The organism is Mycoplana sp. ABR4_002, from assembly GCF_056159645.1.
In genome coordinates this window covers 1,117,570-1,228,444 of the sequence record NZ_JBSWVO010000001.1, presented here as the reverse complement: position 1 = coordinate 1,228,444, position 110,875 = coordinate 1,117,570, and the positions used below count along the sequence as shown (strand labels likewise).

Annotated in this window: 105 protein-coding genes (1 of these 105 cut by a window edge); 42 read left to right on the top strand and 63 right to left on the bottom strand. The window is 68.6% G+C overall.

The features are described 5' to 3' along the window. Window positions 1-121: 121 nt before the first annotated feature. Window positions 122-2,425, bottom strand: a complete 2,304-nt coding sequence (locus tag ACXAGF_RS05850; protein WP_475015197.1) for a xanthine dehydrogenase family protein molybdopterin-binding subunit — start codon at window positions 2,423-2,425, stop codon at window positions 122-124. A 264-nt stretch (window positions 2,426-2,689) separates the two neighbouring features. On the opposite strand from ACXAGF_RS05850, the gene pepN reads away from it, so the two are divergent. Both pepN and ACXAGF_RS05840 read left to right on the top strand, forming a co-directional pair. After that, window positions 2,690-5,335, top strand: a complete 2,646-nt coding sequence (gene pepN, locus ACXAGF_RS05845) for an aminopeptidase N (protein WP_475015196.1) — start codon at window positions 2,690-2,692, stop codon at window positions 5,333-5,335. A gap of 180 nt (window positions 5,336-5,515) precedes the next feature. Then, the gene (locus ACXAGF_RS05840) at window positions 5,516-7,858 is read left to right on the top strand and encodes a PAS domain-containing sensor histidine kinase (RefSeq protein ID WP_475015194.1); all 2,343 of its coding nucleotides are present in this window, start codon (window positions 5,516-5,518) and stop codon (window positions 7,856-7,858) included. A gap of 37 nt (window positions 7,859-7,895) precedes the next feature. Here the strand turns inward: ACXAGF_RS05840 and ACXAGF_RS05835 are convergent, their stop codons facing one another. The 31 genes from ACXAGF_RS05835 to ACXAGF_RS05685 all read right to left on the bottom strand — a co-directional run bounded on the left by ACXAGF_RS05835 (window position 7,896) and on the right by ACXAGF_RS05685 (window position 38,570). Then, window positions 7,896-10,835: a bifunctional [glutamine synthetase] adenylyltransferase/[glutamine synthetase]-adenylyl-L-tyrosine phosphorylase gene (locus ACXAGF_RS05835; protein ID WP_475019220.1), complete on the bottom strand. Its 2,940-nt coding sequence runs from the start codon at window positions 10,833-10,835 to the stop codon at window positions 7,896-7,898. A gap of 168 nt (window positions 10,836-11,003) precedes the next feature. Then, the gene (locus ACXAGF_RS05830) at window positions 11,004-12,428 is read right to left on the bottom strand and encodes a sensor histidine kinase (RefSeq protein WP_475015193.1); all 1,425 of its coding nucleotides are present in this window, start codon (window positions 12,426-12,428) and stop codon (window positions 11,004-11,006) included. Continuing rightward, the gene (locus tag ACXAGF_RS05825; protein ID WP_475015191.1) at window positions 12,429-13,109 is read right to left on the bottom strand and encodes a response regulator transcription factor; all 681 of its coding nucleotides are present in this window, start codon (window positions 13,107-13,109) and stop codon (window positions 12,429-12,431) included. Window positions 13,110-13,225: 116 nt separating this feature from the next. Beyond that, window positions 13,226-14,785: a Do family serine endopeptidase gene (locus tag ACXAGF_RS05820; protein ID WP_475015190.1), complete on the bottom strand. Its 1,560-nt coding sequence runs from the start codon at window positions 14,783-14,785 to the stop codon at window positions 13,226-13,228. Window positions 14,786-14,917: 132 nt separating this feature from the next. Beyond that, a complete protein-coding gene (locus ACXAGF_RS05815) occupies window positions 14,918-15,403 on the bottom strand; it encodes a cytochrome c-type biogenesis protein (RefSeq protein ID WP_475015189.1) in 486 nt (161 codons plus the stop codon). After that, entirely contained in the window at window positions 15,400-17,391 is a 1,992-nt protein-coding gene (locus tag ACXAGF_RS05810) for a heme lyase CcmF/NrfE family subunit (protein ID WP_475015187.1), read from the bottom strand. The genes ACXAGF_RS05815 and ACXAGF_RS05810 overlap by 4 nt, the downstream gene beginning before the upstream one ends. Continuing rightward, on the bottom strand, window positions 17,388-17,840 hold the full coding sequence (gene ccmE, locus ACXAGF_RS05805) for a cytochrome c maturation protein CcmE (RefSeq protein WP_475015186.1): 453 nt from the start codon (window positions 17,838-17,840) through the stop codon (window positions 17,388-17,390). Before ccmE ends, ACXAGF_RS05810 begins: the two co-directional genes overlap by 4 nt. After that, complete coding sequence (gene ccmI / locus ACXAGF_RS05800; RefSeq protein WP_475015184.1) at window positions 17,837-18,967, bottom strand: c-type cytochrome biogenesis protein CcmI; 1,131 nt, start codon at window positions 18,965-18,967, stop codon at window positions 17,837-17,839. Before ccmI ends, ccmE begins: the two co-directional genes overlap by 4 nt. Window positions 18,968-19,065: 98 nt before the next feature. Next, entirely contained in the window at window positions 19,066-19,518 is a 453-nt protein-coding gene (locus tag ACXAGF_RS05795) for a hypothetical protein (protein ID WP_475015183.1), read from the bottom strand. Between the two features lie 84 nt (window positions 19,519-19,602). Beyond that, entirely contained in the window at window positions 19,603-21,024 is a 1,422-nt protein-coding gene (locus ACXAGF_RS05790) for a sensor histidine kinase (protein WP_475015181.1), read from the bottom strand. Further along, window positions 21,014-21,685, bottom strand: a complete 672-nt coding sequence (feuP, locus tag ACXAGF_RS05785) for a two-component system response regulator FeuP (RefSeq protein ID WP_475015180.1) — start codon at window positions 21,683-21,685, stop codon at window positions 21,014-21,016. Before feuP ends, ACXAGF_RS05790 begins: the two co-directional genes overlap by 11 nt. A 52-nt stretch (window positions 21,686-21,737) precedes the next feature. Then, window positions 21,738-21,992 carry a hypothetical protein gene (locus ACXAGF_RS05780; protein WP_475015178.1) on the bottom strand — a complete coding sequence of 85 codons (255 nt, stop codon included), beginning with the start codon at window positions 21,990-21,992 and terminating at the stop codon, window positions 21,738-21,740. 114 nt (window positions 21,993-22,106) lie between these two features. Then, on the bottom strand, window positions 22,107-22,316 hold the full coding sequence (locus tag ACXAGF_RS05775) for a hypothetical protein (RefSeq protein WP_475015176.1): 210 nt from the start codon (window positions 22,314-22,316) through the stop codon (window positions 22,107-22,109). Window positions 22,317-22,333: 17 nt separating this feature from the next. Beyond that, window positions 22,334-26,179: a baseplate multidomain protein megatron gene (locus ACXAGF_RS05770; protein WP_475015173.1), complete on the bottom strand. Its 3,846-nt coding sequence runs from the start codon at window positions 26,177-26,179 to the stop codon at window positions 22,334-22,336. A gap of 11 nt (window positions 26,180-26,190) precedes the next feature. Continuing rightward, a complete protein-coding gene (locus ACXAGF_RS05765; RefSeq protein ID WP_475015171.1) occupies window positions 26,191-26,634 on the bottom strand; it encodes an NlpC/P60 family protein in 444 nt (147 codons plus the stop codon). Then, window positions 26,627-27,517 (bottom strand): DUF2163 domain-containing protein, encoded by an 891-nt coding sequence (locus ACXAGF_RS05760; protein WP_475015168.1) that lies wholly within the window; start codon window positions 27,515-27,517, stop codon window positions 26,627-26,629. Before ACXAGF_RS05760 ends, ACXAGF_RS05765 begins: the two co-directional genes overlap by 8 nt. Beyond that, on the bottom strand, window positions 27,514-28,152 hold the full coding sequence (locus ACXAGF_RS05755) for a phage distal tail protein, Rcc01695 family (RefSeq protein WP_475015166.1): 639 nt from the start codon (window positions 28,150-28,152) through the stop codon (window positions 27,514-27,516). Before ACXAGF_RS05755 ends, ACXAGF_RS05760 begins: the two co-directional genes overlap by 4 nt. A gap of 10 nt (window positions 28,153-28,162) precedes the next feature. Further along, window positions 28,163-28,702 (bottom strand): phage tail tape measure protein, encoded by a 540-nt coding sequence (locus tag ACXAGF_RS05750; RefSeq protein ID WP_475015164.1) that lies wholly within the window; start codon window positions 28,700-28,702, stop codon window positions 28,163-28,165. 67 nt (window positions 28,703-28,769) lie between these two features. Then, on the bottom strand, window positions 28,770-28,976 hold the full coding sequence (locus ACXAGF_RS05745) for a rcc01693 family protein (RefSeq protein WP_475019219.1): 207 nt from the start codon (window positions 28,974-28,976) through the stop codon (window positions 28,770-28,772). Then, window positions 28,973-29,374: a gene transfer agent family protein gene (locus tag ACXAGF_RS05740; RefSeq protein WP_475015162.1), complete on the bottom strand. Its 402-nt coding sequence runs from the start codon at window positions 29,372-29,374 to the stop codon at window positions 28,973-28,975. Before ACXAGF_RS05740 ends, ACXAGF_RS05745 begins: the two co-directional genes overlap by 4 nt. Next, window positions 29,374-29,781 (bottom strand): phage major tail protein, TP901-1 family, encoded by a 408-nt coding sequence (locus tag ACXAGF_RS05735; RefSeq protein ID WP_475015160.1) that lies wholly within the window; start codon window positions 29,779-29,781, stop codon window positions 29,374-29,376. Before ACXAGF_RS05735 ends, ACXAGF_RS05740 begins: the two co-directional genes overlap by 1 nt. Window positions 29,782-29,925: 144 nt before the next feature. Then, window positions 29,926-30,324, bottom strand: coding sequence for a DUF3168 domain-containing protein (locus tag ACXAGF_RS05730; protein WP_475015158.1), 399 nt, complete (start codon window positions 30,322-30,324; stop codon window positions 29,926-29,928). Then, window positions 30,321-30,656: a phage head closure protein gene (locus tag ACXAGF_RS05725; protein WP_475015156.1), complete on the bottom strand. Its 336-nt coding sequence runs from the start codon at window positions 30,654-30,656 to the stop codon at window positions 30,321-30,323. The genes ACXAGF_RS05730 and ACXAGF_RS05725 overlap by 4 nt, the downstream gene beginning before the upstream one ends. Then, window positions 30,656-31,225, bottom strand: a complete 570-nt coding sequence (locus ACXAGF_RS05720; protein WP_475015155.1) for a head-tail connector protein — start codon at window positions 31,223-31,225, stop codon at window positions 30,656-30,658. The genes ACXAGF_RS05725 and ACXAGF_RS05720 overlap by 1 nt, the downstream gene beginning before the upstream one ends. 150 nt (window positions 31,226-31,375) lie before the next feature. Continuing rightward, window positions 31,376-32,626 carry a phage major capsid protein gene (locus ACXAGF_RS05715; protein WP_475015154.1) on the bottom strand — a complete coding sequence of 417 codons (1,251 nt, stop codon included), beginning with the start codon at window positions 32,624-32,626 and terminating at the stop codon, window positions 31,376-31,378. A 19-nt stretch (window positions 32,627-32,645) separates the two neighbouring features. After that, complete coding sequence (locus ACXAGF_RS05710; protein ID WP_475015153.1) at window positions 32,646-33,203, bottom strand: HK97 family phage prohead protease; 558 nt, start codon at window positions 33,201-33,203, stop codon at window positions 32,646-32,648. Window positions 33,204-33,295: 92 nt separating this feature from the next. Continuing rightward, on the bottom strand, window positions 33,296-33,604 hold the full coding sequence (locus ACXAGF_RS05705; RefSeq protein WP_475015152.1) for a DUF6107 family protein: 309 nt from the start codon (window positions 33,602-33,604) through the stop codon (window positions 33,296-33,298). A gap of 202 nt (window positions 33,605-33,806) precedes the next feature. Continuing rightward, window positions 33,807-34,970 (bottom strand): phage portal protein, encoded by a 1,164-nt coding sequence (locus tag ACXAGF_RS05700; protein ID WP_475015151.1) that lies wholly within the window; start codon window positions 34,968-34,970, stop codon window positions 33,807-33,809. 83 nt (window positions 34,971-35,053) lie between these two features. Beyond that, window positions 35,054-35,674, bottom strand: a complete 621-nt coding sequence (locus tag ACXAGF_RS05695; protein WP_475015149.1) for a glycoside hydrolase family 19 protein — start codon at window positions 35,672-35,674, stop codon at window positions 35,054-35,056. 75 nt (window positions 35,675-35,749) lie between these two features. Beyond that, window positions 35,750-36,964, bottom strand: a complete 1,215-nt coding sequence (locus ACXAGF_RS05690; RefSeq protein ID WP_475019218.1) for a DNA-packaging protein — start codon at window positions 36,962-36,964, stop codon at window positions 35,750-35,752. 1,006 nt (window positions 36,965-37,970) lie between these two features. Then, the gene (locus tag ACXAGF_RS05685; RefSeq protein ID WP_475015148.1) at window positions 37,971-38,570 is read right to left on the bottom strand and encodes a hypothetical protein; all 600 of its coding nucleotides are present in this window, start codon (window positions 38,568-38,570) and stop codon (window positions 37,971-37,973) included. 381 nt (window positions 38,571-38,951) lie between these two features. Here ACXAGF_RS05685 and ACXAGF_RS05680 point away from each other — a divergent pair, with 381 nt between their 5' ends. Beyond that, window positions 38,952-39,908, top strand: a complete 957-nt coding sequence (locus ACXAGF_RS05680) for an IS1595 family transposase (RefSeq protein WP_475019217.1) — start codon at window positions 38,952-38,954, stop codon at window positions 39,906-39,908. A gap of 285 nt (window positions 39,909-40,193) precedes the next feature. Here ACXAGF_RS05680 and ACXAGF_RS05675 read toward each other — a convergent pair whose 3' ends face one another. Further along, entirely contained in the window at window positions 40,194-40,361 is a 168-nt protein-coding gene (locus tag ACXAGF_RS05675) for a hypothetical protein (RefSeq protein ID WP_475015147.1), read from the bottom strand. On the opposite strand from ACXAGF_RS05675, the gene ACXAGF_RS05670 reads away from it, so the two are divergent. The 5 genes from ACXAGF_RS05670 (at window position 40,361) to ACXAGF_RS05650 (ending at window position 46,144) form a co-directional block, all read left to right on the top strand. Next, window positions 40,361-41,062: a hypothetical protein gene (locus ACXAGF_RS05670; protein WP_475015145.1), complete on the top strand. Its 702-nt coding sequence runs from the start codon at window positions 40,361-40,363 to the stop codon at window positions 41,060-41,062. The two genes, ACXAGF_RS05675 and ACXAGF_RS05670, sit on opposite strands and share 1 nt — an antisense overlap. Before the next feature lie 288 nt (window positions 41,063-41,350). Beyond that, window positions 41,351-41,695: an MmcQ/YjbR family DNA-binding protein gene (locus ACXAGF_RS05665; protein ID WP_475015144.1), complete on the top strand. Its 345-nt coding sequence runs from the start codon at window positions 41,351-41,353 to the stop codon at window positions 41,693-41,695. Window positions 41,696-41,898: 203 nt separating this feature from the next. Further along, window positions 41,899-43,215 (top strand): UDP-glucose dehydrogenase family protein, encoded by a 1,317-nt coding sequence (locus ACXAGF_RS05660; RefSeq protein WP_475015142.1) that lies wholly within the window; start codon window positions 41,899-41,901, stop codon window positions 43,213-43,215. 3 nt (window positions 43,216-43,218) lie between these two features. Further along, the gene (locus tag ACXAGF_RS05655) at window positions 43,219-44,229 is read left to right on the top strand and encodes an NAD-dependent epimerase/dehydratase family protein (protein WP_475015140.1); all 1,011 of its coding nucleotides are present in this window, start codon (window positions 43,219-43,221) and stop codon (window positions 44,227-44,229) included. A gap of 199 nt (window positions 44,230-44,428) precedes the next feature. Next, window positions 44,429-46,144, top strand: a complete 1,716-nt coding sequence (locus ACXAGF_RS05650) for an adenylate/guanylate cyclase domain-containing protein (protein ID WP_475015139.1) — start codon at window positions 44,429-44,431, stop codon at window positions 46,142-46,144. Between the two features lie 23 nt (window positions 46,145-46,167). Here ACXAGF_RS05650 and ACXAGF_RS05645 read toward each other — a convergent pair whose 3' ends face one another. After that, a complete protein-coding gene (locus ACXAGF_RS05645; protein WP_475015137.1) occupies window positions 46,168-46,653 on the bottom strand; it encodes a class I SAM-dependent methyltransferase in 486 nt (161 codons plus the stop codon). A gap of 41 nt (window positions 46,654-46,694) precedes the next feature. Beyond that, window positions 46,695-48,038 carry a nucleotide sugar dehydrogenase gene (locus ACXAGF_RS05640; RefSeq protein WP_475015136.1) on the bottom strand — a complete coding sequence of 448 codons (1,344 nt, stop codon included), beginning with the start codon at window positions 48,036-48,038 and terminating at the stop codon, window positions 46,695-46,697. Between the two features lie 236 nt (window positions 48,039-48,274). Between ACXAGF_RS05640 and ACXAGF_RS05635 the strand changes: the two genes are divergently transcribed. The 12 genes from ACXAGF_RS05635 (at window position 48,275) to ACXAGF_RS05580 (ending at window position 65,142) form a co-directional block, all read left to right on the top strand. Beyond that, complete coding sequence (locus ACXAGF_RS05635; protein ID WP_475015134.1) at window positions 48,275-49,639, top strand: adenylate/guanylate cyclase domain-containing protein; 1,365 nt, start codon at window positions 48,275-48,277, stop codon at window positions 49,637-49,639. 1 nt (window position 49,640) lies between these two features. Continuing rightward, window positions 49,641-50,567 (top strand): polysaccharide lyase family 20 protein, encoded by a 927-nt coding sequence (locus ACXAGF_RS05630; protein ID WP_475015132.1) that lies wholly within the window; start codon window positions 49,641-49,643, stop codon window positions 50,565-50,567. Window positions 50,568-50,712: 145 nt separating this feature from the next. Beyond that, window positions 50,713-52,602, top strand: a complete 1,890-nt coding sequence (locus ACXAGF_RS05625) for an ABC transporter ATP-binding protein (RefSeq protein ID WP_475015131.1) — start codon at window positions 50,713-50,715, stop codon at window positions 52,600-52,602. Then, the gene (locus tag ACXAGF_RS05620) at window positions 52,599-54,503 is read left to right on the top strand and encodes an ABC transporter substrate-binding protein (protein ID WP_475015129.1); all 1,905 of its coding nucleotides are present in this window, start codon (window positions 52,599-52,601) and stop codon (window positions 54,501-54,503) included. Before ACXAGF_RS05625 ends, ACXAGF_RS05620 begins: the two co-directional genes overlap by 4 nt. A 3-nt stretch (window positions 54,504-54,506) precedes the next feature. Then, complete coding sequence (locus ACXAGF_RS05615) at window positions 54,507-55,505, top strand: ABC transporter permease (RefSeq protein ID WP_475015127.1); 999 nt, start codon at window positions 54,507-54,509, stop codon at window positions 55,503-55,505. Then, window positions 55,502-56,677, top strand: coding sequence for an ABC transporter permease (locus ACXAGF_RS05610; RefSeq protein WP_475015126.1), 1,176 nt, complete (start codon window positions 55,502-55,504; stop codon window positions 56,675-56,677). Before ACXAGF_RS05615 ends, ACXAGF_RS05610 begins: the two co-directional genes overlap by 4 nt. 137 nt (window positions 56,678-56,814) lie before the next feature. Further along, window positions 56,815-58,023 carry a glycosyltransferase family protein gene (locus tag ACXAGF_RS05605; protein WP_475015124.1) on the top strand — a complete coding sequence of 403 codons (1,209 nt, stop codon included), beginning with the start codon at window positions 56,815-56,817 and terminating at the stop codon, window positions 58,021-58,023. A gap of 7 nt (window positions 58,024-58,030) precedes the next feature. Continuing rightward, a complete protein-coding gene (locus ACXAGF_RS05600; protein ID WP_475015123.1) occupies window positions 58,031-59,275 on the top strand; it encodes a glycosyltransferase in 1,245 nt (414 codons plus the stop codon). Next, window positions 59,275-60,465, top strand: a complete 1,191-nt coding sequence (locus ACXAGF_RS05595; protein WP_475015122.1) for a glycosyltransferase family protein — start codon at window positions 59,275-59,277, stop codon at window positions 60,463-60,465. Before ACXAGF_RS05600 ends, ACXAGF_RS05595 begins: the two co-directional genes overlap by 1 nt. A gap of 240 nt (window positions 60,466-60,705) precedes the next feature. Continuing rightward, complete coding sequence (locus tag ACXAGF_RS05590) at window positions 60,706-63,417, top strand: ABC transporter transmembrane domain-containing protein (RefSeq protein ID WP_475015121.1); 2,712 nt, start codon at window positions 60,706-60,708, stop codon at window positions 63,415-63,417. A gap of 47 nt (window positions 63,418-63,464) precedes the next feature. Next, complete coding sequence (locus tag ACXAGF_RS05585; protein WP_475015120.1) at window positions 63,465-63,926, top strand: cyclic nucleotide-binding domain-containing protein; 462 nt, start codon at window positions 63,465-63,467, stop codon at window positions 63,924-63,926. Window positions 63,927-64,281: 355 nt separating this feature from the next. Next, a complete protein-coding gene (locus ACXAGF_RS05580; RefSeq protein WP_475015119.1) occupies window positions 64,282-65,142 on the top strand; it encodes an MBL fold metallo-hydrolase in 861 nt (286 codons plus the stop codon). Here ACXAGF_RS05580 and ACXAGF_RS05575 read toward each other — a convergent pair. Together ACXAGF_RS05575 and ACXAGF_RS05570 are read right to left on the bottom strand one after the other, a co-directional pair. Next, entirely contained in the window at window positions 65,139-65,921 is a 783-nt protein-coding gene (locus ACXAGF_RS05575; RefSeq protein WP_475015118.1) for a polysaccharide deacetylase family protein, read from the bottom strand. The genes ACXAGF_RS05580 and ACXAGF_RS05575 overlap by 4 nt on opposite strands. After that, window positions 65,918-67,018 carry a glycosyltransferase family 4 protein gene (locus ACXAGF_RS05570; RefSeq protein ID WP_475015116.1) on the bottom strand — a complete coding sequence of 367 codons (1,101 nt, stop codon included), beginning with the start codon at window positions 67,016-67,018 and terminating at the stop codon, window positions 65,918-65,920. Before ACXAGF_RS05570 ends, ACXAGF_RS05575 begins: the two co-directional genes overlap by 4 nt. 158 nt (window positions 67,019-67,176) lie before the next feature. Here ACXAGF_RS05570 and ACXAGF_RS05565 point away from each other — a divergent pair, with 158 nt between their 5' ends. Beyond that, window positions 67,177-68,151, top strand: a complete 975-nt coding sequence (locus ACXAGF_RS05565) for a polysaccharide lyase family 20 protein (protein WP_475015114.1) — start codon at window positions 67,177-67,179, stop codon at window positions 68,149-68,151. 28 nt (window positions 68,152-68,179) lie between these two features. Here the strand turns inward: ACXAGF_RS05565 and ACXAGF_RS05560 are convergent, their stop codons facing one another. From ACXAGF_RS05560 to ACXAGF_RS05550, 3 genes are all read right to left on the bottom strand, one after another. Continuing rightward, window positions 68,180-69,142 carry a glycosyltransferase family 32 protein gene (locus ACXAGF_RS05560; protein WP_475015112.1) on the bottom strand — a complete coding sequence of 321 codons (963 nt, stop codon included), beginning with the start codon at window positions 69,140-69,142 and terminating at the stop codon, window positions 68,180-68,182. Between the two features lie 163 nt (window positions 69,143-69,305). Continuing rightward, window positions 69,306-70,004, bottom strand: a complete 699-nt coding sequence (locus ACXAGF_RS05555) for a hypothetical protein (protein WP_475015111.1) — start codon at window positions 70,002-70,004, stop codon at window positions 69,306-69,308. Between the two features lie 145 nt (window positions 70,005-70,149). Further along, on the bottom strand, window positions 70,150-70,668 hold the full coding sequence (locus ACXAGF_RS05550; protein WP_475015109.1) for a YcgN family cysteine cluster protein: 519 nt from the start codon (window positions 70,666-70,668) through the stop codon (window positions 70,150-70,152). A gap of 194 nt (window positions 70,669-70,862) precedes the next feature. Between ACXAGF_RS05550 and ACXAGF_RS05545 the strand changes: the two genes are divergently transcribed. From ACXAGF_RS05545 to ACXAGF_RS05535, 3 genes are all read left to right on the top strand, one after another. Next, the gene (locus ACXAGF_RS05545) at window positions 70,863-73,004 is read left to right on the top strand and encodes a transglycosylase domain-containing protein (protein ID WP_475015108.1); all 2,142 of its coding nucleotides are present in this window, start codon (window positions 70,863-70,865) and stop codon (window positions 73,002-73,004) included. 188 nt (window positions 73,005-73,192) lie between these two features. Continuing rightward, window positions 73,193-73,780: a DUF1214 domain-containing protein gene (locus ACXAGF_RS05540; protein WP_475015107.1), complete on the top strand. Its 588-nt coding sequence runs from the start codon at window positions 73,193-73,195 to the stop codon at window positions 73,778-73,780. Beyond that, window positions 73,773-74,333 (top strand): DUF1254 domain-containing protein, encoded by a 561-nt coding sequence (locus ACXAGF_RS05535; protein WP_475015106.1) that lies wholly within the window; start codon window positions 73,773-73,775, stop codon window positions 74,331-74,333. The genes ACXAGF_RS05540 and ACXAGF_RS05535 overlap by 8 nt, the downstream gene beginning before the upstream one ends. A gap of 157 nt (window positions 74,334-74,490) precedes the next feature. Here the strand turns inward: ACXAGF_RS05535 and ACXAGF_RS05530 are convergent, their stop codons facing one another. Further along, a complete protein-coding gene (locus tag ACXAGF_RS05530) occupies window positions 74,491-74,688 on the bottom strand; it encodes a hypothetical protein (protein ID WP_475015104.1) in 198 nt (65 codons plus the stop codon). 570 nt (window positions 74,689-75,258) lie between these two features. On the opposite strand from ACXAGF_RS05530, the gene ACXAGF_RS05525 reads away from it, so the two are divergent. Next, window positions 75,259-76,173: a DUF2336 domain-containing protein gene (locus tag ACXAGF_RS05525; protein WP_475015103.1), complete on the top strand. Its 915-nt coding sequence runs from the start codon at window positions 75,259-75,261 to the stop codon at window positions 76,171-76,173. A 15-nt stretch (window positions 76,174-76,188) separates the two neighbouring features. Here ACXAGF_RS05525 and ACXAGF_RS05520 read toward each other — a convergent pair whose 3' ends face one another. The 3 genes from ACXAGF_RS05520 to ACXAGF_RS05510 all read right to left on the bottom strand — a co-directional run bounded on the left by ACXAGF_RS05520 (window position 76,189) and on the right by ACXAGF_RS05510 (window position 79,011). Beyond that, window positions 76,189-76,557: a DUF1491 family protein gene (locus ACXAGF_RS05520; protein ID WP_475015102.1), complete on the bottom strand. Its 369-nt coding sequence runs from the start codon at window positions 76,555-76,557 to the stop codon at window positions 76,189-76,191. A gap of 92 nt (window positions 76,558-76,649) precedes the next feature. After that, the gene (locus tag ACXAGF_RS05515) at window positions 76,650-77,504 is read right to left on the bottom strand and encodes a peptidoglycan-binding domain-containing protein (RefSeq protein ID WP_475015100.1); all 855 of its coding nucleotides are present in this window, start codon (window positions 77,502-77,504) and stop codon (window positions 76,650-76,652) included. Next, window positions 77,476-79,011, bottom strand: a complete 1,536-nt coding sequence (locus ACXAGF_RS05510; protein ID WP_475015098.1) for a sensor histidine kinase — start codon at window positions 79,009-79,011, stop codon at window positions 77,476-77,478. Before ACXAGF_RS05510 ends, ACXAGF_RS05515 begins: the two co-directional genes overlap by 29 nt. Window positions 79,012-79,546: 535 nt before the next feature. Between ACXAGF_RS05510 and ACXAGF_RS05505 the strand changes: the two genes are divergently transcribed. Together ACXAGF_RS05505 and ACXAGF_RS05500 are read left to right on the top strand one after the other, a co-directional pair. Continuing rightward, on the top strand, window positions 79,547-79,963 hold the full coding sequence (locus tag ACXAGF_RS05505; protein WP_475015096.1) for a DUF5330 domain-containing protein: 417 nt from the start codon (window positions 79,547-79,549) through the stop codon (window positions 79,961-79,963). A gap of 158 nt (window positions 79,964-80,121) precedes the next feature. Beyond that, entirely contained in the window at window positions 80,122-80,541 is a 420-nt protein-coding gene (locus ACXAGF_RS05500) for a SufE family protein (RefSeq protein ID WP_475015095.1), read from the top strand. 65 nt (window positions 80,542-80,606) lie between these two features. Here the strand turns inward: ACXAGF_RS05500 and ACXAGF_RS05495 are convergent, their stop codons facing one another. The 11 genes from ACXAGF_RS05495 to ACXAGF_RS05445 form a co-directional block, all read right to left on the bottom strand. Continuing rightward, the gene (locus ACXAGF_RS05495) at window positions 80,607-81,440 is read right to left on the bottom strand and encodes a DUF6456 domain-containing protein (RefSeq protein WP_475015093.1); all 834 of its coding nucleotides are present in this window, start codon (window positions 81,438-81,440) and stop codon (window positions 80,607-80,609) included. Continuing rightward, complete coding sequence (locus tag ACXAGF_RS05490) at window positions 81,433-81,906, bottom strand: helix-turn-helix domain-containing protein (protein WP_475015091.1); 474 nt, start codon at window positions 81,904-81,906, stop codon at window positions 81,433-81,435. The genes ACXAGF_RS05495 and ACXAGF_RS05490 overlap by 8 nt, the downstream gene beginning before the upstream one ends. A 231-nt stretch (window positions 81,907-82,137) precedes the next feature. Further along, window positions 82,138-82,575: a Ros/MucR family transcriptional regulator gene (locus ACXAGF_RS05485; RefSeq protein WP_475015090.1), complete on the bottom strand. Its 438-nt coding sequence runs from the start codon at window positions 82,573-82,575 to the stop codon at window positions 82,138-82,140. Between the two features lie 428 nt (window positions 82,576-83,003). Further along, entirely contained in the window at window positions 83,004-83,342 is a 339-nt protein-coding gene (mnhG, locus tag ACXAGF_RS05480; RefSeq protein WP_475015088.1) for a monovalent cation/H(+) antiporter subunit G, read from the bottom strand. Beyond that, on the bottom strand, window positions 83,342-83,719 hold the full coding sequence (locus tag ACXAGF_RS05475) for a cation:proton antiporter (protein WP_475015087.1): 378 nt from the start codon (window positions 83,717-83,719) through the stop codon (window positions 83,342-83,344). Before ACXAGF_RS05475 ends, mnhG begins: the two co-directional genes overlap by 1 nt. After that, on the bottom strand, window positions 83,719-84,189 hold the full coding sequence (locus ACXAGF_RS05470; protein WP_475019216.1) for a Na+/H+ antiporter subunit E: 471 nt from the start codon (window positions 84,187-84,189) through the stop codon (window positions 83,719-83,721). The genes ACXAGF_RS05475 and ACXAGF_RS05470 overlap by 1 nt, the downstream gene beginning before the upstream one ends. Before the next feature lie 2 nt (window positions 84,190-84,191). After that, window positions 84,192-85,751, bottom strand: a complete 1,560-nt coding sequence (locus tag ACXAGF_RS05465; protein ID WP_475015085.1) for a Na+/H+ antiporter subunit D — start codon at window positions 85,749-85,751, stop codon at window positions 84,192-84,194. Between the two features lie 8 nt (window positions 85,752-85,759). Next, window positions 85,760-86,137, bottom strand: a complete 378-nt coding sequence (locus ACXAGF_RS05460; RefSeq protein WP_475015084.1) for a Na+/H+ antiporter subunit C — start codon at window positions 86,135-86,137, stop codon at window positions 85,760-85,762. Then, the gene (locus tag ACXAGF_RS05455) at window positions 86,137-86,553 is read right to left on the bottom strand and encodes a Na(+)/H(+) antiporter subunit B (RefSeq protein WP_475015082.1); all 417 of its coding nucleotides are present in this window, start codon (window positions 86,551-86,553) and stop codon (window positions 86,137-86,139) included. The genes ACXAGF_RS05460 and ACXAGF_RS05455 overlap by 1 nt, the downstream gene beginning before the upstream one ends. Next, entirely contained in the window at window positions 86,550-88,898 is a 2,349-nt protein-coding gene (locus ACXAGF_RS05450; protein ID WP_475015080.1) for a putative monovalent cation/H+ antiporter subunit A, read from the bottom strand. The genes ACXAGF_RS05455 and ACXAGF_RS05450 overlap by 4 nt, the downstream gene beginning before the upstream one ends. 414 nt (window positions 88,899-89,312) lie before the next feature. Continuing rightward, window positions 89,313-89,852, bottom strand: a complete 540-nt coding sequence (locus tag ACXAGF_RS05445) for an N-acetyltransferase family protein (protein WP_475015078.1) — start codon at window positions 89,850-89,852, stop codon at window positions 89,313-89,315. A gap of 26 nt (window positions 89,853-89,878) precedes the next feature. On the opposite strand from ACXAGF_RS05445, the gene ACXAGF_RS05440 reads away from it, so the two are divergent. Next, entirely contained in the window at window positions 89,879-90,457 is a 579-nt protein-coding gene (locus tag ACXAGF_RS05440; RefSeq protein ID WP_475015076.1) for a helix-turn-helix domain-containing protein, read from the top strand. A 3-nt stretch (window positions 90,458-90,460) separates the two neighbouring features. Here the strand turns inward: ACXAGF_RS05440 and trhA are convergent, their stop codons facing one another. The 3 genes from trhA to ACXAGF_RS05425 all read right to left on the bottom strand — a co-directional run bounded on the left by trhA (window position 90,461) and on the right by ACXAGF_RS05425 (window position 92,131). Then, the gene (trhA, locus tag ACXAGF_RS05435; protein WP_475015074.1) at window positions 90,461-91,111 is read right to left on the bottom strand and encodes a PAQR family membrane homeostasis protein TrhA; all 651 of its coding nucleotides are present in this window, start codon (window positions 91,109-91,111) and stop codon (window positions 90,461-90,463) included. Between the two features lie 249 nt (window positions 91,112-91,360). Then, a complete protein-coding gene (locus tag ACXAGF_RS05430; protein ID WP_475015072.1) occupies window positions 91,361-91,684 on the bottom strand; it encodes a TraR/DksA family transcriptional regulator in 324 nt (107 codons plus the stop codon). A 36-nt stretch (window positions 91,685-91,720) separates the two neighbouring features. Continuing rightward, a complete protein-coding gene (locus tag ACXAGF_RS05425; RefSeq protein ID WP_475015070.1) occupies window positions 91,721-92,131 on the bottom strand; it encodes a universal stress protein in 411 nt (136 codons plus the stop codon). Between the two features lie 339 nt (window positions 92,132-92,470). On the opposite strand from ACXAGF_RS05425, the gene ACXAGF_RS05420 reads away from it, so the two are divergent. The 6 genes from ACXAGF_RS05420 to ACXAGF_RS05395 all read left to right on the top strand — a co-directional run bounded on the left by ACXAGF_RS05420 (window position 92,471) and on the right by ACXAGF_RS05395 (window position 98,467). Next, window positions 92,471-93,346, top strand: coding sequence for a VOC family protein (locus tag ACXAGF_RS05420; RefSeq protein ID WP_475015069.1), 876 nt, complete (start codon window positions 92,471-92,473; stop codon window positions 93,344-93,346). A 79-nt stretch (window positions 93,347-93,425) separates the two neighbouring features. Further along, window positions 93,426-94,532: an AI-2E family transporter gene (locus ACXAGF_RS05415; RefSeq protein ID WP_475015068.1), complete on the top strand. Its 1,107-nt coding sequence runs from the start codon at window positions 93,426-93,428 to the stop codon at window positions 94,530-94,532. Between the two features lie 44 nt (window positions 94,533-94,576). After that, window positions 94,577-95,167 (top strand): cytochrome b, encoded by a 591-nt coding sequence (locus ACXAGF_RS05410; protein ID WP_475015067.1) that lies wholly within the window; start codon window positions 94,577-94,579, stop codon window positions 95,165-95,167. Beyond that, a complete protein-coding gene (locus ACXAGF_RS05405; RefSeq protein ID WP_475015066.1) occupies window positions 95,164-95,742 on the top strand; it encodes a YceI family protein in 579 nt (192 codons plus the stop codon). Before ACXAGF_RS05410 ends, ACXAGF_RS05405 begins: the two co-directional genes overlap by 4 nt. An 83-nt stretch (window positions 95,743-95,825) precedes the next feature. Then, entirely contained in the window at window positions 95,826-97,928 is a 2,103-nt protein-coding gene (locus ACXAGF_RS05400) for a S9 family peptidase (protein WP_475015065.1), read from the top strand. 101 nt (window positions 97,929-98,029) lie between these two features. Then, the gene (locus tag ACXAGF_RS05395) at window positions 98,030-98,467 is read left to right on the top strand and encodes a hypothetical protein (protein ID WP_475015064.1); all 438 of its coding nucleotides are present in this window, start codon (window positions 98,030-98,032) and stop codon (window positions 98,465-98,467) included. On the opposite strand, the gene ACXAGF_RS05390 is transcribed toward ACXAGF_RS05395, so the two are convergent. After that, window positions 98,457-99,110 carry a TetR/AcrR family transcriptional regulator gene (locus ACXAGF_RS05390; RefSeq protein WP_475015062.1) on the bottom strand — a complete coding sequence of 218 codons (654 nt, stop codon included), beginning with the start codon at window positions 99,108-99,110 and terminating at the stop codon, window positions 98,457-98,459. The genes ACXAGF_RS05395 and ACXAGF_RS05390 overlap by 11 nt on opposite strands. A 327-nt stretch (window positions 99,111-99,437) precedes the next feature. Between ACXAGF_RS05390 and ACXAGF_RS05385 the strand changes: the two genes are divergently transcribed. The 5 genes from ACXAGF_RS05385 (at window position 99,438) to ACXAGF_RS05365 (ending at window position 103,700) form a co-directional block, all read left to right on the top strand. Further along, window positions 99,438-100,397: a homocysteine S-methyltransferase family protein gene (locus tag ACXAGF_RS05385; protein WP_475015061.1), complete on the top strand. Its 960-nt coding sequence runs from the start codon at window positions 99,438-99,440 to the stop codon at window positions 100,395-100,397. 29 nt (window positions 100,398-100,426) lie between these two features. Continuing rightward, window positions 100,427-100,624 carry a hypothetical protein gene (locus ACXAGF_RS05380; RefSeq protein WP_475015059.1) on the top strand — a complete coding sequence of 66 codons (198 nt, stop codon included), beginning with the start codon at window positions 100,427-100,429 and terminating at the stop codon, window positions 100,622-100,624. 135 nt (window positions 100,625-100,759) lie between these two features. Then, window positions 100,760-102,268, top strand: a complete 1,509-nt coding sequence (locus tag ACXAGF_RS05375; RefSeq protein ID WP_475015057.1) for a protein adenylyltransferase SelO — start codon at window positions 100,760-100,762, stop codon at window positions 102,266-102,268. 270 nt (window positions 102,269-102,538) lie between these two features. Then, window positions 102,539-103,036 carry an N-acetyltransferase family protein gene (locus tag ACXAGF_RS05370; RefSeq protein WP_475015056.1) on the top strand — a complete coding sequence of 166 codons (498 nt, stop codon included), beginning with the start codon at window positions 102,539-102,541 and terminating at the stop codon, window positions 103,034-103,036. 91 nt (window positions 103,037-103,127) lie between these two features. Then, window positions 103,128-103,700 carry a type 1 glutamine amidotransferase family protein gene (locus tag ACXAGF_RS05365; protein ID WP_475015055.1) on the top strand — a complete coding sequence of 191 codons (573 nt, stop codon included), beginning with the start codon at window positions 103,128-103,130 and terminating at the stop codon, window positions 103,698-103,700. A 12-nt stretch (window positions 103,701-103,712) separates the two neighbouring features. Here the strand turns inward: ACXAGF_RS05365 and ACXAGF_RS05360 are convergent, their stop codons facing one another. The 3 genes from ACXAGF_RS05360 to ACXAGF_RS05350 form a co-directional block, all read right to left on the bottom strand. Then, window positions 103,713-104,624: a c-type cytochrome gene (locus tag ACXAGF_RS05360; RefSeq protein ID WP_475015053.1), complete on the bottom strand. Its 912-nt coding sequence runs from the start codon at window positions 104,622-104,624 to the stop codon at window positions 103,713-103,715. 204 nt (window positions 104,625-104,828) lie between these two features. Then, the gene (locus ACXAGF_RS05355) at window positions 104,829-105,278 is read right to left on the bottom strand and encodes a c-type cytochrome (RefSeq protein WP_475015050.1); all 450 of its coding nucleotides are present in this window, start codon (window positions 105,276-105,278) and stop codon (window positions 104,829-104,831) included. Window positions 105,279-105,517: 239 nt separating this feature from the next. Beyond that, a complete protein-coding gene (locus tag ACXAGF_RS05350; RefSeq protein WP_475015049.1) occupies window positions 105,518-106,120 on the bottom strand; it encodes a superoxide dismutase in 603 nt (200 codons plus the stop codon). A 267-nt stretch (window positions 106,121-106,387) separates the two neighbouring features. Here ACXAGF_RS05350 and ACXAGF_RS05345 point away from each other — a divergent pair, with 267 nt between their 5' ends. Next, complete coding sequence (locus tag ACXAGF_RS05345) at window positions 106,388-107,749, top strand: adenylate/guanylate cyclase domain-containing protein (protein ID WP_475015048.1); 1,362 nt, start codon at window positions 106,388-106,390, stop codon at window positions 107,747-107,749. An 8-nt stretch (window positions 107,750-107,757) separates the two neighbouring features. On the opposite strand, the gene ACXAGF_RS05340 is transcribed toward ACXAGF_RS05345, so the two are convergent. Then, entirely contained in the window at window positions 107,758-108,636 is an 879-nt protein-coding gene (locus ACXAGF_RS05340) for a branched-chain amino acid aminotransferase (protein ID WP_475015046.1), read from the bottom strand. Between the two features lie 197 nt (window positions 108,637-108,833). Between ACXAGF_RS05340 and ACXAGF_RS05335 the strand changes: the two genes are divergently transcribed. Beyond that, the gene (locus ACXAGF_RS05335; RefSeq protein WP_475015044.1) at window positions 108,834-109,874 is read left to right on the top strand and encodes a zinc-dependent alcohol dehydrogenase family protein; all 1,041 of its coding nucleotides are present in this window, start codon (window positions 108,834-108,836) and stop codon (window positions 109,872-109,874) included. Window positions 109,875-110,220: 346 nt separating this feature from the next. Continuing rightward, window positions 110,221-110,875, top strand: the 5' portion of a protein-coding gene (locus ACXAGF_RS05330) for a DMT family transporter (RefSeq protein ID WP_475015042.1). It continues 314 nt past the right edge of the window; only the first 655 of its 969 coding nucleotides appear in the window; the start codon lies at window positions 110,221-110,223; its stop codon lies off the right edge, out of view.

Below are 110,875 nucleotides of genomic sequence, written 5' to 3'. Positions count from 1 at the left end.
GGTCGCCGGGCAAACCGGTTTGGCACGATACTAGCGCGGCCGCCGGCCAAGCGGGATCAATATTCGTGATGCGCGCGCACAGCTTTTGATGGCTCGCCGCCGGTCGCGCGCCGGCGGCGGATCAGCCTCCGTTCAGGACCTTCCAGACCTTCTGCGGCGTCGCCGGCATGTCGATGTGGTCGACGCCGCGCGCCCGGTGGAGCGCGTCGACGACAGCGTTCATGACGGCCGGACAGGCGCCGATCGTACCCGCCTCGCCCGCGCCCTTGATGCCGAGCGCATTGGTGGTCGAGGGCACGTTGCGGGTCTCGAAGCGGAAGAACGGCAGGTCGTCGGCGCGCGGCAGGCCGTAATCCATCAACGTTGCCGTCAGCAACTGGCCGTCGTCCGAATAGACGGCCTCCTCGCTCAGGCATTGGCCGATGCCCTGGACGATGCCGCCATGGACCTGGCCGAGCAGCAGAACCGGGTTCACCGTCAGGCCGAAGTCGTCGACGGCCTGGTAGCCGACGATCTCGACGCGGCCCGTGTCCGGATCGATCTCGACCTCGACGATGTGGGTGCCGTTCGGATAGGTCGCCTCGTCCTGGACGACCTCCGACACGGCGATCAGGTCATCCTCCGACTTCGCCGCCGCGGCGATGCCGGCATAGTCCAGCGCCTGGTCGGTGCCGACGACGCGCGCACCCGCCGCGACCAGCTCGATGTCCTCGATCGCCGCCTCCAGCGCGTCGCTGGCGATGCGCTTCATCTTTTCGGCCAGGCTCTCGCTGGCGGCGGCGACGGACACGCCGCCGAGCGGGATCGAGCGCGAGCCGCCGGTGCCGCCGCCCTTCTCCAGTTCCGCCGTATCGCCCTGGCGCACGGTGATGCGGTCGAAGTCGATGCCGATCTTGTCGGCGATGAACTGGCTGTAGGCGGTGGCGTGGCCCTGGCCGTTCGTCTGCGTGCCGATGAAGAGCGTGATCGTGCCGTCCGGGTTGAGCGTCAGCCTGGCAGGCTCGGAGCCGGCGAAGGCGCAGGCCTCGACATAGGTCGACATGCCGATGCCGCGCAGGCGGCCGCGTGCGGCGCTCGCCTCGGCGCGGGCCGGAAAGCCATCCCAGTCAGCCAGTTCCAGCGCCTTTCTCATGTGGCCGTCGAACTCGCCGACGTCATAGAGGCGCCCGCCCTGGGTCCGGTAGGGGAACTGCTCGGGCCGGATGAAGTTGCGGCGGCGGAACTCCGCCGGCGACAGCCCGCTCTCGCGCGCCGCCTTGTCGACCAGCCGCTCGATCACATAGGCGGCCTCCGGCCGCCCGGCGCCGCGGTAGGCGTCGACCGGGGTGGTGTTGGTGTAGTAGGCGCGGATGCGCATGTCGAGCAGCGGGATGTCGTAGACGCCGGTCGCCATCATCGCCGCCGCCGTCGGGATCAGCGGTCCGAACTGCGACAGGTAGGCGCCCATGTTCGCGGTCATGCGGACTCGCAGCGCCGTGATCCGCCCGCCCGCGTCGAGCGCGGCCGCGGCGGTAACGAGACTGTCGCGGCCGTGGGAATCGGCGAGGAAATGCTCGGCGCGGCTGCTGACCCACTTCACCGGCCGACCGAGACGACGGGCCGCCTCCAGCACCAGCGCATATTCGCGGTAGGCGAAGGCCTTCGTGCCGAAGCCGCCGCCGACCTCCGGGGTGACGACGCGGATCATCTCCGGCGACACGCGGAAGACGTGGCCCGCCAGCGAGTTGCGCAGGCTGTGTGCGCCCTGCGAACCGCTGGTCAGGGTGAAGCCGCCGCTGGCCGCGTCCCATTCGCCGATGGCCGCGCGCGGCTCCATGTAGTTGGCCACGAGCCGGTTGTTGACGAGCGAAATCTCGGTGACGCGGTCGGCTCTGGCGAAGGCGTCGTCGACCGGCTCTGGATCGCCCGTCTGGTGCTCGTAGACGAGATTGGTGCCAAGTTCCGGCCAGACCAGCGGCACGTCCTCGCCGCCTTCGAGCGCCGCGAGCGAGACGTTGGCCTCCTCCATCATCCAGTCGAGCTCGATCAGCTCGGCGGCGTCCTCGGCCTGGGCCTGTGTGTCCGCAACGACGAAGGCCACGGCGTCGCCGACATGGCGCACCCTACCGCGACAGAGGAGCGGCGCATTGCGGACCTCGTGCTCGCTGCCGTCCGGCTGCACGATCCGGGCCAGGCAGGGAATGTCGCCGAGATCGGGAATGTCGTCGGCCACGAGGACGAGGCGGACACCCGGCGCCGCACGGGCCGCCTCGACCGAGACGACGGCGAAGCTCGCGGCCGCGTACGGCGAGCGCAGCACGAAGCCGCGCAGTTCGCCCGGCCGGGTGATGTCACTGGTATAGGCGCCCTCGCCCTTGAGCAGCGGGAGATCCTCCTTGCGCAAGGCGGAAGCCCCCACTCCGAACTTCGGTGTAGCGATCGTCATGCCGGTGGTGCCCTGAAAAGTTTGCGGAAAGACGCGATTGCGGCCGTGTGTGCCGTCATGCCCCTAATGTTAGGCCAGCGCCGGCAAATGTCGAGAGCCGGTCCGCAATATTCAACCGCAGGCGGCGAAAGCGACTACGTTGGCAATGAGATGTTAAGCACGCCTGTTTAATGAAGGGCCGAGCTAAATGACCAATCCGTCCTTTCGCGCCCTGGCCAGTTGCTCTAAAACGGCACAGACTGAAGGACACGAGCAGGATAGCCCATGCGCACTGAGAGCGGCCGGATCATCCATCTGGCAGACTACCGCCCGACCGACTTCGTCCTCGAACGAGTCGACCTCACCTTCGAACTCGATCCGACCGAAACGAAATGCACGTCGCGCCTGCTGTTCCACCGCCGCGAAGGCGTGGCCGCGGACGCGCCGCTCGTCCTCGACGGCGACGATCTGAAGATGACTGGCCTGCTCTTCGACGGCATGCCGCTGGAAGCGGAGCGCTTCACCGAAGCCGACGACACGCTGACCATCGGCGGACTGCCGGAAACCGGCTCCTTCGAGATCACGGTCGAGACGGTGATCAACCCGGAGGCCAACACCCAGTTGATGGGCCTCTACCGCACCAACGGCATCTACTGCACCCAGTGCGAGGCCGAAGGCTTCCGCCGCATCACCTACTTCTACGACCGCCCCGACGTCCTCGCCGTCTACACGGTCAACATCATCGCCGACAAGGACAGCTGCCCGCTGCTGCTGTCCAACGGCAATTTCCTCGGCGGCGCCGGCTATGGCGAGGGCAAGCACTTCGCCGCCTGGTTCGATCCGCATCCCAAGCCGAGCTACCTCTTCGCGCTGGTCGCCGGCGATCTCGGCGTGGTCGAGGACACGTTCACGACGATGTCGGGCCGCGAGGTGGCGCTGAAGATCTACGTCGAGCGCGGCAAGGAGGCGCGCGCCGCCTACGCGATGGACGCGCTCAGGCGCTCGATGCGGTGGGACGAGCAGGTGTTCGGCCGCGAGTACGACCTCGACATCTTCATGATCGTCGCCGTCTCCGACTTTAACATGGGGGCGATGGAGAACAAGGGACTGAACGTCTTCAACGACAAGTACGTGCTGGCCGACCCGGAAACGGCGACCGATGCCGACTACGCCAACATCGAGGCGATCATCGCGCACGAGTACTTCCACAACTGGACCGGCAACCGCATCACCTGCCGCGACTGGTTCCAGCTGTGCCTGAAGGAAGGCCTGACGGTCTATCGCGACCACGAGTTTTCCGCCGACCAGCGCTCGCGCGCCGTCAAGCGCGTCGCCGAGGTGCGGCACCTGAAGTCCGAGCAGTTCCCGGAGGACGCCGGCCCCCTCGCCCATCCCGTGCGGCCGACGAAGTACCGCGAAATCAACAACTTCTACACCACCACGGTCTACGAAAAGGGGGCCGAGGTGACGCGCATGATCGCGACCATCCTAGGCCGCGACCTGTTCAAGAAGGGCATGGACCTCTATTTCGAGCGTCACGACGGCCAGGCGGTGACGATCGAGGACTTCGTCGCCTGCTTCCAGGACGCGAGCGGGCGCGACCTCTCCCGGTTCTCGCTCTGGTACCACCAGGCCGGCACGCCGCTCGTCACCGTGTCCAGCGCCTTCGACCAGGCCAAGGGCACCTTCACGCTGTCGCTCGAGCAGATGATCCCGCCGACGCCGGGGCAGGCGCTCAAGGAGCCGGTGCACATCCCGCTGCGCTTCGGGCTGCTGCTTGCGGACGGGACCGAGGCGACGGTCAAAGGGGTGGACGGCGCGGACGTCACCGGCGACGTCCTGCACCTGACCGAGCGCAAGCAGACCGTGACCTTCTTTGGCATCCCGTCGCGGCCGGTCGTTACCCTCAACCGCGACTTCTCGGCACCGATCAACCTGCATTTCGAGCAGGACGCCAAGGACCTCGCCCACATCGCCCGCCACGACACCGACCTGTTCGCGCGCTGGCAGGCGCTGACCGACATCGCCCTGCCGGCCCTGGTCGCGGCGGCCCGCGCCCCCCGCGGCGGCACCGTCGCGGTCAACCCGCTGCTGGCCGAGGCGCTGGTGGCGATCGCCGGCGACGAAACCCTCGAGCCGGCCTTCCGCGCGCAGATCCTCGCCCTGCCGAGCGAGGCCGACATCGCGCGCGAACTTGGCAGCAACAACGACCCCGAGGCGATCCGCGCCGGCCGCGAGGCCGTGCTCGCCTTTGTCGCCCATGAAGGGGCCCCGCTCTTTGCCGCGCTCTACGACCGGCACCACAAGGGCGGAGACTTCCAGCCGGACGCGGCAAGCGCCGGCCACCGGGCGCTGCGCAACGCGGCGCTGGGCTATCTTGCCGTCGCCGAGGGACGGCCGGACCGCGCGGCCCGGGCCTTTGCCGGCGCCGACAACATGACCGACCTCAGCGCGGCCCTGACCGTTCTGGCCCACCGCTTCCCCGATGCCGCGGAGACCGAGGGGGCCCTCGAAGCGTTCAGGTCGCGGTTTGCCGAAAACGCACTGGTGCTCGACAAGTGGTTCGCGATCCAGGCCACGGTTCCCGGCGAACAGGCGCTGACCCGCGTGCAGCGCCTCATGGAGAGCCCGCACTTCAACCGCGGCAACCCCAACCGTGTCCGTGCCCTGGTCGGGACCTTCGCCTTCTCCAATCCGACCGGTTTCAACCGCCACGACGGGGAAGGATACCGCTTTCTCGCCCAGCAGATCCTCGAGATCGACCCGAAGAACCCGCAGCTCGCCGCCCGGATCCTGACCGCGATGCGCTCCTGGCGCTCGCTGGAGAGCGTGCGGGCCGAGCATGCGCTCAATGCCCTGCGGCGGATCGCGGCGGGCGAGAAGCTGTCGCCGGACGTATCCGACATCGTCGAGCGGATGATGAACGGCTGACGTCGAACGACACTAACCTCCGGCAGCCGGCAGCGCCGCCGGACTACGATTTCCCACCGATGAAATCTGGTTAAGAAATCGTTACCTTTTCCTCTGGACAAGGCGAATCGCGAATGATTCATTAGCTTAGATTCGGACGAGCGGTTTTCCGAATCAGCCAGATGAAACAGGGTATTGGATATGGCGGACGCGCAGCGGGGAAGCGCAGCCGGGGGGCGGACTCGCCCCCGATTTCAGGGGGTGGCGTCCTGGAACGAGGACCTGGCGGGGCACGCCCGGATCTTCGCCGGTCCGGCGAACCTGCGCCTGACCCGCGCCGAGCCGATCCTCAAGCGCTCCATCCCGTTCCTCATCATTGCCTTCCTGGTCGTTGTCGGCATTTCCCGGCTGACCGGGCTGTTCCTCGAACATCAGCGCATGGATGCGGGCGTGCGCGACAACACGGTGATGCTGGCCGCGGCCGTGGACGCGCTGTTCTCGGCGGACGGCGGCGCGCTGCTGGCGCAGGGCCGACGCGACCCGGTCGAGCGCAGGCTGGCGGACCGTCTGCCGCAGGACCGCCTGCCGGACGGCGCGCTCGTCCTCTTCGTCGAGGGCAAGGGGCGTGTGTTTGCCAGTTCGCTGTCCGGCGCCGTCTATGTCGGCATGACGGTGGCGCGGATCGCGCCCGACGTCGCCGCCGCGCGCTATTTCGGCGATCCCGCCGGCCTGATGCGCGCCGAAGTCGGCGGCGTCGAACACTATGCCTCCATCGTCGAGGTCGGCAGCGCCGGGAGCTACGTGCTGGTGGCCGGCTCGGTCGGGCATGTCGACCAGCAGTGGCGCAGCGAGCTGTCGCTGAACGTCACGCTGTTCACCGGGATTTCCGCCATCCTCGGCATCATCCTTTACGCCTATTTCCTGCAGGCCAAGCGCGCGCGCGACGCCGACGCCATCTTCGCGGAGTCGAACCTGCGGGTGGAGACAGCGCTGGCGCGCGGACGCTGCGGCCTCTGGGACTTCGACCTGTCCGGCCGTCGCCTGTTCTGGTCGCGCTCCATGTACGAGATGCTCGGCATGACGCCGCGGGACAGCTACATGTCCTTCGGCGACGCGGCGCGGCTGATGCATCCCGACGACGACGGCATCTACCAGGTCGCGCGCTCGGTCGCCCGCGGCGAGGCACGCCAGGTCGACCAGGTGTTCCGCATGCGCCACGCCGACGGCCACTATGTCTGGCTGCGGGCCCGCGCGCAGCTGATCCGCATGTCCTCGGGCCGCACCCACATGATCGGCATCGCCATGGACGTGACCGAGCAGCACCGGCTGGCGCAGCGCTACCAGGAGGCCGACCAGCGGCTGGCGGTCGCCATCGAGTGCACCTCGGAGACCTTCGTGCTCTGGGACAAGGACGACCGGCTGGTGATGTGCAACGCCCACTACCAGCAGGCCTACGGCCTGCCGGACGCGGTGCTCGTGCCGGGCACGGAGCGGCTCGTCGTGCTCGCGGCCGCGGCGCGGCCGGTGATCGCGCGGCGGGTGGCCGACAACTGCGGCAGCAACGGCGCCCAGACCACCGAGGTGCAGCTGGCCGACGAGCGCTGGCTGCAGGTGAACGAGCGGCGCACCCGCGACGGCGGCCTCGTCTCGGTCGGCACCGACATCACCATGATCAAGCGCCACCAGGCGCGGCTGCGCGAATCCGAGCGCCGGCTGGTCGCCACGATCGGCGATCTCTCCGCCTCGCGCGCCAAGCTGGAGCGGCAGACATCGGAACTGTCGGTCGCCAACGCCAACTACCAGGCCGAGAAGGAGCGCGCGGAGGCGGCGAACCGGGCGAAATCCGAATTCCTCGCCAACATGTCGCACGAGCTGCGCACGCCGCTGAACGCCATCCTCGGTTTTTCCGACATCCTGCAGAACCAGATGTTCGGCCCGCTCGGCTCGGACAAGTACGACGAATACGCCCGCGACATCCACGAAAGCGGCCAGCATCTGCTCAACGTCATCACCGACATCCTCGACATGTCCAAGATCGAGGCCGGCCACATGCGCATCAGTTGCGACGCCATCGACCTCGCACCGCTGATCGAGGAAACCTTGCGCCTGACCGCCGTGCAGGCGGAGCGGAAGAACATCCGGGTCGACCAGAAGGTGTCTTCGGGCCTGTCGCTCGTCGCCGACCGCCGGGCGATGAAACAGATCCTGCTCAACCTCCTCTCCAACGCGATGAAGTTCACCGACAATGGCGGAAAGGTGCATGTGCGCGCCAACAAGCGCGCCGGGGCCGTCACGCTGACCATCGCCGACAGCGGCATCGGCATTCCCAGGTCGGCGCTCATCAAGATCGGCCAGCCGTTCGAGCAGGTGCAGAGCCAGTACGCCAAGAGCAAGGGCGGCTCCGGCCTTGGCCTTGCCATCTCGCGGTCGCTGACCCGACTGCACGGCGGCAGCATGCGGATCTGCTCGGTCGAGGGCAAGGGCACCGTCATCTCGGTGCGCATCCCGGACGTAGAACGGGCGCCGGCGCGGGCCCGGGCCTGACCTGTGCTGATCCGCCCGCTGCGAGTTGCCGCCTTCCTCAGGTCTTGAGGGTCGCCTGAAAGATCCGCCGCACCGCCTTCGACATCCGCCGCACCTCGGCCTCGAGCGTGCGCAGGTCCGGGCAGTCCCCCGCCCGGCACACGAGATCGATCAGTCCGGACGGCGCCTCCTTCGGCTCGAACGGCCCGTCGATGCAGAGCCGGACGATCTGCGAAATCTCGGTGAACAGCCGCAGGGCCTCCGTGACCGTATCGAAATCGTTGGGATCCATCTGTCCCGGCGCGACGATGGCGAGCGCGTCCCTGGTCGCCATCGCTTTTTCCGGCTGCTCGGCGCCGCGCGCCGGCGCCACCAGCGCTAGGAACTGGGCGATGAACTCGAGGTCGATCAGGCCGCCGGGGATGAGCTTCAGGTCCCAGAGGTCCCGCGGCGGCTTCTCCGTCTCGATCAGCGCCCGCATCTCCACGACGTCCTTGGCAATGGCGGCGACGTCGCGCTTGCGGTCGAGGATGTGCCGGATCGTCGCCTCCGCCTCCTTGACCAGGCTTTCGTCGCCGCAGACGAGCCGCGCGCGCGTCAGCGCCATGTGCTCCCAGGTCCAGGCCTCCTCCTCCTGGTACTTGGCAAAGGCGGTGATGCGCGTGGCGACCGGGCCCTTGTTGCCCGAGGGGCGCAGGCGCATGTCCACCTCGTAGAGCACGCCCTCCGACGTCGGCGCCGAGAGCGCGGCGATCAGGCGCTGGGTCATCCGGGCGAAGTAGCGGGTGGCGTCGATCGGCTTCGGCCCGTCGGACTCCGCCGCAGTCCCCCCGTCATAGTCGTAGAGCAGGATCAGGTCGATGTCCGAGCCCGCCGTCAGCTCGAAGCTGCCGAGCTTGCCCATGCCGACGACCGCCACCCGGCCGCCCGCGAAGGTGCCGTGGGCGGCCTCGATCTCGCGCCGCACCGCCGCCAGGGCCGCCTCGACGATCAGGTCGGCGACGTGGGTGAAGGCGCGCGCGGCCCGGGCGCCGTTGATGGCGCCGGTCAGCAGTCGAATGCCGATCAGGAACCGCTGCTCGGCCGCGGTGATGCGCAGCCGGTCCAGCACCTCCTCGTAGTCGCGGGCGCCGGCGACGAAACCCGCGATGCGTTCGGCGAGATAGCTGCGGGTCGGCAATTCCGCCAAAAGGCTCGGATCGAGCATGCCGTCGAACACGTGCGGCCGCGCCGCGATGATCTCCGCCAGACGCGGCGCCGACGACATGACGTTGACGATCAGCGACAGCAGGCGCGGATTGCTGCCCAGCAGCGAAAAGAGCTGGATGCCCGCCGGCAGCCCCGACAGGAAATGGTCGAAGCGCAACAGCGCCTCGTCGGCGCGCTTGCTCTCGCCGAAGACGCGCAGCAGTTCCGGCGTCAGTTCGGTCAACCGCTCGCGCGCCTCCACCGATTGCGTGGCGCGGTAGCGGCCGTAATGCCAGGTGCGGATCGTCTGCGAGATCGTCTCGGGCCGCTCGAAACCGAGCTGCCGCAGCGTCTCGAGCGTGCCGGGATCGTCGCGCTGGCCGGTGAAGACGAGGTTTCCACCCTCGCTCGACAGCTTCGCCTCCTGCTCGAACAGCGCGCCATATCGGCGCTCGACCGTCTTCAGCGTGTCGACCAGCGCCGCGGAAAACGCGGCCGTGTCGGCAAAGCCCATCATGTAGGCGATGCGCTTGAGCTCGCTCTCGGTTTCCGGCAGCACATGCGACTGCTCGTCATGCACCATCTGCACCCGGTGCTCGACGTTGCGCAGGAACCAGTAGGCCGCGGTCAGTTCGGTGCAGGTTTCGGCGTCGATCCAGCCGGCATTGACGAGCTCCTTCAGCATCGGCTCGGTCGCACGCTGCCGCAGCGCCGGCATCCGGCCGCCGGCGATCAGTTGCTGGGTCTGCACGAAGAACTCGATCTCGCGGATGCCGCCGCGGCCGAGCTTGATGTTGTGGCCCTTGACCGCAATCTCGCCATGGCCCTTGTGGACGTGGATCTGGCGCTTGATCGAGTGGATGTCGGCGATGGCGGCATAGTCGAGATACTTGCGGAAGACGAACGGCGTCAGTTCGCGCAGGAACCCTTCGCCCGCCGCGGTATCGCCGGCAATCGCCTTGGCCTTGATGAAGGCGGCCCGCTCCCAGTTCTGGCCGCGGCTCTCGTAGTAGAGCATCGCCGCATCGACCGAGATCGCCAGCGGCGTCGCGCCGGGATCCGGGCGCAGCCGCAGGTCGGTGCGGAAGACATAGCCGTCGCCGGTGCGCTCCTGCAGGATCCGGATCAGCCGCCGCACCAGCCGGGTGAAGGTCTCCGTCGCCTCGCTGTGGTCGACGGCGATGTCGGCCTGCGGGTCGAAGAACACGACGAGATCGATGTCGGAGGAATAATTGAGCTCGCCCGCCCCGAGCTTGCCCATGCCGAGCACGATCACCCCGGACCCCTCGCTCGGCCGGCCGCTGTTCTTCAGCTTCAGCTTGCCGCTCGCCTCGGCCGACAGCAGCAGGTGATCCATCGCCGCCGAGACGGCCGCCTCGGCCAGGTCGCTGAGCAGGCGCGTCGTCTGCCGGCCGTCGACCAGGCCCGCCAGGTCGGCAATGGCGGTGAGGAAGGCGACCTTGCGCTTGGCCTGGCGCAGGCGCGTCATCAGCGCCCCCTCGCCGGCATCCTCGTGCAGCGCCGGGTCCCACGCCCGGCGGGTCTCGGCGATGGCATCCCGGACCTGCGGCAGAAGCGGCTCGCCGATCGCCGCCACCAGCAGTTCCGGCGCGATGCGCGCGGTGTCGCGCAGATAGGGCGAGAGCGAAAGGGCGGCGACGACGAAGTCCTTCAGCGGTCCCTCCGAGGCGAGCAGCGCCGCAATTCTGGCTTCGGCGCGCGCCATGTCCTTCAGGTCGGAGAGCGCGGATTTCGCCTCGCTCTGGCTCAGCGGCCGGATCGGGCACGTCTCGATCTCGCCAAGGCGCATGGTCTTGTCTGTGGTCACGGCTCTCCCCCTGGACACGCCGCAGGCGATGGCCCCGGATCGGGTCCGGGTGCAGGCGCGTTCCCGCTTTCGGTGTACCAGCCCGGGTCGAGGACGAAAACCCCGGCAGCACCAGTCCGCTCTCCGGCGCGAACCGCGCCGGCCCTCCGTTCAGGCGCCGTCCTTGCCGGCCGCGGCGGCCGGAAAACGCATCACCGCGGTCAGCCCGCGCTCGCCGCCCTCGGTTGTCGTCGGGCGCAGTTCGAGGCGGCCGTGGTGCACCTCCATCACCGCCTCGACCAGCGACAGGCCAAGGCCGGTTCCGGGCTTGCTGCGGCTCTCGTCAAGTCGGACGAAACGCTTGAGCACGTCGGCCCGATGCTGTGCCGGGATGCCCGGCCCGTTGTCCGAGATCGCGACGATGGCACCCTCGCCCTCCCGGGCGAGCCGGACCTCGATGCGGGCATCCTCCACGCCCTCGGCATACTTGATTGCGTTGTCGAGCAGGTTTCCGAGCGCCTGGCCGATCAGTTCGCGGTTGCCGGTCACCGTGATTGCCGGGGCAATCGCCGAGGTCACCGCGAGCCCGGCGTCCTCGGCCGCGGGCTCGTAGAGTTCGACGCAGTCGGCCACGCTCTGGCTGAGGTCGACCGGCGCCATCTCGGCCACCGCCGAGCCCGCCTCGACCCGCGAGATCATCAGCAGCGCGTTGAAGGTGCGGATCAGCTGGTCAGACTCGGCAATGATCTCCGACAGCGCCTCGCGGTGGTCCGCGGTGTTCGCACTGGCCGCGAGGGCGGCTTCCGCCTTGTTGCGCAGGCGCGTCAGCGGCGTCTTCAGGTCGTGGGCGATGTTGTCGGACACCTGCCGCAGGCCCTCGTTGAGCTTCTCGATCCGCTCCAGCATGGCGTTCAGCGATTCCGACAACCGGTCGAACTCGTCGCCCGATCCGCCGATCGGCAGGCGCTGGCCGAGATCGCCGTCCATGATGCGCTGGCTGGCGTGCGACATCCGGTCCATGCGCTTCAGCGCATTGCGGCCGATCAGGTACCAGATCGCCAGCGCCCCGATGCCCATGATCCCGAGCGCGACCACCAGCGCCTGCCGGACCAGGCCGCGGAAGCTGTCCGGCTCGCCGAGGTCGCGGCCGACGAGGATGCGCAGGCCGTTGTCGAGGACGAACACCTCGGCGCGCGCCGCGCGCCGCTGCGAGCTGTTCTCGTCCTGGAAGCGCTGGTAGCGGAAGGGCGTCTGCGTCCAGCCGTCACTGTCCATCACGCCCGGCTGCAGCGATAGCACGTTGCCGGCGAGGATTTCGCCCGCCGGGCTGGCGATGACATAGAGGTTGGCGCCCGGCTGGCGCGCGCGGCGCTCCAGCGTCCTCAAAAGGCCGTTCATGCCGTTGGCGGCGTACATCTGCCGGATTTCGGCGACCTCCACCGAAACCGTCTCGTGCATCTGCCGCTCCAGATAGCCCTGCGCCAGCGAGGTGACGTAGAAGACCAGGAACGCGGCGCAGACGGCAAACAGGAGCAGGTACAGGGCGGAGAGGCGAACCGCGGTCGTCCGGAACAGGGTGACGATACCGGAGGACATTCAGGCGGAGACCTCGTCCTTGATCATGTAGCCGGCGCCGCGCACGGTGCGCAAAAGCGGCTGCTCGAAGTCCTTTTCGATCTTCGAGCGCAGTCTGGAGACGTGCACGTCGATGACATTGGTCTGCGGGTCGAAGTGGTAGTCCCAGACGTTCTCCAGCAGCATCGTGCGGGTGACGACCTGGCCGGCGTTCTTCATCAGGTATTCCAGGAGCCGGAACTCGCGCGGCTGCAGCAGGATCTCCTTGCCGCCGCGGCGGACGACGTGGGCGAGCCGGTCGAGTTCGAGATCGCCGACGCGATAGGTCATGTCCTCGGGCGTACCCTTGCGGCGGCCGAGCACCTCGACGCGCGCCAGCAGCTCGCTGAAGGCATAGGGTTTTGGCAGATAGTCGTCGCCGCCGGCGCGCAGGCCGGTGACCCGGTCGTCGACCTGGCCGAGCGCGGACAGGATCAGCGCCGGCGTGTGAATGCCCTTCGCCCGCAGCTCGGAGATCAGCGACAGCCCATCCCGGCGCGGCAGCATCCTGTCGACGACGAGAACGTCGTAGGCGTTCTCGCTCGCCAGGAACAGGCCGCTGTCGCCGTCGCTCGCGTGATCGGTGACGATGCCGGCCTCGCGAAACGCCTTCGAAAGATAGGCGGCGGCGTCCAGATCGTCTTCAACAACCAGTATCTTCATGGCGGGACCTTACACATGTTGCCGCGGTGTTGAACAGTCCGGCCCGGGCGGGCGCGAGATGCGCGAACGCCGCGAAATCTTGCGATTCCGCGGCGTACCGGATCGAACTGTGCGGGTTAGCCCTGATCGATCGGCAGGGCAAGGAAGCGGCTGCCGTCATCGGTCTCGACCTGGAACAGCGCCTTGGAACGGCCGTTCTTGCGCGCCGCGTCGATGACCTTGGTGATGTCTTCCGCCGACTTGACGTCCTGGTTGTTGACCGAGGTGATCCGGTCGCCTTCCTTCAGGCCGCGGTCGCTGGCGTCGGAGTCCGGATCGACCTGGGCCACCGTGACGCCGTTGCCGTCTTCGGCCGGGCTGACGGAGATCCCGAGATCGGCGAGCTCCTCGTCGCCGATCTCCGGCTCCTGCAGCTCTTCCGGCGCCGTGGCCTGCTGATCGGCCTCGAGCTTGGCGATGGTCACCTTGACCGTCTCGGACTTGCCGTTGCGCCAGACCGACAGGTCGACGTCCGTGCCCGGCTCGATCGCGGCAACGCGCTTGGCGAGGTCACGCGGGTCCTTGACGGTGTCGCCGTCAAGCGCGGTGATCACGTCGCCCTGCTTGATGCCGGCCTTTTCGCCGGGCGAGCCTTCCTGCGGCTCGACAACCAGCGCGCCCCGGTCCTCGGCCAGGCCGAGGGATTCGGCAATGTCCTTGGTCACCGGCTGGATCTGCACGCCGAGCCAGCCGCGTTCGACCGAGCCGTCCTTCATCAGGTCGGCGACGACGTCCTTGGCGACGGAGGCGGGGATGGCGAAGGCAATGCCGACATTGCCGCCGGAGGGCGAGAAGATCGCCGTGTTGATGCCGACGACCTGGCCGTCGAGGTTGAACGCCGGCCCGCCGGAATTGCCGCGGTTCACCGCCGCGTCGATCTGCAGGTAGTCGTCATAGGGGCCAGAACCGATGTTGCGACCGCGCGCCGAGATGATGCCGGCGGTGACGGTGCCGCCGAGACCGAAGGGGTTGCCGACCGCAACCACCCAGTCGCCGACCCGAACCTTGCTGTCGTCGGCGAAGCTGACATAGGTGAACTTGCGGTTCTCCTTGTTGTCGATCTTCAGCACGGCGAGATCGGTGCGGCTGTCCTTGCCGATCAGCTTGGCGTCGAGTTCGGTGCCGTCATTCATGATGACGGTAAAGGCGGCGCCATCGTCGACGACGTGGTTGTTGGTGACGATGAAGCCGTCCTCGGAAATGATGAAGCCGGAGCCCTGGGACGACGGGCGCAGGTGGCCCTTGCGCTTGCCGCCATGGCGCTCGCCGAACTGGCGCCTGCCGTGATCGCCGCGGAAGTCGTCCTTGCCGCCGAATTCGCGGAAGAAGCGCTTCAGCGGGTGATCGTCGGGCAGGTCGTCGAAACCGCGGCCGCCGAAGTTGAAGCTGAAGCTGCCGTCGTCGTCGACCGGCTTGACGTCGGACTGGACGCGGACCGAAACGACCGCCGGGGAGACCGCGTCGACCACGTCGCCGAAGCTTGCAACCTGGGGCGAGGTGACCTTGACCGGTTCGGCGAAGGACTGCGCGACCTGCGCCGGGATGCCGGTCGCCAGCATGACTGCGGCAAGGCCCGCAACGGTCGAGGTCTTCAGCACCGTCTTGAGCGAGGGGCGGAGGGAGTTTTGCGTTAGCATCGCGTCTGCCTTTTCTGTCTGTGGCTCGAATGAAATCGATGCTCCACAGATAGGGTCCCAAACATTACGGCACACTGTCCGCGACATGAAATTTTGGTAATGTTGGGCAAGCCCCTGAAAACGGTCCGCTTTCTAGCCGCGGCCTTCGTCCGTTCCGGCCTGGTCCGCATTGACGATCCGCTCGAGCATCGCCCGCTCTTCCGGCGACAGCGGAGCCCCGGTCGCCTGGCCCTTGCGGCGTCGCACGAACAGCGCCATCGCAGCGGCGCCGCCGAGGAACAGCACCAGCGGCGCGCCCCACAGCAACAGCGTCTCGGCCTTCAGTCGCGGCTTCAGCAGCACGAACTCGCCATAGCGCGACACGACATAGTCGATCACCGCCTCGTCGCTGTCACCGCTTTCGATGCGCTCGCGCACCAGCAGGCGCAAGTCGCGCGCCAGCTCGGCGTTGGAATCGTCGATCGACTGGTTCTGGCAGACCATGCAGCGCAGCTGCGCCGACAGCGCACGGGCGCGCGCCTCGAGCGCCGGGTCAGCCAGCACCTCGTCCGGGTTCACCGCCAGCGCCGGGCCGGCGCTGAGGGCCACGATCGCCGCAAGGATCAGCCGGCGCATCATTCCGCCGCCTCCAGCGCCGCCGCAGGCGTGGCCTTGCGCGCGCGCTGCGGCGCGCCGATGCGCAGCCGCCGGTCGGACAGCGAAACGACGCCGCCCACCGCCATCAGGATCGTACCGAGCCAGATGCAGAGGATCATCGGCTTCCACCAGATGCGCACGACGATGCCGCCCTCGCCGATCGGATCGCCGAGCGAGACATAGAGTTGGCTGAGACCGAAGGTGCGGATGCCCGCCTCCGTCGTCGGCATGCGGCGCGCGGTGTAGAGCCGCTTCGAGGAGAAGACCTCGGTCACCTCGACGCCGCCGCGGGCGACGGTGAAATGCCCGCTCTCCTCGGTGTAGTTCGGGCCCCGCCCCTGCCGCATGCCGTCGAAGGTCAGCGTGAAGCCGCCCGCCTCGACGGTCGTGCCCGGCTTCATCTCGACGACGTGCTCGGTCTCGAAGGCGGTGACGGCGATGATGCCGATCACGGTGACGCCGAGGCCGAAATGGGCGAGCGCCGTGCCGAAGGCCGACCGCGGCAGCCCGGCCAGCCGCCTGGCGGCCACGCGCGCGCCCACCTTGCCGATGCCCGCGCGCAGCCAGAGGTCGGTGACGGCGCCGGCCACCATGTAGAAGCCGAGCGCCAGGCCGAAATAGGCCAGCACCGCGCCGCCGTGATGCGCCCATTGCACCAGCGCGGCAATCACGAGGCCGACGCCCGCCGCGGCGAACAGCCGCTGCGCGGCCGCCAGCAGGTCGCCGCGCTTCCAGGCGAGCAGCGGCCCGAACGGCACCGCCAGCAGCAACGGCACCATCAGCAAGCCGAAGGTCAGGTTGAAGAACGGCGCGCCGACCGAAATCTTCTCGCCGGTCAGCGCCTCCAGCACCAGCGGATAGAGCGTACCGGTCAGGACGGTGGCGGCCGCCGTCGTCAGGATCAGGTTGTTGAAGACCAGCGCACCCTCGCGCGAGATCGGCGCGAACAGGCCGCCCGCCTTCAGCATCGGCGCCCGGAACGCAAACAGCGACAACGCGCCGCCGATGAACAACACGAGGATTCCGAGGATGAACACGCCGCGGGTCGGGTCGGTCGCAAAGGCATGCACCGACGTCAGCACGCCGGAACGCACCAGGAAGGTTCCGAGCAGCGACAGCGAAAAGGTCAGGATCGCCAGCAGCACGGTCCAGATCTTCAGCGCCTCGCGCTTCTCCATCACCAGCGCCGAATGCAGCAGCGCGGTGCCGGCGAGCCACGGCATGAACGACGAGTTCTCCACCGGATCCCAGAACCACCAGCCCCCCCAGCCCAGCTCGTAATAGGCCCAGTAGGAGCCGATGGCGATGCCGGCCGTCAGGAAGCTCCACGCCGCCAGCGCCCAGGGCCGCACCCAGCGCGCCCATGCCGCGTCGATACGGCCGTCGATCAGGGCGGCGACCGCAAACGAGAAACAGACGGAAAAGCCGACATAGCCGAGGTAGAGCATCGGCGGGTGGGTCGCGAGCCCGATGTCCTGCAGCACCGGATTGAGGTCCTTGCCTTCGCCCGGGGCCGGGTCGAGGCGCAGGAAGGGATTGGACGTCAAGAGAATGAAGAGGGTGAAGGCGGCGGTGATCCAGCCCTGGACCACCAGCACGTTCGCCTTGAGCCGCTCGGGCAGGTTGCCGCCGAACGTCGCCACCAGCCCGCTGAAGAGGGCCAAGATGAGCAGCCACAGCATCATCGAGCCCTCGTGGTTCCCCCACACGCCCGAGACCTTGTAGATCATCGGCTTCATCGAATGGGAGTTCTGCCAGACATTGACCACAGAGAAGTCGGAGGTGACATAGGCGAAGGTCAGGACCGAAAACGAGAAGACGGTCAGCACGAGGCCCGCCATCGCCGCCGGCGGCGCCACCGCCATCAGCGCCGGATCGTTGCGCAGCGTGCCCGCCAGCGGCAGCAGCGACTGGATGATCGCGGTTGCCAGCACCAGCACCAGCGCGTAGTGGCCGAGTTCGATGATCACCGGATCGTCTCCTTGCCGCTCAATTTCACGCCCTGCTCCTGCAGCCGGTCGGCGACGTCCTTGGGCATGTAGGTCTCGTCGTGCTTGGCAAGCACGGTGTCCGCCACGAAGACCTCGCTTCCGGCGACGAACGCGCCCTCGGCGACGACCCCCTGCCCCTCCCGGAACAGGTCCGGCAGGATGCCGGTGTAGCTCACCGGCACCGTGCCGATCGTGTCGGTGACGACGAAGGACACGGTCGATCCCTCGCCGCGCCTGACCGAATCGACCTCGACGAGGCCACCCAGCCGGATGCGCGTGCCGGGCGGCACGTCGGTCGTCTGAAGATCGCCGGGGACGTAGAAATAGGCGATCGACTGGCTGAAGGCGAACATCACGAGCAGGACCGCCGCCAGCAGGAAGCCGACACCCCCGCCGATGACGGCCAGGCGCTTCTGTTTTCGTGTCATGGACCGCCACCTTCAGTCGTTATCGCAAGCTCGCCGGCCAGCGCCAGCAACTGCCTGCCGTTCTCGCTATCGGGCGGGAAGCGCGTCAGCGCCGTGCGTAGCGCTTCCTTGGCCGCGTCCCTCTGATCCAGCACCACGTAGGACCGGATGATGCGCATCCATCCCTCGAAATTGTCGGGGTCGTCCTTCAGCTTGCCGGCGAGGCTCTCCACCATGCCGGCGATCATCTGCCGTCGGCTGTCCGCGTCAAGGTCGGCCGCGGCGGCGACGTCCTCGGCCGTCGGCCCCGTTGGCGCCGGTGGCGATGCCCCGTCGGACAGCGCGGCGATGTGACGGTTGACCAGCGGCAGCCACGGCGCGTCGGCGGGCGAATCCTTGGCGAGGGCCTCATAGGCCGCCCGGGCCGCGTCGCGCCTGCCCTCCTGTTCCAGCGCCAGCGCGAGATAGAAGCGCGTGCGCGGGTTGTTGGCCGCCAGCGCCTGCGACTGCTGCAACAGTTCGCGGGCGTCCTTGGTGACGATCCCGTCGGCAAGGGCAATCAGCGTCTCGGCATAGCCGTCAAGGCGCTCCGGCGTGCTGCCGAGCACGCGGATCGCCTCGCGGAAGGCGTTCGCCGCGTCCTCGAGTCGGCCGCTGCGAAAATAGATCGGCGCCAGCAGGTCCCAGCCGGCCCCGTCGTCCGGGTTTTCGGCCAGGTGCCGCTCGGCCTTGGCGATCAGGATGTTGACGTCGTTGCCCGGCTGGGCCAGCCGGGCGGCGAGCGGTCGGGCGGGAAGGTCGGGCTGGCCGCTCGCAAGGTAGAGACCGAGCCCGGTGGCGGGAAGAAGAACGATGACCACCGCCTGCGCGAGCCGGTTGCGCCGCCGGGAGACGGCCGGGCTCGCCTTCGCCTCGCGGGCCTTGGCGGCGATGAGGCGGCGCGCCACCTCGGCGCGCGCCAGCTCGGCCTCGTCCTCGCTGATCAACCCGCCGGCGGCGTCGCGCGCCAATTCGTCGAGCTGGTCGCGGTAGACCTCGGCGTCATGGGCATCGGCGACATCGACAGCCCGCCCGGCACGCAGCAGCGGCAGCAGCAGGACGACCGCGACGGCAGCGGTCATGACGGCGACAAGGATCCAGAAAACCATGCCGCTCAATTAATCGAACGGCCGCGCTTTTCCAAATGCAAAACGGGGTGTCACAAACGTTTGAGGCGTTTCGCCGCAAGCGGCGATGTGGCCGCGCGTCAGCTCAGCGGCGTCCAGGTACCGGCCGCGGTGCGGCAGGCGGCGCCGCGGCTGACGGTCTCGCGTCCGCCCGCCGTCAGCGTGTGGCTGTACTGCCGGCAGTTCTGCGAACCGACCTGATAGGGTGCCGCCGCGACCACCGACCCCTGGACGTTGCGCCCTTGCCAGGTGACCGGCTGGCCGCCGGGGGCGGCCTCGAGCGCGCGGTATTCGGCCTCGAGTGCGCGCTGCCGGTCGGCCGCCGACAGGTCGACGCCCTTGGCGCGGGACACCAGTCCGCCCTGCAGCGCGGAGATGTAGGCTTCCGAGGACACCGCGGCGCCGGCAGCGGCGTTCGCCGTGGCCGTGGTCCGGCCCGTCGTCGCGCCGCACCCGGCAAGACCGATCGAAGCGACCACCACCGGAACGGCGACAACACGCGATCTCATGCTCATCCGGTAAGTCCGCTTCATTTCACGCCTTTTCTGGCTGGTGGCTGTGTTGCTGGTCCGCCGGTGGTCGCGCGGCGGCGCGCCTATCTTGCACTGTCTGCCCTGTCAGGCAACATCCTTTGCCACCGCGGGCAGCACCAGTTGCGCCAGCAGCCCGCCGCCCCGCCCTCGGGACAAGGTGAGCGTTCCCTGATACTCGGCGGTGATTTCCCGCACGATCGAGAGGCCGAGGCCGGTGCCCGGCTTGCTCTCGTCCAGTCGTTTTCCGCGCTTCAGCGCCTCCTGGATCTCGTCCGGGTCGAGGCCCGGCCCGTCGTCTTCCACCTCCAGCACGATCCAGCGCCTGCGCTGGGCATCGCCGAGCTGGCCCTCGTCCGCGGCCAAGCCTGCGCGAATCGCAACGTTGCTATGCGCATAGCGCGCAGCGTTTTCCAGGAGATTGCCGACGATCTCCTCGACGTCCTGCTGCTCCATCGCCATCATCAGGTCTTCGGGCTCGATCGCCAGCGAGAATTCGATCTCGGCGTTCAGGCGCCGCATCACCCGCGCCAGCCGCTGCAGGACCGGCGCCGCCTCCGTGCGGGCCAGCACCGATTCCCTCTGGGCGGCGATGCGGGCGCGATTGAGATAGGACTGCACCTGGCTCTGCATGGCTTCCGCCTGGTTGCGCACCAGTTCGCCATGCGGCGCGACGAGCACGCGCGCCTCGTTCAGCAGCACCGCGATCGGCGTCTTCAGCGAATGGGCGAGGTTGCCGACCTGCATGCGCGCCCGCTCGATGATGCGGCGGTTGCTGTCGAGCAGGGCGTTGACCTCGCTCGCCAGCGGCTGGATCTCGCGCGGGAACACGCCGGCGAGCCGTTCGGCCTGGCCGGCGCGGATCTGCTCGAGCGACTTGCGCACGTGGTCAAGCGGCTGGAGGCCGATCAGGATCGCCATGGCGTTGATCAGCAGGCTGCCCAGGCCGAAGCCCGCCAGCGCGAGGTAGAGGTTGCGGGAAAACAGACTGATGTCGCCCTCGAGCACGTTGCGGTTGCCGACGACGCGGAACCGCGCCGTGCGGCCGTCCTGGTCCAGCACCACCTCGGTTTCGACCACCTCGACCGTGTTCCCGAAGGTGTCCTCGGTCGTGTAGTAGCGCTCATAGCGCGTGTCGAAGGGAATCGTCTCGGTCGGCGGGATCGGCACGCTGCCATAACCGAGCGAGGTGGAGGACATCGGCTCGCTCGGGAAATTGTCGCCGATCGGCTCGACGATCCAGTACCAGCCGGTCTGCGGCTGCGAGAACCGCAGGTCGCCCAGTTGCGGGGTCCCGGTCAGCTGGAAGGTCTCGTCGATCGAGACCGAGTTGATGACGTTGTTCAACTGCGCGCGCAGCAGGTCGCGGTAGCTGGCCTCGGCGCTGCGCCGGTAGAGCGCCGAAATCACCAGCGCGATCACCACCAGCGCCAGCATCGACCACAGCGAGGCAAGCAGCAGCACGCGGAAGGTAAGCGAGCGCGCGCCGCTTTTTGCCTTAGCGGCCATCGGTCGGAGCTTGCATGCGATAGCCGAGGCCGCGCACCGTCTCGATCAGGTCCACCCCGATCTTCTTGCGCAGCCGGCCGACGAAGACCTCGATGGTGTTGCTGTCGCGGTCGAAGTCCTGGTCGTACATGTGCTCGACCAGCTCGGTGCGCGAGACCACCTGGCCCATGTGGTGCATCAGGTAGGAGAGCAGCCGGTACTCGTGCGAGGTCAGCTTCAGCGCCGCGCCGTCGACGGTCGCCTTGGAGCCCTTGGTGTCCAGCCGCACCGGGCCGCAGACGATTTCGGAGCTGGCATGGCCGGCGGCGCGGCGGATCAGCGCCCGGATGCGCGCCAGCACCTCCTCGACGTGGAACGGTTTGGCCACGTAGTCGTCGGCGCCGGCATCGATGCCCGCGACCTTGTCGCTCCAGCGGTCGCGCGCCGTCAGCAGCAGCACCGGCATGCGCTTGCCGTCGGCGCGCCATTTCTCCAATACCGTGATGCCGTCCATTTCCGGCAGGCCGATGTCGAGGATCACCGCATCGTAGGGCTCGGCGTCGCCGAGATAGTGCCCTTCCTCGCCGTCATACGCCTGGTCGACCACATAGCCGGCCTCCTTCAGCGCCTCGGCGAGTTGGCGGTTGAGGTTGTCGTCGTCCTCGACAACGAGAATGCGCATGTTCGGCTTCCCTTCTTCAGCCGGTCGGCGACGCACGCGCCGGCCCGCCCGGTCATTCCATCGGCACCCGCACGGTGATCTTGCGCGGACGCGCACTTCCCTTGCCGGGCACCAGAACGGTGACCACACATACACCATTCCGCGGCTGCGCCGATAGCAGTTCGCCGCCCGTTTCGGCGACGACCTGGCGCGCGGCTTCGCTGCAGTCGGCCGCCACCAGCAGGACGTCCGGCAGGCGTTCCGCCGCCGGCGGGGCGAGTGCCGTCAGGCCGGCCGCCGCCGCGGCGATGAGGAAGGGCGAGGTCATGGACACACTTTCATGGCAGTAACAATGTGGCGCCAGAATTAACGCACCGACGCTGAATGGCAAATGAATGTCAGGATCATTTCCCCCGGTTTGCGCGCCGGTCGCGCGAAGGCCTCAGCGCAGCCGCCGCCGCGCCGCCAGGCGCCCCGCCACCGCGACGAGGCCGCCCGCCGCGGCCAGCAGCGCCGTCACCTTGTCGGCGAGCTCGGCCTGCTCGGCGCCGGAGATGTCGAAGCCGGCAAGGTTGGCGACGGAGGCCGCGATCGCGAGCACGCCGCCCCACACGGTTTTCGACCGGTACCAGGCCTTGATGTCGGCATTCATGGAACGCTCCTTTCGGCTCAGAGTGAAATGGTCTTTTCGGCGGCGATGCCCTCCCGCACGGCGAGCCCGAGCTGCCGGACGCGGATGGTGATGGCCGGTTGCGCCGCCCCGAAATCGGCGATCTCCTCGCCCGCCGCATAGTCGAACGAGGGCGCGGCGGTCTCCACCGAGCGGACCACCGCGCCGCCCGAGAGGATGTCGAGGCGGTACGCCTCCGACGGCTCGTCGAGCGGGATGTCGAAGCCGTCCCAGCCGTCGGCATCGCGGCGCGCGCGCCGTGTCCAGCAGAAGCGGATGCCGCCGCCTGCGAGCCGTTCGCCGCGCAGGTGCACCGGCGCGATCGGGGTGCGGGCGCGCAGTCCGCCGGCAAAGGCGATCGGCCCCGCGGCCGCGGCGGTCCCGCGCGCCTCGACGATGAAATTGAGGCTGCGGCCGGCTTCGTCCGCCGACAGCGACAGCGGCCGCACCGCCCCGTCCAGAAGCACGGCGGCGCTGCCGGCGGGATGGCCCTCCGCCATCGCCCGCTCGCTGCCGGCAAGGCCGCGCAGCAGGCCGTCCAGCCGCCAGCGGCGCTGTGCCACCTCCTCGGCCGCAAGAAAGCCGAGCACCTCCCAGCGCCCCGACGGCGATGCCACCGCCAGCCGGTTTTCGCCGGCAAGCACGGCGTCGCGCGACCGCGCCGACAGGCTGCCGAACGGCAGATCCAGCTCGACCGCATGGGCGTGGTCGAAGCGGCCCCAGACGCCCGGCTCAAGGCCGGCCGTCAACGCGCCGATCCGCGCCGGCCGCTCCAGCCGCACACGCGGCGCGTAGCCGTCGGTTCCCGGCGAGGACGACACCAGCATCGGCCGCCACGGCCGCGCATAGCCCGCCACGCGCGCGAAACTCGCCTCCGGGCCGGCCTCGAAGCAGGGCAGGTCGAGGAACCGCACCTCGGGCATGAACGCCGCGGCCTCCAGCCCCACACCGGCCCGGCCCGGCCGCCCGGCCGGCGGCGGCACGCCCACGTCGCCGCCGGCAAAACTGCGCGCCTCGATCTCGCGCACCGGCCCCTCGCCCACCCGCGTTACCAGGAAGCGGCCGGCCGGCCCGTCCGCCAGCCGGACCACGTCGCCCGGCACGACCGCCAGCGCCGTCGGCGGCAGCCGGAACGTCAGCCGGCGCAGGCCGGCGCGATGGTCGCGCAGCATCGCCTCGACCGCCCCGGCGGCGCCCGCCGTATGCAGCACGGCCGGCAGCGACAGCCGCAACGCCCGCTCGGTCTGCGCCGTCACCCGCCGCGACCGGGCGGTGACGCGCTGGTAGGCGCCGGTGTCGGCAAAGTGGTCGAGCACGGCCTCGCCCGCGAACTCGCTGCCGTGACCGCGCACCTCCTCGAAGGCGGCCTCGTCCGGCCGCTCGGCCACGACGTCGATCACGGCCTCCGGCAGCGCCGCGCGCAGCCGCGAGCGGAATAGAAGCGTGCCGCCATCCTCGACGGCGTCGACCTGGAACGCCGCCAGCAGCGGCTCGAGCAGGCTGCGGGCCGAGCCCGGCTCGGCCTGCACGAAGCCGGTGAGGTCGCCGCTCACCATCGACACGTCGACCGCGTCGACGCCGTGATCGCGCAGGATCGCCGCGATCGTGACGGCGACGGTGGTGGCGCCCAGCCGGCCGTTGAGCCAGTGGCCGAGCTGCCAGTTGTGCCCGTCGGCCCAGAGCCGCTCGTTCTCGGGAAAGGCCGGATAGGGCCGTGCGTCCCAGGCCCAGCAGAAGATGTGGTCCGGATCGACCATGCCCGGTTCCGGCCCGCTGCCCTGCCACCAGCCGAGATGGGCGTCGAGGAAGCGCCGCTGCAGCGCATCCGCCCGCCCGCCGGCGGAAAAGAAGGGCAGTGCGCTCTCGGCGCTCTTCGGGTCGACAAAGACGTTCGGCTGGTTCGCGCCCTTGTCGACGGCCGGGCAGCCGAGCTCGGTGAACCAGATCGGCTTCGACCGCGGCAGCCAGCCGGTGGGGGCCGGCTGCTCGGCGCCGCCGAGGCGGGGGTGGTGCAGGTTCGCCCACCAGCCGGCTAGGTCCTTGTAGCGGTAGAGCCAGTTGCGGCCGGCCAGGCCGTCGGCGATCGGCGTGCGCACCCGGCCGGCCCGGTCCTGCGCGCTGGCGTAGTACCAGTCGAAGCCCTCGCCGGCGGCGATCGTGGCGCGCATCGCCGGCTCGTCGTCGGCCACGCGGAACCCGTCGGGGCTGCCGGCCAGCGCATCGCCGTCGCGCCAGTCCGACAGCGGCATGTAGTTGTCGATGCCGACCGCATCGATGGCCGGCGCGGCCCAGAGCGGGTCGAGGTTGAAATGCACCTCGCCGCTGCCGTCGGCCGGGTGATAGCCGAAATACTCGCTCCAGTCGGCGCCATAGGTCAGCTTCGTGTCCGGCCCGACGATGGCGCGCACGTCGACGGCCAGCCGGCACAGCGCCTCGACGAAGGGAAAGCTCCCGGCCCCGTCGCGCACCTGCGTCAGCCCGCGCTGTTCCGAGCCGATGATGAAGCCGTCGACGCCGCCCGCCGCCTGCGCCAGATGGGCATAGTGCAGCACCATCCGCCGGTAGCCCTCGTCCGCCGCGCTGGAGACGACCGATGTCGCGGACACGGCGAAGTCGGCGGCCTCGGCCGCGCCGCAGAACGCCGCGAGCTGGACCCGTGCCGCGTCGGTCCGGTCGGCGCTCCCCGGCTGTCCCGCCGCCGGGTGGCAGGTGATCCGCCCGCGCCAGGGATAGGGCGCCTGCGCCGGACCGCCATAGGGATCCGGCAGGCCGTTGTCCGCCGGCACGTCCATCAGCACGAACGGATAGAGATGGACCGCAAGCCCGCGCGCCTTCAGGTCGGCGATCGCCGCCAGCACGCTCGCGTCGGACGGCGTGCCGCCATAGGCGGGCCCGCCGCCGCTGCGGCTGACGAGGTGGGCGTCGGCGCGGGCGATCCCGCTTACCCGCCAGGGCCGGCTCTCGTCGGCGCGCGCGGCCACCTCCACCCCCGGCACGACGCGGCACTGCCCCGCCCGCAGGTCGGTGCCGAACCAGGCGAGGACGAGCGCGACGCGGGCCAGGCCCGGGCACAGCGCCTGCAATTCGTCGATCGAGGCCGTCCAGTCGGTGGCGGCGACGCGGTTGTTGCGGTTGATGTTGCGCCCCTCGCCGACGCCGGTGCGCTCGGTGACCGGCCGCGGGTCGTAGCCGTGCTCGCTGGAACCCGGGATGATCGTCACCGCGCGGATGCGGCGCTCCAGCGTTCCGGTCGGCCGCAGGACCTCGAACTGCAGGATCGGGATGCGGTTGCCAAAGCCGTCGAGCGGCAGCCGCTCGAACACCGCATAGGCCAGCCCGCGATAGGCGGGCGTGTTGCCGGCGCCCTGCTTCGCCTCGATCAGCGGGTCGGGCAGCTGGCCCTCCTCGCCGCGGTGGATACGCATCGGCAGCTCCGCCAGGTCGAGCTCACGGCCGTCGGCCCAGACGCGGCGGACACCGGCGATCGGCCCCTCGCAGATGCCGACGGCGATATTGGCGAAGTAGCTGTAGGTCTCGACCCGCGGCCCCGTCGCCTTGCCGCCGGCGCGCTCCGAGGTCACCTCCTCCTCGAAGCGGGTCGCCCAGATCAGCGTGCCGCCGACGCGGGCGGTGCCGTAGACACGGGCGATGCCGGCGCCCTCGTCGGCCCCGGGAATGCGCGCATCCTGCAGCCGCGCGCCGGTCACGGTCGGCGAACCGCCGAGCAGCGCCCGGTCGACCGCCGATCCCGCCAGCGCCCCGATCGCCCGCCCGGCCGCCGCGCCGAACGGGCCGAACAGGCCGCCGAGCGCCGCGCCGGCCGCCTGGAAAAGAATTGTCGCCATGGGTGTGTCCGTCAGATCGTCGCAGGAAAGCGGAAGGCGGCGCAGACGCGCCGGCGCCAGGCCGGCACCAGTGCGGACTCGATCACCGCCGCCTGCTCATAGGCGTGGATGAAGCGCTCCGGACCGCTGAGGATGCCGAGATGCTTGGCCGCGCAGCCGGGCCGCCAGCGAAACAGCAGCACGTCGCCGGGCCGGAGGCCCTCCCGCGGCAGCGCGGGCCCGAAATGCCGCAACGCCGCGGCCAGCAGCCGGTCCTCGCCGCCCCGGTCGGCCCAGTCGGGCTGGTAGGGTCCGGGCGCCTCGGGCTCGCGGCCATAGAGCTCGCGCCAGACGCCGCGCACCAGCCCGAGGCAGTCGCAGCCGACGCCCCTGCGGCTGGCCTGGTGGCGGTAGGGCGTGCCGATCCAGCCGCGCGCGGCCGCCACGACCCTCGGTCCGATGCCATCTTCAGTCATGGAGCGGCCTGCCGTCGTGCACCGTGTCGCCGTCGGCATAGCCATAGGCGAAATCGCTGCCCGGCATGTGCGGGAAGCCGCGGAAGTTCAGCTGGTTGCCGAATTTTTCCGTGCAGGTGCCGAAGCTCTTGTCGCAGCCGGCGACGATGGTGAAGCGGTCGCCCGCGACGACGGCAAGGGGCATCGGCAGCCACAGCGTCAGTTCCACCGCTCCGCCGTCCTTGCGGTGGTCCTCGATGTCGGCCGCGAGGCCCGCATTGGCCCCGTCGGCAAAGCGCAGCACCCCGTGGCGGAAGAACCGCGCCGGCTGGCCGCCGAGCCCGGTCACGCGCAGCCGCCGCTCGTCGACGACCGCCGCCACCGTGCCTACGGCCTGCAACGCGCTTTGGTCGAGATCGACGCCACAGCGCCCGTCGCCCAGCGTCGCGTCGCAGCGATGGCCATAGATGCGGCCCTTGACCTGGTCGAGGGCGTGGGTCAGCCGCCGCAGCTCCGCGCGGAAGGCATCGCCCGCCCGGCTCACCTCGCCGACCTCGCCGACGCGCAGCAACATGCGCCGCGCCGGATCCTGCCAGTCGACGAGGAACACCTCGACCCGCGCGCCGTCATAGCGTCCGGCCGCAAGGTCGGCGGCGCTGATCGCCTCGGAGGAAAAGCCGCCGGCGATCTCGCTCGCCTCGGCCGCAAGCCCCGCGCCGGTCTCCGCGTCGCTCGCCTGGAAACCGCTTGCGGCGCGGTAGGTCAGCCCGTCAAAGGAGAGGTCGCGGTCGTGCTCGGTCAGGCCCAGCACCACCGCGTCCTTGCGCGTCACCCGCCAGCACTGGCAGACGGTCGTGGCATCGCCCTGCAGGTGGGCGGCAAGGTCGGCCGGGATCGTTCTCATGGCAGGATCTCCACCAGCGGGACCGAGGGGATCCGGCCGGCATCGAACTGCGCCAGGTCGATGTCGATGCGGTCGGTGTCGAACCGCACGGGCACGTCGAAGGTGAAGCCGGCCCGCACCTCCTGCCCCTCACCGGGGATGGCGCCGGGCACGAAGGTGACGATCCCCCGCGCATGGTCGACGGCGTAGTCGGCCGCCGGAACGATGGCTCCCGCCACCGCGACGGCGACGCTTCCCTCGACCGGCTTTGCGATCGCGCGCGTGGTGGCGCCGCCGGCGTCCCGATATGTCTTGGTCAGCTGGAAGCCGGCCGTCGCCCCGTCGCCGATGCCGATGGGCTGGTCATGGGCGGCAACCGCTTCGCCCGGGCCGCAGGAGGCGTGGTCGACCGGATCGCGGAAGCGGAAGCCGTGCAACTGCCCGGCGCGCGCCTCGAAGAAGGCGAGCACGGCATAGAGATCCGCGATCGAGCGCACCCCCGACCCGGCGTCATAGTGCCGCCTGGCGTCGTGCCAGCGACGGTTGCGGTTCTCCCGCCCGTTGGACAGGGTGACGATGTCGGTGCGCCGCACCGGGCCGCCGCTGGTGCCGAGCGCGATCCGCAAGGGAAAGCGCACCTCGTGGAAACCGGTCATGGCGTTCCCCTCAAAGGCCGCGCTGGCCGCGCCCGACCGCGCGCGTCAGCATGGCCGCGACCTGGCCCTGCGAACGGGTGAAGCTCGCCGCGTCGGCCGCGGTGACGTTGAAGGTGATGTGCGTCGCCCCGCCGCTGGCGGCCGCCGCAACCCCGAGCGCCCCGTCCGGGCCGCGCTGCAGCGGCAGGATCGCCTCGGCGCCGGCCTCGCCCATGAGGCCCAGGCCGCCGCCGCTGGCAAAATAGGTCGGCGCCGCCACCACGCCGCCCTTGGCAAAGGGCGTCGCCGCGCCGGCGAGGCCGGAAAGCGCGGAGCCGAGCAGCCCCTGCAGCGGCTTCAGCCCGGCGGCGAGCCCGATGTCGCTGATCCGCAACGCCAGCCCCTTCAGCACCTGCTCGAGGCCGCGGCCGTCGACCACCGCCGACCGCAGCGCGCTCGAAAGCGCCTCGCCGAAGGCGCGCGAACGCCCCTCCAGGTCTGCGAACACCGCGTGCAGCGCCTCGGCGCCCTCGACCGTTTCGGCCAGCGGCCGAGCGTCCGTTTCCGTCATCCTCATCGCTCCGTGAAGACTGAAAAATGCGGCGGCGTCCGAAGACCTTCGGCGGCCGAAAGGGCTGCTACTGGCCGCCCCGGTCGGGAAAGCGGCCCATCATCGCCTCGAGGCCGCGCCGGTCGGGCGCTCGGCGCGCGCGGCCGGCCGCACCGGCGGCGATCGCCAGTTCCCTCGGCGTCATCGCCCAGAACACCTGCGGGTCGAGCCGCATCCGGCAAAGCCCGGCATGCAGCGCCGCTTCCCAGGGAAACGGCGCTGCCGCCCGGCTCAGGCCGCCGGATGCGGCGTCGAAGGGTCCCCGCCGCGCTCCGCAGCCGCGTTCCCGACGCCCGCCGCCGCGGGCGCGGGCTCGCCGGTGCCGAACGTCGCCGTCAGCAGCTCGGCGACGGTCCGGGCAAAGCCTTCCAGCCCGCCCTCCGCCGTCATCTCCGCCACGTCTTCGTCGCTGTAGAGGTTGCCGCCGCCGCGCAGGCCCGCGCCGATGATGCGGATCAGGTCGCGCGCACTGACGACGCCGCGCGTGAAGCGCTGCGCCAGTTCGTTGAGGTTGTCGGTGGCGAACGCCGTCTCCAGCTCCGCCAGCGCCCCCAGCGTCAGGCAGAGGATGCGGCGTTCGCCGTCGAACACCGCCTCGATCTCGCCGCGCCGGCGATTGGCCCGCCCCGTCATCACAGCACCTCGAACGACAGCGCGCCGGCCGATTCCAGCGCCAGCTCGAACAGCACCTCGCCGTCGTGTGCGCCGGAATAGTCGAGCGCGGTGATCTGGAACGGCCCGCCCACCGTGCCGAAGTCCGGGATCAGCAATTGCCAGGCGCGGATGTCGCCGGCAAAGAACGCCGCCCGCACCAGCGCGTCCGATGCCTGGTCCTTGAAGATGCCGCTGCCCGAGACGGAGGCGCGCTGCACGCCCGCCCCTCCCAGAAGCTCGCGCCACCGCCCCGCCGACTGCGCATCCGTCACGTCGACGGCCTGCGTGTTGAACGACAGCCGGTTGGCGCGCAAGCCCGCGACCGTCACGAAGCTTCCGGCGTCCTCGACCTTCAACAGCAGGTCACGTCCCCTCTGCGTCACCATCGCTTATTCCTTTCTCAAAACGCGTAGGTGCCCGCAGGCACCGAACAGTTGAAAATCCTCACTTAAAATTCTGAATTTAAATCATAATTTTCACTTGCCGCTTGCTCCCCCCTTTCCTCCCCACGCGGGCGGCGACCGGTGGCCTTACTCGGTCACGGCCCGGAACCGCAGCTCGGCCTTGTGAAGCGGCCCTGCACCGTCGCGCGCGGTCCGCGTGGAACGGTGCATCAGGCTCACAAGGTGAAATCCCTCGAGCGTCAGGTCGGCATCATGCAGCAACGCGCGCAGCCGCGCAGCGATCACCTGCGCCTCGCGGTGTCCGGCCGCCTTCGACCAGGCGACGATCGCGACGAAATGCTCCTCGCCCGCCTCCGTCGCGGTGGAACGGTCGCGGCTGTCGATCGTTTCGAGCACCACCAGCGGCAGCCGCTGCCGGTCCAGCAGCCGGTCGCAGATGCCGTCGGCACCGACCAGCGCGGTCAGTTCGGCATCGGCGGACAGCCGGGCATGGATCGCCTTCTGCAGGGCGGACGCCGCGCTCATCGTTCCATCTCCACGCAGTCGAGCAGAAGAAAGCGCCTCGTCTCGTCCGGGTCGCGGAAGCCCCGGAGTTCGAACAGGCGCGCGCCGCTGCGCAGCCGCATGCCGCTCTCGATGTCGCGCCGGTGGCGCAGCCAGATGCGATGCGTCACCGTCATCGCCTCGGCTCCGGCGGCGACGGCGCGCCGCGCGGAGACCGGCTCGATCCGCGCCCACGCCGCGCCGGCGGCCACATGGCCGGTGCCGGTGCCGCCCTGGCCGTCCGGCGTCTCGACGCGGCGCTCCAGCGTCAGGCGCGTCGTCAGCGCGCCGGGATCGAGGGGGAGCCGGGCCATCACAGCCGCCGCATCCGGAAGGGCGCAAGCAGCCGGTCGTAACCCGGCGGCACCGCGCCCGGCTGGTCGGCAGGCGCAACCACGCCGCGCAGCGCATGCATCGCCGCGACGTGGGTCAACAGCGCCCGCTTCAGCGTGTCGGGGACCTCCGCCGCCGTCTCGCCGAAGCCGGCGACAAAATCGATCTCGATCCCGTTCAGCGCCTGGCCCGGCGGCGGCGGCGCCGGCAGCAGCAGCCGGGCCGGCCGCGCCGTCCCGTCGAGCACGGCGCCCGCAAGCGCGACCGAAACCGGCAGCCCGGCATCGTCATAAACGGTAACGCTTTCAATCGTCTGCACCGGACCCCTGGCAATCTGAATCACCCGCCCCTCCGGCCAGGCGTCGAGATAGAGGCGGAAGCTGCGGGACAGCAGCGCCAGCCCGCTCTCGCGCTCCAGATGCGCGCGCGCCGCGCGGATCAGCACCCCCACGAGCTCGTCCTCCGCGCCGTCGTCGAGGCGCAGGTGCGCCTTCGCCTCGGCCAGCGTGATCGGTTCACCTGCCGGCGGCGTCAATTCGGCAATGGTCATGGCGTCGTCCTTCGATCGTCGGGTGGCGGGGAAATCATCGGCGGGCGCGGCGGGAGGAAACCGCGCCCGCCCGCGCCGGCGGCTGGGGATCGACCGCCGGCGCAAGCTCGGCCGCGCAAGGCAGGAAACCCTCGCCGGCGCGGGCGGCGGTCAGCTCGCCGCGAACTTCACCAGCTTGATCGCCTCGAAGTTCTGCACCCCGCCGCCGACGCGCTTGGTCGTGTAGAACAGCACGTAGGGCTTGGCCGAATAGGGATCGCGCAGCACGCGCACGCCGGTGCGGTCGACCACCAGGTAGCCGGCGCGGAAGTCGCCGAAGGCGATCGCGTGGCTGTTGGCGGCGACGTCCGGCATGTCCTCGGCCTCGACCAGCGGGAAGCCCATCAGCGCCGCCTGCTGGCCGGGACCGGCCGGCGGCCGCCACAGGTAGTTGCCGTCGCCGTCCTTGAACTTGCGGATCTCGCCCTGGGTCCTGCGGTTCATCAGGAAGGCGGCGTTCTGGCGGTGGCCGGCCCTCAGCGCGTAGATGGTGTCGATCAGCGTGTCGGACGGCCCGTCCGCCTTGAAGCCGCCGGCATTGCCGGTCGGGACGTAGCCGATGTTGCCCCAGCTCCAGCCGGCCTCGTCAACGGTGGGGTAGCTCAGGAACCCCTTCGGCTTGTTGACGCCGTCGCCGGAGACGAAGGCGGCGCCCTCCTGTTCGCCGAAGGCGGTGTCGACCTCGGAGGCGATCCAGCCCTCGACGTCGACCGCCGCGTCGTCGAGCAGGGCCGGCGTCGCCGCCGGCATGGCGTAGAGCTCCATGGTCGGGAAGGAGAGCTCGGCGAGCTGAACCGTGCCGGTCTGCGGCCGCGCCGCCGTCTCGGCCACCCAGCCCGCCGCCATGCCCGCGGTCGAGAACGGCTTCTTCAGCACCGACGAGGAGACCTGCCGCACCGTCGCCAGCGCCCTGATCGGCGACGCGGCCGAAAGCCGGCGGCCGATCTCGGCATCGGTCTCGGCCGGCACCAGGTAGCCGCCGTCGGCGGCCGAGCCGACCGACAGCGCCTTGCCCTCCAGCTCGCGCAGCGCCGTCTCCTCGCCGCGGCGGAGATAGGCCGAGAACGCCTGCTTGTGCTCGTCCGCGTCCGGGCCGTCGGCGGCGCGCGACAGCGCCGGCCGCGCCTTCTTCAGCGCCAGCTGGTCGAGCACGCGCTTGTGCTCGTCCATCGCCCGGTTGATCCGCTCCAGCTTGTCGCGGGTGACGACGTCGGCGCCGAGCTTGCTCTCGATCTCGCCGAGCCGGCGATCGTTCGTCTCCTTGAACGCCTCGAACGCTTCCATGAAGTCGTCGAACGCGGCCGTCATCGTCTCCGGCGCCGCCTTGGTCTCGGGCGCGGTGGTCGTCCTGTCCGTCTGCATCTGCGTCTTTCCTTTCCTGCTAGAATTTCAACATCCGCGCCGCCCGGCGCATGGTGCGGACCAGCTCAGTCTCCCGGTCGCGGAACCAGCGCGCGTGCTTGACGTTGGAAACCCGCGCCGAGGGCAGCATCGGGAAGGTCACGATCGAGATCTCCCAGAGGTCTGCCTCGAGGATCCGGCGCACGCCGGTCGAACGGTCGGTTCGCGAGCGCACGGTCTGGAAACCGATCGAGAGCCCGTCGAGCGCACCCGACTTCAACAGCTGCAGCACCTCGCGGGCGCGCGCCACGCCGGGCGAGAGCACGCCCTCGACATAGAGCCCGCGCGCGTCCTCGCGAATCGAGCGCCAGCGCCCGAGCGGCTCGGCCGGGTCGTGCTGGTACAGCATGCGCACGCCCGCCGGGCCGCGCTTTTCCAGCGACCGGGCAAAGGCGCCGGGCTGGATCGCGTCCTTGCCGAGGTCGACCTCGCCGAACACGCTGGCATAGCCCGAAAACACCCCGTCGACGGAAACCCCGGCCAGCGTCAGGTCGGCATATTTCTTCGTCCGCCAGACGGGCAGCCTGTCAGTGCTCATGAGCGTCTCCAATGCTGGACTGTGCTTGTCGGATTGTGCGGTATGCCGGTGCCGGCCGCCGGTCGCATCCGGGGCCCGGCGGGCCGGCCGCCCTAGTCCTTCATCCGCTCGGCCGCCCGCATCAGCACGCCGAGCGCCCACCAGGCCGTCAGGCTGGCGGCGGCGGAGCCGGCGAGCGTCACCTCGTAGCGCGAGAGGACGGTTGCGATGTCGAGCCTGGCCGCCAGCCACGCCCCCGTCGGCCCGCCGAAGATCAGGCCGCAGGTCAGGCCGGTCACGAAGCGCGAGGCCGCCTCGCGGCGCCCCTTCGGCAGCATGTAGACCAGCGACACCGCCGCCCCGGCCACCGCGCCGATCCAGCGCGCGGCCCACAGCGGCGCATCGTTTCCGAAGTCGGCCATCGTCGGTCCTTCCTGCGTGGAAGCCCGGTTCCGGTCGCCCGGCCGGGCGAGCGGCCCGCGGCCCTTTTCGCGAGTCATTTGAATCGCTTGCGCCGCCGGCCTCAGGGACCGGCGCAGGCGGCCGCGACCTCGATTCACCAGGACGCCGCATCCCCCTGATCCTGCGACATAAATCGCCGCAGTCCGCGCCCCTGCCCTCGCCTCAATAGCCCACCGCCTGCCGCTTCTCCGCATCGGTCAGGAAGTCCGCCGCGCCTAGCCGTGCCCACAGTTCGCCGCGCTCGGCCGACAGGCCGGCGACCTGGTCGAGGTCGGGGACGAGCCGCAGGGGCACGTCCCGGCCGTGCGACAGCCAGCCGGACAGCGCCGAGGCGGTGCGGAAGATCAGCGGCAGCACGGTCAGGCGCCAGAAGGCGCGGTTGGCCTCCTGGTAGTTGGCGTAGGTCGCATCGCCCGGGATGCCGATCAGCATCGGCGGCACGCCGAAGGCGAGCGCGATGTCGCGCGCCGCGCCGTTCTTGGCCTCGAGGAAATCCATCTCGCGCGGGCTCAGGCCCATCGCCTTCCAGTCGAGGCCGCCTTCCAGCAGCATCGGCCGGCCGGCCCGGGCCGGGCCGGCATAGCCCTCCTCCAGCTCCGCCTTCAGCCGGTCGTATTGGTCGGGCGAGAGATTGCCGCCGTCCCTGGGCTGGTAGACGAGCGCGCCGGAGGGCCGCGCCGAGTTGTCGAGCAACGCCTTGTTCCAGTGCGCCGCCGCGTTGGAGAGGTCGAGCGCGACCGAGGCCGCCTCGAGCGGTGCGAAGCCGAGATGGTCGTCGAGCGGGTGGAACAGCCGCAGTTGCAGCACCGCGGCCGGACCTTCCGCCGCGGCATCGGCGGCCGGGTAACGGCGCTGGTGCGGCCCGGCGCGGTATTCGTAGGCCTCCGGCCAGCCGTCGCGTCCCTCGATCACCCGCACCCGGTCGGGCCGCAACAGGTGCAGCTCGCGCGGGTCCGGGCCGATGCGCACGCCCTCGACGAAGGCGTTGCCCGCGATCAGCAGGTGGCCGTAGAGCGCCTCGAAGAACTCGTTGCCGCCCATGCGGCCGTTCGGCCGCATCAGCAGGGCGAGGAGCGGGTCGCCGGGGCGTTCCTCCTCGCCGGCGTAGATGAGCCAGGGCACGGCCGCCGCGGCCTCGGCAATCATCCGCACCGCCCGGTGCGCCACCGGGTTGCGCATGAACCCCTCGCGCGCCAGCGAGGCGTAGCTGCGGCTCGACCAGCGCGCCCGCCCCTCGGCGGTCAGGGTGAGGAAGCCGCCGGCCTTGGTCTCGGGCACGACGGACGCCCCGGCGCGCCGCCAGGGCAGGAACGATGAAAGCTTCATGGAACGGTCCTCTGTCTGCGGTGGGCCTGCCGGACGGCCGCGGCCGGCGCATGCGCGCCCGCCCGCCACCTGCCCCGGGAGCGTCAGCCGGTGGTGTAGCTGATCGCCGCGTAATAATGCCGGGCGTAGCTCGCGATCAGGTCCTTCTTGTCGACGCCGTTGACGATGCGGCGCGCGCCCGGCCAGTCCTGCCGCGCCCCGGCAAGGTGGTCGGCGAGCCTCCTGCCGGTGAACAGGCCGTCGATCATGCCGCGGAACAGGATGTCGACCGAGGTCTTCAGGTCCATCGCCAGTTCCGGCCGCGCCACGAGGTCGATGCCGGTCGCCCGGCTCAGCTTCTCGTAGTTCTGCCTGTGCGTGAGCTGCACCAGGCCGCGCCCGAGCCAGCTCTTGCCGTCCGCGTCGCGGCGCCAGTAGGGCCTGCTGACCCAGGGCAGCCGTCCGGTGCGGTAGGCGCGCTCGAGAATGCGGATGGCGGCCTCGTCCGAGGCGGCAAAGGTCTCGCGCACCGGCTGCATCGTCCGCCCGGTCTCGTGATGGGCGGTCGCCAGCATATAGGCGAGCCAGCGGTCGTCCGCGTCCGCCATTTCCCGCTCCCACTTGTCGAGCATGGCCGCCAGTCCGGCGACCTGCGCCGACCGCAGCGCCCCGTCGAACAGGTGGACGCGCGCATGGTCAAAGAAGGATCGTCCGTTGATCGGCATGTTCCCCTCCGGCCGCCCGAAACGGCTGCATCCATTAGGTGTATTAATAGAAATATACACTATAAACGGGCACTCTCAAACACCCCTCACCCGTGGCTCGCCGCGCCGCTCCAGCAGCAGGGCCGTCAGCGCCCAGACGAGCGCGTCCAGCCGGTCGGGCGAGCGTCCGGCGGACAGGCCGTCCGGGCCGAAATCGCACATCTGGTCCTCGAGCGCGGGAAAGCTGCCGGCATGCACCACGCGGCCCTGCTCGTAGAGCGCGGCCACCGGCTCGGCGCGCAGGTACTTGCCGCGCGTCGCCCGCACCATCTTCACCGGCAGCGCCGCGTCGATGCTGCTGAGCAGCGCCGGCACCATCTCGCCGCCCTGGTTGACCTCGGCGACGATGCGGTCGGCGTCGAAGCGCCGGAAGGCGCGCACCACCGCCCCCGCCCAGCCCGCCGGGCTGGCGCCGGTCACCGACAGGTCCGCCAGCACCACCGCCCGGCCGGCCCCGTCGAGGCCGGCGACGACGATGCCGCAGCAGGACTGCGCCGAGGCCGTGGCCGGCGGGTCGACCGCCACGACGATGCGCGCCAGCGGCCCGGCTACGCGCTGGCGCACCGCCTCGAGCCGCTCGCGGCTCCACAGCGCGTCCTCGCGGTCGGTGATCAACTCGCCGTCGATCTCCTGCCGGCCCAGCCGCGTGCCGCCATAGCGCGCGGCGAGCGCGTCGAGGAAGCCGGCCGCAAGGTTGGCGGCGTTGTCGGCGGTGCGGATGCGCCGGAGCACCGTCGCCGGGTCGCCGGAAAGCGCCCGCAGCAGCGGGATCGGCCTTGGCGTCGTCGTCACCAGCGCCCGTGGCGACCGGCCGAGCCGCAGCCCGAACTGCAGCATGTCCCAGGTCTCCTGCGGATGGCGCCACTTGCCGAGCTCGTCGCACCAGGCGAGATGGAACTGCGGCCCGCGCAGGCTCTCGGGATCCTCGGATGAAAACACCTGCGCGATCGAGCCGTTTGGCCAGACCAGTCGCCGCCGCGACGCCTCGAATTCCGGGCGCTGCGACCGCGCGATGCGGCAGATGCCGGAGACGCCGTCGACCATCACCTCGCGCGCGTCGCCGAGCGTCTCGGCCACGAGCGCGATGCGCAGTTCCGCCGTCCTGGCTGCGAGTTCGTGCACCCATTCCGCCCCGGCCCGGGTCTTGCCCGATCCGCGCCCGCCCATCAGGAGCCAGAGTCGCCAGTCGCCCAGCGGCGGTTCCTGCTCCGGGCGTCGGTCGAGCGACCAGCGCCGCAGCGACCGCGACAGGGCCTTCGGGCCGAAGCTTCGGGCATCGACCGTTTCGGCCGCGCCCGGCCCACCGATCCCCGGCCCGTCCGCCGCCTCCGACGATCCGTCCGCTACCTTCGCCGGTCCGTCCGCCACCTTCCCGGGCCCGTCCGCCGCCTCCGACGGTTCGTCCGTTGTCTTCTCCGGTCCGTCTGCCGCCTGTGCCGGTCTGTCTGTTACCTCGGCCTGTCCGTCCGCTACCTTCGCCGGCCCAGCCGTCACCTCCGCCGGCCCGTCCGCTGCCTCCACCGATCTGTTCGCGACCTTCGCCGGTCCGTCCGTTACCTCGGCCTGTCCGTCCGATACTTTCGCCGGCTCAGCCGTCACCTCCGCCGGCCCGTCTGCCGCCGCTGCCGGTCTATCCGCCACCTTCCTCGGCCCAGCCGTCACCTCCGCCGGCCCGTCCGCTGCCTCCACCGGTCTGTTCGCGACCTTCGCCGGTCCGTCCGCCACCTCGGCCTGTCCGTCCGACACCTTCGCCGGCCCAGCCGTCACCTCCGCCGGCCCGTCCGCCGCCGCTGCCGGTCTGTCCGCCACCTTCGCCGACCCGTCCGCCGCCTCCGGGCGCCGCTCGGCCGCGACCGCCTGCGGACGCCGGCCCGCCCGCCCTGCCCGGCCGGTCCGCGGCGCGGCAGCTTCCGGCGGCGTTGCCCGTCCGTCCTGCAAGCCTGCGCCGGCGCGCGGGGCTGCGGTGTCGCCCGCACGCTCCGGCTCTGACCTCACCGCCAGCTGCGGGCCGTCAGCGCCGTCGCCGGCTCCTGCGCCGGTGACGCTGTCACCTTCGGGCGCAAACCCGCCGGGTGCCGCGGCAACCGCTCCGCCGCAAGGGTCGGGCTGCGCGATCTGCCGCTCCAGCCCGTCTGCGGTTCCGAGCGCCCGGGCCCTGGCCGCCAGGTGCCGCGCGCCGGTCTCGGTCATGCCGTCCGCCATCCGCCCGATCACCTTTTCCACCGCGTCGTCGAGCCGGACTTTCAGCCTGCGCCCGTTACGGGCCGTTCTTGCCGTCGCCGCCGGTTCCCATGGCCGCGTCGGCCCCCGCCTGTCCCGCCTTGCGCTCATCGTCCGCCCGCCACATCTTCGCATAGGCCCGCGCCTTCGCCTCGACGCGCCGGTCGAACTCGGCGACCAGCGCCTCGATGTCGGCCTGCTCGCCGCCGCGCTCGTCGGCATCGCGGCGCTCGCCCAGGATGGCGCGCTGCAGGCTGTCGATCTTTTCCAGCGTGCGCACGATCAAAGACACCGCCTCGATCGCCGCCTTGGCATCCGCCTGGGCAAGCTTGCGCGCGGTCTCGTCCTCGGCCGCGGTCTCCGCCTGCTCGGCGGTGCGGCGCTGGCTCTGGAACCGCTGGAACCGCTCGCGCAGTTCCTTGGTCATCTCGGCCAGCATCGCCTGCATCTCGTCGAGCGGATCGGCACCGGCCTCGGCCTTCCGGTCGAGCAGCGGCGCCGCCGTCCCCGCCTCCCCGTCGGCCGCAAGGCGTTCCGGCCGCGCCAGCCCGTCGTAGCGGGCCTCCGCCGCCACGCCGAACAGGGCGGCATCGACGTCGTCGAACGCGCCCATGCGCGGGCCGAGGCGAGCTTGCATGCCAGGTCTCCGGAAAAGAAAAAGCGCCGCGATCCGGTCCGGAACGGGCGCTCGTTGCGTCAAGTCTCTCGCGTCTGCCGGCGGGCGGATATCGCCTTCTGCTGCACGGCCGGTCCTGCCTTGGCGCCGGTCGCGCCAGAGCCTCCGGGCGCAACCGTGTGGGATGCGAAGACATTCGCCGCAACGCGTCGCCCCGGTATCGATCTCATTTCCCGGGGACCTCGCCGCGACTTCCGGTCAAGGGGCGATCGCTCCGCCCGCACTTTTCCGACAGTAGCAAAATCCTAGCAAACGACCGTCACGCTGTCAAGGATTTTTTTCCTAATTATATACTTGACGTACCACGGCACTCTTTGGTACAAAGAATCCAAGGAGATAGCCATGTTCGACATTACCGACGATATCTACACCGACGCCGAGAAGGCCCGCGAACACCTTGAGGCTATCCACTGGCCGCATGGCCCGATCTGCCCCCATTGCGGCAATATCGATCCGGCTCGCATCACCAAGCTTGAAGGCAAGTCGACCCGCCCCGGCGTCTACAAGTGCAACGAATGCCGCGATCCCTTCACCGTGACCGTTGGCACTGTGTTTGAGCGCTCCAAGATCCCGCTGAACAAGTGGGTGCTGGCCGCTCATCTTATGGCCGCTTCCAAGAAGGGCATGAGCGCCCACCAGTTGCACCGTATGCTCGGCGTCACCTACAAGACCGCTTGGTTCATGGCCCATCGCATCCGCGAAGCGATGAAGGAAGACAACGCTTCCTCTGGTCCGCTTGGCGGCGAAGGCAAGACCGTTGAGGCCGACGAAACCTACATCGGCAAGAAGGAAGGCTGGAAGCCGAACCCGAAAGCCACGAAGCGCGGCAAAGGCGGCCCCGCCGCCAAGCGCACCATCGTTGGCCTCGTAGAGCGCGGCGGCAAGGTTCGCACCTTCCATATCGACCACGCGACCCGTGACAGCGTTCGCGAAGTCCTCGTTCGCAACGTCACCCGCGACACAATCCTCTATACCGACGAAAGCCGCCTCTACACCATCACCGGCAGGGAATATGCTGCCCATGAAACCGTGAAGCATTCCGCCAAGGAATACGCTCGCGGCATCGTTCATACCAACACAATCGAAAATGTGTTCTCCGTCTTCAAGCGCGGCATGAAGGGCATCTACCAGCATTGCGGCGAAGCCCACCTTCACCGCTACCTTGCCGAGTTCGATTTCCGCTACAACCGCCGCGCCGCACTCAAGGTGTCCGACGCCGAGCGCGCCGAAGACCTTCTCCGCATGGCCCGCGACAAGCGCCTTACCTATCGGCGGATTGACCAAGCCTATTACGCTTAAGCAGAAGGCCAAGCGCCTTCTCCGCAAGCGCAAAAGGACCAGCCCCTAGACTCTTTCCCCTACCAGCCTCAAGAATACTCTTGGTTGCCTAGAGATTCGGCTCACACCTACTGGACATGCCTTTAACGGCGGGCCGCTGCCCGGGAAAGGAGGTGGCCTAAATGGCTAAGGCAACCAAGATCGGGCGTAGCGCGATTACGGGGCGTTTTACCACGGTGAAAACCGCAATAAACAAACCCCGTACTCACATCGTCACGACTCTGAAAAAGTGAGGTGACCCAATGGTCACTGATCTTCCGGGCGGTCGTTCTTCGCGGGATTGCCGCCCGGTTTCTTTCTTACACCCTCGCTGCTTTCGCGAGGCTTAACGTCCGGCTTCGGCGGGGTCTTGAGCATGCGCTTCAAAACATCGTCGCCCTTCTTATTTTCTCTGTCTTCTTTGGAGTCCGGCATTGACTCGACCTGCTCCCTGCGTGATCGAACCTCACTACCACTTGGTGCGTATCCTGCATCACAATTTCGAAAGAACCAAGCATGTCATTGCACTCATACCAGGGCAAGCGGAACAGCTTCGGCTACCGGGCCTGATTTACATTGATCCAGTCCTGCCAGACCCAAACGAGAAGCACGTCGCACTCGGGAAGTTCATGGACACATGGAGCAAACTTGAGCTGCTGCTTCGCCACAAACTGCAAGACCTTCTATTGACGCCGGACCAGTCAACTGCAATGGCGATTTCGAATTCCATGAGCGGGAAATCGCTTGCAGACACGATCCAGACTTTGGCGTCTCTTCATCTAAAGTCAAAAGAACTGCGGGAATACGTCGCTCTCCTCGATAGGCTTCATAAGCTCAACACGAAAAGAAACCACCTCGTTCATGGCGCTTGGGTCGTCGAACTGGTTGTTGGGTTCAAAGATGGCGAGCCAAATGTGGAAACCTTTGAAGCTCGCGAATATTCACCAATCGACGGAGCGGATCGCGAAGCTCTGCAAGACCTTAGAAACCAAGCTAAACGATCCAAATACATATTTCGTATTCACGAGATCGAACGGGCAGAACGAGATATCGGGACACTTTATCTTGACTTCGTCAAGTTTCACAATGCGAACCTGACTCGCAAGAAAGACCCGCCGCCTGCAGGATTTCGATGACTAAGGACTCAAAAGAGAATTCATTAGTCGTTCTCTCATCGCGGCCGTCGCCTAGCCAGTTGCGGGCGATATCAACACCTGCCTTCACCATCTCTGGCGTAATCTTGTTGGCCCCGATCTTTTCAATTCCCGGCCTGTCACGCTCGCGAATCATGCCATTTCCGATCTTGGTACGTCAAGTATATAACTAGGATTTTTTTCCTAACTCGAGTCGATAATTTCGCGTCGTCCTTCCCGCCGTCGCCGCGCTTGCCTTCCGGCCCGGCGCGATCCGTGCTAGGTTTTGCCATGACGTCCGATGATCTCGTAGAGATGGCGCTGGCGATGCCCGGCACCGAGGAGAACGCCCACTTCGGCAAGCGCGACTTCCGGGTGGGAGGACGCATCTTCCTGTCACTGCCCGAGGCCGGCCGCGCCGTGTGCAAGCTGACGCGCGACCAGCAGGCGATGCTGATCGCCACCGAGCCCGGCCTGTGCGCCGCCGTGCCCGGCGGCTGGGGCCACAAGGGCTGGACCTCGCTCTATTTCGACAGCGCCGAACTCGACACCGTCCATCACATCGTCGAGACCGCCTGGCGCAACGCCGCCCCTGCGGACGGCCCGGATACGCCCGACGACGACACCCGCCACTGACCCCGCCCCCGCCGGAAGCGGTAGCCGCCGGCGCGGCGCTGCGGCATAGGGCGGTCTTGCTCCCGCCTTTGCCCGGCCCGGACACGCGTCGCCGGAGTCGGCGGCGACGGCAAGATTTGACTTTCATTCTGCGTGCGGATGAATAGAAGTCGCTGCGGATCGCGGCAACGGCTTTCCGGCACTCGGCAAATGAGAGGGGTCCCATGCGAATTGCGATGATTGGCGCCGGCTATGTCGGCCTCGTCTCCGGCGTCTGCTTCGCCGACTTCGGCCACGAGGTCGCCTGCGTCGACAACGTGGAGGCCAAGATCGAGGCGCTGCGCCAGGGCGAGATCCCGATCTACGAGCCGGGACTGAAGGAACTGGTGCAGTCGAACCAGGACGCCGGCCGGCTGAGCTTCACCACCGAACTCGAGACCGCGGTCGCCTGGGCCGACGTCGTCTTCATCGCCGTCGGCACGCCGTCGCGGCGCGGCGACGGTCACGCCGACCTCAGCTTCGTCTACGAGGCGGCGCGCCAGATCGCGCGGGCGGTCAGCGGCTACACCGTCGTCGTCACCAAGTCGACCGTGCCGGTCGGCACCGGCGACGAGGTCGAGCGCATCATCCGCGAGACCAATCCGGACGCCGACGTCTCGGTCGTGTCGAACCCCGAATTTCTGCGCGAGGGCGCGGCCATCAGCGACTTCAAGCGCCCCGACCGCATCGTCGTCGGCACCGACGAGCCGCGCGCCATCGCCGTCATGACCGAGGTCTACCGGCCGCTGCACCTCAATCAGGGTCCGCTGTTCTTCTGCGAGCGCCGCACCTCGGAACTGATCAAGTACGCCGCCAACGCCTTCCTCGCCATGAAGATCACCTTCATCAACGAGATCGCCGACCTTTGCGAACATGTCGGCGCCGACGTGCAGAAGGTCGCCAAGGGCATCGGCTACGACAAGCGCATCGGCGACAAGTTCCTGCACGCCGGCCCCGGCTATGGCGGCTCGTGCTTCCCCAAGGACACCGTCGCCCTCGTCAAGACCGCCTCCGACGCCGAGGCGCCGGTGCGGCTGATCGAGACCACCGTCGCCATCAACGACAACCGCAAGCGGGCGATGGCGCGCAAGGTGATCGCCGCCTGCGGCGGCTCGGTGCGCGGCCGCAAGATCGCCGTGCTCGGGCTGACCTTCAAGCCGAACACCGACGACCTGCGCGAGGCCCCGGCGCTGACCATCATCCAGGCGCTGCAGGACCACGGCGCCGAGGTCGCCGCCTTCGATCCGGAAGGCATGGACGGGGCGCGGCCGCTGCTGACCGGCGTCGAGTTCGGCAGCGACGCCTATGCGGTCGCCGCCGGCGCCGAGGCGCTCGTGCTCGTCACCGAGTGGGATGCGTTCCGCGCGCTCGACTTCCGCCGGCTGCGCGAGGCGATGGCGACGCCGGTGTTCGTCGACCTGCGCAACGTCTACCCGCCGCAGGAAGTCCGGCGCCACGGCTTTTCCTATGTCGGCATCGGCCGCGGCAGCGAAAGGACGTAAGGCGTGCGCTACTTCATCACCGGAACGGCCGGCTTCATCGGCTTCCACCTCGCCCGGCGGCTGCTGGAGGAGGGCCACGAGGTCGTCGGCCTCGACGGCATGACGGCCTATTACGACGTGCGCCTGAAGGAAGCGCGCAACGCCGCGCTGACGCAGTTTCCGCGCTATCGCTTCCACCAGGCGATGCTGGAGGACCAGCCGAGGCTGCGCGAGGCGCTCGAGGGCGCGCGGCCGGACGTGATCGTCCACCTCGCCGCCCAGGCCGGCGTACGCTACAGCCTGGAGGAGCCGCGCTCCTATGTCGAGGCCAACATCCTCGGCACCTGGAACCTGCTCGACGCGGCGCGGGCCGTCGAGCCGCGACACCTGATGCTCGCCTCCACCTCCTCGGTCTACGGCGCCAACGAGAGCGTGCCGTTCCGCGAGACCGACCGGGCCGACGAGCCGCTGACGATCTACGGCGCCAGTAAGAAGGCGATGGAGGTGATGGCCCACAGCTACGCCCACCTCTACCGCCTGCCGACGACGTGCTTCCGCTTCTTCACCGTCTACGGGTCGTGGGGCCGGCCGGACATGGCGCTGTTCAAGTTCACCAGCGCCATCCTCGAGGGCCGCGAGATCGAGCTCTACGGCGAGGGCCGGATGAGCCGCGACTTCACCTTCGTCGGCGATCTCGTCGAGGCCGTGCTGCGGCTGTCGGCGGTCGTTCCGGCCGAGGACAACCGCGTGGCGGCGCCCGCCGGGCTCGACACGCTGTCGCGCCAGGCACCGTTCCGCGTCGTCAACATCGGCGGCGGCCGGCCGGTCGGCCTGACCGACTTCGTCGACACGCTGGAGCAGGCGCTCGGCCGCCGCGCCCGCCGCAAGCTGGTGCCGATGCAGCAGGGCGACCCGCCGCGCACCTTCGCCAGCCCGGACCTGTTGCAGGCACTCACCGACTACCGGCCCGCCACCCCGTTCGCCGAGGGGGTGAAGGACTTCGTCGACTGGTACCGGGATCACTACAACGCCTGAGGGCGGACGCGGCAGGGCGCTTCCCGTTGCCGCCGCGAACGCCGCCTGGGCGTCGGATCGCCGTTGGGCGACACAGCGTCAATCGGGCCTCCCCTTCCACCACCGGCCTCGCCGCCCTATGTGCGGCGGGCCGACGCGGCGACCGGCGAGCCGGCCGGACCCGTCGCCCGACAGAAACGGGAATCATCCGGGACCCATCATGAACAAGGCCATCGCGGCGCTTTCCTCCGAACGTTTCCTGCAGAAGCTGCGCCTTGCGTCCGGGCTCGTGATGCTGGCCTTCCTGGTCATGCATTTCGTCAACCATGCCGCCCTGCTCGTTTCGCTGGAGACCGCGGACCGGCTGCGGCGCCCCTTCTCCGCGCTCTGGCAGAACCCGGTCGGCTCCGCCCTGCTCTACGCCGCCCTCCTCGTCCACGTCAGCCTCGGCCTGCACGGCCTCTACCGCCGCCGGACGCTGCGGATGCCGGCGCGCGAGGCGGCACAAATCCTGCTCGGGCTTCTCATTCCCTTCGTCATCATCGAACACGTCGTCTCGGCCCGGCTCGGCACCAATGTCGACTACCGCGCGGTGGTCACCGGGCTCTGGGTGACAGACCCGCTGTCGGGGCTGCGGCAGTCGGTCGCGCTGGTGGTGATCTGGGCGCATGCCTGCATCGGCATGCATTTCTGGCTACGGTTCCGCAACTGGTACGGCACCGCCGCGCCCTACCTGATGACGGTCGCAATCCTGGTGCCGGTTCTGGCGCTGCTGGGCTTTGCCGATGCCGGACGCATTCTCGCGCACAGCCCGCTGGCGGCGCCGCCGATCCTCGACCGCGATTCGCTGCCTGCGATCGCGCGCGCAGCGCTGTCGGACGCGGGGGCCATCGCCGAGGACCGGATCGCGCAGGTCAAGCGCGCGCTCTATCTCCTGTTCGCCGGCGCGATCGCGCTGGTGTTCCTGCTGCGCGGTCTGCGGGCCCTGGCCGAGCGCGCCAACCAGGTCACCATCCGCTATTCCAGCGGCGCCCTCGTCCGTGCGCCGCGCGGGCTCAGCCTGCTCGAGGGCAGCCGCTACGGCCAGGTGCCGCACTACTCGGTCTGCGGCGGCAAGGGCCGCTGCTCGACCTGCCGCGTGCGCATCCTCGAAAGCGCCGTCCCGCTGCCGCCGCCGGGACCGATCGAGGCGGCCACGCTGGCGCGCATCCACGCCGATCCAGACGTTCGCCTCGGCTGCCAGCTGCATCCCGCCGGCAACCTCACCGTCGCGCTGCTGATGGCCCCCGGCGGCGACAGCGGCCTGCCGGTCGCCACCGAACCGCTGCGCCCGGGCCGCGAGGCGGAGATCGCCGTGCTGTTCTGCGACCTGCGCAACTTCACCGTCCTGTCCGAGACCCGCCTGCCCTACGACGTCGTCTTTCTTTTGAACCGCTACTTCGCCATCGTCGGCCAGGCGGTCGAGCGAGCCGGCGGGCGGCTCGACAAGTTCATCGGCGACGGCGCCATGGCGCTGTTCGGTCTCGGCGCGGACCGCGCCGCCGCCAGCCGCCAGGCGCTCGCCGCGGCCGCGGCCATCATCCGCGACATCGACCAGCTGAACGACGAGCTTTCGCGCGACTTCGACGTGCGGCTGCGGGTGGCGATCGGCATCCATGTCGGCCCCAGCGTCGTCGGCGTCATGGGCTACGGCATGGCCAAGGGCGTGACGGCGATCGGCGACACCGTCAATGTCGCCAGCCGGCTGGAAACGACGGCCAAGGAGCGCGACGCCGCGATCGTCATCTCGGAGCGCGCGCTGATGCAGTCCGGCGTGCCGGTCGACGGGCTCGAGGGCTTCGAGGTCGCCATCCGTGGCCGCAGCGCCTCCATGCGGGTCTTTCCGCTGTCCGCCGAACAGAGCCGACGCCTCGCTCCGGCCCTGGAGCGGGCGTGACGGCTGAGGCGTGAGGGCGTCGGCTACTTCGCCTTGCGGTAGAGGAAGTAGCGGTCCTGCGGCACGCTGTCCGGCACCGGCAGGGCCTCCAGCGCCGGATGCTCCAGCGGCAGGCCGCTGACGGCGATGCCGCCGGCCGCCAGCATGCCGGCCACCATCTGCGGCAGCCAGGTCAGCGTGAGGGCGTCCCTGTCCGCGTATCCGGTGCCGATGTCGGCATGGACCATCGCCGCCGTGGCGGTGGCGAAGGCGCGGCCGGTGTCGCAGATCTCGCCGAGCACCAGGTCCCCGGTCGCCGGGATCGAGGAGGCGTGGGCGCGGCAATCGCGGTCGAAGGCGACGATGCGGCGGCCGGGAAAGCACTCGCGCAGGTGGTTGTACGTGCGCCCGTTACCGAGCCCGATCTCCATGACCGCCCCCTCGCGCGGCAGCTCCAGCCGGTCGCGGACGTGGTTGAGGATGTCGCGCTGCGCCGTCAGGCGGCGAATGAAACTGTCGAGGCGGCTCATGGACCCTATGCCTTCCTTCCGTGCCGGCCGGCGCGCCGGGGCTAGGCCTTGACGATGCCGTCGGCGGCGATGCCGCGCCGCGCGAAGGCGTTGCGGGTGTCGACGATCAGCGGCGCCCAGCGGGCGAGCGCGGCATAGTCGACCGCGTCGTGGTCGGTCGAGATCACCACCGCGTCGTAGCCGCGCACCACGGCCTCCTCGAGCGCCACCGACCGCCGCCCCTTGAGCGCCATGTATTCGCGCGTCTTCGGGATCTCCGGGACGAACGGGTCGTGATAGTCCACCGCGCCCTTGCGCTCCTCGATCAGCTCGATCAGCTTCAGCGAGGGACTCTCGCGGATGTCGGGGACGTTCTTCTTGTAGGCGAGCCCGACGAGGAGGACGCGCGAGCGGCTGAGCGCCTTGCCGAACCTCAGGTCCAGCGCCTCGGCGAGCCTTGCGACCACGTGGCGCGGCATGCTGGCGTTGATCTCGCCGGCCAGCTCGATGAAGCGCGTTGGCAGCTCGAACTCGCGGGACTTCCAGGTCAGATAGAAGGGATCGATCGGGATGCAGTGGCCGCCGAGGCCGGGGCCGGGATAGAACGGCATGTAGCCGAACGGCTTGGTCTTGGCGGCGTCGACCACCTCCCAGATGTCGATGCCCATGGCGTCGTAGAGCACCTTCAGCTCGTTGACGAGGGCGATGTTGACGGCGCGGAAGACGTTCTCGGTCAGCTTCACCGCCTCGGCGGTGCTGTTGGACGAGACCGGCACCACCGCCTTGACCACGGCGCCGTAGAAGGCCTGCATCAGCGCCGAGGCCGCCGGTCCGTCGCCTGCCACCACCTTCGGGATCGTCGCGGTGTCGAAGTCGCGGTTGCCCGGGTCCTCGCGCTCCGGCGAGAAGCCGAGGAAGAAATCGGTGCCCGAGCGGAGCCCGCCGCGCTCCAGAATCGGGCGCACCAGTTCGTCGGTCGTGCCGGGATAGGTGGTCGATTCCAGCACCACCAGCTGGCCCGGCCGCAGCGTTTCGGCGATCGCCTCGGCGGTCCTGACGACATAGGACATGTCCGGCTCGCGGTGCCTGGTCAGCGGCGTCGGCACGCAGATGACGACGACGTCGCAGGCCGCGAGCCCGGAAAAGTCGGTGGTGGACCTGAACCGGCCCGCCGCGCTCTCGGCCGCGAGCGCCGGATCGGGCACGGCGTCGATATAGGAACGGCCGGCGTCGAGCGCGACGATCTTGTCCGGATCGATGTCGAAGCCGGTGACGTCAAATCCGTTTCGCGCGATCGTGATCGCCAGCGGAAGGCCGACATAGCCCAGTCCGATGACGCCGGCGCGGGCGCTCTTTGCTGTGATCGCCTGCAGCAGGCGTTCGGCGGAAGAAGGAAGGAAGGTCAAGGCGTTGTGTCCGTTCGAATGCGGCCCGACCTTTGCTGGCAAATGCGCGCCGCGTCAAGCACGCCGGTCCGCGGCCCGGGCCCGCAGTCGTTCCGGGGCCGAGAATTCTTCGCCGGCGCTTCTGGTTTTGCGATGGCCCCTCACTTATATCATTCGCACTGCCGCCGGCCGGGGGACCGACCGGGGCATTGCTGCGAACCGAAGCGGGCGGGCTTCACACCGGACAAGGACAAAAGATGAACACGCGTGCACCCGACGTTTCCAACATCCTGCTCGACCGGGTCTCGACCTGGCTGAAGACCGCCGCGCTCGGCGGCGAGAGCCTCGAATACGTGATCTCGGGATTCTGCGAGCGCCTCGCGGCGGCCGGCCTGCCGCTCCTGCGCGTGCACCTGAGCTTCTCCATGCTCCATCCGCTCTACGACGCGCTCGGCTTTACCTGGCTGCGCGGCCAGGGCGTGACGGTGGAAGGCTTTCGTGCCTCCGGCGCCGACAGCGAGCCGTCCCGCTTCCTGCTCAGCCCCTATTACTACCTGCTGAGCCAGAACCTCGATCACCTGCGCCGCCGCATCGACCCCAAGGCGCCGTCCGAGTTTCCCATCTTCGACGACCTGAAGAAGCTCGGCGCCACGGACTACATGGCGTTCGTGCAGTCGTTCGGCGAAGCGCCGGGACAGGGCATGGTCGGCTCGTGGACGACCGACATCGCCGGCGGCTTCAGCGACAGCATCATCGAGTCGCTGCTGCGCGTGCAGAACAGCCTTGCGGTCGCCGCCAAGATGGCGGTGCTCGGCAAGCTCGCCGACAACATGCTGATGACCTATCTCGGCGGCAATGCCGGCCGGCGCGTGCTCTCCGGCCAGATCCGCCGGGGCGACGGCGAGACGATCCGCGCCGCGCTGGTGATGGCCGACATGCGCCAGTCGACCGTGCTGGCGGAGAAGGAAGGACGGCAGGCCTACATCGACACGCTGAACGACTTCTTCGACGCCATCGCCACGCCGTTCAACCGCAACGGCGGCGAAATCCTGAGCTTCATCGGCGACGGCTTCCTGGCGGTCTACCCCTGCGGCCGCCACCGCGAGCCATCGCAGGTCGCCGCCCAGGCGGCGATGTCGGCGGTGCGGCTGGCGACGATGCGGATGAACGAACTCAACGAGAAGCGGCGCCAGGACGGGCTGGCCGACATCCGCTACGGCATCGGCCTGCACGTCGGCAACGTCATGTTCGGCAATGTCGGGCTGAAGGACCGGCTCACCTTCTCCGCCTTCGGCGCCGCGGTGAACGAGGTGCAGCGGCTGCAGGGACTGACGAAGAAGTATTCGCAGTCGATCGTCGCCAGCCAGACCTTCGCCACCTATTGCGGCGGCGAGTGGGTCACCCTCGGCCAGGAACGGCTGCGCGGCGTGCGCCAGAAGCTGACCGTGCTGCTGCCCGGCCAGACCAACATGGCGCTCGACCGCGCCGAGGCGCTCGAGGCGGAGGGCCACGACGCCCGTTCGGAGGCCGAACAGGTGATGCTGCTCTATCGCGACGCCCGCTCGAGCCGCGGATCGGAACCGCGCTCGAAGGTGCCGATGATCGCGCGCGGGCTGAACTGACATGGCCGGCGGCCCGTTCGACGCGAAGGGAGCCGCCGCGCCACCGGCCTACGAGGCCCTCCTCGTCGACGGCTTCGACGGCGACGACTTCGCGCCCGCCGGCGGGCTATACTATCGCGACAACCACGAGCAGCGCGCCGGCACGGTGGCGTTCCAGCGCGCGGTCACCCACGGCAGCGCCGGCGCGCTCCGGCTCAGCGTGCGCCCGAATGGCGGCAAAGGCAGCGAGCGCGCGGAGATCTGGGAGCGCACGGCGCTGCGCGTGCCCTATGACCGGCCGGTGTGGTACGGCTTTTCCGTCCGCTTCGCCGATCCCATCCCGCAGGACGACCATCGCCACCTGATCGCCCAGTGGAAACGCGAGATCGGCCCGGCCGCCCGCGGCGACTACAGCCCCTTCCTCGCGCTGCGCCTCGTCCGCGGCCGGCTGTTCGCGACGGTCGAGACGATGTGGCCTGCCGGCGACGCCCGGGCCGGGACGCCGGTGCGTCCCGCCGGCCGCACCCCGGTGTGGCTGCGGCCGGAGAAACGGCAGATGCGGGCGCTCGTCGCCACCGATCCGCGCTGGGAGCCCCGGGACGCGCGCCTGTTCCGGGCCCGTACCGACCGCATCACGGTGATCGACCGGGGCAACCCACTGCCGCCGCCCGAGTCCGGCTGGATCGACTTCGCGGTCATGACAAGGCCCGGGCCGGATGGCTCCGGGCACATCGAACTGTTCGCCAACGACCGCTGGGTGGCGACGGTCAAGGGCCATATCGGCCACGACGACCCGGGCCTCGGCCCGCGGCAATACTTCAAGTTCGGCCCCTATCGGTCGGCCTGCGCCGGCGAGTGGGCGCTCTACTACGACAATTTTCGCCGCTCGATGCGCGCCGAGGACGTGCTGGGCCCTTCTGGCGCGGCGGCCCTGCGGGCCTCCGGCTAGGCGTCGCCCCGGCACAGCCGTGCCCGCACGGCCCGCCCGCAACCCTTGAGCGTACCTGCCCCGGGTATACGATGGACAGGCCAGAGTGCGTCCGCTAGTGTGCCTCCATAAGGCCAGGGACGAAATATTACAGGGGACTCCGGACATGATCTCAGGGGCGGATCTGTTGCGGATCGAGGATCTCAGCATCTCGTTCGCCATGCTCGGCGGCCGCGTCGACGCGGTCAAGCAGGCCAGCCTGCGGGTGCTGCCGGGCAAGGTGACCGCGCTCGTGGGCGAGTCCGGCTCGGGCAAGTCGGTCATCAGCCAGTCGGTGATGCGCATCCTGCCGAGAATCGCCTCGGCCAGCGGGCGGATCCTGTTCAACGACCCGCTGACCGGCGAACAGACCGACCTCCTCAAGCTGTCCCCGGACGGGCCGGACATCCGCGCCATCCGCGGCCGGCGCATCGGCAAGATCTTCCAGGAGCCGATGACCTCGCTGTCGCCGCTGCACACGATCGGCGACCAGGTGAGCGAAGTGCTCACCATCCACGAGGACATGTCGAAGGACGAGCGCCGCGAGCGCACGATCGAGATGCTGCGCCTGGTCGGCTTCGCCCAGCCCGAGCGCGCCTTCAGGATGTACCCGTTCGAGCTGTCCGGCGGCATGCGCCAGCGCGCCATGATCGCGCTGGCGCTGATCTGCCGTCCGGCGCTGCTGATCGCCGACGAACCCACCACCGCGCTCGACGTGACGATCCAGGCGCAGATCCTGCGGCTGCTGCGCGACCTGCAGCACGAACTCAACATGGCGATGCTGCTGATCACGCACGACCTCGGCGTCGTCGCCAACGTCGCCGACGAGGTGGTGGTGATCTACCACGGCGAGATCATGGAGGCCGGCCCGGTGGAGGAGATCTTCCGCCGCCCGGCCCATCCCTACCTGCAGGGGCTGATGGCGGCGGTGCCGCATTTCGACATGAAGCCGGGCGAGCGGCTGAAGGCGCTGCGCGAGGTACCGGTCAACGCCTCGCACCTGATCGGTACGCGCGAGGCCAAGACCGAGCCCGGGCCGGAGATCCTGCTCTCGGCGCGAGACGTGACCAAGTCGTTCATGATCCGCAAGAGCGGCTTCTTCTGGTCCTCGGAAGAGGCGCCGGTGCGCGCGGTCGACGGCGTCAGCTTCGACATCCGCCGCGGCGAATGCCTGGGGCTCGTCGGCGAGAGCGGCTGCGGCAAGACGACCGTCAGCAAGATGCTGATGCGGGCGGTGACGCCCGATTCCGGCTCGATCGTGTTCAACGACCGCAGCGGGCCGGTGGACGTGCTGCGCGCCGAGGGCGAGGACCTGCAGAAGCTGCGCGCCAAGATCCAGATGGTGTTCCAGGACCCGGTGTCGTCGCTGTCGCCGCGCATGACGGTGCAGAACATCCTCGCCGAGCCGCTCGAGATCCATGGCCGCGGCACGCCGAAGTCGCGGCAGGAGACGGTCGGCGCGCTGATGGAGGTGATTGGCCTCAACCGCCGCTACCTCAACCGCTACCCGCACTCCTTCTCCGGCGGCCAGCGGCAGCGCATCGGCATCGCCCGCGCGCTCGCGCTCGGGCCGGAGCTTCTGATCTGCGACGAGCCGGTCTCCGCCCTTGACGTATCGGTGCAGGCACAGATCCTCAACCTGTTGAAGGATCTGCAGAAAGACCTCGGCTTGACCTATCTCTTCATTTCGCACAATCTGGCTGTCGTCGACTATATGGCCGACCGGATCGCGGTGATGTGCGCAGGGCGGATCGTCGAGCTTGCGCCGCGTGAGACGCTCATGCGTGCGCCCGTTCATCCCTACACGAAATCGCTGCTGGCGGCGGTGCCGTTCCCGGATCTGGACCGGCCGCTGGACTTCTCGGCGCTGCAGGCGGCCAATGCCAGCGACATGCGGGACTGGTCGGCTCCGTTCCGCAGGGACGACGACGGCGACGGGCTGGCGACGGTCGATCTGGGCGACGGCCACCTCGTGCTCGCCCGCCGCAATGCCGATATGAGAGAGTTGCGCCCGTGATTACGCGTCGAACCGTTCTCGGCCTGCTGGCCGCCAGTTGCCTGCCCCCGTCGATGGCGCGCGCGGCCCTGCGCGAGCCGGACTTCTTGAAGGCCGAACTCGACGACGGCGCGCTGCCGCCGATGGCGCAGCGCCTTCCCAAGGTGCCGCGCGTCATCCACCTCGGCCAGATGGGGCGCACGCCCGGCCAGTATGGCGGCTCGGCGCGCATGATCATCGGCAGCCAGAAGGACATCCGGCTGATGACCATCAACGGCTATGCCCGGCTCGTCGGAATCGACGAGAACCTGATGCTGCAGCCGGACATCCTCGAAAGCGTCGAGGAAGTCGAGAACCGCATCTATACCTTCCGCCTGCGCGAGGGACACCGCTGGTCGGACGGGCATCCCTTCACCGTCGACGACTTCGTCTACTACTGGGAAGACGTCCTCAACAACAAGGAGATGCGCCCGCGCGGCCTGCCGCTCGACCTGCTGTCCGAGGGCAAGCCACCGCGCTTCGAGGTGGTCGACCCGCTGACGATCCGCTATTCCTGGGACGACCCGAACCCAGAATTCCTGCCGCGCCTGGCCGCGCCGCAACCGCTGACGCTGGCGCTGCCGGCGCATTACATGAAACAGTTCCACCCGCGTCATGCCGATGCGGAGGAGCTCCGGAAGAAGGTCGAGGACGAAGGCACCGACGACTGGACGGGCCTGCACATCAACCGCTCGCGCACCTATCGCCCGGAAAACCCGGAGTTGCCGACGCTCGACCCCTGGCGCAACCTCACGGCGCCGCCGTCCGAGCAGTTCGTGTTCGAGCGCAATCCCTATTTTCACCGCGTCGACGAGAACGGCCAGCAGCTGCCCTATATCGATCGGGTGGTGCTCAACCTCGCCGCCTCCGGCATCATCCCCGCCAAGACCGGCGCCGGCGAAACCGACCTGCAGGCTGGCGGTCTCGACTTTGCCGACTACACCTTCCTGAAGGACGCCGAGAAGCGCTATCCGATCAAGGTCAACCTGTGGAAGCGCACCCAGGGCTCGCGCATGGCGCTGCTGCCCAACCTCAACTGCGGCGACCCGGTCTGGCGCAAGCTGTTCCACGACGTCCGCTTCCGCCGCGCGCTGTCGGTGGCAATCGACCGCGAGGAAATCAACAAGGCGAGCTTCTTCGGCCTGGCCAAGGAGAGCGCCGACACGGTGCTGCCGCAGAGCCCGCTGTTCAAGCCGCAATACCGCGACGCCTGGATCCAGTTCGACCCCGACCTCGCCGACAAGCTGCTGGACGAGGTCGGGCTCACCGACCGCGACGACGACGGCCTGCGCGTGCTGCCGGACGGGCGGAGCGCCAGCCTGATCGTCGAGTCGGCAGGCGAAAGCACCCTTGAGACGGACGTGCTGGAGCTCGTCACCGACCACTGGCGGCAGGTCGGGCTTGCGCTTCACGTGCGCACCTCGCAGCGCGACGTCTTCCGCAGCCGCGCCCTCGGCGGCGAGATCATGCTGTCGGTGTGGCAGGGCATCGACAACGGCATCCCCACCGCCGACATGTCGCCCTTCGCGCTCGCCCCCACCGGGGACGACCAGTTGCAGTGGCCGGTGTGGGGCCTGCACTACCTGTCGGCCGGGCAGAAGGGCGAGCCGCCGGACCTGCCCGAAGCGACGCGGCTGGTCGAGCTGATGATGCAATGGAAGCGATCGACATCGACCGCCGAGCGCCAGGAGATCTGGGCCGAGATGCTGTCGATCTACACCGACCAGGTGTTCTCGATCGGCACCGTCAACGCGACGCTCCAGCCGATCGTTCACTCCGCCCGGATGAAGAACGTGCCGGTGGAAGGGTTCTACGGCTTCGACCCGACCGCCTTCATGGGTGCCTATCTGTGCGACACGTTCTGGTTCGACGGGAGCGCCTAGGCGATGCTGCGATACATCCTCTGGCGCATTGCCGTCATGATCCCTACCCTTTTGCTGATCTCCATGCTGGTCTTCACCATCATCGAGCTTCCGCCGGGCGACTATTTCGAGAGCTACGTCTCCGAGCTGCGCGCGATGGGCGAAGCGGCCGACATGGAGGAGATCGAGGCGCTGCGCGAGCGCTACGGCTTCGACCAGCCGGCGCCGATCCGCTACCTCGACTGGGTCGCCGGCATGCTGACCGGCGACTTCGGCTACTCGTTCGAATACCAGCTGCCGGTCTCCGACGTGGTCGGCGACCGGTTGTGGCTGACGGTGCTCGTCTCCTTCGTCACCATCGTGTTCACCTGGGTGATCGCCTTCCCGATCGGCATCTACTCGGCCACCCACCAGTACAGCTGGGGCGACTACGGGCTGACCTTCCTCGGGCTGATCGGCCTTGCCATCCCCAACTTCATGCTGGCGCTGATCCTGATGTACTTCGCCAACATCTGGTTCGGCACCTCGATCGGCGGACTGATGGACCGCGAGTACCTGAACGAGCCGATGAGCTGGGCCAAGGCCAAGTCGATCCTCGAACACATCTGGATCCCGGTCATCATCATCGGCACCGCCGGGACCGCCGGCATGGTGCGGCGGCTGAGGGCCAATCTTCTCGATGAACTGCAGAAGCAGTACGTGGTGACGGCGCGCGCCAAGGGCATGAACCCGTTTCGGGCGCTGGTGAAATATCCGCTGCGCATGTCGCTGAACTTCTTCATCTCCGACATCGGCTCGATCCTGCCGCAGATCATCTCCGGCGCCGAGATCACCGCCATCGTGCTGTCGCTCGAGACCACCGGGCCGATGCTGATCAAGGCCCTGCAGAGCCAGGACATGTACCTGGCGGGTTCGTTCCTGATGTTCCTCGCCTTCCTCACCGTCATCGGCGTGCTGATTTCCGATATCGCGCTCGCCCTGCTCGATCCGCGCATCCGACTCCAGGGCGGGAGCACCAAATGAATTCTCCCCTACCGCCCTCCGGCGCGCCCCTCCAGCACTACGTCTCCACCGCCCCGTTCGACCCCTATTCGGTCGAGGCGATGACCGCCGGCCAGGCCAAGATCTACCAGGCCTCGCAGATGCGGCTGATGTGGTGGAAGTTCAAGCGCCACAAGGTCGCGCTCGGCTGCGGCATCTTCCTGCTGACGCTCTACATGCTGATCGCCATCGCCGAATTCCTGGCCCCCTACAACCTGCATACGCGCAACATGGACTTCATCCACGCGCCGCCGCAGCGGGTGCACCTGTTCCACGAGGGGCAGTTCGTCGGCCCGTTCGTCTACGGGCGCAACATGACGCTGGACATGGACACGCTCCGGCGCATCTACAGCGACGACCGCACCGACGTGCAGCGGCTGCGCTTCTTCTGCTCGGGCGACGGCTACAAGTTCTGGGGCCTGTGGGCGGGCGACCGGCATCTGGTCTGCCCGGCGGCGGAGGGCCAGATGTTCCTGCTCGGCACCGACCGCCTCGGCCGCGACGTGCTGTCGCGCATCATCTACGGCGCCCGCATCTCGCTGACCATCGGCCTGATCGGCATCGCCGTCAGCTTCACGCTCGGCATCGTCATCGGCGGCCTGGCCGGCTATCACGGCGGCTATGTCGACCTGATCGTGCAACGCATCATCGAGGTTCTGCAGTCGATCCCGAGCATCCCGCTGTGGATGGCGCTGGCGGCCATCATGCCCGTCAGCTGGAGCCCCATCCTCGTCTATCTCGGCATCACCGTGATCCTCGGCCTGCTCGACTGGACCGGACTTGCCCGCGCCGTGCGCTCGAAGCTGCTGGCGCTGCGCGAGGAAGACTACGTGCTCGCCGCCCAGCTGATGGGAGCCTCGAGCGCGCGCATCATCGGCCGCCATCTCGTGCCCGGCTTCATGTCCCACCTGATCGCCTCGGCGACGATCACGATTCCCGGCATGATCCTCGGCGAGACCGCGCTCAGCTTCCTCGGCCTCGGTCTGCGGCCGCCGATCACCAGCTGGGGCATCCTGCTGACGGAGGCGCGCAGCGTCAGCGTCATCGCCTTCTATCCCTGGCTCCTGTTCCCGATGATCCCCGTCATCCTCGTCATTCTGGCCTTCAATTTCCTGGGAGACGGCCTGCGCGACGCCGCCGACCCTTACAAGTGACGCCAATTTGTGCGATGCGTTAATAAGGATTCTGAGATCAGCGATCCCGAAAGTGACTTTGAGTGCGGCTTCCGAGTGCGACTTCTGAGTGCAGTTTCTGAGTTCGGTCCTTCGACCAGTGCGGAGAGTAATATTCGATGACGCGACGTCTGGAAGACGCCCGAGTCCTGATGTACAGCCACGACACCTTCGGGCTTGGGCACCTGCGGCGCTGCCGCACCATCGCGCATTCGCTGGTCGAGGATTTCCGCGGCCTCAACGTGCTGATCATTTCCGGCTCGCCGATCGCCGGCGCGTTCGACTACCGCGCCCGCGTCGACTTCGTGAAAATCCCGAGCGTGATCAAGCTGCGCAACGGCGAGTACACCTCGATGGAGCAGCACATCGACCTGCATGAGACGCTGAAGATGCGCCAGGCGATCATCCGCCAGACGGCCGAGGCCTTCCAGCCCGACATCTTCATCGTCGACAAGGAACCGATGGGGCTGCGCGGCGAGGTCGAGGAGACCCTCGCCTATCTGAAGGCCTGCGGCACGACGCTGGTGCTCGGCCTGCGCGACGTGATGGACGCGCCGCACCTGCTCGACGCCGAATGGAAGCGCCATGACGTCATGGGCAGGATCGCCAAGTACTACGACAAGATCTGGGTCTACGGGCCGCCGGACTTCTACGACCCGCTGGACGGCCTGGAGGTTCCGGCCTCCGTGCGCGCGCGCATGAACTTCGTCGGCTTCCTGCAGCGCAGCGTGTCGCACGAGCCGGCCCCCGAACACCGGTCGCGGGGCGACTACATCCTCGTCACCACCGGCGGCGGCGGCGATGGCGCCGCCCTCATCCACGACGTCGTCCACGCCTACAAGGAAGACCCGAGCCTGACGCAGAAGGCGCTGATCGTGCTCGGCCCCTACATGCCGGCCGTGCAGCGCCAGAAGCTGCTGCGCAAGGGCGCCAAGATCCCCTATATCGAGGTGATCGAATTCGACAACCGAATGGAGGAACTGATCGCCGGCGCCACCGCCGTCGTCGCCATGGGCGGCTACAACACCTATTGCGAGATTCTCTCCTTCGACAAGCCGGCGCTGGTGGTGCCGCGCGTCAATCCGCGCGAGGAACAGCTGATCCGCGCCCGCCGCGCCACCGAACTCGGCCTGGTCGACATGCTGTCGCCGGAGGAATCGAGCCAGCCGCTGGTCATGTCCCGCGCGCTGAAGGCCCTCTTGCACCGGGCGCCGCCGTCGCAGACCTCGCAGGCGTTGCGGCTGGAGGGACTGCCGCACATATCGCAGATCGTCGGCGACCTTCTGGACGACAGACAACAGCACCGGCTCTCCGTCGTGCAAGGCTGAGCATACCGTGACATCGCAGAAGAAAATCGCCGTCATTCTGAAGGGCTATCCGCGGCTGTCGGAAACCTTCATCGCCCAGGAGCTGCTGGGGCTGGAGCGGGCCGGCTTCGAGCTGACCCTGGTCTCGATGCGCCACCCCACCGACAGCAAGCGCCATCCGGTGCACGACGAGATCCGCGCGCCGGTCGCCTACCTGCCGGAATACCTGTACCAGGAGCCGCTGCGGGTGATCCGCGGTCTCGCGAGGAGCGCCCGGCTGCCCGGCTTCAAGGCCGCCGTCCGCGCTTTCCTGAAGGACCTGCGCCGCGACCTGACGCCCAACCGCGTGCGCCGCTTCGGCCAGGCCGCGGTGCTCTGCGCCGAATGGCCGGAAGGGGCGGACTGGCTGCACGCCCATTTCATCCACACGCCCGCGTCCGTGGCGCGCTATGCCAGCCTGATGAACGGAACGCCCTGGACCTGTTCGGCGCACGCCAAGGACATCTGGACTTCGCCGGACTGGGAACTCGCCGGCAAGCTCTCCGACACGCGCTGGGCAGTGACCTGCAACCAGCCCGGCTTCGACCGGCTGCGCATCCTGGCGAACGGCCGCAACCATGTCCATCTCAGCTACCACGGCCTCGATCTCGACCGCTTCGGCCCGTTCGAGGGGATGCACTCGCAGCGCGACGGCTCCGACCCCGACGATCCGGTGACGATCCTCAGCGTCGGCCGCGCCGTCGACAAGAAGGGCTACGACGTCCTGCTGCAGGCACTGGCGCTGCTGCCGGCCGGCCTGCACTGGCGGTTCGTCCACATCGGCGGCGGGCCGAGCCTGACCGCGCTCAAGCACTTGGCGCAGAAGCTCGGCCTCGACGGGCGCATCGACTGGCACGGGGCGCTGGACCAGCAGGACGTGCTCGAGCAGTATCGCCGCTCGGACCTGTTCGCCCTCGCCTGCCGGATCACCGCCGACGGCGACCGCGACGGCCTGCCGAACGTGCTGGTCGAGGCCTCGAGCCAGCGGCTCGTCTGCGTGTCGACCGGCATTTCCGGCATACCCGAACTGCTGCAGGATGGCGAGAACGGCCTCGTCGTGCCGCCGGAGGACCCGCAGGCGCTGGCCGTGGCGATCGAGACGCTGATCCGGGATCCCGCGCTTCGGCGGCGGCTCGGCGATGCCGCCGAGAAGCGGGTGCGGAGCGAATTCGACCACCATGTCAGCATCGGACAGCTGAAAACGCTGTTCGAGAACGAGTGGCGGGCGGCCTGATGAGCGCGGGCGAACGACCGGCGCCGCGCGTCTTCTTCTATGTCCAGCACCTGCTCGGCATCGGCCACCTCGCGCGCGCCAGCCGCATTGCCCGCGCGCTGGCAGAGGACGGATTCGACGTCACCATGGTCACCGGCGGCACGCCGGTACAGGGCTTTCCCGGCCCCGGCATCCGCCATGTCGAACTGCCGCCGGTGGCCGCCGGCGACGCCGGTTTTTCCGGTCTCGTCGACCTGCAGGGCAACGCCGTCGACGACGGTTTCCGCGACCGCCGCCGCGACCTCTTGCTTGCCGCCTTCCGCAACGGCAGGCCGGACATCGTCCTGATCGAGGCCTTCCCCTTCGGCCGGCGCCAGGTGCGCTTCGAGCTGTTGCCGCTGCTCGAGGCGATCGCCGGGCTGAAGCAGCGGCCGATCGTGCTGTCGTCGTTGCGCGACATCCTGCAGGAACGCAGCAAGCCCGGCCGCGACGAGGAGAGCGTGGCACTGGCCATGGAGCGCTTCGACGGAATCCTCGTGCACGGCGACCCGTCCTTTGCCCGGCTGGAGGACAGTTTTCCCCTGGCGGACCGGATCGCCGGCCGGGTGCTCTACACCGGCCTCGTCGCAGCCCCGCCGCCGCCGGAGCCGGCCGAGCGCTTCGACGTCATCGTCTCCGCCGGCGGCGGCGCGGTCGGACAGGCGCTGAACGACGCGGCCATCGCCGCCGCGCGAAAACTGCCACCGACGCTGCGCTGGTGCCTGGTGGCCGGCCCGAACCTGCCGCAGGCCGCCTTTGAGGCGGCCGTGGCCGGCGCCCCGAACCACGTCTCCGTCGAGCGCTTCCGCCCCGACTTTCCGAGCCTGCTCACCGCCGCCCGGCTGTCGGTCTCGCAGTCCGGCTACAACACCGTCTGCGACATCCTGCGCGCCGGCTGCCGGGCCGTGTTCGTGCCCTTCACCGCCGGCGGCGAGACCGAGCAGACCGCGCGGGCGCTGCGGCTGGAGCGACTTGGCCTTGCCAGCGTGCTGACCGAACGCGCATTGTCGCCCGGTGCGCTGGCGCAGGCGATCACCGAAACGCTCGATCGGCCGGTCCGGGCCGTCCCGCCGCTCGACCTCGACGGCGCCGGACGGACGGCCGTGCTGCTGCGCCGGCTGCTGGCCGGTGCCGCCGTTTCGGACCTGGCGCGGGAAACGGCCGGACGCTGATGCGCCAATCCCCCCTCATCGTCGTGCCCGGCGGACGGCGGCTTGCAATCGATGTGAAAACGCTTTTCACTGCGACAATGGCAAGGCTCGAGGCCACTTTGCGGGAGGGTGTCTTTTCTGGAACGCCGGCGACGCCTATATCGCCGGTCGAAGGCGTGACGGCGCAACCGTCACACCGCGCCTCGCCGACAGCAGGCGGACGCGCTCGACTCTCCAATATCTCCACGGTTTGAGCGGCTCATGGACAAAGGGATAACCCAATACATCTGGACGCATACCCGCAAGCAGCAGCTGTGGATCCTGCTGGTCGTCGCGGTATCGATGATTCCCTATTTCCTGTCCTTCGACCTGCCGAAGCAGATCGTCAACGGACCGATCCAGGGGCAAGGCTTCGAGGGCGAATCGGCGCGCCAGCTGTTCATGCGCATCGAATTCGGCCTGCCATTCTTCGGCAATGTCCTGCTGTTCCCCGGCGTCGAGCTGAACCGCCTGCAGATGCTGATGGCGCTCAGCCTGGTCTTCCTCGGGCTGGTGGTCGTGAACGGCCTGTTCAAGCTCTACATCAACACCTACAAGGGCCGCCTTGGCGAACGGCTGCTGCGCCGCATCCGCTTCGAACTGCTCGACCGGGTGCTGCGCTTCCCGCCGGCCCAGTTCAAGCGCATGAAGGGCGCCGAGATCGCCAGCATGGTGAAGGACGAGGTGGAGCCGCTCGGCGGCTTCACCGGCGATGCCTTCGTCGCCCCTGCCCTGCTCGGCGGACAGGCGGCAACCGCCCTGTTCTTCATCTTCGTGCAGAACGTCTGGCTCGGCATGATCGCCGGCATCATCGTCGCGGTCCAGGCGGTGCTGATCCCGCGCATGCGGCGCAGGCTGCTGGTGCTCGGCCGCGAGCGGCAGCTGACGGCGCGCGAGCTCGCCGGCCGCGTCAGCGAGATCGTCGACGGCATCAACACCATCCACGCGTTCGACACCTCCAACTTCGAGCGCGCCGACGTCACCTCGCGGCTGGGGCGCATCTTCAAGATCCGCTACGACCTTTACCAGTGGAAATTCCTGGTCAAGTTCATCAACAACTTCCTCGCCTCGGTGACGCCGTTCCTGTTCTACAGCATCGGCGGCTACCTGGCGCTGCAGGGCCGGCTCGACATCGGCCAGCTGGTGGCGGTGATCGCCGCCTACAAGGACCTGCCCGGGCCGCTGAAGGAACTGATCGACTGGGACCAGGCGCGCCAGGACGTGCAGGTCAAGTACAACCAGGTCGTCGAGCAGTTCAAGGTCGGCAAGCTGATCGACCCGGCAATCCAGGCAGTGTCGCTCAACGAGCCCCCGGCGATCACCGGACCGATCGCGGCGGCCAACCTGACGCTGTCGGACGACACCGGTGCCCACACGCTGGAGCACGTCTCGGTCCAGTTCCGCCCCGGCGAGTTCGCCGCGATCATCGGCGGGGCCGCGGCCGGCGGCGAAGCGCTGGCCGATGCGATCGGCCGGATCGTCTGGCCGGAAACCGGACGCATCACCGTCGGCAGCGAGGACCTGTTCGAACTGCCGGAATCGGTGGTCGGCCGGCGCATCACCTATGCCGCCTCGGACGCCTACTTCTTCTATGGATCGGCGCGCGACAACCTGCTTTACGGCCTGAAGCACGCCCCGCTGCGCGAGCCGCACTATGACGACGCCCGCAGGAGCTTCCGCCAATGGGAGATCGACGAGGCGCGTATGGCGGGCAACCCCGACTACGACATCAACTGCGACTGGATCGACTACGCCGCCGCCGGCGCCACCGGGCCGGAGGATCTCTTCCATTCCGTCACCAACGTCCTCGACGCGGTCTACCTCACCAGGGACGTGCTGGAGCTGGCGCTGCGGTCCAACGTCGATCCGGCCACCCACGAGCAACTGACGGGCCATGTCGTGGCGCTGCGCCAGACCTTCCGCGAGGAACTGGACAAGGCCGGACTTGCCAACCTCGTCGTGCCGTTCGCGCCGGACCGGTACAATGTCGAGGCGACCGTCGGTGAGAACCTCTTGTTCGGCAATGCCATCGGCGAAGAGCTGGTGGGGCGCGCGATCGGCCGCAACGCCTACTTCCGCGACGTGGTCGGCCGCAACGGCCTCGACCACGACCTCTACACCATGGGATACGAGATCGCCGAGAACGCGGTCGAACTGTTCGCCGGGCTGCCGCCGGACCATCCATTCTTCCAGCAGCTCACCTTCATGACGCCGGACGACATCCCGCTCTACCAGCAGCTGCTGCAAAAGCTGAAGGGCAAGGGCTTTGCGGACGCCGGCGACGACGATCGCTACAACATCATCCGCCTCAGCTTCGCCTATATCGAGCCGCGGCACCGCTTCGGCCTGCTGACCGAGCAACTGATGGCCAAGATCGTCGACGTGCGCCGCCAGTTCCACGAAGGCATGCCGGACGAGATGAAGGGCGCCATCGAGCGCTACGATCCGGACAAATACACGGCCTCGGCCAGCATCATGGACAACGTGCTGTTCGGCCGCGTCAGCCACCGGCACGCCGACGGGCCGGAACGGGTGCGGACGATGGTGATCTCGCTGCTCAGCGAGCCGGGGATCTACGACCAGGTCATGTCGATCGGCCTGGAGTTCAACCTCGGTTCGGGTGGGCGGCGGATCACCCAGGTGCAGCGCCAGAAGCTCGCGCTTGCGCGCGCGTTGCTGCGCCGGTCCGACTTCTACGTGCTGAACCGGCCGCTACCGGCGCTCGACACGCGCCTGCAGGAGCAGATCTGCCGCAACGTGCTGAAGCTGATCCGCGACAACAATCCGCGCGCGGCAATCATCTGGGTGCTGTCGAACACCTCGCTGACGGATCTTTTCGACAGGGTATTGATCTTCGACAAGGGGCGGCTCGTCGGAGACGGTAACCATGCCGATCTCGCAGACAATGAGACTTTCAAGGAATTGGTGTCATAATCGATCGATAAGGCAAGACACCGCTGACCGGGGGACGGACGAAGACGATGCTGTTGAAGGATGAAGTACAGATGCTGCGGCGGGTGCCGCTGTTTGCCGGGGTCGACCCCACCAAGCTGAAGCTGCTGGCGTTTACCTCCGACCGGGTGAACTACGGCGCCGGCGAGGTTCTCTTCCGGCAGGGCGACGCCGGGGACGCCGCCTATGTGGTCCTCACCGGCCGGGCCGACATCCTGGTCGAGGCGCCCGGCGGGCAGATCAAGGTCGCCGAGGTGGAGAACAACGCGATCGTCGGCGAAATCGCCATCCTGTGCGACGTCTCGCGCACCGCGACCGTGAAGGCCACCACTAACGTGGAGGCCCTGCGCATCAGCAAGGAGCATTTCCTCAAGCTACTGACCGACTTCCCGGAGATGACGATCGAGATCATGCGGGTGCTGGCCAGCCGCCTCAGCCGGACGACGATGGAACTGACGGACGAGCGGGCGCGGGCGCGCAAGCCGGAGTGATCGTGCGCGGGAACCACCTGTTATTGCTTGGTCTTTCGGCGCCGTCGGCCGTTGCCGGCTCCGACACAGGCAGGGCGGCGGAACGTTTCGGCGCTGCCGGCGTTCAACCTCGATACGGTGGCTTGACCGCGCGATTTGGGATGTCCAGGCGAAGAAACATGCCCGGATCAACTTCGTTCTCGCAAAATAGTTTCATATTCGCTACGCTTAAGGCACCAGTTGTGCTTGGGACACCGTACGTAACCGTGGGAAGCTAGCGCCAACCACCCTCGGCAAACCTGGAAGAGGTCAGGCAGAAATGAACATGCTGGGAAGGCCGCCGCATACGAGGCAGAAAACGGAAGGCCCCCGCCGGTTGAAGCAAAGCAGCGGCGAGAAGAACATCTTTTCTGTGAAATTCTGGGGCACGCGCGGCAGCATTCCGGTCTCCGGTTCCCAGTTCAGCCGCTATGGCGGCAACACCATCTGCATCGAAATGCGCTGCGGCGAGGATGTGCTGATCTTCGATGCCGGCTCCGGCATCCCGCCCGCCGGGCTCGCGCTGAAGGCCGAGGGCGTTCGCAAGGTCGATCTCTTCTTCAGCCACTGCCACTACGACCACATCATCGGCCTGCCCTACTTCAAGCCGCTCTACAACTGCGAATGCGACGTCAACGTCTGGTCCGGGCACCTGGCAGGCTCCATGACCACCTCGCAGATGGTGCACGAGTTCATGCAGCCGCCCTGGTTCCCCGTCGACACGAAAATCTGCCAGGCGCATCTGGCCTACCAGGACTTTCGCGCCGGCGATGTGCTGACGCCGCGGCCGAACGTCACGGTCAGGACCGGCATGCTGAACCATCCGGGCGGCGCGATCGGCTACCGCGTCGATTGGGGCGGCCGTTCGGTGGCGATGATCACCGACACCGAACACCTTCCCGGCACCCTCGACCCGGAGGTTCTGAAGCTGATCGAGGGCGTCGACCTGTTCATCTACGACTGCTGCTACACCGACGAAGAGATGGACATGTTCACCGGCTTCGGCCACTCCACCTGGCAGCAGGCGGTCCGGCTGGCCAAGGCCGCCAAGGCCAAGGGGGTCGCCTTCATCCACCACGCGCCCTGGCGCACCGATTCCGAGTTGGAAGAGATCGACCGGCTGGCCGCCGCCGAATTCCCGGGCGCGTTCTCCGCCCGCGACGGCCAGGTGTTCGAGTACGCCGCCAGCGACGGCTAGCCCGACTCACCGCCGCGGTCCCGCCCGCCGAGCACCGCCGACAGCGACGCCCAGCGACAGGCCGGGTGGTCCGCGGTGCGCACGAACAGCCCCTCGAGGAACCTCCACACCGTCTCGTCATGCACGAGGTGATGGGTCAGCAGCCCGAGCGTGCCGCCCGCCCCCGCCCCCGGACGCTCGATGGCCCGCAACCGGGCGACGATGTCCGCAACCAGCGCCGCGCTGTCCCGCCCGCCGCGGGTGCCGCGCCAGTCCATCACGTCGACATGGGTATTGACCGCCGGCAGGCCCAGCGCCCGTTCCGGCCCGAACACCGACAGCGCGCGATAGCCGATGCCGCCGAGACGGGGGACAAGCGCAGTATCAATCCGGTTCCAGGGCGGTACGAGCACCGGCACCAGCCGCGGCCCGTGCAACTGCCGCAGGCGCGCCAGGCCTTCTTCCAGCAGGTCCAGCACGTCTCCCGCCGGGCGATGGGCGCCGAGTTCCTGCTTCTTTTCCCGGGGCGGCGCGAAGTTCTCGTGCGACCAGCCATGCACCGTCACCTCGACCTCGCGCGCCGCCGCCAGCCGATCGGCCAGCGCCGCGCCGGTGAAGGCCGGGATGACCGCGAGCGTCACCGGGACGGCGTGGCGCGCCGCCAGCGCCAGCAGCCGCTCCAGCGCCGGCGTCGGCTCGACCGCGTCGTCGTCGCGCAGCCAGAAGGTGGCAAGGCGTCCGGAGCGCTGCCAGCGGTCGAGTTCGTCGCGTAGCGGCTGCCAGGCGGGTTCGTCGGTCATGCGCGGTCTCCCAGATGTTGCGCCAGCACCTCTGCGAGCCGTTGCGTCGCGCGTTCCATCGCGCATTCCTCGGCCACGAAGCGGCGCGCGGCGCGCGCCATCGCCTCGCGCGCCGCCGTGTCCGTCAACAACCGTTCGAGCGCCGCCGCATAGGCGTCGACGTCGCCGGCGGGGGTGAGCAGCCCGGTGACGCCATCGCGCACGACCTCCGGCACCCCGGCGACCGCCTGGGCGACGACCGGCAGGCCGGCCGCCTGCGCCTCGAGATAGGCCAGCCCGTAGGCTTCGCCCGTGCCGGGCCAGGCATAGATGCTGGCCTGGCGCAGGACGGCGGCGATCGCGGGCGCGTCGCACTGGCCGTGCCAGACAAGCCGCTCTCCGGGCACGGCGGCAAACAGGCCCCGTACCGCCTCGGCGAGGACCCCGTCGCCGACGACCGACAGCGTCCAGGGCAGATGCGGCAGCCGCGCCAGCGCCGCGGCCAGCATGCGGTAGCTTTCGAGCTTGTCGCCGGGGCGCATCATCGCGACGGCGGCCAGCCGGCCGGGCTGCGGCTGCGGCACGCCGGCAAGGAACGGATCGGCGTCGATGAAGGGCCGCAGCAGCGCGGTGCGCGCCTCCGGCACGGCGGAAACGAGGCCGTCGCGGTCGCGGCGGGTGAAGCAAAGGTTGACCGCGGCCATGCGCACGGCCTCGGCCAGGCGCGCTTGGTTGTCCGCCCAGACCCCCTGGTTGCGCCGCCGCGAATAGGACGCCTCGGCCGTCACATAGGCGAGGCCGAAGCGGCGCACGAGCGCGGGACCGATCAGGTCCGGCGCCTTGTAGTAGGGGTGGTAGCAGAACCAGGCGTCGGGGACGCCGTCGGCCGCAAAGAGCCGGGACAGCCGTTCGACCTCGGCCTCGGCCGCGCGCTCGATCTCCGCCCGGCCGCTGCCGCCGGCGTCGGCGACGGCGACGAAGCTGCGCAGCGCCGAGGCAACCGTCACGGCGTGGCCGGCGCGCGTCAGCGCCGCCACCAGCTGCCGCGCCATCAGCCGGTCGCCGGACGGCACCGGGTGGTCGGGGGATTTCAGCGGGGAGTAGAACGCGATCCTCATCGCCAGCGTCTTAGCGCACTGCCGGGCGGTTTGGAAACGGGGAAGCTGGGTAAACCATAAGACCTTGAAAACAGCCGCTATCCTAGCGCGAAAGTGATGCGCGCAAGGGGCATAATGCGCTAGGGTTCCGGCCAATGCCAACGAGGAACGCCCGTCCGATGACGCCATCCCGCCGCACCGCCCTTGCCGCAACCGCCCTCCTTGCCGCCGCGCTTTCGGCCGGCGCCACCTGCGCCGCCTCGCAGAAGCTGCAGGACGGCTTCGACGGGGCGGACTTCTCCGAGAGCGGCGGCCTCTACTACCGCGACAATGCCGAGCAGAGGGCGGGAACGGCGGCGTTCCAGAGCGAGGTGAAACGGTCGGGGAGCGGCGCGCTGAAGCTGAGCGTGCGCCCGCTTTGCCCGGTCGACAGCGAGGGCTGCAGCGAGCGCGCCGAGATCTGGGAAAAGACCGCGCTGCGCGTGCCCTACGACGAGGGCGTGTGGTTCGGCTTTGCCGTCCGCTTCGCCGCGCCGATCCCGCAGGACGACCACCGCTACCTGATCGCGCAGTGGAAGCGCGAGATCGGGCCGGAGGCGGACGGCGACTTCAGCCCGTTCCTGGCGCTGCGGCTCGACAAGGGCAAGCTCTTCGCCACGATCGAAAGCAACTACCAGGACGGCACGGCCGCCGCCGTGTCCGACGGCGCCCCCGCCTGCCCGGCCGGCAGCACCCCGGTGTGGCTGCGTCCGGAAACCAACCAGATGCGCTCGCTCGTGGCCCACGACGCCAACTGGAGCGCGCAGGACGGCAAGGAATTCAAGAGCTGCACCGACAAGCTCGTGGTGACGACGAACGGCACCCCGCTGCCGGCACCCTCCGCCACCGAATGGACCGACTACGCCATCTACTCCCGGCCCGGGCCGGACGGCGGCGGCCGCATCGAGATCTTCGCCAACGGCCAGTGGATCGCCACCGCCAGGGGCTATATCGGCCACGACGACGTCGGCCTCGGCAAGAACCAGTATTTCAAGTTCGGCCCCTACCGCGCCGCCGGCGACGGCGAGTGGACGCTCTACTACGACGACTTCCGCCGCTCGCCGGACTGCATCGACGTTCTGCGCGACGAACAGGCCTGCGCGCTGGTCGAGTGACGCCGCACGCCCGCGTCGGCCGGTCCGGCTACCAGGGTTTCCAGGCGACCAGCAGGCCGCCGTCGGCGCGCTCGGCCCGCTCGCACAGCGCGAGCACGTCGGCCAGCGGCGCGCGGCGCGGCAACGCGCCGGCGACAATGCCGGCGTCGGCAATGGTGACGGCGCCGCCGCGGCAGACGACGGTGAACAGCAGCGGACCGGTGGCCCACCAGGCCGGCGCGCCGGGCAAGGCGGCGGCGGCGGCCGGCAGCGCCTCGAGGATGCGGCCGAAGGCCGGATGGCCGGGCGGGGCGGCGATGAGCGAGTTGGTCAGAAGCAGGCTGCCGGCCCCGGTATCGCGCGGCGTGTCCTCGGCCAGCGCCGTCAGGCCGGTCAAGGGCAGCAGGTCGTGGAAGGCGAGGCCCGCCCGGGCCGGATACCAGTCGCAGTCGAGATAGATGCCGCCGAAGCGGTCGAGGATCAGGTAGCGGGCGACGTCGACCGCGCCCGGCAGGTCGCCGATCGCAAGCATCGCGGCATAGACGGGATGGCCGTCGATGCCGGCGGCCCGAAGGTCCGCCTCCCGCCACAGCCGGTACTGGTAGCCGTGGCGGCCGGCATGGTCGGCCCAGGCGGACGTCGAGACCGGCAGGTCCCCTGCCCCGATCCACACCTGGTGCAGCACCCGCGGCACCGGCTGGCGGCCGGCTTCGGCCAGCGCCGCCCGCTCCGTCCGCGAAAACTGCCCGTAGGGCGCCAGCAGCTGCGGCGGCGGCACCAGCGTGTGCTGGTAGCCGACCCGCCGGACGATGTCGCCCTGGCGCTTGGCGACCTTGAGAAAGGCCGAATGCAGCTTGCGCGGCAGGCCGAGTATCGTCTTCGGTCCGAGCACGTGGCTGCCGGGATCCGCCGCCAGCGCGTTGAGGATGTCGAGGGCGGCGTCCAGTCGGCCCGCCTCGCGCAGCCCCTCCGCCGCCTTCAGCCGTGCCTTGTAGCTTTCCCTGTCGGTCATCCGTTCACCCCGTCCGCGGCCGATCCGCGTTGCTGGCCATGGGCTAGCGCGGCAGGCCGACCGGCGTCAACGGGGACAGGCGGCTTCCGGCATGCCGGCAGGTCCGTACCCGGCCCGCGCCGCGCCGGGCAGGCCCGGAGCGCGGAACGAAATGGCGGCGGGGCTAGCGCCCGCCGTGGCCGCCGTGCATGCCGAAGCGGTGCGACGTCAGGTAGCGCTGGATGATCTCCTTCTGCCCCGGCTCGAGCACGGCCTCCAGTGCGGTCTTTGCCGCCTTCAGCCTGGCCGCCTTCTCCGCCCGGTTTTCGGCGCGGGCAATCAGCCGGTCGAGCAGGTCCATTCCGGAAGACGCGCCAGGGCCGGGTCCCGGTGCGGCAGGCGCCTCGGCCGCCTCGCCGCCATCGGTGGCCGCCGGCTCGTCATCCCCCGGCGCCATGGCCTCGTCGTCCATCTCGTCGTCGGCGTCGCGCGGCCCCATCGACGGCCGCTGGAAGGTGGCGAAATCGACGAGCGCGGCGCTGAAGGTGCGCCAGGCATCGAGCTGCGCGGTCTTGATGCCGGCGGCGTTCTCCGCCGCGGCAAGACGCATCGCCAGCCGCTCGCCAAAGGCCGGGCCGTGCCAGCGGCGCGGACCGTGGTCCCGGTCCCGGTCGCGCCCGTGCTCGCCATGACGGTAGCCGCGCTCCATTCGGCCGCGGTCGTCGCCGCGCTCGCCGTGCATGCCGGCCTCCATGCGCGGGCGCTCCGGCCTGTTGTCCTGGGCAACCACCGGTAGCGCCAGGCTGGCGGCCAGCGGCACCGCCACGGCCAGCGCGAACGCCTTGCGGAGGCTGCGGGTGCGGGTCGGGATAACGTCGGTCATCGTTCTGTTTCTCCTTGGCAATCGTCCCTTGCAGCACGAAGCTAGGAGCCGGACGTGTCCGGTCTATGGCCCGCGCGGCCCAAAACGGCCCGCGCCGATGAATTTTGCGTGATGACGGGGTGAACTGCAACCGTCGGGACGGCGGTCAGCGGTTGCCGGACTGCCCCACTTCCAGCGGCCAGGTGACGAGATAGTCCTCGTAGTCCTCGACGTCGATGCCCGCCTCGCTGACCGTGCGGCCGCGCGCGGAGATGCCGGCCTGATGCACCGTCTCGCGGTCGCCGGAGACCAGGTAGTGCCACCAGTACAGCGGCTCGCCGTCGCGGATCAGCCGGTAGGCGCAGGTGGGCGGCAGCCAGTTGATCTCGTCGACCGACTTCACCGTCAGCCGGATGCAGTCGGGCACGGTGGCCTGGCGGTTGTCGTAGTCCCTGCAGCGACAGCTCTGGTCATCGAGCAGCTGACAGCGGATCGAGGTCCAGACCACTTCGCCGGTGTCCCAGTCCTCGAGCTTGTTGAGACAGCAGAGTCCGCAGCCGTCGCACAGGCTTTCCCATTCGCCGTCGGTCATCTCCGCCAGCGTCTTGGTCTGCCAGAACGGCAGGGCATTGCCGGCGGCGTCGTCGGCTAGCCGCATTGTCTGCATCTGGTTCTTCGCGTTCATGGCAGTCAACTGGACCCGGCGGACCGAAACGTCAAGTCCCGCCTCGACCGGGCAGGACGGCGCACCGGCCGTTCACGGCGTTTCACCGACTGGAAACGACCGTGAAAGGGGATGGCAACCATGTTGTTTTATCCCTTGCGATTGCCTGATATCGTTAGGGTAACGGGCGCCTTAGCCACCACGAGGATGAAGCCTTGCAGGAACCGCCATCAGAGGAACAGCCGCGTCGCCGCAAACGGCACATCCTGCTGCGCATCGATTCCTGGATCGATTCCACGCTCTGGAACGCCGGTTTCCGTCTCGCCGAACTGTGGGAGGAGATCACCATCTTCTTCCGCCGGTTCAACGTGAGGGGCTGGCGGCGGGCGCTGTCCGAACTGGTCGGCGAAGGCATGAACATCGGCACGGCCGGCTTCGTCCTGTTGCTGGCGCTGGCGCTGCCGGCCTTCGAGGAGACGAAGGGCGACTGGCGCAACCAGAGCGACTTCGCCGTCACCTTCCTCGACCGCTACGGCAACGAGATCGGCCACCGCGGCATCATCCACGAGGATTCGGTGCCGGTCGACCAACTGCCCGACCACCTGATCAAGTCGGTGCTGGCGACCGAGGACCGGCGCTTCTTCGACCATTTCGGCATCGACTTCCTCGGCCTTGCCCGCGCCATGACCGAGAACGCGCGCGCCGGCGGCGTGGTCCAGGGCGGCTCGACCATCACCCAGCAGCTCGCCAAGAACCTGTTCCTCACCAACGAGCGCACGATCGAGCGCAAGATCAAGGAGGCGTTCCTGTCGCTGTGGCTGGAGGCGAACCTGTCGAAGAAGGAGATCCTGCGGCTCTACCTCGACCGCGCCTACATGGGCGGCGGCACCTTCGGCGTGGCGGCGGCCTCGCAGTTCTATTTCGGCAAGGACGTCACCGATGTCGACCTCGCCGAGTCCGCCATGCTCGCCGGGCTGTTCAAGGCGCCGGCCCGCTACGCCCCGCACGTCAACCTGCCGGCCGCGCGCGCGCGCGCCAACGAGGTTCTGTCCAACCTCGTCCAGGGCGGGCTGATGTCGGAGGGACAGGTGATCGCCGCCCGGCGCAGCCCGGCGAGCGTCATCGACCGGCAGGAGAAGACCGCCCCCGACTTCTTCCTCGACTGGGCCTTCGAGGAGGTGCAGCGGATCGCCCGCCCCTTCGCCCAGCATTCGCTGATCGTCCGCACCACCATCGACATGGGCCTGCAGGCCGCCGCCGAGGAGGCGGTGGAGACCGGCCTGCGCCAGTTCGGCGACAGCTACAAGGTCAAGCAGGGCGCGCTGGTGATGGTGGAGAACGGCGGCGCGGTGCGCGCCATGGTCGGCGGGCGCGACTACGGCGAAAGCCAGTTCAACCGCGCCACCAAGGCGCTGCGCCAGCCGGGTTCCTCGTTCAAGGTCTATACCTACGCCGCGGCGATGGAGAAAGGCAAGACGCCGGAAACGACCATCGTCGACGCACCGATCACCTGGCGCGGCTGGTCGCCGCAGAACTACGGCCGCAGCTACGCCGGCAGGGTGACGCTGATGACCGCGCTGGCGAAGTCGATCAACACCGTGCCGGTGCGCCTCGCCAAGGACCTGCTCGGCACCGAGGCCATCGCCAAGACCGCCAAGGAGATGGGCGTGGAGACCCCACTCAGGACCGACAAGACCATGCCGCTCGGCACCTCGGAACTGACCGTGCTCGATCAGGCCACCGCCTATGCGGTGTTCCCGGCCGGCGGGGTGCAGTCGCGGCGGCACGGCATCACCCAGATCCTGAACTACGACGGCGACGTGCTCTATGACTTCACCCGCGACGCCTCGCCGGCACGGCGCATCCTGTCGGAGCGCGCCAATGCCGACATGAACCGGATGCTGGTCACCATTCCCGTCAGCGGCACCGCGCGCCGGGCGGCGCTGGACGGCGGCATCGTCACCGGCGGCAAGACCGGCACGACCCAGGCCTATCGCGACGGCTGGTTCGTCGGCTTCACCGGCAACTATACGACCGCCGTCTGGTTCGGCAACGACGACTACACCTCGACCGACAACATGACCGGCGGCTCGCTGCCGGCGATGACGTTCAAGCGGCTGATGGACTACGCCCACCAGGGCATCGAGCTGCGGGCGATCCCGGGCATCGAGAACCCGCTTCCCGGCGAAACCACGGAAACGGCGGCGGCTTCGGGCGAAGCGGCGGCGGACGAGCTGCCCCCGCTGATCCGCCCGCGCTCGCTGTCGGTCGGGGTGACACGGTTGCTGCGCGCGCTCGCCAAGGACCTCAACGACGCCAAGCCACTCACCACCGACGGCCGCGTGGCGGCGTTGTGACGCGGCAGGCCCCGCCCGGCGACCCCGGGCGGACCCGGGCCTGACGCTGCGGCAGCATTGTTCGCCCCGCCGCCGAGATGGCCATCGATTTCGCCGGGGAATCATGCAAGGTTCTGCCTGTCACCCGCCACGGCATCGCTCCGGGCCGGGCGACCGAAAGTTGTCGCGTATCCAACCGGAAGGCCGATTTGTTCCGCATCCCCCTTCTCGTCGCCCTGGCGCTCGCCATCACCTTCGGCCTCGGCACGCTGTCGGCGGTCTGGGCGCTGAAGGCGACGATCGGGTTCGGCTCGATCGCGCTCGGCCCCTGGAGCGCCTTTCCCAACGCGCAGAAGGACACGGCCGACCCCTACGCCAAGGCCCACCGGGCCCGTGACGGCGCGCTGCTGCTCGGCAGCGCCGAGGGTCTGGTGTTCCGCGCCGCCGCCGACAATGACGGCACGATGCTGTCCGGCCGCTGCACCTACGACGTAGCCGGGCTGACGCCCCCGGCCCGGCACTGGACGCTGCACGCGACGGCGCCGGACGGCGCGCCGGCCGCGCCCGCCGACGGCACGCCTGCCGGTCTCAACTCCTGGACGGTGCTGCGGGGAACCGACAGCTCGTTCGTCATCCACGTCGCCGCGACGGCGCAGCCCGGCAACTGGCTGGCGATCCCGGCGGATCGCCCGTTCCGCCTCGTGCTGACGCTGCTCGACACGCCGACGGCCGGCAGCTCGGGCGTGATCGACCTGTCGATGCCGGCGATCAGCCGGACGGGATGCGCCGATGCGTAGCATCCTCTTTGCGGTCCTGGTGGGACTGATCGGGGCGGCGGCGCTGCACATCCTGATCATCCTGGCGCTGCCGCGCTTCACCGGCAACGACGCCTATACGAAGATCGTGGGCCTCGGGGCGCCGCAGCGCTTCTATCCGCTGCCGAACGAGCGCGGACCGGGCGGCCTGCCCTTCAACGACGATCCGGGACTGCGGGTCGCGGCCTGCGCCCTTTCCATCGCCGAGCGCCCGGTGCGCCTGTTCGCACCGGCCGGCATGCCGTTCTGGTCGGTCGGGCTGTTCGACAGCGCCGCCAACGAGGTGTTCAGCATGAACGACCGCACCACCGTCGGCGGCGCGCTCGACGTGGTGGTGGCGACGCCGGTGCAGTTGAACGCGATCCGCAAGTCGCTGCCGCAGGACCTCGCCCAGTCGATTCTGGTCGAGATGGCGGACGAGGACGGCTATGCGGTGTTGCGAACGTTCGTGCCGACGGCGACGATGCACGAGGCGGCGCAATCGTTTTTCGCCAATGCCGGCTGCGAACCGATCGAGGACGAACTCGCCGGCTAGCGCGCCGGATGCCCGAGCCGGTTGCCCGAAAAGCGACCCCAATGTCTTGATTTCAAGCGCGTCCTGAAGACGATGGCCGGTTCCCCGTCAGGCGGAAAACGGCACGCCGAAGCATGCTCACGCGCCGGCGACGGCCGCGCGCGAACAGGGTGGATGGTCAGCGCCGGGCGTCCTTGCCCGGTTCCGCCGCGGTCGCCTTGCGGCCGTCGCGGTGCTTGGCCGCGATCATTGCCGCGGTTAGCCGCTCGTAGCGGACGCCGGTGAACAGCAGCACCGCCGCCGGCGTCTCGTGCCAGACCCTGCCGCGTCGCGGCAGGCGTGAAAGTCTCTCTTGCAGTCGTACCACGTCTGCCATTCTCGCCTCCTAACAGAACCGAGACGGATGAAGTACTGCACTTATTTCACCCTGCCCGCAAAACGGGCCAGTGCGGCACGGATCCGTCGTCGTCGGCGGCGGGGGAGCACTTTTACTCTGAAGCCGCTGTCGACCCCTGAACGGCGGGAGGGCTGTGAAGGTTTCCCGAAACGGGAAAGATTTTCTCGCCGCCGGCCAGGCCATCCGATGCATTGCACCTTGCCTTGATGCGCCGCCGCCCGGCATTCGCGCGCGAAGCAGCTCAGCATGCGGGAAACATAGCACGGGATTTCGATTTGCCCACGCCCTTCCCTTGCCCGAACCCTAACGGCATTACGGTTAACACGTTGCTAATTCTTTTCGTCTACTTGTTGGCAATCACCGGTTTCAGGCGGGTGTGGGCCGATCCGGACCCTGACCCGCCGCAGGCCTGCCACCTCCGAAAGCCGTAGGGTGAAGCAGGCATGGCGCCGGGCATCGTTGCTTTTGCGTAAGAGTGGTGCGGTTGTGGGGGACAGGTTTCGCGAACTGGAAAGGCCGCGGTCGGCGCGCCCGAAGGACATCGTCCTGATGGCGACGGTCTCCGGCTTCGAAAGCCTCAGCCGCCCCTCCCGCTCCGACCAGCGGCAGTTCCACGACCTGTTCGTGGCGACCTACCCCGCCTGCAGCGACGAAGCCCGAAGACAGGCGGTGGCCGCCCTCTCCCAATGCCCGGTCGTGCCCGAGGCGACGGCGCTGTTCATCGCCCGCCAGCCGATCGGCGTCGCCGCGATCTTCCTGACGCGCTCGCAGGCGCTCGGCGATCCGACGCTCCTCGAGATCCTGCGCGACGCCTCTCCGGCGCACGCCCGCGCGATCGAACGGCGCGACAATCTCTCGCCGCGCCTGATCGAGCGTCTGGTCGGGCTGCACCAGCAGCACCGCAGCCGCGGCACGCAGGCAGAGGAGGCGGCACGCGCCGAGGCCCACCGCCGGGCACGCGAGGAGGAACTGCGCGAAGAGATCAAGGCCCGGGTCCGCGCGCAGCTGGCGCAACCGGCCATCCTGGCCCCGCTTGCCGCGATCAGCGACGTCCACCTGGCCCTGCTCGTGCGCTTCGCCCGCGCCGGCGAGGCAGGCATGGTCGCGGTCGTGCTCGCCGACGCGCTCGGCACGAGCCAATGGCTCAGCGAGCGCATCCTGCTCGACGTCTCCGGACAGCAGCTGGCAACGACGCTGCTCGCGCTGTCGGCCCCCGGCCGCGACAGCGCCTTCGTCCTTGCCCGCCTCTATCCGCACCTGGCCCAGCCCGCCGATGCCGGGAACCGCGCCGAACTGCTGCTGTCCGGCCTTCAGCCGGCGTCCTGCCGCGAGCGTGTGGAGAGCTGGCGCCGGGCCGACGCCTATACCTGCCGGGACCTGCCGCGCACGGCGGCCAATGCAGGCGCGCCCGGCCGCAAGGCGGCTGTTGCCGCTGCCGCCCGGCCGCGCCGGAGCGCCGGCTGAACGCCGGCCAGCCGGTCAGCGGCGAAACAGCGGGTCGTCCCGCCCTGCCTGTCCCAGCTCGATGAGATCGCCGATCTCCTCGGTCTCGAGCGCCACGATCCAGAGGTCGGGGTCGAAGCGGACCTCGCGCACCAGCGCGTCGGAGACGGTCTCCCGCGGCTGTCGCTCGAGGCGCAGCTCGAACAGGCGCCGGACGCCGTCGTCCGCATCGAACAGGCTCTGCGGCGCCGGCGCATAGAGCGTTTCGGTGCCGTCGCGAAAGGACTGGCGCACGAAGATGGCGCCACCGTCGCCCGCCCCCTTGCGCTCGATCGCGGCGAAGTCGCCGCGGGCAAAGACGTTGCGAACGAGGGCAGAGGCGTAGATTTCGGATTTCAGGCGCATCAGGCTGCATACCCACAGCGGCGCCGGCGTGCAACCGTCAGCACCAGGACGGGCGCGCCGATGCCAGCCGAACGGTCCGGGACGGCCGGGCGTCAGAGCGCGCCGATTTCCTTCAGCTTGTTGAGCACCAGCGCATTCGGCTCGCCGGTGGTCGGCAGGCGGTAGTGCTTCTCGAAGGCGCGGATGGCCTGGCGGGTCTTCTCGCCGGCGACGCCGTCGACGGCGATGTCGGCATAGGCGATGTTGCTCAGGCCCTTCTGGATCTTCATCACCAATGCGCTGGACACGGACGGCCCGGATGCCGGGGCCGGTGCAGCCTCGGCCTCGGCGGCGCGGATGGCGGCTGCGATCGGGTCCTCGGCGGCCTCGATCGCGCGCGCGTCCGGCATCGGCCGCTCGGTCGGCAGCACCGCCACCTGCGCGGCGACGCCGCCATAGACGGCAGCCAGCAGCTCGGCGCTGGGCGCGCCGCTGACCGCAAGGCCGTGCTCCTGCTGGAAGCGGCGAATCGCCTCCGCCGTCGCCTCCCCCAGCAGCCCGTCCGGATCGCCGGCGTAGTAGCCCTGCCGCGCCAGTTCGGCCTGCAGATCGTGCACCAGATCCGAACGCGACGCTTCCGCGGCCTCCCCTTCACCCTCGCGCTCGATGCGGAAGGTGGTCACGTCGCCGGGCGGCTTGCGCAGCGCCGCGAAGCCAAGCGTGTTCTGGGCCGAGCGGGTCTTCAGGATCGGCGAGGGATGGTGGCCGGGCTGGTACCAGAGCGCGTTGGCGGCGATGAAGGAAAAGACGACACCGAAAGCCGCGCAGCCGCCGACGACCGACGGATGGCGCGCGGCCAGGGCACCGAGCGCCAGAAGCGAACGCTGGACAAGGCCGGGCTCGCTGGCCCGGCGCTTGCGGCTGTGGCCGCCGTCCCGCTCAGGCTGTCTTCGCGCGCGCGCCGTCATGGCTCCTGTCCTTGTTGCTGTCCGGGAGAACGCTCTCCGCCGCCCCCGCCGGTATGGCATTGTTACGGTCGCCGGGGAACAGGCGCGGCGGGAATTCCCCGACCAAGCTCGCGCCGCGCGCCTCGGTCGGGTCCGCCGCGACCAGACCGTCGGCCGGGATGGTGACCGTGACCTGCGTGCCTTCGCCGGCGCGGCTGCGGATGGCGAAGGTGCCGCCATGCAGGCCGACGAGGCCCTTGACCAGGGACAGGCCGAGGCCGGTTCCCTCGTAGCGCCGGGTATAGTGGCTCTGCACCTGGATGAAGGGCTGGCCGATCAGGTCCAACTGCTCGGCCGGGATGCCGATGCCGGTATCGCTGACACTGAGCACGAGCGAGCGGCCGCTGCGAGTGGCGTCGATGGTGACAATGCCGCCCCGGTCGGTGAACTTGACGGCGTTGCCGACGAGATTGATCAGGATCTGCTGCAGCGCACGCTGGTCGGCGACGACCTCGCCAAGCTCGCGCGACACGCGGCTCGCCAGCTGCACGCCCTTCTGCCTTGCCTGCAGCGCCAGCATCTGTTCGCAGGTGCGCACGCTCTCGCAGACCGAGAACGGTTCGAGCAGAAGCTCGTAGCGGCCGGCCTCGATCTTGCTGACGTCGAGCATGGTGTTGACCACCGACAGCAGGTGGCCGCCGGACTGGTGGATCAGGGCGACGTACTCACGCTGACGGTCGTTCTCCAGCTTGCCGAAGTATTCGCCCGCGAGCACGTCGGAAAAGCCGAGGATCGCGTTCAGCGGCGTACGCAGCTCGTGGCTGACGGCGGCGAGGAAGCGCGTCTTGGCATCGTTTGCGGATTCGGCCTCGGCCGCCTTGCGGGCGCCGACGTCGCGCAGCTCGGCCTCGACCGAGATGTCGCGCGACTGGGCCAGGATCGATGCCAGCAGGCCGTCGGCGTCCCGGACCGCGGTCAGGTCGGTGCGCACGTGCAGGAACTGCTCGCCTGGCCCGGCCTCGCGGCGCTGCTCGAGCCGCAGGTCGACGCTGGCACGGCTTTCGCCCTGGCGCAGGCGGTCGATCGCCTGCAGGAAGCCAAGGCGGTCGGACACGTGTATCTGGTCGATGAAGCCGCGGCCGGCGGGGCTGCGCATGGCGGCCAGGATCGTGTCGCGGTCGCGGCCGTAGACGGCGGTGACGTGGCCGCGCGGGTCGTGAACGGTGACGAGACCGGCAAACAGGTCGTAGCTGGCGCCGGCGTCGGCCGCAGAGGCGGTGCGGTCAGCGGGCGGGCCGCCGCGGCCGCGATGGCGGGCAAGCGCGGCCGCCGAAGCGGTCGCCAGCAGGCCGCCGGCGGCGGCAAGGGCGGCACCGGCCGGCAGGGCCGCGGACACGGGCATGACGGTGGACAGGGCGAGCGGCAGCGCCGGCACGGCCAGAAGGGACGAGATGAAGATCGCGCGCAGGGCGGTGGACGCGCGCGCATCGCCGGACGGGCAGGCCTCACCCGTGACAGCAGCCGCCATGGCCGCCATTCTGTCAGCGATGTCATTCAGGAGACGCACGCAATACCCTGCCGTCTGTCGTTCTTTTGTCTGCCGCCAGAATCGCACCGCCGGCTTAGAAAAGGATAAACGCAGGCCGGCGGATCGGGGCCGAAAAGCCCGAAAACGGCTGTTTCAAAGCGGTACAGCCGGCATTTGATTTTCGTGGTTAATAGGGGGTAAGCATCTAGAAATGCGGCATTTTTCGGTTGACGTTAACCTCTGGGACGGAGCCTCCGGGCGGCGATGGCCGGATCGCGGGCCGGTTGGCCGGCGGCGCGCCGCCACGATGCTTAACGACGGTCGCTAAAATTTGTCACAAATGCCGCGCCGGGGGCGATCGTTCAAATCTTATGCAAATTTGAGGAAAATCCGAGCGTTTCTTGCAATGGGCCATTTTCCGGCGTTGGCTATCGTCGCAGCAATGACAAGCCAGCAGCGGTCGTCATGACCGCGGTGGCACAGGTGGCAGCGGCCCGACAGAACGCCGCGCCCGAAACGCAGGATGGGCAAGGCAATGTGGTTTCTGATCAAGGGAGCGTTCTGGTTCTCGCTGGTGCTGGTGCTGCTGCCGCTGTTCGACAACGACGCCACCGAGAAGCTGCAGAACGGCCCGGCCGTCGAGCTCGACGATACCTTTACTGCCGCAAGCGAAGCGTTCGGCTATCTTTCCGCCATCTGCCTGGAGAAGCCGGAGGTTTGCGAAAAGGGCGCCGAGACCTTCGTGGCGCTCGGCCACCGCGCCCGCGAGGGCGCGCGCGTCGCCTACAAGCTGCTCGATTCGCAGTTCGCCGACCCGACCGAAGCGCCGGCGAGCGCCGAGGCGGCCCTGGCCCAGCCGCTGCCGGCGCCGGTCGATGCCGCGGCAGAGGCCGACGCGGTCGTCACCGGCACGGTCGCCATTCCCGCGCGTCGGCCTGACCCGGCGCGCTAGCACCTTTCGACTGCCTGCCTTGTTGCCCGAAGCAACCGCCGCGAGGACCGCCCATGCCGCGCGGCGTTCTTTTTTGCTTTCTCGCCGAACGCGCCGACATGGTTCAAATCGCGCCGCTTGTGCATTATATGTCCGACAGCACAATGATCGGACCGGAAATGACAGAGCTTGCGCAGATCATCGATGACTTCGCCTTTCTCGACGAGTGGGAGGACCGCTACCGCTATGTCATCGAGCTGGGAAAGGCCCTGCCGGACCTGAGCGAGGACAAGCGCACCAGCGAGAACAAGGTGCAGGGCTGCGCCAGCCAGGTGTGGCTCGTCACCCATTCCGACGGCGGCGCGGACCCGGTGCTGACCTTCGAGGGCGATTCGGACGCGCACATCGTGCGCGGGCTGGTGGCGATCGTGCTGGCCGTCTACTCCGGCAAGCGCGCCTCGGAAATTGCACGCACCGACGCGCTCGAGGTGTTCAGCAAGATCGGCCTCGTCGAGCACCTGTCCGCGCAGCGGGCCAACGGCCTGCGCTCGATGGTGCGCCGCATGCGCGAAGAGGCGACCGTCCGCGTCGCCGCCTGATCCCGAGATGTGCCAGGCGGTGGCCCGACGCCGCCAGACGTCGCTGACCGCAAAGACCCTGCCCGCTAGCGCGGACCGCGTTCGTCGCCGCGCAGCAGCGCCGCCAGTTCGGGACGGTAGCCCTCCGCGCCCCAGGCATGCTGCCGCCTGGCGGCGACCGGCGGCGGATCATAGTGGCGCGCGAGCGCCATCAGCGCCGCGCGCAACATCAGCTTGGCCGAGCGCACCGGCCACTGGCGCTCGCGTTCCACCGTCTCCAGCCCCTTCATGAAGCAACAGACATCGAGCGCGACGCCGGACAGTTCCGGTCCCATCGCCTCGATCGCCCGCCGCAGGCGCTGGCGCGCGGCGATCGCCGTGTCGGAAATCTCGCGCCCCTGGCCAGCCTCGCCCACCGTGCGTCCGGAGAGCCGCGGCTGCCAGACCATGGTCAGCCGCGGCTGCAGGCCGGCCCGGCAGAAATCGCGCGCGAGCCGCTCGCCCGCGGCCATCGCCGTCTCGGCAAGGAAGGGCGATCCCGCCTTGTCCTTCAATCGCGCCAGCGTCGACAGCGGCGATTCAAGCCGGTTGACGCTGACCGGCTGGCGCCCCGGACCGATATCGACCGTCCGCTGCGCAAGGTCGCGATGCTGGTCACGAAAGGCGTCGGCCCCGGACAGCAGCCGACGCAGGTAGGCGCGGGTCTCGCCAGAGCTGCGCAGCGTGTCGCCGGCCCTGACGGCGAGCCCGAGCCGGACGGCGTCCGCCACCACGGCGGCGGCGACGCTGGCCTCCCGACCCGCCCGAGTGCGCAGCCTGACCGGGTTCTCGCCCGCCACCGCCACCTCACCGCCGGCGGCTGCGAGGAAGCGCAGCAGGACGGCAAGCGCCCGCCTGCCGGCCGCATCGGGCTCATTCATGCTCGATCACTCCCGCCGTGCCGAACACCGAAAGGGTGATCCGCTCGACCGTGCCGACGAAGTCGTCGAAGGCCCTGTCGTCACGGCGATCCTCGACCACGTTGCAGGCATGGCCGACCGTGGTGCGGTCGCGACCGAAGGCCGCGCCGATGTCGGCCAGCGAAATCTGCAGGCCAACGTGGCAGACATACATGGCGATCTGACGGACGTGGGTCGCCGACCGGCGGCTGCTTCGCCCGCGCGCCGGCTGGCCCGCCAGCAGCAACAATTCGGCCACCAGCTGGCGCACGACGCGGCAGACCGAACGCGGGCTGGCCTCCGAGCGGTGGAACAGGCCCGCACCGCCGAAGACCACGGCCTGCAACCGTGCGCGACGGGCGGCCAAACGGGACGAGCGGTGGCGACGGCCGCCCGACGGCGGCGCAGGCGTGGCGAGGGGGGTGGGCAGGGGCTGGGCATCGGGCATGAGGTGAACTCCGTTAATAGGAATTTATTCATACACCCTATGCAACAGACGGGGATAAATGAAGCGCCAACCACCGCTCTCCCCTTGAAATCGTGAGGGCTTTGTAAACGCGCATCCCCAATTGTAGGCTTTTTTTCCTTATTCGGAACAAAAAAAGACCGGATCGCTCCGCGACCCGGTCCGAATGACGATCGAATGCCGGCCCGGCCGCCGGCGCAAGGCCCGCGCGTGCTATCGCTTGCCCTTGCGGCGCTGGCCGAGCCCCATTTCCTTTGCCAGTCGCGAGCGCGCCTCGGCATAGGCCGGCGCGACCATCGGATAGTCCGGCGGCAGATCCCACTTTTCCCGGTATTCCTCCGGGCTCATGCCGTAGTGGGTCATCAGGTGACGCTTCAGCGACTTGAACTTCTGTCCGTCCTCAAGGCAGATGATGTAGTCGTTCTGCACCGACTTGCGGATCGGCACCGGCGGCTTCGGCTTTTCCGCCTGGGCCGGCGCTTCGACCGCCGCCGGCGGCTGCGAGGTGTTGTTGAGCGCGGCATGCACGTCGGCGATCAGGGTCGGGAGATCCGAAACGGGCACGACGTGATTGCTGACATAGGCGGCAACGATGTCGGCTGTCAGTTCTACCAACAGATTCGAGCCGATGCCGTCGGAATTCTCGGTCATTTTCTTCTCCTGTGCGGCGAACCGCCCCTCGCGCATGGCGCGGGCGGAACCATTCTGCGAACTGCCGTAAAGCTAATCTTGTCGTGGCCGGCTAAACCTGTCCCCATCCGACAAAGGAAGGCCCCTCGGGAACAGATTTCATAGTGCGCCAATAATACTTCCGTGTCCGGAGCGCCCCTCGCCCCTCCAAATCTTGGCCACAACGACGCCCCAAAAAGAGCATGTCGCAAAGATCGCAACTTAGACTGGAGATCAACGCACTAGCAATATCAACATCGAAGCTTTACTTAATTTGAAATAACATCGTTTTTTAGAAAGTCCAATAATATTTTGGCGATCACGATGTGAAACTTGTACATCCCCCATTTGGGGGAGAACCCGCAAAAAAACCGGCCCCAGCGCAAATTCATTACGCGGCGAGGCGGCGCTCAGTTCTTGCCGTGATCGCGCAGATCGTCGCAAACCGTGCGGCGCGACAGCCGGTAGCCGGCCTGATGGGCCGCCTTGGCGACGAGGTGGGCCGCCACCGGCGCCGTCAGGATGAAGAAGACGAACCCGGCAAAGGCGCGCGCGAAGGTGGCAAAGTCGCCGCCATGGACCCCGGCGGCGATCAGCATCAGCCCGGAGCCGACGGTTCCGGCCTTGGAGGCTGCGTGCATGCGGGTGTAGACGTCGGGCAGACGCACGACGCCGACCGCCGCGAGCAGGCTGAACAGCCCACCGGCCACCAGCATGATCGCCACGAATATCGCAACCGGCATCTCCATCAGCGTGCCCTCCCCTTCCGCTTCGGCCGCCGCCCGCGCGGCTGCCCCCGCCCCGCCCTGCCGGCGGCGGGCGCCACCATCGGGTCGGATTCGTCCTCCGGCATGCCCTGGGTCAGGACGAACCGGGCAAAGGCGACGGTGGTGAGAAAGCCGACGAGGCCGAGCGAGATCGCAATGTCGACATAGAGGGTGAAGCCGGTCTTGATCGCCACCACCGCGAGGAAGCCGATCGCGATCGCGACCAGCATGTCGAGCGCAACGATCCGGTCCGGCAGTGTCGGCCCGCGGATCACCCGATAGGCGGTGAGGAAGAAGGCGACGCACATGAAGAACAGCGCGACGGCAGAGGCGGCAATGACGATGGCCTGGGGTGTCATCAGCGGAGGGCCTCCAGGATCTTGCGCTCGAAGCCGTCGGCGATGTCGCGCCGCAGCGCGACCGGATCGGAGCAGTCGAGCGCGTGGACGTAGAGATAGCGCCGGTCGTCGGAGACATCGACCGACAGCGTGCCCGGCGTCAGCGTGATCAGGTTTGCCAGCAGCGTGATCTCGATGTCACGGTCCACGGTCAGCGGAAAGGCGAAGATGCCGGGCTTGAGGTCCATCTTCGGGCGGGCGACCATCAGCGCGACGCGCGAGGCCGACAGCGCCAGTTCCCTGATGAAGAGGACGGCGAGCGACAGCAGCTTCAACGGCCGGAACGCGGTGCGGCTGCCGCTGAAGTCGCGCCGGATGAGCCAGAGCGCGAACAGCCCGAGCAGGAAGCCGAGGATGAGGTTGTGCGGCGCCAGACTGCCGGTGACGGCCGCCCAGACGGCGGCGAACAGAACTGCGGGCAGGATCAGCATCGTCATCGGCCTCCTTGCGGGAAGACGGAGTCAACATAGGCCGACGGCTCCGACAGCAGGCTCGCCGCCGCCTGGATCTGCGACAGCAGCGGATCGGGGAAGAGCCCGACCAGCACCGACGCCAGCGTCAGCACGCCCAGCGGCAGCAGCGCGCTCGTCCGCAGCCGCGGGTCGGCAACCTCCGAGGCCTCTTCGGCGGGGCGCCAGTAGGCAAGCGCCCACACCCGGCCGACGGCGATCATGGTCAGAAAGCCGGTGAGGAAGACGGTGCCGGCCAGCCACCAGGCGCCGATGTCGATCGCCGCCTTCGCCACCATCACCTTCGGCCAGAAGCCGGAGAACGGCGGCATGCCGGCGACGGCGAGGAACAGCACCAGCGACAGCGCCGAGAAGAGCGCGGCGCGGCCGTAGATGCCGCCGGCCTGGTGCAGATCGAAGGTGCCCGACAGCCGCCCGGCGACGCCGGCGGCCATGTACAGAGCGGTCATGACCAGCATCGAGTGAAGCGCGTAGAAGAGCGCGCCGCCGATGCCGCCGGGCCCGCCGACGGCGACGCCGGCCAGCATCACGCCGATGCCGGAGATGACGAGATAGCCGAGCAGCCGGCGGATGTCGCTCTGGCCGATGGCGCCGAGCGCGCCGAGCACCATGGTAGCCGCCGCCACCGCCGCCAGCACGAAGCTCAGCGCCTCGCCCTCCACCGGGAACAGCATCGTCATGACGCGCACCAGCGCATAGACGCCGACCTTGGTCAGTAACCCGGCGAACAGCGCAGAGACGACGATGCGCGGGGTGTGATAGGAGGCCGGCAGCCAGAAATTGACCGGAAAGGCGGCGGCCTTCATCGCGAAGGCGAGCACGAACAGGCTGCCCAGCGTCATCAACGGCAGGTCGGCGCGGCGGGCGGCCGCCTTGACGGCGATGTCGGCCATGTTGAGCGTGCCGAACAGTCCGTAAAGATAGCCGACGGCGATCAGAAACAGCGTCGTGGCGACCAGGTTGAGGAAGGCGTATTTCACCGCGCCGTCGATCTGCCGGCTCTCCGAGCCCAGCACCAGCAGGCCGAAGGAGGAGATCAGCAGCACCTCGAACCAGACGTAGAGGTTGAAGATGTCGCCGGTCAGGAATGCCCCGGTGACACCGGCCAGCAGCAGCAGCAGGAACGGATAGAAGCCGTAGCGGCGGCCGGACGCGTCGATGCCCTCGGTCGCGTAGATCCCGCCGGCGAGCGCGATGATCGACGCGAACAGCGCAAACAGCGCGCCGGTCAGATCGACGGTGAAGGCGATGCCGAAGGGCGGCAGCCAGCGGCCCATGACCATGGTGACCGGGCCGCGCTCGATCACGTGACGCAGCAGCATCCCGTCGAGCAGGAGCAGGACCACCAGCGCGGCGATGGCGAGATAGGGCTGGATGGCCTGGTTCTTGCGCAGCATCAGCAGGACGGCGCCGCTGAGCAGGCACCACGCCACCGGCGTGATGACGAGCCAGTCGGCGAGCGGCACCGGCGCAAGCACCATTGCCTTGGAAAGATCGATCGCGGGACCTGCTGCGGTGGCCATCAGGAGTCCTAATATCCGGTCGGGGGCGCGGCGTCAGCCTTGGGCTCGGCCACGCGCATTTCATTGGCATTGTCCGTCCGCAGGTCCTGGAAGGCGCGGTAGGACAGCACCAGCAGGAAGGCGAAGAACGAGAACGAGATGACGATCGCGGTCAGAATCAGCGCCTGCGGCAGCGGGTTGGCGGTCGCCAGAAGTTGCCGGTCGGCGCCATCGGCGATGATCGGCGGCACCTCGCGCACGATCCGCCCGGAGGTGAAGATCAACAGGTTCACCGCATTGCCGAGCAGCGCCACGCCGAGCAGGATGCGCACCAGGAACTTCGACAGCATCAGGTAGACGGAGGCGGCGAAGAACACGCCGATCAGGATCGACAGCAGCGCTTCCATCAGATGTCCTCCCGCTCCAGCGCCAGCGCGATCGAGGTGATCGCGCCGACCACGACGAGATAGACGCCGATGTCGAACAGCATCACCGTCGACAGCGGCACCTCGACGCCGAACAGCGTCGGATAGACCCACAGCCCAGTCATGAACGGCACCGCGGCGAACATCGAGATGAAACCGGCGACGCAGGCCAGCATCAGCCCGATGGCCGAGATCGTCATCGGATGGAACCACAGCGCGTGGCGCACCGGCTCGATACCGCGGGCAATGCCGTAGATCGCCATGCCGGAGGCGGCAATCAGCCCGCCGATGAAGCCGCCGCCCGGCTCGTTGTGGCCGCGCAGCAGCACGAACACCGAGAACAGCAGCATCAGGGCGGTCAGAAACGGCGCGAGCGTGCGGAAAATGACGGTGTTCATCGGCGCTTCTCCCCGGCCGCCACGCGCGGCGTCTTGCGGATGCGGATCAGGGACAGGATCGCAAGCCCGGTGGTCATGACGACGGCTATCTCGCCGAGCGTGTCGACGCCACGGAAATCAACAATGATCACGTTGACGACATTGGCGCCGTGCGCGATCGCCTTCGAATAGAGATTGAAGAAGTCGGTCAGCACCGGATCGAAGCGGCCCTGGGTGACGCGCAGCAGATAAAGCGAGAAGCCGAGGCCGCAGGCAATGGCGATCGTCGCGTCGGGAAGCTTCTGGGACAGCGGCCGGGCATCACGCGGCTGCAGCCGCAGCCGGGTCATCACCAGCGCCAGGATCACGACCGACAACGTCTCGACCATGAACTGGGTGAACGACAGGTCGGGCGCGCCGAACAGCAGGAACAGCAGGGCCACCGCGAAGCCCTGGATGCCGAGGGCGAGGATGGAGTTCAGCCGGTTCTTCGCCGTCAGCACCCCGCCGACGCCGACGACCGCCAGCGCCATCACCGCCAGTTCGTGGAACTGCGCATCCGCCGGCCAGATCGGCAGCCGCGGCCACTCGTCGAACCAGGCCAGCGGGACCAGCAGCGCCAGCGCAACGACGACGAAGGTCGTCGTCAGGTAGGCTTCCATCAAACCCGGCTGCAGCAGCCGCGACAGCCGGTGAGCGAAGCCGACGAGCCCGCCCATGAACTGGTCGAAGCCACGGTCCGGCCCCCAGCCGATGTCCTCGATCAGCCGACCGGCGATGGTGCGGGCGCGGTCGACGCCGCGCAGCAGGGCAAGGCCGACCAGGATCGTCACGCCAGACAGCAGCATGGCGACCCCGAGATGCGGCATGGCGGTGACCGTCACCGTCTCAGGCCTGCCGGCAATCGCGGTCGCGAGCGGCGAGGACAGCAGCGGGTGGAGGGAGGAGGAGAACAGCCCGGCGCCGAGGCCGCAGAGCGCCAGCACGACCGGACCGAGCCACAGCAGCGGCGGTCCCTCGTGCGCCGTCTTCGGCGTCGCCACCGTCTCGCCCAGGAACGGCCTGAGGGCGATAGCGAAGGCGACGGCAAACATCAGCGCGTTGCCGATCACCGCCGCGAGCGTGAAGGCGACCGCCTTGAGGCTGCCGCCGGCGAGCGCGACATAGACCTCCTCCTTGGCGAGGAAGCCGAAGAACGGCGGCAGGCCGCCCATCGACAGCGCCGCCAGAAGCGCCGCGGCATAGGTCAGCGGCATCGCGCGGGCAAGCCCGCCCAGCCGGGTTATGTGGCGCGTGCCGGTCTCGTGGTCGATGATGCCGGCGACCATGAAGAGCGCGCCCTTGAACAGCGAATGCGCAACCAGATACAGCGCCGCGGCGGCGGCCGCGTGCTCGGAACCGTAGCCGGTCAGCATCACCAGCAGGCCCAGCGAGGCGACGGTGGTATAGGCGAGCATCAGCTTCAGGTCGGTCTCGCGGATCGCCAGCACGGCGCCCACCAGCAGCGTCAGGCCGCCGAAGGCCGGCAGGATCGTCTCCCACGGCGCCGTCCCGCCAAGCACCGGGTTGAGGCGCATCAGCAGATAGACGCCGGCCTTCACCATGGTGGCGGAGTGCAGGTAGGCGGAGACCGGCGTCGGCGCCTCCATCGCGTTCGGCAGCCAGAAGTGGAACGGGAACTGCGCCGACTTGGTGAAGGCCCCGCCCAGCACCAGCACCAGGATCGCGATGTAGAACGGGCTGGCGCGCACCTCCTCGCCGAAGGACAGCAGCAGCGACAGCTGCGTGATGCCGGTAACGTTCCAGATCACCAGCAGGCCGGCCAGCAGGAACAGGCCGCCGCCGCCGGTGACGACCAGCGCCTGCAGCGCCGCGCGGCGCGAGGCCTCGCGCGCATGGTCGAAGCCGATCAGCAGGAAGGAGGTGATCGAGGTCAGCTCCCAGAACACGAACAGCATCAGGAAGCTGTCGGAGGCCACCAGCCCGAGCATGGCGCCCATGAACATCAGGATGAACGAGAAGAAGCGGCCCAGGTGCGGGTGCCCCTTCAGATAGCCGCCGGAATAGAGCACGATCAGCGTGCCGATGCCGGAAATCAGCAGCAGGAAGGTGAGCGAGAGCCCGTCGATGAGCCAAGAAAAGCTGACATTGTAGGATGGCACCCAGGCGTAGCCGCCGGTGACGACCTCGCCGCCAGCGACCTCGGGCAGGAAGCGGGCGAAATGCAGCAGGATCGCGGCCGGAAACAGCGCCAGCAGCCAGGCGGCGCGATGACCGAGGAAGCGGGTGAGAACGGGGGCGACAAGGGCACCCAAAAACGGCAGACAGAAGGCGACGAATGTCATGGCCATTGTGTCTGTTTGCATGCCCCCTCCTCGTCATGGCGTCCCGCCGCCCGCGCGCCCGGCCGGACGCAGAAGACAGCAGCGACAGCTCTGATCCGCGTATCGCCCGATTTGAAATCCCTATCGATTTCCACGATTTGCGGCGGGCCGATTCGCCCTTGCCTTCAGTGCGCAGCTTTTATGCCGGTATGCCGGAAATCGCCACCGTTGAAAAGCAGCGACGCGGCATTTTCCTGCGAATGCGCAGGAGATCCGGTTCCCCGCCCCGCCCGTGCCGCCTCGCCGCCCCGGTGATGGCACGCCCCCGGGCGCGGTTTTGGCCGGCCCAGCCGCGGCCGCCCCGGAAGCATCTCGCCGAGCCGGACGGATGAAAATTGCCGGCGATCAGCGGCTTGTGCCGGCGGGCTGACAAATCGATTCCGGCCGTTGCCTCCGTCAGGCGCGGGCGGCCCTTTCCTGCAGCATCCTGGCGCGGTCGAGGCACAGTTCCATGCAGGTCAGGTCCAGCCAGCGGCCGAACTTGGTACCGACCTCCTCGAACCGGCCGACAACGCGAAAGCCGAAGCTCTCGTGCAGCCGGATCGAGGCCGCATTCTCCGCCTCGATGCCGGCGATCATCACGTGGATGCCAGAAGCGCGCGCCCGGTCGATCAGGCCGCCGAGGAGCGCGCGGCCGATGCCGTGGCCGCGCCGGTCGTGGTGCACGTAGATCGAGTGCTCGGCCGTATGGCGATAGCCGTCGAAGGCGCGCCAGTCGCCATAGGAGGCGTAGCCCACGACCAGCCCCGCCTGCTCGGCGACGAGGACCGGGTACCCGCGCTGGCGGCGCTGGCGAAACCAATCGAGCCGGTTGTCGAGATCGACGACGGTTTCGTTCCAGATGGCGGTCGTGTTGGTGACGGCGTCGTTGTAGATCTCCATGACAGAAGCCATGTCCTCTTCGCGCGCGTCGCGGATCAGCGTCGCTTGCTCCATCGTCTCTCGTCCACTATTGTTGCGATATGTCCACTTTTACAGATGGCTTTGATCGAAGTCTAGGCCAGCGCGTCCGGGCCGAGCGGCAGGGGCGCGGCTGGTCGCTGTCCGACCTGTCCGAGCGCGCCGGCGTCTCGCGCGCGATGATCCACAAGGTCGAGCGCGGCGAGAGCAGTCCGACCGCGGCCCTGCTCGGCCGGCTGTGCGGCGCCTTCGGCTTTTCCATCTCCACACTGATCGCGCGTGCCGAGGCCGGCACGGAACGGCTGTCGCGCTTGGCGGACCAGCCTGTCTGGGTCGACCCCGAGACCGGCTACCGACGCCGCCACGTCTCCCCCTCGACCGCTCCGGCGGAAATCATCGAGGTGGAACTGCCGCCCGGCGCGCGCGTGTCCTATCCCGCTGCCGCCTTCGCCTTCCAGCGCCAGATGGTGCGGGTCGTCGACGGCATGCTGATTTTCGGCGAAGGCGAGGAGGTGCACAGGCTCGAGGCCGGCGACTGCCTCGTGCTCGGCCCGCCCGCCGACTGCGTCTTTCACAATGACACCGAGCGGACCTGCCGCTACCTCGTCATCCTGCTGAAGGCCGACCGCAACGCCCCCTGAAGCTCAGGCGCTGACGCAGGTGACGACGGCGGAATAGTGGACGGCCGCGGCCGCCACGACGAAGCCGTGCCAGATCGCGTTCTGGAAGCGCAGCGTCTGCCAGACGTAGAACACCACCCCGACGGTGTAGAGCAGCCCGCCCGCCAGAATCAGCACGACCGTCTCCTCCGGCAGCGCCGCCAGCAGCGGATCGACCGCCACGAGGCCGCTCCAGCCCATGGCGAGATAGAGCAGGATCGCCAGCCGGTCGTAGCGTCCCGGGCGCAGGAACTTCAGGGCGATACCGGCGACCGCGATGACCCAGATGGCGACGAGCATGCCGGCCAGGGTCGGATCGTCGATGCCGCGCTGCAGAAAGGGCGTGTAGGTCGCCGCGATCAGCACGAAGATCGCCGAATGATCGAAACGGCGCAGATACCACTTGATGTTGGAGACGGGCCAGAGGTTGTAGGCGAAGGACACCCCGAGCGACAGGATCAGGCCGGCCCCATAAACGCAGGCCGCCGCCAACTGCCCACCGGTCGTCCAGACGGTGGCGTAGAAAATCAGCGCCGTGACCCCGATCAGTGCCAGCACGACGCCGACGCCATGAACGATGCCGTCGGCAATCAGTTCATGGCGATCGTAGTGCCAGCGTAAACCTTCGAGTTCCATGCAACCCGTTCCACGCGATACATGTGCACGTCCAGACTTCGAAGGCGCGTTGGACAGGTCGGGACCATCGGCGCCATGCTGCCCCACTCCCTTCCCGCGCGGGAGTGCCCCTACAGGCCCTGCGGGCATGGCTTATCGTGCCAATTGCCGCCTTCATCTTCAAGCGCCGATGAGGGCGGCAAGGGCGGAATGGGCCTCACTTTTGGTAACGCCGGTAACGGACCGCAACTGCGCGGGACTGCCCTGACATCAGAGGGAGCGGATGCATTCCTCGCACAGGGCCGCATGCGGGACCGCCGCGAGCCGCGCCGGCGAGACCGGTTCGCCGCACCTTGGACAGATGCCGAAGGTGCCGGCCTCGATGCGGTCGAGCGCCGCGTCGATCGCGTTGAGCTCGTCCACGCCCTTGTTGCCAAGTTCCTCGAGGACCTCGTCGTTCTCGCGCTCGGTGGCCCGCTCCTCCGCATCGGGGTTGGGCGTGGTCTCGAGGTCGCCCTCGATCTTGTGCAGGCGCACAAGGAGTTCAGCCTTGCGGTCAAGGAGCTTCGCCTTGAAGCCTTCGGTGTCCAGCATGCTCCGATCTCCCATATTGACCTCGCCGAAATTGCGCTAGCGATCCACGAGTACCGACATCGGCGCGTGGCGCACGACACGGTCGGCAGTCGATCCCAGCAGGTAGTTTGCCAACCCGGGATGGTGTGAGGCAATAATGATCAGATCGGCCTTATGTTCCTGCGCGGCGGCCACGATCTGGCGCGCGGCCCCGCCGTAGCGAATGTCGATCCGGGCGGCAACGCCGACATCCTTGCGCATCCGCTCCAGCCGCTCCTCCGCCTGCCTGAGCTCCATTTCCACCAGGTCTGCCGGGAACTCGATCGACAGGTAGCCGGTGGCGACCTCGATCACATGCACCAGCACAATCTCGCCGCCGTCGGGCAGCAATCCGGCCGCCTTGCGAAAGATCTGTTCGCCGCGCTCCAACTGATCCATGGCAACGGGGACGATGATCTTGCTGTACATGCGCAGCTCTCCTCCTTGGCTCCATTCCCATGCAGCAAGGGTGTCCTTGGAGACTGCGCGCCGCATTGACAAGGATCAAGTGAAATCTGTGTAGCGGACAACAACAAAACGAGAGGTTGCAGCCATCGGCCGGCGGAGCGGCGCCCGCTGCGGCTATGCCGGAAGGGCGATCGTCAACGGCAGGTTGACGGTAAATCGCCGGCGTGACGGCTTTCCCGAACAGCCGCGGGGCGTCATATTCGGCATAACCGGCTCCGCCGCCACCGTCGAGGCCGCAGCGTTGCCACCTGCCCCGGTCCGCGCGGCCGGCGCCAGGCACTTGAAATGGAGGCTTCCCGAATGTCCGAAACCACGCCGCTGTCCTCGCCTGATCACGCCGTCAACATGCCGGCCCATGTCGATCACTCCCACCTCGTCGTGCTCGACCTGCCGACGACGTCCGACTGGTACCAGAAGGTGATGGGCCTTGCCGTGCTCGAGCGCGGCGCCTCGGGGCAGACGCTCGGGATCGGCGGCCGGCCGCTGCTGACGCTGACGACCGAGGGCAACGCCGCCCGCGCCTCGCGGCAGACGCCCGGCCTGTTCCACAACGCCTTCCTCCTGCCCGGCCGCAAGGACCTCGCGCACTGGCTCGCCCACGCCGCCCGGAACGGGGTGCGGCTGACCGGCGCCTCCGACCACCTCGTCAGCGAGGCGCTCTACCTGGATGATCCCGAAGGCAACGGAATCGAGGTCTACCGGGACCGCGGCCGCGACGAGTGGAACTACCGCGCCGACGGCACGGTCGAACTGGCGACGCTGCCGCTCGACCTGCAGAAGCTCCACGACGAGGCGCCGAGGGATGGCTGGAACGGCCTGCCGCAGGATTCGGCCATCGGCCACATCCACCTGCAGGTCTCCGACATCCCGCAGGCCGACGCCTTCTTCCGCGACGTCCTCGGGCTCGACCTGATGGCGCGCTATCCGGGCGCAAGCTTCTTCGCCTCCGGCAAATACCATCACCACATCGGCGCCAACGTCTGGAACTCGCGCGGATCGGCCAGGCGCGAGGCGCACATGACCGGGCTTGCGGACTACACGATCCGCTTCAGCGGTGCCGACCGGCTGGCGGCGGCGGTCGCAAGGCTCGACCAGATGGAGATACCGACAACCCGGACCGGCGACGCGGTCGCGCTGGTCGATCCCTGGGGCATCGGCCTGACGCTTTCGGCCTAAGCGCGCGCACTTCCGTCCGGACCGGCGTGGAACCGGTGGCCGCCTCGCGCGTTAACGCGTGATCGAGGGGAGTGGCGCCATGCACGAGATCCTGACAAAGAACAAAGCCGGCCTCCGCCAACCGGCCCTGCCGGCCGAGGAGACGCAGGACCGTGAGGACGGACTGGCCCTGACGTCGAAATGGGCGACGATCGGCATCTTCGCCATGATGGCGCTGGGCGCCATCTACCTGATGGCGCCGATTCTGATCCCGCTGACGCTCGCGGTCGTCACCGGGCTGATCCTCGCCGTCGCGGCGGAGAAGCTGAACAATCTCGGCATTCCGCCGCTGCCCACCGCGCTGCTGCTGGCGACCGCCTTCGGTACCGGCCTGTTCTTCGCCGCGGTGGCGCTGTCCGGTCCGCTCAGCCGCCTCGCCGGCGAGGCGCCCGACCTCATCAACGCGACGATCGAGCGCGTGATGCCGCTGCTGAACCGGCTTGAATGGCTGCATCTCGACCCGCGGAGCTTCTCGGCCGGCTCCGTCACCCTCGACGGCCTGCTGGAAAAGGCCGGAAGCCTGATCGGCCTCGTCACCATCGGAGTCACGCCGGCGCTGGTGCAGGTGCTGATCTTCTTCGTCGCGCTGGTGCTGTTCCTGTCCGGGCGGCTGAAGCTGCGGCGCATGCTGATCCTCGCGTTTCCGCATCGCACCCAGCGGCTGACCGCGATCCGCGTGATGAACGCGATCGACCGGTCGCTGGGCTACTACTTCGCCACCGCCGGCCTCGTCTATGCCGGCTTCGGCGTGGTCACGGCCCTGATCGCCTTCGTCGGCGACCTCGGCATGCCGTGGATGTGGGGCCTGTTCGCCTTCGTCACCTCCTTCGTGCCGTTCCTCGGCGTGGCGGTGATGACGCTGGCGCTCGTCGCCGGCGGCCTCTTGGCCCATGACACGGTGATGGCCAGCCTCGCGCCGGCGCTGGCCTTCCTCGCCGCCAACGTGGTGCTGGAAAACGTGGTCATGCCGGCGATCATGGGCCGGAAGCTGGAGGTCAACGCCTTCATCATCTTCACCGCCATCGTGTTCTGGAGCTGGATGTGGGGGGCCGCCGGGGCGATGCTGGCACTGCCGCTGTCGATCATCGGCATGACGATCGCCGACGAACTGCGCCCGGACCACAAGCCGCAGCCGATGCTGCCCTGACAGCCCCACCGGAATAACCGGCGACCTTGCGGCGTCATCTGTTCATGACGGACGGACAGGCGAACGGTTTCGGGCGTTGGGCGATCGGCCTGCATTGGCTCGTCGCGGGACTGATCTTCGGCCTGACGGCACTCGGCTTCGTCATGCGCCGGATCGCGCTCGACCCCGTGCTGCAGTTCTGGCTCTATCAGTGGCACAAGTCGATCGGGCTGACGGCGCTCGGGTTCGCCGGGCTGCAGGCGCTGCTGTGGCTGGCGGCGCGCCATCCCGGGCCAGTGCCGGGGCTCGGGCCGATCGAGCGGCGCGCCGCGCAGGCCGTGCACGCCATGCTCGCGCTGCTGGCGCTCGCCGTGCCGGTGACCGGCTGGGCGGTCGCCTCGACCACGGTGCTGAATATCCCCACCTTTTTCTTCAACCTCGTCGTGATCCCGCCATTGCCGCTTTCGAGAAACGACGCTGCCGAGAGCTTCTGGACCGTCGTCCACGCCGGCGCGGCCTACCTGCTGCTGGCGCTGGCGGTCCTGCACGCCGCCGCCGCGCTCTACCACCACTTCGTCCGCCGCGACGCGGTGCTGCGGCGCATGCTCGGCCGAGCGCCGGCGCCCGACACCGGCGGCCGGAGGGACGAGCGATGAGACGTTCGGCCCTGGCCATACTCGCGCTTGCCCTGCTTGCCCCGGCTCCCTGCGCGCTGGCGCGGACGCCCGACCTTGCGCAGGCCGCCGGCACCTACGACATCGGCAGCGCATCGCAGGTGCGTTTCTCGGTCGACCAGATCGGCGGCGGCGGCATCAGGGGCCGGTTCACCCGGTTCGCCGGGCGGTTCCGCATCGACGGATCCGACATCGGCGCCTCCACCGTGTCGTTCACGCTCTATCCCGACAGCGTCGTCACCGCCGACCGGCGGATGGAAAACTTCCTGCGCTCGACGGCCGTGTTCCATGCCGCGGCCTATCCGACGGTGACGTTCCGCTCCACCGCCGTGCGCCGGACCGGCGCGGACACGGCGGTCGTCCACGGCCTGCTGACCGCCCGCGGCATCACGCAACGCGAACAGTTCGCCGTGCGGCTGCTGGGCCTGAGGGGCAACGCGATCGCCTTCTCGGTGACCGGCGACGTCTACCGCTCGCGCTACCGCATGGACGTCGGCACGCCGATCTATCTCAACATCGTCCGCTTCGACATGGACATTCGTGGCCGGCGCCGCTGAGCGGCAAGCCGACCTTGATGACCGACGCGCGCAGCTTTATCTGTGGGCGGCAATCCCTGCCTGTTTATTCGGAGTACCCTCCCTTGGCCGCCTTCAAGAACCTGCCCGCCGCCCCGATCGCCACGAAAAAGCCGGTCGAGGACACCCGCCACGGCATCACCCGCACCGACGACTACGCCTGGTTCCGCGCCGACAACTGGCAGGCCATGTTCAAGGACACCTCGCTGCTGGCCCCGGAGATCCGCGCGCACCTCGAGGCGGAGAACGCCTATATGGAGGCGGCGATGGAGGACACGACGGAACTCCAGAAGACGCTGTTCAAGGAGATGCGCGGCCGGATCAAGGAGGACGACTCCTCCGTGCCGGTGAAGGACGGGCCCTATGCCTACGGCACCGCCTACGTCACCGGCGGCGAACAGCCGCGCTACTTCCGCACCCCGCGCGAGGGCGGCGACAGGACGATGCTGCTCGACGGCGACAAGGAGGCCGAGGGCAAGGGCTATTTCCGCCTGTCCGGGCTGGACCACTGCTCCGACCATTCGCGCGGCATCTGGGGCTATGACGACAAGGGTTCGGAATATTTCACGCTCAAGGTGCGCGACCTCGCCACCGGCGAGGATTTCGCCGACATCATCGAGAACACCGGCGGCGGCGGCGTCTGGGCCCCGGACGGCAAGAGCTTCTTCTACACCCTGCAGGACGAGAACCACCGGCCCTCGAAGATCTTCCACCACGTGCTCGGCCAGCCGCAGTCGCTGGACCGGCTGGTGTACGAGGAAAAGGACCCCGGCTACTTCATGTCGGTCGGCGGTTCGCTGCTCGACGACTTCATCTACATCGACATCCACGACCACGAAACCAGCGAGTACCGGCTGCTATCGACCACCGACCTCCTCGCCGAACCGGCGGTGGTGTCTTCGCGCCAGGCGGGCCTGGAATATGCCATGACCGAAGGCGGCGACGTCTTCTTCATCCTGACCAATGCCGACGGCGCCAAGGACTTCAAGATCTGCCAGGCGCCGGTCGCCGCGCCCGGGCGGGAGAACTGGAGCGAGATCGTGCCGCACCGGCCCGGCACGCTGATCCTCAGCCACCTCGCCTTCGCCCGCCACCTCGTCTGGCTCGAGCGCCACGAGGGACTGCCGCGAATCATCGTGCGCGACCGCAGGACCGGCGAGGAACACGCGATCGCCTTTGCCGAGGAGGCCTATTCGCTGGGCCTGTCGGGGGCGGCCGAATACGACACCGACGTGATCCGCTTCACCTATTCCTCGATGACGACACCTTCGCAGCTCTACGACTACGACATGGTCACGCGCGAGCGCACGCTGCTGAAGACCCAGGAGGTGCCCTCGGGCCACACCATCGACGACTACGTCACCCGCCGCGTGTTCGCCCCCGCCCATGACGGCGAGCGCGTGCCCGTCACCCTGCTCTACCGCAAGGACACGCCACTCGACGGCTCCGCCCCCTGCCTGCTCTATGGCTACGGTGCCTACGGCATCTCCATCCCCGCCTCGTTCAACACCAATTGCCTGTCGCTGGTCGACCGCGGCTTCGTCTACGCCATCGCCCACATCCGCGGCGGCAAGGAGAAGGGCTACGGCTGGTACGAGGCCGGCAAGATGGAGAGGAAACCCAATACCTTCAAGGACTTCATCGCGGCGGCCGACTATCTGAATCAGGAGAAGTTCACCTCCTACGCGAACATCGTCGCCGAGGGCGGCTCGGCCGGCGGCATGCTGATGGGCGCGGTCGCCAACATGGCGCCGGAGAAGTTCGGCGGCATCATCGCCGCCGTGCCCTTCGTCGACGTGCTGAACACGATGCTCGACGACACCCTGCCACTGACGCCGCCCGAATGGGGCGAGTGGGGAAACCCGATCGAGAGCGAGGCGTTCTACCGCCTGCTCGCCTCCTATTCGCCCTACGACAATGTCGGTGCCAGGGCCTACCCGCCGATCCTGGCCCTGTCCGGGCTGACCGATCCGCGCGTCACCTACTGGGAGCCGACCAAGTGGGTGGCGAAGCTGCGCGAAAAGGCGACCGGCGATGCGCCGATCCTGCTGCGCACCAACATGGGCGCCGGCCACGGCGGCGCCTCCGGCCGCTTCCAGAGGCTGGAGGAGATCGCCTTCGAATACGCCTTTGCGATCAAGGTGGCCGGGAAGATGGCGGCGGCATAGGCAGGGCCGCCCCGGACGCGTCCTGCCGCGGCCTGCCGGCGCGGCAAGCCTCGCGCAGGCCATGCAGCTTAGCTCTCCCTGCAACCGCAGGGAGTATCGACATGAAAATCGGCGACAGCATCGGCAATCACTATCGCATCCGCATCGGCAACGGCGGACCGGTCAACGGCCTTCCGGCCGGAACGGAGGCCGGCGGACAGCGCGGCCACGGACCGACCGTCGCCGTCGGCGGCGGCGGATCCACCGCTTCGCTGTCCTCCATGCTCTGGCTGTCGCTGGCCGACAGGCTGGAATCGGACAAGGACGGCGCGCCGCTGGCGACCAGCGTGGCGGACGAGTTCATGGAATGGGCGGAGATGTCCTACGCCGAAAAGATCCAGGCGCAGATTCTGAAGGAAAAGGGCCTGACGCAGGAGGACCTCGCCGCCATGGACGCCGAGCAGCGCGCGGAAATCGTCGAGGAGATCGAGAACGCCATCCAGCGGCAACTCGAACTCGAGGTCACAAAGGACAAGGCGTCGACGACCGCTACGGGCTGAGCTCCGGAGGGCCCGCCGCGGCCCGACGCTCGACCCCACCCTTGAACAGGATCTTGACGAGGGCGCGCAGCACAAGGAGCTGCCGCGACAGGCACCCGGGCTCCTTCAGCGCCTTCGACAGGACGATGCCGCCCTCGAGCACGGCGGAGACCATGTCGGCGAGCTGGTCGATGTCAATCTGCTCGCGCGGCTCGTAGACCGTCAGAATCTCCTCGAAATAGCCGCGGAAACGGTGACGCCACATCAGCGCCGCCTGGCGGTTCATCTCCTGGATGGTGCGGTCGAAGGCACGCTCGTGCACGCACATGACGGCGACGAGGCAACCGGGGTGGCCGTTCGGCAGGTCGGCCAGCTGTTCCGACAACAGCTTCAGCCCGAGCAGCAGCGCCTGCAGCGGATCGTCGGTCAGTTCGCGGGCTCGGCCGAAGACCTCGTCGTAGATCCGGCGGTCGTTGTCGATGTAGCGCTCCAGCAGCGCCCTGGCCAGCTCGTTCTTGTCATGGAAATGATAGAAGAAGCCGCTCTTGGTGATGCCGGTCTGGACGATCAGCTCCTCGATCGATGTGGCGCCGAAGCCCTTGGCCAGCACGGCCGATTCCGCCACCTCCAGGATCCTCGCGCGCGTCTCCTCGCCCTTGCGCATCGTCGCCTCGTGTACCGTTGGTACAGTTTTCCCGCGTCACGCCCTGCCAACGGCGTTAACATTGGCGTGAAAGTCGGCCGCAAGCAATTGATTTGTCGCTAATATGGCACCTGGCAGCCCGAGCTTGACCACAAGTCCGCTAGTTTTACGGACGAAAAACAGGCAAAAATCCACGCGCGTTTCGGAAATTGTGGGAATTACCCTCAAACGAGATTCGCATTGAGGGAAACAAAAATACTTAAAAACTGACATGGCTCTCCAGGCGCGCTCGCAAGACCGCGCCCATTCAAGCGTTTCCGGGACGAAGCGAAACGAGTGGAGACAGTTATGGCAAAGTACAGACATGGCCTGCCGCTGACCAAGGGCGAACGGTTTCTGACCGATGGCGGCATGGAAACGACGCTGATTTTCCACGAAGGCGTCGACCTGCCGCATTTCGCCTCGTTCGTGCTTCTGGCGACGCCGGAGGGACGACGGAAGCTGAAGGACTACTACTTGCGCTACCTCGAGCTGGCCAACCGTTCCGGCAGAGGCTTCGTGCTCGACACGGCCACCTGGCGGGCGAACCCCGACTGGGCGGAGAAGCTCGGCTATGACGCCGAAGCGCTCGGCGCCGCGCACGAGGAGGCCGTCGGACTGTTGGAACAGCTTCGCGACACGTACGAACGCCCGGGCCAGCCGATCGTGCTGAACGGCGTCATCGGACCGCGCGGCGACGGCTACAAGGCCGGCCGCATGACCGCTGACGAGGCCGAGGCCTATCACCGGCCGCAGGTCGAGACCTTCGCCGCCACCGATGTCGACCTGATCAGCGCGGTGACGCTGAACAACGTCGACGAGGCGATCGGGGTCGCGCGGGCGGCGCGCAAGGCCGGGGTACCCTGCGTGATCTCGTTCACGGTGGAGACCGACGGCAAGCTCGTGACGGGCCGGACCATGCAGCAGGCGATCGAGACGGTCGATGCCGCCACCGGCGGTTATCCGCTGTTCTACATGATCAACTGCGCCCACCCGAGCCATTTCGAGGAAGCGCTCGACCATGGCAGTGCCTGGGTCAAGCGCATCGGCGGCATCCGCGCCAATGCCTCGGCCCAGAGCCATCAGGAACTGGACGAGAGCGAGGTGCTCGATGCCGGCGACCCCGTCGACCTCGGCCGGCGCTACCATGAACTCTTGCGCCGCATGCCGCAACTGCGCGTGCTCGGCGGCTGCTGCGGAACGGATCATCGCCACATCGGCGCGATCTGCGAGGCGTGCATGCCGCAACAGCAGGCGCTGAGCGCCTGAGGCGCACCCAGTGAGAAGGACCATACGTCATGACGACAACCGACCGTCGCTTGCGCGGCTTATTCGGGCGTCTGTTCGGAGGATGGCTCGAGCGCGCGGACTACGACTGGGGATGCGCGCCGACCGACTTGCCGGAATCCGAGTTGCTCGAAGAGCGCCTCGTCTGCGAGGGCGACCTGCCAAGTCTGCCGCGCAAACCTGGGCGTTACCGAAGCTGCGGGCGTTAGCCCGCCTGCGCTACCGCCGGGCGATCCGTCGCGAACGGACCGCCCGGCCCTGACCCGACCCTTTTGCTCGCATCCGCCGTTCCTATCTATTAGGGTGACGCCAATCACAGCCATCAGGCGGATGCGAGCAGAACCATGAGCAAAACGGCGCCCAATCCGGCCCGGCGGCGCGACGCCGCCCCCATCGCCTTCGACAACAGCTATGCGCGGCTGCCGCAAGCCTTCTTCACCCCCGTCAGCCCGACGCCGGTCGCCGCGCCGCGGCTGGTCAAGTTCAACCGTCCGCTGGCGCTGGACCTGGGGCTCGACGCGGACGCGCTGGAACGCGACGGGGCCGAGCTGTTCGCCGGCAACCGCCTGCTTCCCGGTGCCGAGCCGATCGCGCTGGCCTATGCCGGGCACCAGTTCGGCCAGTTCGTGCCGCAACTCGGCGACGGGCGGGCGATCCTGCTCGGCGAGGTGGTGCGCCCGGACGGGGCGCGGCGCGACATCCAGCTGAAAGGCTCGGGCCAGACGCCATGGTCGCGTCGCGGCGACGGGCGGGCGGCTCTCGGCCCGGTGCTGCGCGAGTATATCGTCAGCGAGGCGATGCACGCGCTCGGCATCCCGACCACGCGCGCACTCGCAGCGGTGACGACCGGCCAGCCGGTCTATCGCGAGACGGTGCTGCCGGGGGCGGTCATCACCCGCGTTGCCGCCAGCCACATCCGGGTGGGCACGTTCCAGTTCTTCGCCGCCCGCGGCGACGGCGACAGCCTCCGCCGGCTCGCCGACCACGTGATCGACCGGCACTATCCCGACCTTGCCGGCACGGACGACCGCTATCTCGGCCTTCTCGACGCGGTGGCCGCGCGGCAGGCGGCGCTGATCGCCCGCTGGCTCGGCGTCGGCTTCATCCACGGCGTGATGAACACCGACAACATGGCCGTGTCGGGCGAAACGATCGACTTCGGTCCGTGCGCCTTCATGGACCGCTACGATCCGCGCACCGTGTTTTCCTCGATCGACCACATGGGCCGCTATGCCTATGGCAACCAGCCGATGATCGGACAATGGAACATCGCGCGCCTCGCCGAGACGCTGCTGGCGCTGATCCACGAGACGCCTGGCGAGGCGGTCGACCGCGCCAACGACGCGGTGACGCGCTTCATGGACCGCTTCCAGGCCCAATGGAAGGACGTGATCCGCGCCAAGCTCGGCCTCGGCGCGCGGCAGGAGGATGGGGACGACGACCTGATCCGCGCCTTCCTGGCGCTGATGCACGAGCAGAAGGCCGACTTCACCAACGCCTTCCGCCGGCTGTCGGAGGCGGCCGACCGCGACGACGCGGCTTTCGCCGCCGAACTCGCCGACCCGGAGGCGGCGTCCGCCTGGCTTTCCCGCTGGCGCGAGCGGCTGGCGCGCGACGACCGCCCCGCGGCCGTCCGGGCGGCGGCGATGCGCGCGGCCAACCCGGCCTTCATTCCGCGCAACCACAAGGTCGAGGAGGCGCTGAAGGCGGCGACCGAAGACGGGGACTTCTCGCTGTTCGAGGCGATGAACGAGGTGCTCGCACGCCCCTATGACGACCAGCCGCGCTTCTCCGCCTATCAGCAACCACCACGGCCCGGGGAAGAGGTGCTGCAGACCTTCTGCGGCACCTGACGCCCCTGCCCCGCGCCGCGGCCGGCGCCCCGCCGGACGGCAGCGCGCCGATCCGACCCCGGATTTCGTCGCGACGGTTCTTTTGGCGTTGACAAGGCCACGGAATTGGAGAATATCGCCGCCATGATCACGCACGCACCCATCGCCGCGACGTATTTTTGGCTGTTCCGATAAGGAGCGGCTGTTCGATCATCATGTCAACAAGCCGCCACCGGGCGGCTTTGTTGTATTCAGGCACCTGGTGGCACAAGACCCGAAGGAGCCTCTGCAATGAACACCGTCATCAAGCTCGAGACAGCGCCGGTCGAACGCCCGCCCGTGCTGAACATCCGTCTCGCCCGGCCGGGCGACCTCAGCCAGCTAATGGACCTCATGGCGCTGCATGCCGAGTGCCACGGCGAATCGGCGAAGCTGACGGCGAGCGACCTCGACCGTGACCTGTTCGGCCCGTCGCCCTGGGTGAGCGCGCTGGTGGCCGAGGCCGGCGGCCGCCTGATCGGCCATGCCATTCTCGTCCCGCAATACCGCGCCATGGAGGGGCGGCGCGGCATGGAACTGCACCAGATCTTCGTGCGCAAGGACCACCGCGGCACCGGCATCGGGCGACACCTCGTGGCGCGCGCGCGCGAGCACGCGCGCCTGGCCGGCTGCACCTACCTCTCCGTCAGCGCCGCCACCGGCAATTTCGGTGCGCACCGTTTCTACGAAGAGATGAACTTCACGGCCGGCCCGATCACCGGTATGCGTTATATCCAGGCGCTGGCCTGACAGCCTGCCCGACCCGCAGGGACGCGCGGCTCCCGCGCCCTGCCAGGCCTGCGCGCATGCGTGCCCACGACAACGGACGATGGAGAGGATAATGACGAAGCGGATTGCGATCGGTCTCACCGAAGGCTTCGCGGACTGGGAATGCGCGCTGCTGATGGCCTCGGCCCGCGGCTATTTCGGCTTCGAGGTGGTGGCGGCCACGCCGGGCGCGGCGACGGTGACCTCGATGGGCGGCCTGCGCGTTCAGCCGGCCGCGGCGCTGGAAACCGTGACGCCGGCCGATTATGACGCATTGGTGCTGTGCGGCGGAACGATCTGGGAGAGCGAGGCCGCGCCGGACCTTGGCGCGCAGCTCCGCAGCTTCCATGCCGCCGGGCGCCCGGTCGGCGCCATCTGCGGCGCGACGCTGGCGCTGGCCCGCGCCGGCATCCTCGACGGCAACGGCCACACCAGCAACGACCCGGAGTTCCTCGCCGCGGCGCCGCAGTACCGCGGCCAGGCGCTGTACCGCGACCAGCCGCAGGCGGTGCGCGACGGCAACCTGATCACCGCGCCAGGGACGGCGCCGGTCACCTTCACGGCCGAGATCTACCGCGCGCTCGGCTTCCACAATCCGGACCTCGACCACTACACCGGGCTGTACGGCCGCGAGCACGCCGCCTGACGCCGGCTCCGGTCAGCGCGGGGCGATCGCCTTCAGATAGGCGGCGATCGCCTCGCGGTCCTCGGCCGGCAGCCGGGCCATGTTCTTCTGCACCGCCACCATCGCGCCGCCGACAGAATCGAAGTCCGGCGTGAAGCCCGACTCCAGATAATAGGCGATCTCGCCCTCGCTCCACTTTCCGAGACCGTTGTCACTCGGCGTGATGTCGGGCACGCGACCCGGCCCGCCCTCCGGATTGGGGGCGCCCGCCAGCCACTCGCCGTCGCGCAGGCCGCCGAGCGCATCCCGCGGCGTGTGGCACTCGCCGCAGTGGCCCGGCCCCTCGACCAGGTACTGGCCGTGCTCGACCTTGGGGTCCGGCTTGGCGAGCACCACGCGCGGCCGGTGGTCGAGATAGAGCAGCTTCCAGCCGCCGAGCAGGGCGCGCAGGCTGAACGGGAACGGCAGTTCGTGCGTCGGCGCCACGTTGGCGCTCTGCGGCAGCGTCTGCAGGTAGCCGTAGAGATCGTTGATATCGCGCGGAGTCATGCGCGTGTAGGAGGTGTAGGGAAAGGAGGGATAGAGATGCTCGCCCCCCTTGCCGACGCCCTGCAGCATGGCATCGCCGAATTCCGGCAGCGACCAGCCGCCGATGCCCGCGGCCGGGTCGGGCGAGATGTTGGGCGGGTAGAAGGTGCCGAACGGGCTCTTCAGCGGCGCCCCGCCGGCGAGCACCAGCCTGTCCTCATCCGTCGCGCCCACGGCCGCGTGGCAGCTGGCGCAGCCGCCGGCCCAGAACAGCCGCTCGCCATTCTCCAGGTTGGGCTGATCCAGCCCCTCCCAGGTTACCGCCGGCATCCGCTCGGGCCCGGTGAGCACCAGGAATGCGCCGGCAGCGGCGACAGCGACAACCAGTGCGGCGGCCGCGAACCTACGAAATCTCATTGCCTTTGCCCCGGCGGGTTCTTGCCCGCCCCTCGATGACGCCCACCTCGCAACGATGTCGGAAGCGATGCGCCGACCCTGCGCCGCTGCCGTGCCGAACACGGACTCACGGCCCCGTCCGCACATGGTCGCACGGGGGCGCGGAAACGCAAACGCTCCCGGGGAACAATCCCCGGGAGAGTGCGTCGACCGTGCGAAGGATGCTTATTTTTTCAGGCGATAGGTCTCGTGACAGCTCGCGCAGTTCTTGCCGATCGGGCCGAGCGCCGCGGCAACCGCAGCCTGGTCGGCCGGTAGCGAGGCGAGCGCCGTCTCGACATCCTGTCCGAGTTGCTCCGACTTGGCCTTGAAGTCGTCCATGTTCTCCCAGATCTTCGGGCTGGCCTCGGTCTCCGCGCCCGTCTCGGTGCCGGCGGGGAACTGGCCGGGGAACGCCTCGGCGGCCTCGCCGATCGTCGTCAGCGAAACCTTGACGGTATCGGCATCATAGGGCTTCTCGCCCTTGGCGATGCCGGCCAGCGCGCCCATGGCGCCGCCAACCTTCTTCATCAGCGCCTGCCGGGCGACCTGCGGCTCTTCCGCCGCAGCAACTGCGCCGGCGCCGGCAACGGCAAGGGCAAGAGCAAGGGCGGCCATGATCGTGTTGAACTTCATAAAGCACTCCTGGAAATGTCGTTCGTGCAAGGTATGCGGATCGTTAGTGTCCCGCGCGCGGCAATAGATTGCATGGCGGAGGCACGACGGAAGTAAACTCTTCTTGAACTCCCCGTGTTCGCCAGCGCGGGCGATGGCCGGATCCGGGCGACAGCGACACGCGCAAGACCCGGTCGATGCCAGCAAAAAGCCCCGGCGTCGCAGCCGGGGCTTCGTGGAAAGGCTGGAAGGCGGGCGGCCTACTTGGTGGCCGCCTCGTACATCTCCAGCACGTAGTCCCAGTTGATCAGGCTGTCGACGAAGGCCTCGAGGTACTTCGGACGGGCATTGCGGTAGTCGATGTAGTAGGAGTGCTCCCAGACGTCGACGCCGAGAATCGGTGTCGCGCCGTGGACGAGCGGGTTCTCGCCGTTCGGGGTCTTGGAGATGACGAGCTTGCCGTCCTTGACCGACAGCCAGGCCCAGCCGGAGCCGAACTGCGTCGTGCCGGCGGCGACGAAGTCGGCCTTGAACTTGTCGTAGCCGCCGAGATCGGCGTCGATCGCCTTCTGCAGCACGCCCGGAAGCGCCTTGCCGCCGCCGCCCTTCTTCATCCACTTCCAGAAGTGGATGTGGTTGTAGTGCTGGCCGGCATTGTTGAACAGGCCCTGATTGGTGCCGTAGGACTTCTTGACGATCTCCTCCAGCGTCAGGTTCGACAGGCCGGCTTCCTCGGCCAGCTTGTTGCCGTTGTCGACATAGGCCTTGTGGTGCTTGTCGTGGTGATATTCCAGCGTCTCGCGCGACATGAACGGCGCAAGCGCGTCGTAGTCATAGGGAAGCGGGGGAAGTTCGAAGGCCATGGCGTGTCTCCTCTGAAATGCGGAATTTTTTCCAATGAAATCCGTGGAGCGGAACATAGGGGGGCAGCCCGTCGCAGACAACCGGTTGCATGCCAAATTTTGCTCGCAGCCAGCAATATCGTTCCGTGGCTCCGTGCTGGCGGCCATCGCCAGCCGGAAACCCGGCCCGCGGCCGAAACCACGCCTCGCCGGCTTCAATTGGATGGCTCCCGGGTCCCGGGCGCGGTAACATGCGGCAGCGTCCAACGACATCGGTGAGGATCGCCCGTGCCGACCCTTCGTTCCCTGCCCGACAATATCGTCATCGACTGCGCGCCGGGCGAGTCGGTGCTGGAGGCGGCGCGGCGCGCGCATCTGCCGATCGCGCATGCCTGTGGCGGCAAGGCGAAGTGCTCGACCTGCCGCATCTGGATCCTGGCCGGCGGCGAAACCTGCGCGGCGAAGGACGCACTCGAAACCGACCTGACCGGCCGGCTCGGCCTGTCCGACAACATCCGCCTCGCCTGCCAGCTCCGCCCGACCGGCGACATCGCGTTCCGCCGCCTGGTGCTGGACGAGACCGACCTGCTGCTGGCCAACCAGTTGCACCGCAAGGCCGCCTCCAGGTTCGGCGAGGTGAAGCCCGTCATTCTGTTCTTCTCAGACGTCAGCGGCTTCACCACCTTCTCCGAGACGCTGACGCCCTATGACGTGATGTATCTGCTGAACCGCTACTTCGCCCAGGCCGGCCAGGTGATCGAACGGAACGACGGCTATATCGACAAGTTCGTCGGCGACGGCCTGATGGCGATCTTCGGCGTCGACGACCAGCCGGAGGCCCCGATCCGCGCGGTCAACGCGGCCCTGCAGACGCTCGCCGCCGTCGACCGCATGAAGCCCTTCTTCTCCTCGATGTACGGCATCGACTTCGACATCCGCATCGGCCTGCACCTCGGCGAGGCGGTCATCGGCTCGGTCGGCTCGCCCGGTCACGAGCGGCTGACGGCGATCGGCGACGCCGTCAATGTCGCCAGCCGCATCGAGGCCGCCAACAAGGAGGCCGGGACGCGGCTGCTCATCTCCCAGGCGCTGTATGACCGTGTCGAGGGCGACGTCGAGATCGCCGACTTTGTCCGCGTGCGGCTCCGTGGCACCACCGACCGCATCACCCTCTACGAGGTGACGCGTCTGCATCCGGACACCGAGCGGGCGCTGCATGCGGCGACAAGCCGCGAGACCATGACCCTCGGCGGCAAGACCTGGCACAAGACCATTCGCGTCGATGCGCTGGTGGAGGGGGAGCCGATGGTGCTGGAGTTCCCCGCTCTCTATGCCGTGGTCCTGAAGCAGGGAAAGCAGATCTTCGCCTTCAACAACGCCTGCCCGCATCTGAAGCTGCCATTGTTCGAGCAGTCGCCAGAGGCCGCGGGCACCGGCAGCGAGGTCGAAAACGGGATCATCAACTGCCGCTGGCACGAAAGCCGCTTCGATCTCGCATCCGGCGAGATCGTCAGCTGGTGCACGGCACTGGACGACGCCGGCGTGTCCGAGAGCATGCCGATGCTCGGCGACATCTCCAAGAACCGCGCGCCGCTGGGACTGATCCCGTGGCGCGAGGAAGACGGCTACATCTGGCTGGCGCTCGGCTGAGGCCCGGCTCAGGCGAGCGAACGCGCCCAATCGAAATAGAGCGCGCGCGCCTTTTCCGACACCGGCCCTGGCTGCAGGTGGCGATCGTCGAGGCGGTTGACGGGCACGACCTTGGCGTAGTTGCCGGTGGTGAAGATCTCGTCGGCGGTCTCGAAGTCGGCCACGGTCAGCACGGTCTCGACGACCTCGAACCCCTCCTGGCGCAGCAGCCCCATCACCCGGGCGCGGGTGATGCCGGCAAGGAAGGTGCGGTTGGCGGCCGGCGTGAAGACGACGCCGTCCTTGACCATGAAGATGTTGGACGAGCCGGTCTCGGCGACGTTGCCGAGCATGTCGCGCACCAGCGCATTGTCGAAGCCGCGCTTGCGCGCCTCCAGCATGATGCGGCCGTTGTTCGGATAGAGGCAGCCGGCCTTGGCGTCGGTCGGCATGCATTCCATCGTCGGGCGGCGGAACGGCGAGACGGTCAGCGAGCTGCCGCCGCCGTGCCCCGCGACCATCGGCGCCTCGAACAGGCAGAGCGCAAACCGGGTCGAATCCGGATCGACCGGAACGAGGCCGGCGCCGCCGTGCTCGGCCCAGTACATCGGCTTGATGTAGATCGCCGTCTTGCCGTCGAACTTCGCCACCCCTTCCCGCGACAGGCCCTCGATCTCCTCGGCGCTCATCGTCGCCTTCAGGCCGATCGCCTCGGCGGAGCGGTTGACGCGCTGGCAATGCAGGTCGAGGTCGGGCGCCAGGCCGTCGAACCAGCGCGCCCCGTCGAAGACGGTGGAGGCCAGCCACATTGCGTGCGAGGTCGGCCCGATCAGCGGCGGGTTGCCAGGGAGCCACTGGCCCTCGACATAGGTCCAGGTGGGGGTGCGCGGGGAGGTATCGACTGCCATGTTCAGGGCTCCTTCTGGCCGGGCGGGCCGGCACGGCGATGCGGATCAGGCTCTGAAGACGGACCTGACCTACTTGGCCGCCGCTGTCCACTCACGATGTTGAATGGATGCATCAGCCAATGTCATGAGCGCGGTGGTGGAACACCACGGGCTGCGTGGCATAGATTGCAGCAAAGCACAGAGGGAGGGAACCACCCATGAAAGCGATGTATTACGAAGCCTTCGGTGCCGCGCCGGAAATTCGCGACCTGTCCGACCCGACGCCGACCGGCGGCGGCGTGGTCGTCAAGGTCGAGGCGACCGGGCTGTGCCGCAGCGACTGGCACGGCTGGCAGGGACACGACCCCGACATCAGCCTGCCGCACGTGCCAGGTCACGAACTTGCCGGCACCGTCGTCGCCACCGGCGCGGCGGTGCAGCGCTTCCGCGTCGGCGACCGGGTGACGGTGCCGTTCGTTTCCGGCTGCGGCCACTGCCACGAATGCCGCTCCGGCCACCAGCAGGTCTGCGAGGCGCAATTCCAGCCGGGCTTCACCCACTGGGGCTCGTTTGCCGAATACGTCGCGCTCGACTTTGCCGATCAGAACTTGGTGCGGCTGCCCGACAGCGTCAGCTCGGTGACCGCGGCCAGCCTCGGCTGCCGCTTCGCCACCTCGTTCCGCGCCGTCTGCGACCAGGCCCGGGTCAAGGGCGGGGAATGGGTCGCCGTGCACGGCTGCGGCGGCGTCGGCCTGTCGGCGATCATGATCGCCGCGGCGCTCGGCGCGCTGCCGGTCGCGATCGACATTTCCGACGACAAGCTCGCCTTCGCCCGCCGGATGGGCGCCGTCGCGGCGATCAATGCCCGCACGGTGGCCGACGTGCCCGAGGCGGTGCGCGAGATCACCGGCGGCGGGGCGCACGCCTCGATCGACGCGCTCGGTTCGACCGCCACCAGCTTCAACTCGATCAAGAGCCTGCGGCGGCGCGGCCGCCACGTCCAGGTCGGGCTGATGCTCGGCGCCGAGGCGACCGCGCCGATCCCGATGGCCCAGGTGATCGCGCACGAACTGGAGATCTACGGCAGCCACGGCATGCAGGCCTGGCGCTACGACGCGATGCTGGCGATGATGGCGGAAGGCAAGCTCCAGCCGGAAAAGCTGATCGGCCGCGAGATCAGCCTGGAGCAGGCGGTGCCGGCGTTGATGGCGATGGACCGGACGGCGGATCTCGGCATCAGCGTGATCACGCGGTTCTAGCCGTGATTTGGGGCATGGTGGTGCTGCCGCGCCGCCAGTCTCGCGGCAGCCTTGCGCCCACAAGCGGCCATCAGGCGCGTCAGCCTGCCAGGACGGCCTCCCCCGTACATTCTGGTACACAACCGGGGTCGCCAGGACACACGCCGTACGCATTTCCAGCGCTCTAATCCAAAGCGACGTTGGCCTCGAAACTAGGGTCCAACGCGCCTTTCCAGCCACGCTTCGCGCAAATTTCGGGTTGTTCAGGCCACCGATTTCCAATCTGGGAAAGGTGCTGGTCAAACACATCCATGGGCGGGACCGGGAAAGGAAGCACTAGCGTCCCAGGATCAAAAAGGGCCGGCCCATGGACAAGGATTTCTTCATAGGCGTTCTTGCCGCACTCTTCGCGGCCTTTGCCTTCTCGCTCAACTTCGTTGTGCCCTTCATCATCGGTGACTACTCCACCTTTGATTTTGCCCTTGTCCGCCACGTGGTCTCGGCTCTGGTCGGCCTCTGCGTTCTGTTTTCGGGTCGAGGGGTGATACGACACCTCACGCTCCGCAACTGGCTTTCCGCGATCTGGCTCGCCTTCATCGGCTATGTCGGCTACTTCCTGACGGTGACAGGCGCGGCCATCTTTGCCGGACCGGTGATCGCTCCCGCCTTCCTCGGCCTGGTTCCGATCGCTTTGATGGTCATCGGCAACCGACGGCAGGGATCAATGCCGTGGCGTATCCTGGTGATTCCTCTGATGCTGGTGCTGATCGGCCTCGTTTTCATCAACGGCACGGCCTTCACGGCCGAGGGACTGGGGTCCGTCCGTTCATTCTGGATCGGCGTTCCGCTGGCGCTCGCAGCCGTGGGATTGTGGGTCTGGTTCGCGATGGCCAACCAGGCCGCACTGGCGGCACGGCCCGAAATGCCGTCCGGCGTGTGGTCCGCGCTCATACTGGTCGGCGGCGGCGTCTTGATGCTGGCCTTCTACCCGGTCGGAGCAGCGATGGGGCTCTTCCAGCTTC

What these genes read in the sequence shown, in the direction of transcription:
- ACXAGF_RS05700 (WP_475015151.1), bottom strand. Translation starts at nt 34,970, where the DNA reads ATGAAGCTTTCATCGTTCCTGCCCTGGCGGCGCGCCGGGGCGTCCGTC.
- ACXAGF_RS05340 (WP_475015046.1), bottom strand. Translation starts at nt 108,636, where the DNA reads ATGGCAGTCGATACCTCCCCGCGCACCCCCACCTGGACCTATGTCGAG.
- ACXAGF_RS05825 (WP_475015191.1), bottom strand. Translation starts at nt 13,109, where the DNA reads ATGAAGATACTGGTTGTTGAAGACGATCTGGACGCCGCCGCCTATCTT.
- ACXAGF_RS05380 (WP_475015059.1), top strand. Translation starts at nt 100,427, where the DNA reads ATGACGACAACCGACCGTCGCTTGCGCGGCTTATTCGGGCGTCTGTTC.
- ACXAGF_RS05705 (WP_475015152.1), bottom strand. Translation starts at nt 33,604, where the DNA reads ATGGCCGACTTCGGAAACGATGCGCCGCTGTGGGCCGCGCGCTGGATC.
- ACXAGF_RS05495 (WP_475015093.1), bottom strand. Translation starts at nt 81,440, where the DNA reads ATGAATGAGCCCGATGCGGCCGGCAGGCGGGCGCTTGCCGTCCTGCTG.
- ACXAGF_RS05830 (WP_475015193.1), bottom strand. Translation starts at nt 12,428, where the DNA reads ATGTCCTCCGGTATCGTCACCCTGTTCCGGACGACCGCGGTTCGCCTC.
- ACXAGF_RS05365 (WP_475015055.1), top strand. Translation starts at nt 103,128, where the DNA reads ATGACGAAGCGGATTGCGATCGGTCTCACCGAAGGCTTCGCGGACTGG.
- feuP (WP_475015180.1), bottom strand. Translation starts at nt 21,685, where the DNA reads ATGCGCATTCTCGTTGTCGAGGACGACGACAACCTCAACCGCCAACTC.
- ACXAGF_RS05570 (WP_475015116.1), bottom strand. Translation starts at nt 67,018, where the DNA reads ATGAGGATCGCGTTCTACTCCCCGCTGAAATCCCCCGACCACCCGGTG.
- ACXAGF_RS05375 (WP_475015057.1), top strand. Translation starts at nt 100,760, where the DNA reads ATGAGCAAAACGGCGCCCAATCCGGCCCGGCGGCGCGACGCCGCCCCC.
- ACXAGF_RS05450 (WP_475015080.1), bottom strand. Translation starts at nt 88,898, where the DNA reads ATGCAAACAGACACAATGGCCATGACATTCGTCGCCTTCTGTCTGCCG.
- ACXAGF_RS05585 (WP_475015120.1), top strand. Translation starts at nt 63,465, where the DNA reads ATGCTGTTGAAGGATGAAGTACAGATGCTGCGGCGGGTGCCGCTGTTT.
- ACXAGF_RS05780 (WP_475015178.1), bottom strand. Translation starts at nt 21,992, where the DNA reads ATGACCTCGCCCTTCCTCATCGCCGCGGCGGCGGCCGGCCTGACGGCA.
- ACXAGF_RS05765 (WP_475015171.1), bottom strand. Translation starts at nt 26,634, where the DNA reads ATGACTGAAGATGGCATCGGACCGAGGGTCGTGGCGGCCGCGCGCGGC.
- ACXAGF_RS05420 (WP_475015069.1), top strand. Translation starts at nt 92,471, where the DNA reads ATGTCCGAAACCACGCCGCTGTCCTCGCCTGATCACGCCGTCAACATG.
- ACXAGF_RS05430 (WP_475015072.1), bottom strand. Translation starts at nt 91,684, where the DNA reads ATGCTGGACACCGAAGGCTTCAAGGCGAAGCTCCTTGACCGCAAGGCT.
- ACXAGF_RS05605 (WP_475015124.1), top strand. Translation starts at nt 56,815, where the DNA reads ATGACGCGACGTCTGGAAGACGCCCGAGTCCTGATGTACAGCCACGAC.
- ACXAGF_RS05500 (WP_475015095.1), top strand. Translation starts at nt 80,122, where the DNA reads ATGACAGAGCTTGCGCAGATCATCGATGACTTCGCCTTTCTCGACGAG.
- ACXAGF_RS05850 (WP_475015197.1), bottom strand. Translation starts at nt 2,425, where the DNA reads ATGACGATCGCTACACCGAAGTTCGGAGTGGGGGCTTCCGCCTTGCGC.
- ACXAGF_RS05790 (WP_475015181.1), bottom strand. Translation starts at nt 21,024, where the DNA reads ATGGCCGCTAAGGCAAAAAGCGGCGCGCGCTCGCTTACCTTCCGCGTG.
- ACXAGF_RS05695 (WP_475015149.1), bottom strand. Translation starts at nt 35,674, where the DNA reads ATGCCGATCAACGGACGATCCTTCTTTGACCATGCGCGCGTCCACCTG.
- ACXAGF_RS05840 (WP_475015194.1), top strand. Translation starts at nt 5,516, where the DNA reads ATGGCGGACGCGCAGCGGGGAAGCGCAGCCGGGGGGCGGACTCGCCCC.
- ACXAGF_RS05415 (WP_475015068.1), top strand. Translation starts at nt 93,426, where the DNA reads ATGCACGAGATCCTGACAAAGAACAAAGCCGGCCTCCGCCAACCGGCC.
- ACXAGF_RS05355 (WP_475015050.1), bottom strand. Translation starts at nt 105,278, where the DNA reads ATGAAGTTCAACACGATCATGGCCGCCCTTGCTCTTGCCCTTGCCGTT.
- ACXAGF_RS05390 (WP_475015062.1), bottom strand. Translation starts at nt 99,110, where the DNA reads ATGCGCAAGGGCGAGGAGACGCGCGCGAGGATCCTGGAGGTGGCGGAA.
- ACXAGF_RS05410 (WP_475015067.1), top strand. Translation starts at nt 94,577, where the DNA reads ATGACGGACGGACAGGCGAACGGTTTCGGGCGTTGGGCGATCGGCCTG.
- ACXAGF_RS05760 (WP_475015168.1), bottom strand. Translation starts at nt 27,517, where the DNA reads ATGAGAACGATCCCGGCCGACCTTGCCGCCCACCTGCAGGGCGATGCC.
- ACXAGF_RS05455 (WP_475015082.1), bottom strand. Translation starts at nt 86,553, where the DNA reads ATGAACACCGTCATTTTCCGCACGCTCGCGCCGTTTCTGACCGCCCTG.
- ccmE (WP_475015186.1), bottom strand. Translation starts at nt 17,840, where the DNA reads ATGACACGAAAACAGAAGCGCCTGGCCGTCATCGGCGGGGGTGTCGGC.
- ACXAGF_RS05385 (WP_475015061.1), top strand. Translation starts at nt 99,438, where the DNA reads ATGGCAAAGTACAGACATGGCCTGCCGCTGACCAAGGGCGAACGGTTT.
- ACXAGF_RS05595 (WP_475015122.1), top strand. Translation starts at nt 59,275, where the DNA reads ATGAGCGCGGGCGAACGACCGGCGCCGCGCGTCTTCTTCTATGTCCAG.
- ACXAGF_RS05335 (WP_475015044.1), top strand. Translation starts at nt 108,834, where the DNA reads ATGAAAGCGATGTATTACGAAGCCTTCGGTGCCGCGCCGGAAATTCGC.
- ACXAGF_RS05560 (WP_475015112.1), bottom strand. Translation starts at nt 69,142, where the DNA reads ATGACCGACAGGGAAAGCTACAAGGCACGGCTGAAGGCGGCGGAGGGG.
- ACXAGF_RS05550 (WP_475015109.1), bottom strand. Translation starts at nt 70,668, where the DNA reads ATGAACGCGAAGAACCAGATGCAGACAATGCGGCTAGCCGACGACGCC.
- ACXAGF_RS05610 (WP_475015126.1), top strand. Translation starts at nt 55,502, where the DNA reads ATGAATTCTCCCCTACCGCCCTCCGGCGCGCCCCTCCAGCACTACGTC.
- ACXAGF_RS05650 (WP_475015139.1), top strand. Translation starts at nt 44,429, where the DNA reads ATGAACAAGGCCATCGCGGCGCTTTCCTCCGAACGTTTCCTGCAGAAG.
- ACXAGF_RS05725 (WP_475015156.1), bottom strand. Translation starts at nt 30,656, where the DNA reads ATGGCCCGGCTCCCCCTCGATCCCGGCGCGCTGACGACGCGCCTGACG.
- ACXAGF_RS05680 (WP_475019217.1), top strand. Translation starts at nt 38,952, where the DNA reads ATGTTCGACATTACCGACGATATCTACACCGACGCCGAGAAGGCCCGC.
- ACXAGF_RS05795 (WP_475015183.1), bottom strand. Translation starts at nt 19,518, where the DNA reads ATGAAGCGGACTTACCGGATGAGCATGAGATCGCGTGTTGTCGCCGTT.
- ACXAGF_RS05465 (WP_475015085.1), bottom strand. Translation starts at nt 85,751, where the DNA reads ATGGCCACCGCAGCAGGTCCCGCGATCGATCTTTCCAAGGCAATGGTG.
- ACXAGF_RS05660 (WP_475015142.1), top strand. Translation starts at nt 41,899, where the DNA reads ATGCGAATTGCGATGATTGGCGCCGGCTATGTCGGCCTCGTCTCCGGC.
- ACXAGF_RS05350 (WP_475015049.1), bottom strand. Translation starts at nt 106,120, where the DNA reads ATGGCCTTCGAACTTCCCCCGCTTCCCTATGACTACGACGCGCTTGCG.
- ACXAGF_RS05370 (WP_475015056.1), top strand. Translation starts at nt 102,539, where the DNA reads ATGAACACCGTCATCAAGCTCGAGACAGCGCCGGTCGAACGCCCGCCC.
- ACXAGF_RS05510 (WP_475015098.1), bottom strand. Translation starts at nt 79,011, where the DNA reads ATGGCGGCTGCTGTCACGGGTGAGGCCTGCCCGTCCGGCGATGCGCGC.
- trhA (WP_475015074.1), bottom strand. Translation starts at nt 91,111, where the DNA reads ATGGAACTCGAAGGTTTACGCTGGCACTACGATCGCCATGAACTGATT.
- ACXAGF_RS05750 (WP_475015164.1), bottom strand. Translation starts at nt 28,702, where the DNA reads ATGACGGAAACGGACGCTCGGCCGCTGGCCGAAACGGTCGAGGGCGCC.
- ACXAGF_RS05645 (WP_475015137.1), bottom strand. Translation starts at nt 46,653, where the DNA reads ATGAGCCGCCTCGACAGTTTCATTCGCCGCCTGACGGCGCAGCGCGAC.
- ACXAGF_RS05675 (WP_475015147.1), bottom strand. Translation starts at nt 40,361, where the DNA reads ATGCCGGACTCCAAAGAAGACAGAGAAAATAAGAAGGGCGACGATGTT.
- ACXAGF_RS05405 (WP_475015066.1), top strand. Translation starts at nt 95,164, where the DNA reads ATGAGACGTTCGGCCCTGGCCATACTCGCGCTTGCCCTGCTTGCCCCG.
- pepN (WP_475015196.1), top strand. Translation starts at nt 2,690, where the DNA reads ATGCGCACTGAGAGCGGCCGGATCATCCATCTGGCAGACTACCGCCCG.
- ACXAGF_RS05485 (WP_475015090.1), bottom strand. Translation starts at nt 82,575, where the DNA reads ATGACCGAGAATTCCGACGGCATCGGCTCGAATCTGTTGGTAGAACTG.
- ACXAGF_RS05530 (WP_475015104.1), bottom strand. Translation starts at nt 74,688, where the DNA reads ATGGCAGACGTGGTACGACTGCAAGAGAGACTTTCACGCCTGCCGCGA.
- ACXAGF_RS05590 (WP_475015121.1), top strand. Translation starts at nt 60,706, where the DNA reads ATGGACAAAGGGATAACCCAATACATCTGGACGCATACCCGCAAGCAG.
- ACXAGF_RS05490 (WP_475015091.1), bottom strand. Translation starts at nt 81,906, where the DNA reads ATGCCCGATGCCCAGCCCCTGCCCACCCCCCTCGCCACGCCTGCGCCG.
- ACXAGF_RS05685 (WP_475015148.1), bottom strand. Translation starts at nt 38,570, where the DNA reads ATGCAAGCTCGCCTCGGCCCGCGCATGGGCGCGTTCGACGACGTCGAT.
- ACXAGF_RS05635 (WP_475015134.1), top strand. Translation starts at nt 48,275, where the DNA reads ATGAACACGCGTGCACCCGACGTTTCCAACATCCTGCTCGACCGGGTC.
- ACXAGF_RS05505 (WP_475015096.1), top strand. Translation starts at nt 79,547, where the DNA reads ATGTGGTTTCTGATCAAGGGAGCGTTCTGGTTCTCGCTGGTGCTGGTG.
- ACXAGF_RS05565 (WP_475015114.1), top strand. Translation starts at nt 67,177, where the DNA reads ATGACGCCATCCCGCCGCACCGCCCTTGCCGCAACCGCCCTCCTTGCC.
- ACXAGF_RS05770 (WP_475015173.1), bottom strand. Translation starts at nt 26,179, where the DNA reads ATGGCGACAATTCTTTTCCAGGCGGCCGGCGCGGCGCTCGGCGGCCTG.
- ACXAGF_RS05575 (WP_475015118.1), bottom strand. Translation starts at nt 65,921, where the DNA reads ATGACCGACGAACCCGCCTGGCAGCCGCTACGCGACGAACTCGACCGC.
- ACXAGF_RS05715 (WP_475015154.1), bottom strand. Translation starts at nt 32,626, where the DNA reads ATGCAGACGGACAGGACGACCACCGCGCCCGAGACCAAGGCGGCGCCG.
- ACXAGF_RS05555 (WP_475015111.1), bottom strand. Translation starts at nt 70,004, where the DNA reads ATGACCGACGTTATCCCGACCCGCACCCGCAGCCTCCGCAAGGCGTTC.
- ACXAGF_RS05665 (WP_475015144.1), top strand. Translation starts at nt 41,351, where the DNA reads ATGACGTCCGATGATCTCGTAGAGATGGCGCTGGCGATGCCCGGCACC.
- ACXAGF_RS05475 (WP_475015087.1), bottom strand. Translation starts at nt 83,719, where the DNA reads ATGACACCCCAGGCCATCGTCATTGCCGCCTCTGCCGTCGCGCTGTTC.
- ACXAGF_RS05515 (WP_475015100.1), bottom strand. Translation starts at nt 77,504, where the DNA reads ATGACGGCGCGCGCGCGAAGACAGCCTGAGCGGGACGGCGGCCACAGC.
- ACXAGF_RS05710 (WP_475015153.1), bottom strand. Translation starts at nt 33,203, where the DNA reads ATGAGCACTGACAGGCTGCCCGTCTGGCGGACGAAGAAATATGCCGAC.
- mnhG (WP_475015088.1), bottom strand. Translation starts at nt 83,342, where the DNA reads ATGGAGATGCCGGTTGCGATATTCGTGGCGATCATGCTGGTGGCCGGT.
- ACXAGF_RS05775 (WP_475015176.1), bottom strand. Translation starts at nt 22,316, where the DNA reads ATGAATGCCGACATCAAGGCCTGGTACCGGTCGAAAACCGTGTGGGGC.
- ACXAGF_RS05425 (WP_475015070.1), bottom strand. Translation starts at nt 92,131, where the DNA reads ATGTACAGCAAGATCATCGTCCCCGTTGCCATGGATCAGTTGGAGCGC.
- ACXAGF_RS05835 (WP_475019220.1), bottom strand. Translation starts at nt 10,835, where the DNA reads ATGCGCCTTGGCGAGATCGAGACGTGCCCGATCCGGCCGCTGAGCCAG.
- ACXAGF_RS05445 (WP_475015078.1), bottom strand. Translation starts at nt 89,852, where the DNA reads ATGGAGCAAGCGACGCTGATCCGCGACGCGCGCGAAGAGGACATGGCT.
- ACXAGF_RS05740 (WP_475015162.1), bottom strand. Translation starts at nt 29,374, where the DNA reads ATGACGGGGCGGGCCAATCGCCGGCGCGGCGAGATCGAGGCGGTGTTC.
- ACXAGF_RS05820 (WP_475015190.1), bottom strand. Translation starts at nt 14,785, where the DNA reads ATGCTAACGCAAAACTCCCTCCGCCCCTCGCTCAAGACGGTGCTGAAG.
- ACXAGF_RS05395 (WP_475015064.1), top strand. Translation starts at nt 98,030, where the DNA reads ATGAAAATCGGCGACAGCATCGGCAATCACTATCGCATCCGCATCGGC.
- ACXAGF_RS05520 (WP_475015102.1), bottom strand. Translation starts at nt 76,557, where the DNA reads ATGCGCCTGAAATCCGAAATCTACGCCTCTGCCCTCGTTCGCAACGTC.
- ACXAGF_RS05360 (WP_475015053.1), bottom strand. Translation starts at nt 104,624, where the DNA reads ATGAGATTTCGTAGGTTCGCGGCCGCCGCACTGGTTGTCGCTGTCGCC.
- ccmI (WP_475015184.1), bottom strand. Translation starts at nt 18,967, where the DNA reads ATGGTTTTCTGGATCCTTGTCGCCGTCATGACCGCTGCCGTCGCGGTC.
- ACXAGF_RS05470 (WP_475019216.1), bottom strand. Translation starts at nt 84,189, where the DNA reads ATGCTGATCCTGCCCGCAGTTCTGTTCGCCGCCGTCTGGGCGGCCGTC.
- ACXAGF_RS05440 (WP_475015076.1), top strand. Translation starts at nt 89,879, where the DNA reads ATGTCCACTTTTACAGATGGCTTTGATCGAAGTCTAGGCCAGCGCGTC.
- ACXAGF_RS05815 (WP_475015189.1), bottom strand. Translation starts at nt 15,403, where the DNA reads ATGATGCGCCGGCTGATCCTTGCGGCGATCGTGGCCCTCAGCGCCGGC.
- ACXAGF_RS05755 (WP_475015166.1), bottom strand. Translation starts at nt 28,152, where the DNA reads ATGACCGGTTTCCACGAGGTGCGCTTTCCCTTGCGGATCGCGCTCGGC.
- ACXAGF_RS05525 (WP_475015103.1), top strand. Translation starts at nt 75,259, where the DNA reads ATGGCGACGGTCTCCGGCTTCGAAAGCCTCAGCCGCCCCTCCCGCTCC.
- ACXAGF_RS05720 (WP_475015155.1), bottom strand. Translation starts at nt 31,225, where the DNA reads ATGACCATTGCCGAATTGACGCCGCCGGCAGGTGAACCGATCACGCTG.
- ACXAGF_RS05730 (WP_475015158.1), bottom strand. Translation starts at nt 30,324, where the DNA reads ATGAGCGCGGCGTCCGCCCTGCAGAAGGCGATCCATGCCCGGCTGTCC.
- ACXAGF_RS05460 (WP_475015084.1), bottom strand. Translation starts at nt 86,137, where the DNA reads ATGGAAGCGCTGCTGTCGATCCTGATCGGCGTGTTCTTCGCCGCCTCC.
- ACXAGF_RS05630 (WP_475015132.1), top strand. Translation starts at nt 49,641, where the DNA reads ATGGCCGGCGGCCCGTTCGACGCGAAGGGAGCCGCCGCGCCACCGGCC.
- ACXAGF_RS05615 (WP_475015127.1), top strand. Translation starts at nt 54,507, where the DNA reads ATGCTGCGATACATCCTCTGGCGCATTGCCGTCATGATCCCTACCCTT.
- ACXAGF_RS05535 (WP_475015106.1), top strand. Translation starts at nt 73,773, where the DNA reads ATGCGTAGCATCCTCTTTGCGGTCCTGGTGGGACTGATCGGGGCGGCG.
- ACXAGF_RS05735 (WP_475015160.1), bottom strand. Translation starts at nt 29,781, where the DNA reads ATGGTGACGCAGAGGGGACGTGACCTGCTGTTGAAGGTCGAGGACGCC.
- ACXAGF_RS05625 (WP_475015131.1), top strand. Translation starts at nt 50,713, where the DNA reads ATGATCTCAGGGGCGGATCTGTTGCGGATCGAGGATCTCAGCATCTCG.